This window comes from Pseudomonas sp. NFR16 (genome assembly GCF_900108875.1).
In the GTDB taxonomy this organism is placed as follows: Bacteria; Pseudomonadota; Gammaproteobacteria; order Pseudomonadales; family Pseudomonadaceae; genus Aquipseudomonas.
Genome location: NZ_FNYJ01000001.1, coordinates 912,755 through 1,028,097 on the forward strand (window position 1 = coordinate 912,755; position 115,343 = coordinate 1,028,097).

Annotated in this window: 98 protein-coding genes and 1 pseudogene (2 of these 99 running past the window's edge); 44 read left to right on the top strand and 55 right to left on the bottom strand. The window is 62.2% G+C overall.

From position 1 onward, the window contains the following. Nucleotides 1-854, top strand: partial view of a GTP 3',8-cyclase MoaA gene (moaA, locus tag BMZ10_RS04095; RefSeq protein ID WP_093458752.1) — the 3' portion only. Its footprint begins 145 nt before the window's first position; only the last 854 of its 999 coding nucleotides appear in the window; its start codon lies off the left edge, out of view; its stop codon occupies nt 852-854. Between the two features lie 61 nt (nt 855-915). On the opposite strand, the gene BMZ10_RS04100 is transcribed toward moaA, so the two are convergent. Beyond that, nucleotides 916-2,205: a nitrate- and nitrite sensing domain-containing protein gene (locus BMZ10_RS04100; protein WP_256214340.1), complete on the bottom strand. Its 1,290-nt coding sequence runs from the start codon at nt 2,203-2,205 to the stop codon at nt 916-918. Nucleotides 2,206-2,282: 77 nt separating this feature from the next. Further along, nucleotides 2,283-2,612 (bottom strand): thioredoxin family protein, encoded by a 330-nt coding sequence (locus tag BMZ10_RS04105; RefSeq protein WP_093458753.1) that lies wholly within the window; start codon nt 2,610-2,612, stop codon nt 2,283-2,285. Between the two features lie 257 nt (nt 2,613-2,869). Between BMZ10_RS04105 and BMZ10_RS04110 the strand changes: the two genes are divergently transcribed. From BMZ10_RS04110 to BMZ10_RS04125, 4 genes are all read left to right on the top strand, one after another. After that, nucleotides 2,870-3,409 carry a winged helix-turn-helix transcriptional regulator gene (locus BMZ10_RS04110; protein WP_093458754.1) on the top strand — a complete coding sequence of 180 codons (540 nt, stop codon included), beginning with the start codon at nt 2,870-2,872 and terminating at the stop codon, nt 3,407-3,409. A 6-nt stretch (nt 3,410-3,415) separates the two neighbouring features. Continuing rightward, nucleotides 3,416-4,567 carry an HlyD family secretion protein gene (locus BMZ10_RS04115; protein ID WP_093458755.1) on the top strand — a complete coding sequence of 384 codons (1,152 nt, stop codon included), beginning with the start codon at nt 3,416-3,418 and terminating at the stop codon, nt 4,565-4,567. Next, nucleotides 4,564-6,177, top strand: coding sequence for a DHA2 family efflux MFS transporter permease subunit (locus tag BMZ10_RS04120; RefSeq protein WP_093458756.1), 1,614 nt, complete (start codon nt 4,564-4,566; stop codon nt 6,175-6,177). Before BMZ10_RS04115 ends, BMZ10_RS04120 begins: the two co-directional genes overlap by 4 nt. A gap of 64 nt (nt 6,178-6,241) precedes the next feature. Further along, nucleotides 6,242-7,720, top strand: a complete 1,479-nt coding sequence (locus BMZ10_RS04125) for an efflux transporter outer membrane subunit (protein ID WP_093458757.1) — start codon at nt 6,242-6,244, stop codon at nt 7,718-7,720. Nucleotides 7,721-7,968: 248 nt separating this feature from the next. Here the strand turns inward: BMZ10_RS04125 and BMZ10_RS04130 are convergent, their stop codons facing one another. The 14 genes from BMZ10_RS04130 to phnC all read right to left on the bottom strand — a co-directional run bounded on the left by BMZ10_RS04130 (nt 7,969) and on the right by phnC (nt 19,746). Further along, nucleotides 7,969-8,790 (bottom strand): alpha/beta fold hydrolase, encoded by an 822-nt coding sequence (locus BMZ10_RS04130; RefSeq protein ID WP_093458758.1) that lies wholly within the window; start codon nt 8,788-8,790, stop codon nt 7,969-7,971. Between the two features lie 279 nt (nt 8,791-9,069). Further along, nucleotides 9,070-9,819, bottom strand: coding sequence for a phosphonate metabolism protein PhnP (gene phnP / locus BMZ10_RS04135; RefSeq protein WP_093458759.1), 750 nt, complete (start codon nt 9,817-9,819; stop codon nt 9,070-9,072). Continuing rightward, nucleotides 9,810-10,376: a phosphonate metabolism protein/1,5-bisphosphokinase (PRPP-forming) PhnN gene (gene phnN / locus BMZ10_RS04140; RefSeq protein WP_093458760.1), complete on the bottom strand. Its 567-nt coding sequence runs from the start codon at nt 10,374-10,376 to the stop codon at nt 9,810-9,812. The genes phnP and phnN overlap by 10 nt, the downstream gene beginning before the upstream one ends. Beyond that, nucleotides 10,376-11,557, bottom strand: coding sequence for an alpha-D-ribose 1-methylphosphonate 5-triphosphate diphosphatase (locus BMZ10_RS04145; protein ID WP_093458761.1), 1,182 nt, complete (start codon nt 11,555-11,557; stop codon nt 10,376-10,378). Before BMZ10_RS04145 ends, phnN begins: the two co-directional genes overlap by 1 nt. Beyond that, nucleotides 11,551-12,282, bottom strand: coding sequence for a phosphonate C-P lyase system protein PhnL (phnL, locus tag BMZ10_RS04150; RefSeq protein ID WP_093458762.1), 732 nt, complete (start codon nt 12,280-12,282; stop codon nt 11,551-11,553). The genes BMZ10_RS04145 and phnL overlap by 7 nt, the downstream gene beginning before the upstream one ends. Nucleotides 12,283-12,316: 34 nt before the next feature. Next, nucleotides 12,317-13,132, bottom strand: coding sequence for a phosphonate C-P lyase system protein PhnK (phnK, locus tag BMZ10_RS04155; protein WP_093458763.1), 816 nt, complete (start codon nt 13,130-13,132; stop codon nt 12,317-12,319). Then, nucleotides 13,129-14,016 (bottom strand): alpha-D-ribose 1-methylphosphonate 5-phosphate C-P-lyase PhnJ, encoded by an 888-nt coding sequence (locus BMZ10_RS04160; RefSeq protein ID WP_093458764.1) that lies wholly within the window; start codon nt 14,014-14,016, stop codon nt 13,129-13,131. Before BMZ10_RS04160 ends, phnK begins: the two co-directional genes overlap by 4 nt. After that, nucleotides 14,016-15,086: a carbon-phosphorus lyase complex subunit gene (locus BMZ10_RS04165; RefSeq protein ID WP_093458765.1), complete on the bottom strand. Its 1,071-nt coding sequence runs from the start codon at nt 15,084-15,086 to the stop codon at nt 14,016-14,018. The genes BMZ10_RS04160 and BMZ10_RS04165 overlap by 1 nt, the downstream gene beginning before the upstream one ends. Beyond that, the gene (gene phnH, locus BMZ10_RS04170; RefSeq protein WP_093458766.1) at nt 15,086-15,718 is read right to left on the bottom strand and encodes a phosphonate C-P lyase system protein PhnH; all 633 of its coding nucleotides are present in this window, start codon (nt 15,716-15,718) and stop codon (nt 15,086-15,088) included. The genes BMZ10_RS04165 and phnH overlap by 1 nt, the downstream gene beginning before the upstream one ends. Then, nucleotides 15,718-16,185 carry a phosphonate C-P lyase system protein PhnG gene (gene phnG, locus BMZ10_RS04175; protein WP_093458767.1) on the bottom strand — a complete coding sequence of 156 codons (468 nt, stop codon included), beginning with the start codon at nt 16,183-16,185 and terminating at the stop codon, nt 15,718-15,720. The genes phnH and phnG overlap by 1 nt, the downstream gene beginning before the upstream one ends. A 14-nt stretch (nt 16,186-16,199) precedes the next feature. Next, nucleotides 16,200-16,919, bottom strand: coding sequence for a phosphonate metabolism transcriptional regulator PhnF (gene phnF / locus BMZ10_RS04180; protein ID WP_093458768.1), 720 nt, complete (start codon nt 16,917-16,919; stop codon nt 16,200-16,202). Between the two features lie 39 nt (nt 16,920-16,958). Beyond that, nucleotides 16,959-17,750 carry a phosphonate ABC transporter, permease protein PhnE gene (phnE, locus tag BMZ10_RS04185; protein ID WP_093458769.1) on the bottom strand — a complete coding sequence of 264 codons (792 nt, stop codon included), beginning with the start codon at nt 17,748-17,750 and terminating at the stop codon, nt 16,959-16,961. A gap of 77 nt (nt 17,751-17,827) precedes the next feature. Further along, entirely contained in the window at nt 17,828-18,832 is a 1,005-nt protein-coding gene (phnD, locus tag BMZ10_RS04190) for a phosphonate ABC transporter substrate-binding protein (RefSeq protein WP_093458770.1), read from the bottom strand. Nucleotides 18,833-18,912: 80 nt separating this feature from the next. Further along, nucleotides 18,913-19,746 (bottom strand): phosphonate ABC transporter ATP-binding protein, encoded by an 834-nt coding sequence (gene phnC, locus BMZ10_RS04195; RefSeq protein WP_093458771.1) that lies wholly within the window; start codon nt 19,744-19,746, stop codon nt 18,913-18,915. Nucleotides 19,747-19,998: 252 nt separating this feature from the next. On the opposite strand from phnC, the gene BMZ10_RS04200 reads away from it, so the two are divergent. Continuing rightward, a complete protein-coding gene (locus tag BMZ10_RS04200) occupies nt 19,999-20,994 on the top strand; it encodes an alpha/beta hydrolase (protein WP_093458772.1) in 996 nt (331 codons plus the stop codon). Nucleotides 20,995-21,024: 30 nt separating this feature from the next. Here the strand turns inward: BMZ10_RS04200 and BMZ10_RS28165 are convergent, their stop codons facing one another. From BMZ10_RS28165 to BMZ10_RS04210, 3 genes and pseudogenes are all read right to left on the bottom strand, one after another. Beyond that, a complete protein-coding gene (locus BMZ10_RS28165; protein WP_371265942.1) occupies nt 21,025-21,789 on the bottom strand; it encodes a methyl-accepting chemotaxis protein in 765 nt (254 codons plus the stop codon). A gap of 93 nt (nt 21,790-21,882) precedes the next feature. Next, nucleotides 21,883-22,917: pseudogene (locus tag BMZ10_RS28170) on the bottom strand (cache domain-containing protein); the annotation flags it as partial. A 289-nt stretch (nt 22,918-23,206) separates the two neighbouring features. Continuing rightward, a complete protein-coding gene (locus BMZ10_RS04210; RefSeq protein ID WP_256214342.1) occupies nt 23,207-23,647 on the bottom strand; it encodes a VOC family protein in 441 nt (146 codons plus the stop codon). A 108-nt stretch (nt 23,648-23,755) separates the two neighbouring features. Here BMZ10_RS04210 and BMZ10_RS04215 point away from each other — a divergent pair, with 108 nt between their 5' ends. Then, nucleotides 23,756-24,634 carry a LysR family transcriptional regulator gene (locus tag BMZ10_RS04215; protein ID WP_093458774.1) on the top strand — a complete coding sequence of 293 codons (879 nt, stop codon included), beginning with the start codon at nt 23,756-23,758 and terminating at the stop codon, nt 24,632-24,634. A gap of 222 nt (nt 24,635-24,856) precedes the next feature. On the opposite strand, the gene BMZ10_RS04220 is transcribed toward BMZ10_RS04215, so the two are convergent. The 9 genes from BMZ10_RS04220 to mrdA form a co-directional block, all read right to left on the bottom strand. Next, complete coding sequence (locus tag BMZ10_RS04220) at nt 24,857-25,843, bottom strand: oligopeptide/dipeptide ABC transporter ATP-binding protein (protein WP_093458775.1); 987 nt, start codon at nt 25,841-25,843, stop codon at nt 24,857-24,859. Further along, nucleotides 25,840-26,880: an ABC transporter ATP-binding protein gene (locus tag BMZ10_RS04225; protein ID WP_371265920.1), complete on the bottom strand. Its 1,041-nt coding sequence runs from the start codon at nt 26,878-26,880 to the stop codon at nt 25,840-25,842. Before BMZ10_RS04225 ends, BMZ10_RS04220 begins: the two co-directional genes overlap by 4 nt. Beyond that, nucleotides 26,877-27,776 (bottom strand): D,D-dipeptide ABC transporter permease, encoded by a 900-nt coding sequence (ddpC, locus tag BMZ10_RS04230; protein ID WP_093458777.1) that lies wholly within the window; start codon nt 27,774-27,776, stop codon nt 26,877-26,879. Before ddpC ends, BMZ10_RS04225 begins: the two co-directional genes overlap by 4 nt. Nucleotide 27,777: 1 nt before the next feature. Beyond that, on the bottom strand, nt 27,778-28,794 hold the full coding sequence (locus BMZ10_RS04235; protein ID WP_093458778.1) for an ABC transporter permease: 1,017 nt from the start codon (nt 28,792-28,794) through the stop codon (nt 27,778-27,780). A 235-nt stretch (nt 28,795-29,029) separates the two neighbouring features. Next, nucleotides 29,030-30,586 (bottom strand): ABC transporter substrate-binding protein, encoded by a 1,557-nt coding sequence (locus BMZ10_RS04240; RefSeq protein WP_093458779.1) that lies wholly within the window; start codon nt 30,584-30,586, stop codon nt 29,030-29,032. Between the two features lie 198 nt (nt 30,587-30,784). Next, nucleotides 30,785-31,339, bottom strand: a complete 555-nt coding sequence (gene ddpX, locus BMZ10_RS04245) for a D-alanyl-D-alanine dipeptidase (RefSeq protein ID WP_093458780.1) — start codon at nt 31,337-31,339, stop codon at nt 30,785-30,787. Nucleotides 31,340-31,402: 63 nt separating this feature from the next. After that, the gene (locus BMZ10_RS04250; RefSeq protein WP_093458781.1) at nt 31,403-32,254 is read right to left on the bottom strand and encodes a MurR/RpiR family transcriptional regulator; all 852 of its coding nucleotides are present in this window, start codon (nt 32,252-32,254) and stop codon (nt 31,403-31,405) included. Between the two features lie 360 nt (nt 32,255-32,614). Beyond that, nucleotides 32,615-34,336: a ubiquinone-dependent pyruvate dehydrogenase gene (gene poxB / locus BMZ10_RS04255; RefSeq protein ID WP_093458782.1), complete on the bottom strand. Its 1,722-nt coding sequence runs from the start codon at nt 34,334-34,336 to the stop codon at nt 32,615-32,617. A gap of 163 nt (nt 34,337-34,499) precedes the next feature. Then, nucleotides 34,500-36,434, bottom strand: a complete 1,935-nt coding sequence (gene mrdA / locus BMZ10_RS04260; protein ID WP_093458783.1) for a penicillin-binding protein 2 — start codon at nt 36,432-36,434, stop codon at nt 34,500-34,502. A gap of 684 nt (nt 36,435-37,118) precedes the next feature. Between mrdA and BMZ10_RS04265 the strand changes: the two genes are divergently transcribed. The 5 genes from BMZ10_RS04265 (at nt 37,119) to BMZ10_RS04285 (ending at nt 42,994) form a co-directional block, all read left to right on the top strand. Beyond that, entirely contained in the window at nt 37,119-37,865 is a 747-nt protein-coding gene (locus tag BMZ10_RS04265) for a gluconate 2-dehydrogenase subunit 3 family protein (RefSeq protein ID WP_093458784.1), read from the top strand. A 6-nt stretch (nt 37,866-37,871) separates the two neighbouring features. Continuing rightward, nucleotides 37,872-39,635 carry a GMC family oxidoreductase gene (locus BMZ10_RS04270; RefSeq protein ID WP_093458785.1) on the top strand — a complete coding sequence of 588 codons (1,764 nt, stop codon included), beginning with the start codon at nt 37,872-37,874 and terminating at the stop codon, nt 39,633-39,635. Further along, complete coding sequence (locus BMZ10_RS04275) at nt 39,632-40,858, top strand: c-type cytochrome (RefSeq protein ID WP_093458786.1); 1,227 nt, start codon at nt 39,632-39,634, stop codon at nt 40,856-40,858. Before BMZ10_RS04270 ends, BMZ10_RS04275 begins: the two co-directional genes overlap by 4 nt. A gap of 268 nt (nt 40,859-41,126) precedes the next feature. Then, nucleotides 41,127-42,227 carry an SMP-30/gluconolactonase/LRE family protein gene (locus BMZ10_RS04280; protein ID WP_093458787.1) on the top strand — a complete coding sequence of 367 codons (1,101 nt, stop codon included), beginning with the start codon at nt 41,127-41,129 and terminating at the stop codon, nt 42,225-42,227. Nucleotides 42,228-42,385: 158 nt separating this feature from the next. Beyond that, on the top strand, nt 42,386-42,994 hold the full coding sequence (locus tag BMZ10_RS04285; protein ID WP_093458788.1) for an FMN-dependent NADH-azoreductase: 609 nt from the start codon (nt 42,386-42,388) through the stop codon (nt 42,992-42,994). Here the strand turns inward: BMZ10_RS04285 and BMZ10_RS04290 are convergent. Further along, nucleotides 42,989-43,411: a winged helix-turn-helix transcriptional regulator gene (locus BMZ10_RS04290; protein ID WP_093458789.1), complete on the bottom strand. Its 423-nt coding sequence runs from the start codon at nt 43,409-43,411 to the stop codon at nt 42,989-42,991. The genes BMZ10_RS04285 and BMZ10_RS04290 overlap by 6 nt on opposite strands. Before the next feature lie 87 nt (nt 43,412-43,498). On the opposite strand from BMZ10_RS04290, the gene BMZ10_RS04295 reads away from it, so the two are divergent. From BMZ10_RS04295 to BMZ10_RS04310, 4 genes are all read left to right on the top strand, one after another. Continuing rightward, nucleotides 43,499-44,356, top strand: a complete 858-nt coding sequence (locus BMZ10_RS04295) for an SDR family oxidoreductase (protein WP_093458790.1) — start codon at nt 43,499-43,501, stop codon at nt 44,354-44,356. A gap of 165 nt (nt 44,357-44,521) precedes the next feature. Next, the gene (locus BMZ10_RS04300) at nt 44,522-44,830 is read left to right on the top strand and encodes an RcnB family protein (RefSeq protein WP_093458791.1); all 309 of its coding nucleotides are present in this window, start codon (nt 44,522-44,524) and stop codon (nt 44,828-44,830) included. Between the two features lie 71 nt (nt 44,831-44,901). Then, nucleotides 44,902-45,222 (top strand): RcnB family protein, encoded by a 321-nt coding sequence (locus BMZ10_RS04305; RefSeq protein WP_093458792.1) that lies wholly within the window; start codon nt 44,902-44,904, stop codon nt 45,220-45,222. Nucleotides 45,223-45,407: 185 nt separating this feature from the next. Then, a complete protein-coding gene (locus tag BMZ10_RS04310) occupies nt 45,408-46,337 on the top strand; it encodes an AEC family transporter (RefSeq protein ID WP_093458793.1) in 930 nt (309 codons plus the stop codon). Nucleotides 46,338-46,373: 36 nt separating this feature from the next. Here BMZ10_RS04310 and BMZ10_RS04315 read toward each other — a convergent pair whose 3' ends face one another. Further along, the gene (locus tag BMZ10_RS04315) at nt 46,374-47,132 is read right to left on the bottom strand and encodes an SDR family NAD(P)-dependent oxidoreductase (protein ID WP_093458794.1); all 759 of its coding nucleotides are present in this window, start codon (nt 47,130-47,132) and stop codon (nt 46,374-46,376) included. A gap of 121 nt (nt 47,133-47,253) precedes the next feature. On the opposite strand from BMZ10_RS04315, the gene BMZ10_RS04320 reads away from it, so the two are divergent. Then, nucleotides 47,254-48,159 (top strand): LysR substrate-binding domain-containing protein, encoded by a 906-nt coding sequence (locus tag BMZ10_RS04320; protein WP_093458795.1) that lies wholly within the window; start codon nt 47,254-47,256, stop codon nt 48,157-48,159. Between the two features lie 37 nt (nt 48,160-48,196). Here BMZ10_RS04320 and BMZ10_RS04325 read toward each other — a convergent pair whose 3' ends face one another. Further along, nucleotides 48,197-49,441, bottom strand: coding sequence for a serine hydrolase domain-containing protein (locus tag BMZ10_RS04325; RefSeq protein ID WP_093458796.1), 1,245 nt, complete (start codon nt 49,439-49,441; stop codon nt 48,197-48,199). Nucleotides 49,442-49,637: 196 nt separating this feature from the next. Continuing rightward, nucleotides 49,638-50,657, bottom strand: coding sequence for a branched-chain amino acid aminotransferase (locus BMZ10_RS04330; protein ID WP_093458797.1), 1,020 nt, complete (start codon nt 50,655-50,657; stop codon nt 49,638-49,640). Between the two features lie 373 nt (nt 50,658-51,030). Between BMZ10_RS04330 and BMZ10_RS04335 the strand changes: the two genes are divergently transcribed. Together BMZ10_RS04335 and BMZ10_RS04340 are read left to right on the top strand one after the other, a co-directional pair. Then, a complete protein-coding gene (locus BMZ10_RS04335; protein WP_093458798.1) occupies nt 51,031-51,855 on the top strand; it encodes an HDOD domain-containing protein in 825 nt (274 codons plus the stop codon). 255 nt (nt 51,856-52,110) lie between these two features. Then, entirely contained in the window at nt 52,111-52,908 is a 798-nt protein-coding gene (locus tag BMZ10_RS04340) for an NAD-dependent protein deacetylase (protein WP_256214427.1), read from the top strand. A gap of 42 nt (nt 52,909-52,950) precedes the next feature. Here the strand turns inward: BMZ10_RS04340 and BMZ10_RS04345 are convergent, their stop codons facing one another. Next, nucleotides 52,951-54,060: a DUF2817 domain-containing protein gene (locus BMZ10_RS04345; RefSeq protein ID WP_093458800.1), complete on the bottom strand. Its 1,110-nt coding sequence runs from the start codon at nt 54,058-54,060 to the stop codon at nt 52,951-52,953. 1,225 nt (nt 54,061-55,285) lie between these two features. Between BMZ10_RS04345 and BMZ10_RS04350 the strand changes: the two genes are divergently transcribed. The 9 genes from BMZ10_RS04350 to BMZ10_RS04390 all read left to right on the top strand — a co-directional run bounded on the left by BMZ10_RS04350 (nt 55,286) and on the right by BMZ10_RS04390 (nt 67,254). Then, complete coding sequence (locus BMZ10_RS04350; RefSeq protein ID WP_093458801.1) at nt 55,286-56,125, top strand: energy transducer TonB; 840 nt, start codon at nt 55,286-55,288, stop codon at nt 56,123-56,125. A 50-nt stretch (nt 56,126-56,175) separates the two neighbouring features. Next, complete coding sequence (locus tag BMZ10_RS04355) at nt 56,176-56,883, top strand: MotA/TolQ/ExbB proton channel family protein (RefSeq protein WP_093458802.1); 708 nt, start codon at nt 56,176-56,178, stop codon at nt 56,881-56,883. Then, nucleotides 56,883-57,284, top strand: a complete 402-nt coding sequence (locus tag BMZ10_RS04360; protein ID WP_093458803.1) for an ExbD/TolR family protein — start codon at nt 56,883-56,885, stop codon at nt 57,282-57,284. The genes BMZ10_RS04355 and BMZ10_RS04360 overlap by 1 nt, the downstream gene beginning before the upstream one ends. Nucleotides 57,285-57,482: 198 nt before the next feature. Further along, nucleotides 57,483-60,218 carry a TonB-dependent receptor gene (locus BMZ10_RS04365; RefSeq protein WP_177182039.1) on the top strand — a complete coding sequence of 912 codons (2,736 nt, stop codon included), beginning with the start codon at nt 57,483-57,485 and terminating at the stop codon, nt 60,216-60,218. A gap of 152 nt (nt 60,219-60,370) precedes the next feature. Continuing rightward, nucleotides 60,371-62,299, top strand: a complete 1,929-nt coding sequence (locus BMZ10_RS04370) for an extracellular solute-binding protein (protein ID WP_093458804.1) — start codon at nt 60,371-60,373, stop codon at nt 62,297-62,299. Nucleotide 62,300: 1 nt separating this feature from the next. Next, nucleotides 62,301-63,371, top strand: coding sequence for a microcin C ABC transporter permease YejB (locus BMZ10_RS04375; RefSeq protein ID WP_093458805.1), 1,071 nt, complete (start codon nt 62,301-62,303; stop codon nt 63,369-63,371). Further along, nucleotides 63,371-64,393 carry an ABC transporter permease gene (locus BMZ10_RS04380; protein ID WP_093458806.1) on the top strand — a complete coding sequence of 341 codons (1,023 nt, stop codon included), beginning with the start codon at nt 63,371-63,373 and terminating at the stop codon, nt 64,391-64,393. The genes BMZ10_RS04375 and BMZ10_RS04380 overlap by 1 nt, the downstream gene beginning before the upstream one ends. A 21-nt stretch (nt 64,394-64,414) precedes the next feature. After that, nucleotides 64,415-66,001: an ABC transporter ATP-binding protein gene (locus tag BMZ10_RS04385; protein ID WP_093460000.1), complete on the top strand. Its 1,587-nt coding sequence runs from the start codon at nt 64,415-64,417 to the stop codon at nt 65,999-66,001. A gap of 194 nt (nt 66,002-66,195) precedes the next feature. Further along, the gene (locus tag BMZ10_RS04390) at nt 66,196-67,254 is read left to right on the top strand and encodes a permease (RefSeq protein WP_093458807.1); all 1,059 of its coding nucleotides are present in this window, start codon (nt 66,196-66,198) and stop codon (nt 67,252-67,254) included. A gap of 663 nt (nt 67,255-67,917) precedes the next feature. Here the strand turns inward: BMZ10_RS04390 and mnmH are convergent. The 7 genes from mnmH to BMZ10_RS04430 form a co-directional block, all read right to left on the bottom strand. Then, the gene (gene mnmH, locus BMZ10_RS04395; protein WP_093458808.1) at nt 67,918-69,018 is read right to left on the bottom strand and encodes a tRNA 2-selenouridine(34) synthase MnmH; all 1,101 of its coding nucleotides are present in this window, start codon (nt 69,016-69,018) and stop codon (nt 67,918-67,920) included. Then, complete coding sequence (gene selD / locus BMZ10_RS04400) at nt 69,018-70,052, bottom strand: selenide, water dikinase SelD (protein ID WP_093458809.1); 1,035 nt, start codon at nt 70,050-70,052, stop codon at nt 69,018-69,020. Before selD ends, mnmH begins: the two co-directional genes overlap by 1 nt. A 678-nt stretch (nt 70,053-70,730) precedes the next feature. After that, a complete protein-coding gene (locus BMZ10_RS04410) occupies nt 70,731-71,387 on the bottom strand; it encodes an ATPase (protein ID WP_093458811.1) in 657 nt (218 codons plus the stop codon). Nucleotides 71,388-71,498: 111 nt separating this feature from the next. After that, nucleotides 71,499-72,647 (bottom strand): MFS transporter, encoded by a 1,149-nt coding sequence (locus BMZ10_RS04415; protein WP_256214345.1) that lies wholly within the window; start codon nt 72,645-72,647, stop codon nt 71,499-71,501. 161 nt (nt 72,648-72,808) lie between these two features. Continuing rightward, nucleotides 72,809-74,878 (bottom strand): maltose alpha-D-glucosyltransferase, encoded by a 2,070-nt coding sequence (gene treS / locus BMZ10_RS04420; protein ID WP_093458813.1) that lies wholly within the window; start codon nt 74,876-74,878, stop codon nt 72,809-72,811. A 186-nt stretch (nt 74,879-75,064) separates the two neighbouring features. After that, the gene (locus BMZ10_RS04425; protein ID WP_093458814.1) at nt 75,065-75,712 is read right to left on the bottom strand and encodes a LysE family translocator; all 648 of its coding nucleotides are present in this window, start codon (nt 75,710-75,712) and stop codon (nt 75,065-75,067) included. A gap of 126 nt (nt 75,713-75,838) precedes the next feature. Further along, on the bottom strand, nt 75,839-76,279 hold the full coding sequence (locus BMZ10_RS04430) for a carboxymuconolactone decarboxylase family protein (RefSeq protein ID WP_093460003.1): 441 nt from the start codon (nt 76,277-76,279) through the stop codon (nt 75,839-75,841). Nucleotides 76,280-76,483: 204 nt separating this feature from the next. On the opposite strand from BMZ10_RS04430, the gene BMZ10_RS04435 reads away from it, so the two are divergent. Next, the gene (locus BMZ10_RS04435; RefSeq protein ID WP_093458815.1) at nt 76,484-77,965 is read left to right on the top strand and encodes a MocR-like pyridoxine biosynthesis transcription factor PdxR; all 1,482 of its coding nucleotides are present in this window, start codon (nt 76,484-76,486) and stop codon (nt 77,963-77,965) included. Here the strand turns inward: BMZ10_RS04435 and BMZ10_RS04440 are convergent. After that, nucleotides 77,949-78,377 (bottom strand): carboxymuconolactone decarboxylase family protein, encoded by a 429-nt coding sequence (locus BMZ10_RS04440; protein WP_093460006.1) that lies wholly within the window; start codon nt 78,375-78,377, stop codon nt 77,949-77,951. The two genes, BMZ10_RS04435 and BMZ10_RS04440, sit on opposite strands and share 17 nt — an antisense overlap. Nucleotides 78,378-78,567: 190 nt before the next feature. Here BMZ10_RS04440 and BMZ10_RS04445 point away from each other — a divergent pair, with 190 nt between their 5' ends. The 3 genes from BMZ10_RS04445 to BMZ10_RS04455 all read left to right on the top strand — a co-directional run bounded on the left by BMZ10_RS04445 (nt 78,568) and on the right by BMZ10_RS04455 (nt 82,029). After that, nucleotides 78,568-79,674, top strand: coding sequence for a Gfo/Idh/MocA family protein (locus BMZ10_RS04445; protein ID WP_093458816.1), 1,107 nt, complete (start codon nt 78,568-78,570; stop codon nt 79,672-79,674). A 271-nt stretch (nt 79,675-79,945) separates the two neighbouring features. Then, nucleotides 79,946-81,529: an aldehyde dehydrogenase (NADP(+)) gene (locus tag BMZ10_RS04450; protein WP_093458817.1), complete on the top strand. Its 1,584-nt coding sequence runs from the start codon at nt 79,946-79,948 to the stop codon at nt 81,527-81,529. Nucleotides 81,530-81,687: 158 nt separating this feature from the next. Continuing rightward, nucleotides 81,688-82,029, top strand: coding sequence for an FKBP-type peptidyl-prolyl cis-trans isomerase (locus BMZ10_RS04455; protein ID WP_093458818.1), 342 nt, complete (start codon nt 81,688-81,690; stop codon nt 82,027-82,029). Between the two features lie 1,158 nt (nt 82,030-83,187). On the opposite strand, the gene BMZ10_RS04460 is transcribed toward BMZ10_RS04455, so the two are convergent. After that, nucleotides 83,188-86,673, bottom strand: coding sequence for an indolepyruvate ferredoxin oxidoreductase family protein (locus BMZ10_RS04460; RefSeq protein WP_093458819.1), 3,486 nt, complete (start codon nt 86,671-86,673; stop codon nt 83,188-83,190). 210 nt (nt 86,674-86,883) lie between these two features. Here BMZ10_RS04460 and BMZ10_RS04465 point away from each other — a divergent pair, with 210 nt between their 5' ends. From BMZ10_RS04465 to BMZ10_RS04475, 3 genes are all read left to right on the top strand, one after another. Further along, nucleotides 86,884-87,351 (top strand): Lrp/AsnC family transcriptional regulator, encoded by a 468-nt coding sequence (locus BMZ10_RS04465; RefSeq protein WP_093458820.1) that lies wholly within the window; start codon nt 86,884-86,886, stop codon nt 87,349-87,351. Nucleotides 87,352-87,896: 545 nt separating this feature from the next. Continuing rightward, complete coding sequence (locus BMZ10_RS04470) at nt 87,897-88,448, top strand: DUF4880 domain-containing protein (RefSeq protein ID WP_093458821.1); 552 nt, start codon at nt 87,897-87,899, stop codon at nt 88,446-88,448. Between the two features lie 141 nt (nt 88,449-88,589). Next, complete coding sequence (locus BMZ10_RS04475) at nt 88,590-89,732, top strand: M14 family metallopeptidase (protein WP_093458822.1); 1,143 nt, start codon at nt 88,590-88,592, stop codon at nt 89,730-89,732. 105 nt (nt 89,733-89,837) lie between these two features. Here BMZ10_RS04475 and BMZ10_RS04480 read toward each other — a convergent pair whose 3' ends face one another. Next, nucleotides 89,838-90,383, bottom strand: a complete 546-nt coding sequence (locus BMZ10_RS04480; protein ID WP_093458823.1) for a cytochrome b — start codon at nt 90,381-90,383, stop codon at nt 89,838-89,840. Further along, nucleotides 90,380-91,465: a catalase family peroxidase gene (locus BMZ10_RS04485; protein ID WP_093458824.1), complete on the bottom strand. Its 1,086-nt coding sequence runs from the start codon at nt 91,463-91,465 to the stop codon at nt 90,380-90,382. Before BMZ10_RS04485 ends, BMZ10_RS04480 begins: the two co-directional genes overlap by 4 nt. Before the next feature lie 178 nt (nt 91,466-91,643). Here BMZ10_RS04485 and BMZ10_RS04490 point away from each other — a divergent pair, with 178 nt between their 5' ends. Both BMZ10_RS04490 and BMZ10_RS04495 read left to right on the top strand, forming a co-directional pair. Next, nucleotides 91,644-92,156, top strand: a complete 513-nt coding sequence (locus tag BMZ10_RS04490) for an RNA polymerase sigma factor (protein WP_093458825.1) — start codon at nt 91,644-91,646, stop codon at nt 92,154-92,156. Further along, nucleotides 92,153-92,911, top strand: a complete 759-nt coding sequence (locus BMZ10_RS04495) for an anti-sigma factor (protein ID WP_093458826.1) — start codon at nt 92,153-92,155, stop codon at nt 92,909-92,911. Before BMZ10_RS04490 ends, BMZ10_RS04495 begins: the two co-directional genes overlap by 4 nt. Nucleotides 92,912-92,996: 85 nt before the next feature. On the opposite strand, the gene BMZ10_RS04500 is transcribed toward BMZ10_RS04495, so the two are convergent. The 3 genes from BMZ10_RS04500 to BMZ10_RS04510 form a co-directional block, all read right to left on the bottom strand. Then, the gene (locus BMZ10_RS04500) at nt 92,997-94,589 is read right to left on the bottom strand and encodes a hypothetical protein (RefSeq protein WP_093458827.1); all 1,593 of its coding nucleotides are present in this window, start codon (nt 94,587-94,589) and stop codon (nt 92,997-92,999) included. Between the two features lie 464 nt (nt 94,590-95,053). Beyond that, complete coding sequence (locus tag BMZ10_RS04505) at nt 95,054-96,967, bottom strand: propionyl-CoA synthetase (protein ID WP_093458828.1); 1,914 nt, start codon at nt 96,965-96,967, stop codon at nt 95,054-95,056. A gap of 100 nt (nt 96,968-97,067) precedes the next feature. Continuing rightward, nucleotides 97,068-98,201: an MFS transporter gene (locus tag BMZ10_RS04510; protein ID WP_093460009.1), complete on the bottom strand. Its 1,134-nt coding sequence runs from the start codon at nt 98,199-98,201 to the stop codon at nt 97,068-97,070. A 178-nt stretch (nt 98,202-98,379) separates the two neighbouring features. Between BMZ10_RS04510 and BMZ10_RS04515 the strand changes: the two genes are divergently transcribed. Next, a complete protein-coding gene (locus BMZ10_RS04515; protein WP_093458829.1) occupies nt 98,380-98,928 on the top strand; it encodes a TetR/AcrR family transcriptional regulator in 549 nt (182 codons plus the stop codon). A gap of 90 nt (nt 98,929-99,018) precedes the next feature. Next, nucleotides 99,019-100,302 carry a leucine-rich repeat-containing protein kinase family protein gene (locus BMZ10_RS04520; RefSeq protein ID WP_093458830.1) on the top strand — a complete coding sequence of 428 codons (1,284 nt, stop codon included), beginning with the start codon at nt 99,019-99,021 and terminating at the stop codon, nt 100,300-100,302. Nucleotides 100,303-100,357: 55 nt separating this feature from the next. Here the strand turns inward: BMZ10_RS04520 and BMZ10_RS04525 are convergent, their stop codons facing one another. Next, a complete protein-coding gene (locus tag BMZ10_RS04525; protein ID WP_093458831.1) occupies nt 100,358-101,059 on the bottom strand; it encodes a YebC/PmpR family DNA-binding transcriptional regulator in 702 nt (233 codons plus the stop codon). 338 nt (nt 101,060-101,397) lie between these two features. Here BMZ10_RS04525 and BMZ10_RS04530 point away from each other — a divergent pair, with 338 nt between their 5' ends. After that, entirely contained in the window at nt 101,398-102,942 is a 1,545-nt protein-coding gene (locus tag BMZ10_RS04530) for a type VI secretion system Vgr family protein (RefSeq protein WP_093458832.1), read from the top strand. Between the two features lie 6 nt (nt 102,943-102,948). Here the strand turns inward: BMZ10_RS04530 and BMZ10_RS04535 are convergent, their stop codons facing one another. The 4 genes from BMZ10_RS04535 to BMZ10_RS04550 form a co-directional block, all read right to left on the bottom strand. Further along, nucleotides 102,949-103,722, bottom strand: coding sequence for an enoyl-CoA hydratase (locus BMZ10_RS04535; protein ID WP_093458833.1), 774 nt, complete (start codon nt 103,720-103,722; stop codon nt 102,949-102,951). Between the two features lie 90 nt (nt 103,723-103,812). Beyond that, nucleotides 103,813-105,000, bottom strand: a complete 1,188-nt coding sequence (locus tag BMZ10_RS04540) for an acetyl-CoA C-acyltransferase (protein ID WP_093460012.1) — start codon at nt 104,998-105,000, stop codon at nt 103,813-103,815. Between the two features lie 39 nt (nt 105,001-105,039). Further along, complete coding sequence (locus tag BMZ10_RS04545; RefSeq protein ID WP_093458834.1) at nt 105,040-105,807, bottom strand: 3-hydroxyacyl-CoA dehydrogenase; 768 nt, start codon at nt 105,805-105,807, stop codon at nt 105,040-105,042. A gap of 146 nt (nt 105,808-105,953) precedes the next feature. Then, nucleotides 105,954-107,348, bottom strand: a complete 1,395-nt coding sequence (locus BMZ10_RS04550; RefSeq protein WP_093458835.1) for an MFS transporter — start codon at nt 107,346-107,348, stop codon at nt 105,954-105,956. 228 nt (nt 107,349-107,576) lie between these two features. Here BMZ10_RS04550 and BMZ10_RS04555 point away from each other — a divergent pair, with 228 nt between their 5' ends. Further along, complete coding sequence (locus tag BMZ10_RS04555; protein WP_093458836.1) at nt 107,577-108,440, top strand: shikimate dehydrogenase; 864 nt, start codon at nt 107,577-107,579, stop codon at nt 108,438-108,440. 91 nt (nt 108,441-108,531) lie between these two features. Here BMZ10_RS04555 and BMZ10_RS04560 read toward each other — a convergent pair whose 3' ends face one another. Both BMZ10_RS04560 and quiC read right to left on the bottom strand, forming a co-directional pair. Next, nucleotides 108,532-109,203: a TetR/AcrR family transcriptional regulator gene (locus BMZ10_RS04560; protein WP_093458837.1), complete on the bottom strand. Its 672-nt coding sequence runs from the start codon at nt 109,201-109,203 to the stop codon at nt 108,532-108,534. 90 nt (nt 109,204-109,293) lie between these two features. Beyond that, the gene (gene quiC, locus BMZ10_RS04565) at nt 109,294-111,201 is read right to left on the bottom strand and encodes a 3-dehydroshikimate dehydratase QuiC (RefSeq protein WP_093458838.1); all 1,908 of its coding nucleotides are present in this window, start codon (nt 111,199-111,201) and stop codon (nt 109,294-109,296) included. Between the two features lie 310 nt (nt 111,202-111,511). Between quiC and BMZ10_RS04570 the strand changes: the two genes are divergently transcribed. Further along, a complete protein-coding gene (locus tag BMZ10_RS04570) occupies nt 111,512-112,861 on the top strand; it encodes an MFS transporter (protein ID WP_093460015.1) in 1,350 nt (449 codons plus the stop codon). Nucleotides 112,862-112,945: 84 nt separating this feature from the next. Here BMZ10_RS04570 and BMZ10_RS04575 read toward each other — a convergent pair whose 3' ends face one another. Beyond that, nucleotides 112,946-113,833 carry a DMT family transporter gene (locus BMZ10_RS04575; protein ID WP_093458839.1) on the bottom strand — a complete coding sequence of 296 codons (888 nt, stop codon included), beginning with the start codon at nt 113,831-113,833 and terminating at the stop codon, nt 112,946-112,948. A gap of 258 nt (nt 113,834-114,091) precedes the next feature. Between BMZ10_RS04575 and BMZ10_RS04580 the strand changes: the two genes are divergently transcribed. Continuing rightward, nucleotides 114,092-115,003, top strand: coding sequence for a LysR family transcriptional regulator (locus BMZ10_RS04580; protein WP_093458840.1), 912 nt, complete (start codon nt 114,092-114,094; stop codon nt 115,001-115,003). 82 nt (nt 115,004-115,085) lie between these two features. Then, nucleotides 115,086-115,343, top strand: the 5' portion of a protein-coding gene (locus tag BMZ10_RS04585) for a LysR family transcriptional regulator (protein ID WP_093458841.1). It continues 642 nt past the right edge of the window; only the first 258 of its 900 coding nucleotides appear in the window; its start codon is at nt 115,086-115,088; the stop codon falls past the right edge of the window.

Genomic DNA, 115,343 nt, shown 5'->3' on the forward strand with positions numbered 1-115,343 from the left:
AAGAGATCCATCAACTGGCCGAGCGTTTCGTCGCGCTGGGCACCCGTAAAATTCGCCTTACCGGTGGCGAGCCGCTGGTCCGCGCAGGCATCGTCGGCCTGTGCAAGAACATCGCCGCGCTGCCCGGCCTGCGCGAACTGTGCATGACCACCAACGGCTCGCAGCTGGACAAACTCGCCGTACCGCTTTTCGAAGCCGGCCTGACGCGCCTCAATATCAGCCTGGACAGCCTGGACCCTGCGCTGTTCAAGGAACTGACCCGCACCGGCGAGCTAAGTAAAGTGATTGCCGGTATCGACGCGGCCATCGCCGCGGGCTTCCAGCGCACGAAGCTCAATTGTGTGGTGATGCAAGGCCGCAACGATCACGAAATCAACGATCTGGTGGCGTTCGCCATTGATCGGGGCCTGGACATCACCTTCATCGAAGAGATGCCTCTGGGGGTGATCAGCGAACACAGCCGGGCCGAGTCCTTCTTTTCCAGCGAGCAGGTGCGCGAGCGCATCGCTGAACGCTACACGCTGATCCACTCCACCGAATCGACACAAGGCCCGTCGCGATACTGGCGCGTGGCCGAAGCGCCGGACATCCGCATCGGCTTCATCTCGCCCCACAGCCACAACTTCTGTGCCACGTGCAACCGAGTGCGGGTGACGGTCGAAGGCCGCTTGCTGTTGTGCCTGGGCAATGAACATTCGGCGGACCTCAAGGCCGTTCTTCGCGCCAACCCCGGCCAGCCGGAGAAGCTGGAAAAAGCGATCATCGACGCCATGCAGCTCAAGCCCTACCGCCACAACTTCGAGCTCAACGATGACGTGCAGGTCGTGCGCTTCATGAACATGACCGGCGGCTGACACGCATCACCCGTCCTTGCCCCAGTCGTGCCAGTGGTGGTGCGATGTACGGGGCAGCCGTTCAGTCCCGCCGGGACGTGCGCCTCGCTGGCATTTCCAGCAAGGCCCTGGCGACATCGACCATTCGCTGACCCCGCTCCATCGATGAGACGCGCAGCCGTTCGTAGGCGTCGTGTTCACTGAGCTGAAATTCGTCCATCAACAACCGCTTGGCCCGTTCAACCAGCTTGCGTTCATTTAACGCCTGGCGGGCCTCGTCGCGCTCGTCATTGGCGGTCAGCAGGCGCCGCGTCTGCGAATGCAGCATCTCCAGCACCGAACGCCCCAGGTGATGCCCCAGGCCATCGCGCGGCACCGTGCTCAGGTCCAGCGCCTGGACGTTGAACAGCAGCGCCTGATCCGCGCAGGCAGCACTCTCAAGGCTGACCAGCCGCTTGAGCAGCGTGCGATGGTTGTCCAGATCGGCGCGCGCCTGGCGGATGCTCGCCTGACAGGTGCTCGACAGCACCTGGGCCAGACGGGTTTCCACCTCTCGCATGGCATCGATGCGGGCGGTGGTCAGGTCGAACCACATCTGCGACAGCGTCGGATCGACCCGCTCGCTTTCGGACGTTTTCAGCGCCACGGTCCTGAGCCGCGTCACCTGCGCCGAGGTGTCGCTGGCCTGCAGGTTCAGCCACAGGCGCCGCGCTTCATCATCGGCAAACTCGGCGAACGTCTGAAAGCAGCGCTCCTGCCCCTGCACCAGATGTTCGATGCGCTGGCGCACCAGCGTGTCGAAAAAACCCGCCGCGAAGCCGTTCACCCCGATCGCGCGCTCCTGCCCCGCCAGCTCTTTGCCCTGCATGAAATTGAACAGCGCCACCAGCACGCGGGTGACGGGAGGATCGATCGCTGTGTCGGCCGCCTCGAACACCACTGCCAGCAACCCACCGATCAGGCGCGTCAGTGCCGCCGTGGCCTCAACCGGGGTCAGACGTTGATCGCGAATGCGTCGACGCAAGCCCGGCAGATCGTCGAGCGCGTGCATGACGAACGCCAGACGGTTGAACAGCCGCGCACGGTCCGAAGCGCTCGCCGACTCCAGGTCGATGCCGTCAAAACAGGCGACGACACGCTGCTCGACGGCGCTGGCCTGCGCGCTCAATGCATCAAGTCGGGGCAATTGACGGGTGTCCTTGCTGCCCAGATAGACATTCGAATACCCCCGCTCGCGCTGCAAGGCATGCACCCATTGGCTGATCAGCGTGACCAGCTCACAGGTCTGCGCCAGGCCCTCCAGGCCGGCCAACTCACTGCGCCGGGCGGCGAGCATGAAACGCAAAGCGGGCGGCATGTGGGTGTCGGTCATACGCGTCAATTCTCAGGCAGGATTCCCGCCAGTCATGCAAAAGCAGGGCCTTCGCAGGCCTTCCGCCTTCTCGTGCCTCAGCCTTGTTGCGTCAGGGCTTCAAAGGCTTCCTCGATGTCGCTGGCTCGTGTCGGCCGAACCAGCCGTGTGATCTCCTGGCCATCGCGCATGAACACCAGCGTTGGCCAGAGTTTGACGCGGAACGAGCGGCCGAGAGGGCGACCGCTGCCGTCTTCGATTTTCAGCCGGCGCACCTGCGGATAGTCCGCACTCACCTCACCAATCAGCGGTTGTGCGGCATTACAGTGCCCGCACCAGTTGGTGCCGAATTCAATAACGCTGGCGCCAGCCAGTGCATTCACGTCGGCGCGAGTGAGGGTTTCTGGAACGTAGGGCTGGCCGGACATTTCAACTCCCGATGAGGCGTGCGTCGCCTCGTGGCTGTTCAAGGATGGGCGTTTCGGGAATGCGTGCTGGGTGATCGCCTGGCGGCAAGTCTAACCACGCACGCGGTGATGAAACAAAGACCCGCCAGGGCAGCAGCGGTTTCCTCGACATCAAACCACCGATCACTTTCATTTAGAGAGTGACTTGCACAATGAAAGCCACATCGTTAGATTACACCCATCATTTAGAAGCCGTCACCGGTTTCGGAGGTCTGGTCATGAAGAAGAAAAGTTTCGCCGACATGCCCTGCCCGATCGCTCACAGCCTGGAACACGTGGGTGACTGGTGGAACATTCTGATCCTGCGTGACATGTCTTACGGCCTGAGCCGGTTCGATGAATTCCAGAAAAGTCTGGGCATCGCCAGCAATACCCTGACCCGTCGCCTCCAGGGGCTGATGGCGTCGGGGCTGGTCGAGCGCAGCGCCTACAGCGACAAACCGATCCGGTATGACTATCTGCTGACCGAACGTGGACGCGATTTTCGCCCTGTGGTCCTGACGCTCATGAAATGGGGCAGCCAGCATTTCTCGGCCAATGGCTCGAACATCGAGCTGATCGACGAAACCACCGGCGAGCCCGTCGATCTGGTGCTGGCCGACGCCAACACCGGCAAGCGCATCAGCATGCGCGATCACAGCCTGCGCTACAAAGGCGAAGACAGTATTTCCGCATGGCGCCTGGAGACAGGACGCGCCCGTCGCGATGCCTATCGCAAGCACCTTCCCCCTTCCCAACCTCTGCTGATCAACAGGTAATCCGCGATGAACAACCCCCAGACCGTCACCGAGCCCGCCGCCGCTGCTGCGCCGTCGAAACCCGCCCGGGGCAAACGCTTGATGCTGTTGCTGCTGGTGGCCGTCATTGTCGTCGCTGCCGTGATTTTCGGCTTGCACTGGTGGACATTCGGGCGTTTCCTCGAGTCGACCGACGATGCCTACGTCGGTGGCGATGTCACGGTGATCGGGCCCAAAGTCCCGGGCTACATCACCGCATTGAAGGTGGTGGACAACCAGTTCGTCCACGCCGGCGATCTGCTGGTGAAGATCGATGATCGCGATTACCTGGCCGCGCTGGCCAAGGCCGAAGGCGCGGTGGCTGCGCAGGAAGCGTTGCTCGCCAACCTGGACGCCACCGAGCAGTTGCAGCATGCAGTGGTAAGCCAGGCCAAAGCCGGCATCGACGCCGCGAACGCCGAAACGGTGCGCTCCCGCGATGACCAGAAGCGTTATGAGGTGCTGTCGGGGCGCTCGGCCGTGTCGATCGAAAGCTTCCAGCGTGCCGACGCCACCTATAAGACCGCCCAGGCCAACGGCGCCCGCGCGCAGGCTTCCCTGCTCGCCTCGCAACGCCAGCTCGACGTCATCGCCACGCAGAAACAACAAGCCCGCGCGGCCCTGGCCCAGGCTCGCGCCGAACGTGATCTGGCGCGTCTCAATGTGGCCTACACCGAGCTTCGCGCGCCGGTCGACGGCGTGATTGGCAATCGCCGGGCGCGCGTGGGCGCCTACGCGGGCGCCGGCTCACAGCTGCTGTCCGTGGTGCCCGCGACAGGGCTGTGGGTCGACGCCAACTTCAAGGAAGACCAACTGACGCACATGCAAGTCGGCCAGGCCGTCACCATCGAAGCCGACGTCTTGCCGGGCCAGGTTTTCCACGGTCACCTGAACAGTCTGGCGCCCGCAACCGGCTCGCAGTTCAGCGTCCTGCCGCCGGAAAACGCCACCGGCAACTTTACTAAGATCGTCCAGCGGGTGCCGGTGCGGGTGTACCTGGACGGCGACGACGGCAACCTCGGCAAATTGCGTCCGGGGCTTTCGGTGATCGCCCGTGTCGATACCAAGGCCGCGGCGCAAAGTGATGGCGCGCAAACCGGAAACGTCGCCAGCGCGGTCGACGGGAAACCCGCGCCATGAGTGCAACTCTCGCCACCCCCGCCGCTCCGACAGCGCGAAGCAACGGCCCGGTCGACGCGGCCTCGATGCCGACGATGGCGAAAGTCCTGGCGTTCGCGAGCATGTGTCTGGGCATGTTCATCGCCCTGCTGGACATCCAGATCGTGTCGGCCTCGCTGCGTGACATCGGTGGCGGCCTCTCAGCGGGCTCCGATGAAACGGCGTGGGTGCAGACCAGTTACCTGATCGCTGAAATCGTCGTGATCCCTCTTTCCGGCTGGCTTGCCCGGGTGTTTTCCACGCGTTGGTTGTTCTGCGCGTCCGCTGTGGGCTTCACCCTCGCCAGCCTGTTGTGCGGGCTGGCCTGGAACATCCAGAGCATGATTGCCTTCCGCGCGCTGCAGGGGTTTCTCGGGGGCTCGATGATCCCCATGGTGTTCACTTCGGCCTTCATGTTCTTCACCGGCAAACAGCGGGTGATCGCCGCCTCGACCATCGGCGCCATCGCTTCCCTGGCCCCCACGCTCGGGCCGGTGATCGGCGGCTGGATCACCGACGTGTCGTCGTGGCACTGGCTGTTCTACATCAATCTGGTGCCGGGTATCTTCGTGGCGGTCGCGGTGCCGATCCTGGTCAACATCGACTCGATGGACCTCAAGCTGCTGCGGGGCGCCGATTACATCAGCATGGTGTTTCTCGCGCTGTTCCTCGGTTGCCTGGAATACACCCTCGAAGAAGGGCCGCGCTGGAACTGGTTCAGCGACCAGACCATCCTCACCACGGCGTGGGTGTCCGGCGTCGCCGCACTGGCGTTCATCAGCCGCACCCTGCTGGTGAAGAACCCGGTGGTGGACCTGCGCGCCTTGAGCGACCGCAACTTTGCGCTGGGCTGTTTCTTCTCGTTCGTCACCGGGATCGGTCTGTTCGCGACGATTTATCTGACGCCACTGTTTCTCGGCCGGGTTCGCGGGTACAGCGCGCTGGAAATCGGTGAGGCGGTGTTTTCCACCGGCGTGTTTCAGCTTGCTGCCATTCCGGTGTACGGGTTTCTGGCCAACCGCGTCGATCTGCGCTGGATCATGATGTTCGGGCTGTCACTGTTCGCGTTGTCGATGTGGGACTTCTCGCCGATCACCCACGACTGGGGCGGCCATGAATTGTTGCTGCCGCAAGCCATTCGCGGCTTTGCCCAGCAGATGGCGGTGCCGCCAACGGTCACGCTGACCCTGGGCAGCCTGCACCCCTCACGCCTGAAGCAGGCCTCGGGGTTGTTCAATCTGATGCGCAACCTGGGCGGCGCCATCGGCATTGCGGCCTGCGCCACGATCCTCAACGACCGCACCAACCTGCACTTCACTCATCTGGCCGAGCACCTCAATACCCGCAATGAGGCGATGAACAACTGGTTGAGCACCGTCACCGGCAACTTCGCCAATCTGGGGCAGAACGCCGCTGATGCCAGCCAATCCGCGCTGCACCAGCTCTGGTTGCTGACGTACCGTGAAGCGCAGACGCAGACCTATTCGGACGCATTCCTGGCGATCATGGTCTGCTTCATCGTCGCGGTTGCCATGGTGCCGTTGATGCACAAGGTCGTGCCACCGAAAGCTCCGTCAGCCGACGCGCACTGACCGAAGAGACCGCCCTCACCATGACTACTCACTCACTTGCGCACTCTGTCTCGAGGACAGCCCCATGACCGCTCAGGCCTCTCGCTTCACCCGCAGTGGCGTCTTCGCCTTCGGCGCGCTGTTCACTGCCCTGGTCGGCTGCACAGTGGGCCCGGACTACCAGCGCCCGCCAGACACCCTGACCGCCACGTACCAGAATCAGTCACTGCTGCAGCAACGGGTTGGCGAGACGCCGGCCCCCGCACTGGACAGCTGGTGGACCGGGTTCAATGATCCCGAACTGAACCGGATCGTTCAGCGTGCGCTGGATCAGAACCTCGATCTGGCCGCCTCATTTGCGCGGGTTGAACAGGCGCGCGCGGTCGCGCGACAGGCCGGCGCCATACGCCTGCCCCAAGGCGCCCTGGATGCGCGGGTGGTGCGTCAGCGACAGTCCACCGAGAGCGCTCAAGGTGAGGTGGGCAGCGCATTTCCCGGTTACGAACGCAACCAGACGCTGGAAACCCTCGGCGTCGGCGCCAGCTGGGAAGCGGATCTGGCCGGCGGTCTGAAGCGTGATGAAGAGTCAGCGTTCGACGAGGCCCAGGCGGCCGAGGCCAGTCATGCAGGCGTGCGCATTTCGGTCGCCGCCGAAGCGGCGGACGCCTACTTCCGCATTCGAGGCGCTCAACAGCGCCTGGCGGTTGCACAGGATCAGATCAACACCCAGGACAACCTGCTGAACCTGATCAACGACCGCATGGGCAGCGGCCTTGCGACCCATCGCGAGCAAGCGCAGGCTCAGGCGCTGGTGTTACAGGCGCGCGCGACGCTCCCGCCCCTGCGCACCGAGCTCGCCACTCAGCTCAACCGGCTTGACGTCCTGATGGGCGCGCAGCCTGGCACCTGGTCACACACACTCAGCAACGGCGCCCGACCTTACAGCGTGCCGACCATCAGCGACAGCCAGGGACCGGCGGATCTGCTGCGGCGCAGGCCCGACGTGATCGCGGCCGAGCGCAGACTGGCGGCGTCGAACGCGCGCATCGGTGCGGCGATCTCCGAGTATTACCCGAAAGTCTCGTTGTCCGGCCTGCTGGGCTTCGACACGGCCCACAGCGGTGAATTGCTCACCTCCTCGGCCTTTCAGCCGCAGGCGATCCTCGGCCTGCACTGGCGCTTGTTCGACTTTGGCCGCGTCGATGCGCAAGTCGCGCAAGCCAAAGGCGCTAATGCTCAAGCCCTCGCCGAATACCGCCAGTCAATGCTCAAAGCCACCGAAGACGTGGAAAACGCCATCGTCACGCTGGTGGAGCTGGAACGCCAACAAGCCGAAGTGGATCAGGAAGTCGCCGCGCACCAGACCGCACGCGATGCCGCGCAGGACGCCTACACCGGTGGCGCGATCAGCCTGGTCGAAGTGCTGGATGAGGACCGCCAGTTGCTGACCTCTCGCGATCAACTGGCGCAATTACGCGCCAACGACGCGCGCGCGGCCGTGTCGACGTTCCGCGCGCTTGGCGGCGGTTGGCCGCAAGCGAAAAGGGACGTGACTAAACAATGAGTCGCGGAACGGACCGCGGTGGACAGCCACGACAGCGATGGCGGCAGAACCTGCGCCTTCGTGAGTAAGCTCACTCCCACAGAGGTCTCCGGTTATTCCAGAACGCTCGGGCCACACCCAACGCCCGCAGGAGCTCGCTTGCCCGCGAAGAGGCCTGCAGAGCTGCCGCAACGGTGACGGTAAACCTCAACACAGTCACTCCCGCAAGGCCCTCCCACGGCGCCTTCGCGGCAGTGATCGGTATCCGCTCAGCCCTTGATGAAGCCCAGCAGGATTTCGTTGATTTCTTCAGGCTGCACGTTGCACATGCCGTGGGAACCGCCTTTGACCACGTGGAGGGTCGAGTCCTTCACCAATTCGTGGCTCTTGTAGCCAGACGCAACGATCGGCACGATCTGGTCGTCGTCGCCGTGCAGAATCAGCGTGGGCACATCGATCTTTTTCAGGTCTTCGGTAAAGTCGGTTTCCGAGAATGCCTTGATGCAATCGAACTCGCCCTTGACGCTGCCCAGCATGCCGAGCGCCCAGAACGAGTCGATGGCGCCCTGAGAAACCTTGGCACCGTCGCGGTTGAAACCGAAGAACGGCACGGCCAGGTCTTTGAAAAACTGTGAGCGGTCGGCGGTGAAGCCTGCACGAATCCCGTCAAACACCTCCATGGGCAGGCCCTCAGGGTTGGCGGCGGTTTTCAGCATGATCGGCGGAACGGCGCCGATCAACACGGCCTTGGCCACACGCGAGGAACCGTGACGACCGATGTAACGGGCCACTTCGCCGCCACCGGTGGAGTGCCCGATCATGATCGCGTCTTTGAGGTCCAGCGCTTCGAACAACTGCGCCAGGTCATCGGCGTAGGTGTCCATGTCGTTGCCATCCCAGGTCTGGCCGGAGCGGCCGTGACCACGGCGGTCATGGGCAATGACGCGATAACCTTTCTGGCCAAGGAACAGCATCTGTGCATCCCATGCATCGCCGTCCAGCGGCCAGCCGTGGGAGAACACGATAGGCTGGCCAGTGCCCCAGTCCTTGTAGAAAAACTCGGTGCCGTCTTTCAGCGTCAGAATAGACATGAAGCGCAATCTCCGGGAAATATGCAGGGAACGTACAGCGTAGACCGGGATTGTGACGATGCATTGAAGAAATGTGCTTGTTTACAACCGATCCACAGCTTGCACTGGCCTCTTCCCGGCTGACGCCGGTCCTACAGACGCTGCAGGCCTTTCGTAGGACCGGCTTTAGCCGGGAAGGCGCGGATGTTGCGCCGGCAATCAACGGGGCGTTCAACACTTCCACCGGAAACATCCGCGTGAGCGCGGCCAAAATGCGCCGCCGACGTAATCGCGCCGCCGCTAGAGTTGCATCCCGTCCCGCCCGATGAGCACGTTGCCCGGCAGTGCCGCAGCATGCTCGATCAGCCAGGCATCCAGTGTATGGCCGATGTGGGTCAGCACGCCGCGCCTTGGCTGCAGGTTGTCGATGATCTGCAGAGCCAGCGTCAGATCGTTATGGTTACGGGGGGCTTGCGCCTGGGGCGGCATCGAGCAGTCGAGGATCAGCAGATCGAGCGACTGGCGCTGCAGAAACGCCGTCGTCTCCTCCGGCAAGCCGACAGTGTCGGTCAGGTAGGCGACACGACGCCCGCCGCCTTCAAGCAGGTAACCCAGCGTCGGCCTGGAATGCACCAGCGGCAACGCCGTCACTTGCAGCTCAGCGAATGCGCGGCTTTCGAACGGCATGAACGGCTGACTGAAATCCAGTATTCCCGGGTGTTTGTACAGGTCCGCCAGCCCTTCCGGATCCGCCGGACCATGCACCGGAATCACCAGCCCCTGCCCCCAGCGCAGGTGCAGCAGGCCCTGCGCATGGTCAGCGTGGTAATGGGTCTGGAAAATGCCGCTCAGTGTGCGCGGTGCGAAGCGTTCGGTCAGGTCCGTGAGGCCGCTGTCGATCAACCAGCGTTGCCCCTCCAACTCGATCAGCGCGCAACAGGGCCGTCGGCGCAACCGCGGGTCGGTATGGGCCGCCTCGCACGCCCGGCACTGGCAGCCGTAAACCGGCACTTGCCGCGCATCCCCTGTTCCCAGCAAGGTCAGGCGCATGCGTGCTCCCGGTCGATGCGCTGCAGCAACCGCGCGACGGTCTGTTCGAGCGCGCCGGAATTGTCCAGCAGCATCAATGAAGGATCGTGCTCGATCAGGTCATCGGCAAACTGCGCATTACGAGCCAGCCGCGCTTCGATCTCCTGCGGCGATTCACGGCCGCGTTCCAGCAAGCGATGACGCAGCACCACCTGATCGACGCTGAGCAAGACCACCAGCATGTCGGGATAACGCTCGCGGGCCTGGGCCAGATGCCCGCGCGAACCGTTGACGAGCACGTCATGCCCGTCGCTCAGCCATTCATCGATCTCTTTGCCGATGCCGTAATGCAGGCCGTTGGCAAACCAGCTCAGGGCGAATGCACCCTGAGCCTGCATGTCGCTGAATTGCTCGACGCTGACTGCCTGGGCGGCCTCGCCCCTGGCTTCCGCGGACCGGGTGATGACGCGGCGCACGATCCTGCAGCCGCGGGCGGCCATGGCTTCGCGCGCGGCATCGAGCAGGCTGTCCTTGCCCGAACCGGACGGTCCGATGAGATAGATCAACCTGCCTGCCATCAAAACACCCTCTTCGCTTGCCGCCAGACTTGCTGAATGACCGGTAACGTGCCCACTGCACGGGCGTGGATCAGGTCGCCGCGCAAGCCGCTGCGGATTTCACCCCGGTCATGCAGCCCCGCTGAACGCGCAGGCGCCAGGCTGACCGTGGTCACCGCACGCGCCAGACCGGCGCCTGACAGCGTGCCGGCGCCATCCTGCTGCGCCGCCTGTTCCAGCTGATCGCCCAGGGCGAACGCCGCCTGCAGCAGGCTGGCCGGATAGTAATCGCTGGACAGAATATCCAGTAGCCCTTCTTTAGCAAGGGTAGCCGCTGCGATGTTGCCCGAGTGAGAACCGCCACGAACGATGTTCGGCGCGCCCATCAGTACGCTCATCTCCAGTCGGCGGCAGGCTTGCGCCGCTTCCAGTGTCGTCGGGAATTCGGCGATGGTCATGCCGTAACCTGCGGACTCCTCGACGTGCTCCACCGTGGCATCATCATGGCTGGCGACCGACAGACCGCGGGCCAGGCAGATATCGACGATCGCCTTGCGGTAACGGTCGCTGTAAATCTTCGAGTTGGCGACCTGTTCGACGATGAACGCGTCCATCTGCTCGCTGCTCAGGTGATATTTGCCCATGTAGTACTCGCGGTACTTGGATTCAAGGGCAAACTGACGCTGACCCGGCGAGTGGTCCATGGTCGACACCAGTTGCACCAGCGGCTGTTCAACCAGATCGCGGAACACGCTGAGCGTGTCCGGGTGACAGACTTCGCAGCGCAGGTGCAGGCGGTGCTCGGCGCGGGTCATGTCAGCGGCGTTGGCGCTGGCGATTGCCTCGACCATCCCGGGCAATTGCTGCATGCGCTTGCCCTTGGGATTCACATCCCCGATCGACAGCGCGTCGAACACCGTCGTGATGCCCGCGGCGATGATCTGCGCATCGTGGCTCATGACCGCCGAGGCCGACGGCCAGTCCACGCCGGGACGCGGGCTCAAGTGTTTTTCCAGATTGTCGGTGTGCAGTTCCACCAGTCCCGGCAGCAGGTAGTCGCCGTCCAGGTTCTGCGCCTGTGGCAGGTGACTGACGCCACGGTCGACGTCGTCGATCAGGCCGTCGCGCAAGACCACGGTGCCCGTGAACACCTGATCGGCGGTGACGATGCGCGCATTGGTCAGAATCTGTTCGTTCAGCATTGCTGCAACTCCTTGGCCGTCAGGCTCTTGTCGGACAGTGCTTGCGGGGTCATGTCCAGATGGCGGTCCGATACCGCTTCGCGGGCCAGACGGTCGTGGAAGATGCCGATCACCGCAGTGCCGGCGCGCTTGGCCTCATTGATCAGTTCGAGCACCACCTGACGGTTGCCGTCATCCAGCGATGCGGTGGGTTCGTCCAGCAGCATCACCGGCCAGGGCACCATGAAGCCGCGCGCGATGTTGACGCGTTGCTGCTCGCCGCCGGAAAACGTACCCGGCGCCAGCTGCCACAAGCGCTGGGGAATGTTCAGGCGGCTCAACAGATGTTGGGCACGGGCCTGGGCATCCTCACCCCGCCAGCCTCGGGCAAGCGCCGGCTCCATCACCACGTCCAGCGTCGCCACCCGAGGAATCACCCGCAAAAACTGGCTGACATAGCCCAGTGTCTGCTGACGCACGGCCAGCACATCGCGCGGCACGGCGCCGACCAGCTCCAGCCACTGGCCCTGGTGTTGCACGCGAATGCTCCCGCCCGCTGGCAGATAGTTGCCGTAGAGCGTACGCAGCAGCGTGCTCTTGCCTGCCCCGGAATGCCCGTGCAACACCAGGCATTCACCGCCACGCACCGAGAAACTCAGGCCGCGCAGCACATTGAGCACCACCCCGTTCTGCTGATGCAGGGTGAAGGTCTTCGAGAGGTCACGGACCTCGATCAGCGTGTTCATCAAAGCCACTCCATAAGCCGGATCAGGGCGGTCATCAAGGTTGCAGCACCGAAGACACCAGCAACTGCGAATACGGGTGTTGCGGATCGTCGAGGATCTGATCGGTCAGCCCGGTTTCCACCACGCGCGAACGGCGCATGACCATCAGCCGGTCAGCCAGCAATCGCGCCACCGCCAGGTCGTGGGTGACGATCACCACCGCCAGATCCAGTTCGCGGACCAGCCCGCGCATCAGGTCAAGCAGGCGCGCCTGTACCGAGACATCCAGCCCGCCGGTCGGCTCATCCATGAACACCAGGCGCGGCCCGGAAACCAGGTTGCGGGCGATCTGCAGGCGCTGCTGCATGCCGCCGGAAAAGGTCCGTGGCAGGTCGTCTATACGCGCCGGATCGATTTCCACCTGATTGAGCCAGTCGAGCCCTGCGGCGCGCAGTTGCTGATAATTGCGGATGCCCTGAGCCATCAGCCGCTCGCCGATGTTGGCGCCGGCCGACACCGCCATGCGCAGGCCGTCACGGGGGTTCTGTTCGACGAACCCCCATTCGGTGCGCAGCAACGTCCTGCGCTCGGCTTCGCTGGCGCTGTAAAGGTCCAGCCACGTCCCCTGCGTCGTGCGGTAATCGATCACCCCGCTGTCCGGCGGACAACGCCCGCTGAGCAACGAAAGCAGTGTCGATTTGCCGGAGCCGGACTCGCCGACGATGCCCAGCACCTCGCCCGGGTAGAGCTCGAAACTCACGTCCTGACAGCCCTTATCCGGGCCATACAACTTGCTCAGGCCGTTGACCTTGAGCAGCGGCAGCGCCGGGTCGGCGGCCACGGCCTGATGAACCTTCTGAGCGGCATTCATTGCCCTGTCCTCCCTTCGTTGACGCGCTGGGCGCAGTAATCGGTGTCCGAGCAGACGAAGCTCTGAGTGCCCTGATCATCCAGAATCAGCTCATCGAGGAACGAGTCATGACTGCCGCAGATCGCGCAGTTGTGCGCCCATTTCTGCACCTCGAACGGGTGATCCTCGAAATCCAGGCTGGTGACGCGGGTGAAGGGCGGGACGGCGTACAGGCGTTTCTCGCGACCGGCGCCGAACAGCATCAGCGCCGGGCTCATGTCGAGTTTCGGGTTATCGAATTTGGGGATCGGCGACGGGTCCATCACGTAGCGCTCATCCACCGTCACCGGATAGGCGTAAGCCGTGGCGATGTGGCCGAAGGTGGCGATGTCTTCGTAGAGTTTCACGTGCATCACACCGTAGTCGTTCAGCGCGTGCATGGTGCGGGTCTCGGTTTCCGAGGGTTCGATGAACCTCAGCGGCTCGGGAATCGGCACCTGATACACCATGATCTGGTCGCTGTGCAGCGGCGTTTCCGGAATCCGGTGGCGGGTCTGGATGATCGTCGCTTCAGGCGTACGCTCGGTGGTCGCGACACCGGCGGTGCGCGCGAAGAAGCGGCGAATCGACACCGCGTTGGTGGTGTCGTCGGCGCCCTGGTCGATGACTTTGAGCACGTCTTCTGCGCCCAGAATGGCCGCGGTGAGTTGCATGCCACCGGTGCCCCAGCCGTACGGCAGCGGCATTTCACGGCCCCCAAATGGGACTTGATAGCCGGGAATCGCCACCGCCTTGAGCAGGCCGCGACGGATCATGCGTTTGGTCTGTTCATCCAGATAGGCGAAGTTGTAAGCCTCATCGCGAGATTCCCGGGGTGAGGGACGAGGTTGCGTAGCAGCGTTCATCAGGCTTGCTCCTTGGCAGGCGTGCGCAGTTTGCGGATCAGCTCCAGTTCGGCCTGAAAGTCGACGTAGTGCGGCAGCTTGAGGTGCGAGACGAAGCCGCTGGCTTCAACGTTGTCGCAGTGCGCCAGGACGAATTCCTCCTGTTGCGCCGGGGAGACGATTTCTTCGGCGTACTCGCTGGCACGCAGGGAGCGATCCACCAGCGCCATGCCCATGGCCTTGCGTTCGGCATGCCCGAAGGCCAGACCGTAGCCGCGGGTGAACTGCGGCAGTTCGCTGGCGGAGCCGACGAATTGGTTGACCATTTCGCATTCGGTGACTTCGATCGAGCCGATGGAGATCGCGAAACCCAACTCTTCCGGCTCGATCCAGACGTCCACTTCACCCACGCGGATTTCCCCCGCGAAGGGATGATTGCGGCCATAGCCGCGTTGCGTGGAATAACCCAGCGCCAACAGGAAGCCCTCGTCCCCGCGCGCCAGCGCCTGCAGACGCTCGGCGCGGCTGGCCGGGTATTCCAGCGGCTCGCGGGTGATGTCGGCGACCGGCGTGCCGGTATCGACCTCCTCCTTGATCAGCCCTTCCCTGGCCAGCAGCCCCAGTACCCGCGGGCACGCCTCGACGCGGGCATCGGCGCGGGTCTGCGGCCCTGCATAGTCGCCTTCGGCGAGCAGGCTGAAATCCAGCAGGCGGTGGGTGTAGTCGAAGGTCGGGCCGAGCAACTGGCCGCCGGGCACGTCCTTGAACGTGGCCGACAGACGACGATTGAGCAGCATGTTCGAGGTGTCGATCGGCACGCTCGCGCAAAAACGCGGCAAGGTGGTGCGATAGGCGCGCAGCAGGAAGATCGCTTCCACCAGATCGCCGGCTGCCTGCTTGATGGCCAGCGCGGCCAGTTCTTCGTCGTACAGCGAACCTTCGGTCATGACCCTGGCCACGGCCAGCGGCAGCTGTTGCTGGATCTGCGCGACGGCAAGCTCGGCGACCGACGTGTCACCCCGGCGTTTTTTGGCCAGCAGCTTGTGGGCGTTATCGATGGCCTGCTCGCCACCCTTGACGGCAACGTACATCAGGCACCTCCCTTGGCAATGGCGGGTTTGAAGGCGACCTGAGTGCTGCGTGGCAGGCCCATCAGCTCGCTGCCCGCGAGAAAAAACACATCGATGCCGCGGGGGAAGTCGTTACGTGAGTCACGCTCCTCCCAGAACGCCTCCTGCAGCGGCAGACTGACGTGGTTCTGGTGCTCGATACCCGGCCCGCGCAGCGTCACCTGACGGCCGCCCTGCAGGCTCGGCAGCTGAATCAGCAGCGTGCACGACTGGTCCGGGTAACGGTCGTTGCCCAGGTCGAACCCGCTGAGGTCGTGCAGCTGGCTGTCATCGAGCAGCGCGAAGCGTGCATTCTGTCGGTCGCTGACAATCGGGCAACCGCAATGAAATGTCAGGTTGGCGCGGATCGCCTGGGTGTCGAAGGCGGGCGCCAGCCACAGCGGCGTGTCGACATCCAGCAACGCCAGGCACAACGCGTGGCTTGCCGCTGCGAGACCCTCCAGGTGCGGCGGAGTCTGTGCGCTCGACAGGCTCTGGGCGATGCCGGGACCGGCCAGTGCCTTGAGCGCCGCGCGAAAACTGCGCTGCGAATCCAGCACCGGATCAGCGAAAGCAGGCTGTAACAACGACGCAGTAACGAGAGAGGTGCTCATCAGTTTTCTCCTCTGACCAGCGTGAAGAAGTCCACCTTGGTCGCGGCGGTTTCGGCTTGTTGTTGTGAACGGCGTTCGGCGTGGGCCAGCGCCAGCGGTTCGATCAGCTCACGCATCCAGTGAGCCTGTTGCGCGCCTTGCAGATGCGCGTCGGCCAGCGCCGCGAGTTCGGCCAGCGCCTTGTCGCGACCGGCCAGGTAGCTGTAACCGGTGCGCCCGTCGGCCAGCCGCACCACACAGCGGGTGACGCTCATTTCGCCGACATTGAACGGCGCGCCATTGCCGCCCATGCGCCCACGCACCAGGGCCATGCCAATTTCCGGCGCGCGGATCAGTTGATACTCGGCATCGCGCAGGGCCGCCTCGTGAGGCAGCAACTCGGCGCGGCGGCTGCGCGACAGCACGCCGATCCAGTGTTGACGGGCCGCATGTTCCGGCGCGGTGTCGAAAGCGGATGTTGCAGTCATCGAAGGCATCTCCATCAGGTGACGATCTGATACTGAAAGCGGTCGGAGCGGCTGGTGGAATGAGCGATCTCCACGGGCTGTCCGCTGGCATCGCGGGAAAGGGTGAGCACGGTCAGCGCGGGCAGATGGCGCGGCATCAACAGCACGCTGGCCTCTTCCCGGCTGGGCAGACGTGCCCCGATCAGGCTGAACGTGCGGGTCAGCGCAAGGTTGCGCGCGGCCAGAAACTCGCGCACCGAGCCACTCTGGTAGTCCGCCAGCAGGCCGGCGCGCGTGGCGCAATAACGGTGGCGAATCAAACTCACCGGCTGGCCGTCAAGGCGGCGCAGGGTCTGCAGTTCGATCAGCGGCGCGTGCTCTTCCAGGCCCAGATGCTCGGCTTCTTCACGCGTGGCCAGACACCGGCGGCGCTGCAACAGAACCGCTTCGACGCCATGGCCCAAGGCAGAAAGCGACTGGCTGTAGGCGCTCTGCGCCGCCACCGGATACACCAGCGGGCGACCCAGCACTTGCGTGCCTTTGCCCTGGCGACGCAGCAGGCAGCCCTCGCGCACCAGTTCATCGATGGCCCGGCGGATGGTGTGGCGATTGACCTCGAAGCGTGCCGCGAGCCGGGTTTCGGCCGGCAGGTATTCACCCGCGAGGTAGCTGCCGAGTTCGCTGCGCAGGGTTTCTGCCAGTTCGCGGTACATCGGTTCACGGCACTCGGGGTCAGCTTGTCTAGACAAATGCATGGCTAAAAAAAGGGTTCGCACCCTCTCCTGTCGTGATCGTTAAATGAATTGCTTGCGCAGGCGCTGGGAGAAGATGTCGATGACGCTGACCACCACGATGATCACCAGCAGCACCGCGCAGGTCTGGGTGAACTGGAACGCGCGGATGTTTTCCCAGAGGATCACGCCGATGCCGCCGGCGCCGACCATGCCCACCACCGTCGCCGAGCGCACGTTCGATTCGAAGCGGTAGAGCGCATAGGAAATCCACAGCGGCATGACCTGCGGAATGACACCGAAGATCACTTCCTGCAGCGCACTGGCGCCGGTCGCCCGCACCCCTTCGACGGGACCTGGGTCGATGGCCTCGACGGCTTCGGCGAACAGTTTGGCAAGCACGCCAGTGGTGCTGATCCACAGCGCCAGCACACCGGCGAACGGACCCAGCCCCACTGCGACGACGAAGAGCATCGCGAAGACCATTTCATTGATCGAACGGAAGGCGTCCATCACCCGGCGCAGCGGTTGGTGAATCCACCACGGCGTGATGTTGTCCGCGCACAGCACGCCCAGCGGCACCGAGCAGACGATCGCCAGCAGCGTGCCCCACAGCGCGATGTGCACGGTGACGATCATTTCCTTGAGGTAGGCGCGCCATTCGTGGAAATCAGGTGGAAAGAAATCCGCGGCGAAGGTCGCCATGTTGCCGGCGTCGCGATACAGCGCCAGCGGGTTCATTTCGGCGCCGTGCCAGGCCCAGCCCATCACGGCCAGAAACAGGCCCCAGCTCAGGTATTGCAGCCAGTTGCGCTTGCCCCCGGCGGTTTCAAGGTATGCAGCGTGAGTGGTCATAAACAGTCCCGTTGGCTAACACTCGAACAGCGATATCGGGCGCGGCGCCCACCTGCAGCGGCGCCGCGCCGGTCACGTCAGCCCGCCTTGGCGGTGCTCTGTTTTTCCAGTTCGGAAATGCGGTCCTGCAGCCTGGTCAGGCCGGCGTCGATCTCTTTCAGGCGCGCGGCTTTTTCATCGGCGCTCAAGCTGGTGCTGGCGGTGGTTTCGGTCTTCTGCTTGAACAGTTCAAGCTGGCGGATGGTCAGCAGCTGGTCATCCGAAGACTTGAGGAACTTGCCCATCTGCATGTTCTTCAACACGCTCTTTTCTTCGTCGGTGTCGCCGTAGTGCGCGAAGAAATCGCGGATCTTGTTCTTGGTCGCGTCGGACATGCCTTTGCGCCAGACCATCGGGTCGGCCGGGATGATCGGCGACTTCCAGATAACTTTGAGCAGGGCTGCCTTGTCCGGCTGAGTGACTTGCAGACGGTCCCAGCTTTCGGTGTTGAAGGTGGCGACATCCAGCTGACCCTTGGCCACGCTCAGGGCGTTGACTTCGTGGCTGGAATTGAGCGTGCGCTTGAAGGCGGTGGCGGCGTCGACGTTGTTCTTGGCGAACACGTAATAGCCAGGAACCAGATAGCCGGACGTGGAGTTTGGATCACCGTTGCCGAAGGTCAGCTCTTTGGCGTGCTTGAGCATGTCCTCGACCGAATTGATCGGGCTGTCCTTGCGCGCGATGATCACGCTCCAGTAGCCCGGCGCACCATTGGCGGCGGCAGTCTGGGCGAAGATTTCGCCGCCCGAGCGGTCGACCGCTTCCATCGCTGCCTTGTTGCCCAGCCAAGCCACGTCGACCTTGTTGAAACGCATGCCCTGGATCAGGCCCGCGTAGTCGGACGCGAAGGTGGCGTAGACTTTTAGCCCGGTCTTTTTCGACATGTCGTCGAGAAACGGCTGCCAGACGCTTTTCAGGTTTTGCGAAGACTCGGTGGACATGATGCCGAAGTTGATTGTGCTTTCGTCTGCGTGCGCGGCGCCTGTCAGGCAACCGGCAATAAGGGCGGCAGACGCGAGCACGCGACCGATACGGTTCAACATGGAGAGCTCCTGAAACGTGGGTTGAGGTGTTGCTGTTGTGGTCGTGCAGCGCTGACGGGCAACGCCATCCAGCGGCGCGCTCAGGCCTGTGCCAGCGTCAGTCGCGCGGGGCGCTCGGCGTGACGGGCCTGGTCGGCGAACATGAGGCTGGCGTCGGCGTCGGCGCCGTAAAGATCGTTGAGGAACTGGCCGCTCAGGTCAGCGCCATTGCCGTCGAAATGAATGCGGCCGTTTTTCAGCGCCACGGCCCGAGGGCAATAGCGCACGGCGTAATCGACCTGATGCAGAGTTACCACGACGGTCTTGCCGTCCTGGCGGTTGATGTCGGCGAGAATTTCCATGACCTTGCGCGCGGACTCGGGGTCCAGCGAGGCGATCGGCTCGTCGGCGAGAATGACCTCGGCCTGCTGGGTCAGCGCCCGGGCGATGGCGACCCGTTGCTGCTGGCCGCCCGACAACGTCGAGGCGCGCTGCTTAGCCAGATCCGCCAGGCCGACGCGGGCCAGATTGGCCATCGCACGGTCTTTCTCTTCGGCGTTGAACAGGCCCAGACTGCCACGCCAGCGCGGCATGCGGCCCAGACAGCCCAGCAGCACGTTGTCGAGCACACTCAGGCGATTGACCAGATTGAATTGCTGAAAAATGTAGCCGATGTCGGCCCGCAGACGGCGGACCTTGCTGTTGAGTCGTCCCGAAACCTGCACTTCACGCCCCAGCACCGTGACGGTGCCACCGTTGGCCCGGTCGCAGCAGGCAAGGCCTGCCAGGTGGCGCAACAGCGTGGACTTGCCAGAGCCGGACGCGCCGATCAGCGCTACCATTTCTCCGGGTTGTATAGACAATGCCAGGTCAACCAAAGCGGTCTTGTGAGCGAATGTCTTGTTCAAGCGGTCGACATGGATAGCTGCGTTCATGGGCTTCTCTTGTCTCATCTTGTCGTGTGGATCCGGCGTCCTGCCACAGGCGAAACGTGCGCCTGCCAGTCCATGGCTGCGTTCGGTGCGAGTGACATTAGGGGCAGCCTGTGGCAGTTCGATGAACCGAAGATGACCGCGGGATAACAGTTCGTTGACTATTTGGTGCGGGATGATTCGCGTATTTTGTCGACATGTTCGAGCAGAACAGCGGCCTTGGCAGGATGCGGGCTAGACAAGTCTTACGACTGGATGAGCGCGCTTGCCCACGATGGCAGCGTATCGATTGTTAAATTTACGACAGACAGCGTGTTCTCGCGGGCAAACACGCGCATGGAGTGTCCACCGCCACGTCCTTCGCACAGGCGCACCGGGATGAACTGCACACAAATTCTCACCGTCATACTGCTCGGCGCCCTGCCCCTGATAGCAGGCGCCGACAATCAGGAGAACCGCACCTTGGCTGCAACCGGCTCTGCCCATTACCGCTTCGAACGCCTGAACGTCGACTCCCCGGACGGTCAGCGCCATTACCGCCTCGACATCGGCATCCCGCGCAACGCGGCGCCAGCCGCTGGCTATCCGGTGATGTACCTGCTGGATGGCAACAATGCGCTGGCCGAATTGCAGGACAGCTGGTTAGGCGAACTGGATGCGGGCGCTGCGCCGCTGCTGGTGATGATCGGCTACGACATCGACGGCACCTACGACGGCGAACAACGCACCCGCGACTACACGGGCGACACGGCGTCGGCGTTCCTGACGACGATCGAAACCGGCATCAAGCCGAAGGTGCAGGCAAACTGGTCGGTGGACCGGAAACGGCAAACGCTGTGGGGGCATTCTTTCGGCGGGCTGTTCGTGCTCGATGCGCTGCTGGCAAGGCCCGACGCGTTCCAGACCTGGATCGCCGCCAGCGCCTCGCTGTGGTATCAGCCGACCACCTTCGATAAGGGCATGGCGCTGCGGGCGTTGGCGCCAGAAACAGCGAAACACGTGGTGATCGTCAAGGGCGAAAGAGAAGGCAAGCCGCCGATCGCGCAATTCGATGGCGGCTCGCCGCAGAGAAGGCAGCAGATGCAGGCCGTGCCCGCCGACGCCAATCGCCTGCTGGCAGAGCACCTTGCTACGCTGCGCGGCACCGAGGCCAGTTACCGGGCGTTCAACGGACGCAACCATGGCCAGATGTTCACCACGGCACTGCATCTGGGGTTGCGGATGGCGGCCGGATTGCCCGGCCAGCCGTGAGTCCCGCTCTTTAGGCTGCGTTGACGAAAGTCAGATCCGGAACGTGCCCACCAGATGCTGCAACCGCGCAGTCTGGTGTTCGAGGTGCCTGCAAGCGTCCAGCGTCGACTTCAGGTTATCCACGCCTTCCTGATTGAGGGTGTTGATTTCCGTGATGTCGACGTTGATCGACTCGACCACCGCGGTCTGTTCTTCGGTGGCGGTTGCAACCGACTGGTTCATGCCATCGATTTCGCCGATGCGGCGGGTGACGCTATTCAGGCGTTCGCCGGCCCGATTGGCGATGGTCACGCTGCTTTCGCTTTGACGCTGACTCTCGGTCATGTTCGCCACCGCGTCACGGGCGCCCACCTGCAGCTCCTCGATCATCCCCTGCACTTGTTGCGCGGAATCCTGGGTGCGATGCGCCAGGTTGCGCACTTCGTCGGCGACCACGGCAAAACCGCGCCCGGCTTCCCCGGCACGCGCCGCCTCGATGGCCGCGTTGAGGGCCAGCAAGTTGGTCTGCTGAGAGATGCCGGTGATCACTTCCAGAATCTGGCCGATGTTGGCGGTCTTGTTGTTCAGGGTCTCGATGTTCGCGCAGGACTCGCTGATCTTTTCCGACAACTGATTCATCGCCTTGATGGTCTGCGTGACCACGCCCTGGCCTTCGGTCGCCAGTTGCGTGGCTTCGCTGGAGTGCTGCGAGGCGAGCGCGGCGTTCTGCGCGATCTCCTGGGCCGCGGCGCCAAGCTGGTTGATCGCTGCAGCCACGCTGCTGGTGCGGCTGGACTGCTGATCGGAGTTGCCCATGGACGAGTTGGACGCACCCACGACCCGCGCAGCGACTTCACCCAATTGGCCTGCGGTAGAAGCGACCTCGCGGATCGAGCCGTGGATACGCTCGACGAAGCGGTTGAAGGACAATGCCAGCGCGCCGAACTCGTCCTGCGAGACGATCGACAGTCGCTTGGTCAGATCGCCTTCGCCATCGGCGATGTCCTGCATCGCCCGGCCCATCTGGTGCAGCGGCTGCATCAGAACGCGAATCAGCAGGCCCAGCAGCAACATGATGATCGCGACGGCAATCACCATCGCCAGGATCGCCGAAGAACGGAATTCGCTGAGCATCGAATAGGCGGCGTCGCGGTCCAGCACCAGCGCCACGTACCAGTTCGCCGAAGACAGGCCTTCGACCTTGGTGAAGGAAATGAACTGCGCCTTGCCGGCCGATTCGATTTCGTAGACGCCAGGCGCGATTTTCGGCGCGCCACTTGGATAGGCTTCACTGACGTTCTTCAGGACCAGCTTGCTGTCAGGGTGAATCAGAATCTTGCCGTCGGCGCTGACGATGTAGGCGTAACCATGGCCGCCGAAGTTCAGCGAGTTGATGGTCTTGCTGATGGCGTCCAGGGAGATGTCTGCCCCGGCAACGCCGATCATCTGGCCCTGCTGGCGGACCGGCGTCGCCAGGGTCACCACCAGTTTGCCGGAAGAGGCCGCAATGTACGGCTCGGTGACGATCGTGCCCTGCGCCGCATCGGCGGCCTTGTACCAGCCGCGGGCCCGTGGATCGTAGTCCGCCGCACGGTTACCCGCCGGCACGGAGAACATCACGCCGTCCTTGCCGCCGAAGTAGCTGAGCTGGAAGTTGTCCGGGTAAACCGGCAGCCCGACGATACGTGGCAGGCCGCTGACCGCAGGGCCATCAGCCGCAATCTGCTGGGCCATGGAATACAACAACTGCGTGCGGCTATCGAGCCAGGTTTGAATATTCTGAGTTGTCAGACTTCCTAACTGTTGCAGTTCGGTATCTACGTTGTTCTTCAATGTTTCGCGCTGGCGAAAGTCGTTCACCAGAATGAAGCACGAGAAAGCAACGACAACTATCAATGCAGCGGCCAGCAGGATCTTTCTGCTGAAACCCAGACGTTTGATCATACGATTGTGTCCATAACCAAGAATAACAGCGACGAGAATGCGTAGCCGATCGGGCGCGCGCTGCGCTTTGTACGGGGTTGTTCAAAGAAAGGGAAGACGCGGCCCGAAATATACTTCGGCTGACCGGCGACAGAGTTTAGTACCGATCGTCGTGGACACTCGAAGAACGATTTTTATAGGCGGGGGGAAATGACGTTATGTTTAAACATCCGGCGAAGCCTATTTAACGGGATCCAATTATGTGCAGCGCAATGATTAACCATCGCGCTGCGTAGTTGGCATAAAAACATTACTTGGCGAACAACTGCCCCATGTCTTTGAACGCTTTGAACTCCAGCGCGTTACCGCAGGGATCGAACAGGAACATCGTGGCCTGCTCGCCGACCTGGCCTTTGAATCGGACGTAGGGTTCGATGACGAACTTGACGCCCTGCCCCCTCAGCCGATCGGCCAGCGCCTCCCATTCCTCCCAGCCGAGTACGACTCCGAAATGCGGAACGGGCACATCATGACCATCCACCGCATTGGTCCCGGCATGGGCCTGGGAGTCGGTCTGAGGGTGTTCGTGGATGACCAGTTGATGGCCGAAGAAATCGAAATCCACCCAGTGATCGCTGGAGCGGCCTTCCGGCAGGTTGAACACGTTGGCGTAAAAGTGCCGGGCTGCCGCCAGGTCATGAACGGGGATGGCGAGGTGAAACGGAGATAGCTTCGGGCTGCTGGCGGTCACGGGTGATGCTCCTCTTAATGGGCTGCGGCCATCTTTACCCATTGAATCATTGATGGAAAGATCATAATTTTCGCGCCGAGCCACAATTATTTCGATCAGTGAGTTGCCATGATTCGCGAGCTTAAAACCTTCATTGCTGTCGAGCGCCTCGGCACGTTCGTCGCTGCCGGCAACCAGATCGGCCTGACCCAGTCTGCGGTCAGCGCGCAGATTCGCACGCTGGAGAAGTCGCTCGGCACCCCGTTGTTCGACCGCAGCGGCCGCAGCGCGACCTTGAACGCCGCGGGCTTGCGCGCGCTTCCTATGGCCCAGGAAATCGTCGCGCTGTACGAGCGCATGACTGCACCGTCCATCGACAGTGGTTATTTCGGGGAATTGCGCATCGGCGCCATCGCCACGGTGCAGACCGGACTGCTGCCTGCGGCCCTGGTGCAGTTCAACCGTCAGGCGCCGACGGTCGAGGCGAAGGTCATTCCGGGTGTCTCGCAAACTCTGCTCAACAGCGTCGACGCGGGCGAGATCGACCTGGCACTGCTGATCCGACCGCCCTTTGCGCTGCCCAAGGAACTGCATCTGGAGATCATCGAGCGCGAGCCCTTCGTGTTGATCGCCCCGGCCACCGCCGAGGGCGATGACCCGCTGCAACTGCTGCGCGATAATCGTTTCGTGCGCTACGACCGGCACTCGTTCGGCGGGCGGCAGGTCACGCGCTTTCTGCGTGCGCAGAAAATCGACACCCGTCCAGGTCTTGAGCTGGATGAGGTCGACGCCATCGTTCGCATGGTCGAAGCCGGCCTTGGCGTGTCGCTGGTACCCAGAGCCGGGCTGTGGCTGGAGCGCGCGGCACAGATCCGCATCATTGAACTCGGCGCCCTGACCTTCTACCGGGAACTGGCGATGGTCATGCGCCATGCCAACCGGCAGTTGCCGTTGCAGCGATTGTTCAGGGAGTGCCTGGCGACCTCCTGCACGCTACAGCCTTCGTGAGAACGTTCGGGTGATCAACGAATCAGTCGACACCGCATATCCCGGTGGGCGCTGCAAATGTTTGTAGGACCGGCTTTAGCCGGGAAGCGTCGGGCGTCATGCCGTTGATCGAGGCGCTGTTAAAGACAGTTGGCTCACTCCCACAGGTTTTGGACTCCCCTGACAGCGCCGCGAACCCTTGCAGGAGCGCGCTTGCTCGCATCCGCTTCTGTTCAGCTGCACTCATTGCGACTGCAAATGACACCGCACCCATTCCCCTGCCGCGGCGCCTTTGGCCGGCAGCAGGGTTTGCGGCCTGTCGCAGCCGGTGGTTGCCTTCGGGCAGCGGTCCCTGAAAAAACAGCCTGTTGGCAGATTGCGGTTGCCAGGAAGCTCCGTCGGCGCCGAGACCTGGGTCTCATCCACGGCAACGCCCAGCCGTGGCACAGCCTCCAGCAGCAGTTGCGTGTACGGATGGCGCGGGCGCTCGAGCACGTGGGCAGCGCTGCCCAACTCGACGATCTGCCCCAGGTACATCACCGCGACCCGGTCGGCCATGTGCCGCACCACAGAAACGTTGTGGGAAATGAGGATGTAGGTCAGGTCGCGGGTGCGCTGCAGTTCGGCCAGCAGGTTGAGGATCTGCGCCTGCACCGAGATGTCCAGCGCCGAGGTCGGCTCGTCGAGCACAATGATGTCCGGGTTCGACGAAAGCGCGCGGGCGATGGCGATGCGCTGGCGTTGCCCACCGGAAAACTGGTGTGGGAAACGGTCCATGTACTCCGTGCGAATGCCCACCTGTGACGCCACGTTGGCAGCGATCTCGCGCATGTCGCGGCGTGGCGCGGAACGCTGGACGAACAGCGGTTCGGTGATCACCTTCCACACGGGCAGGCGCGGGTCGAGCGAGGATTGCGGGTCCTGAAAGACGATCTGGACGTTGCTGCTGCGCTCTTTGGCATCGTTATAGATCCAGTCCAATCGCCCGGACGTCGGCTTGATCAGCCCCATCAGCAACTGCGCCAGCGTGCTCTTGCCGCAGCCGGACTCGCCGACCACGCCAAGGGTTTCACCGGCGCGGACCTGCAGGTCGATGCCGTTCAGGGCATGGGCCAGGGCCTTGGGTCGGCCGAGCCAGTCCTTGCCCATCGGATAGTGCACGCGCACGTCTTGCAGACCGAGGATGGCCGGACGCTCTGCGGGGGAGGATGCGGGGGCGGTGCCGGTCATGACAGCGACTCCTGTACAGACGGGTGGGACGGCGCACTGAGCCAGCACGCGCTCTTGCGGTCGGCTTCGGCGTCGAGGGTTTGCATCGGCGGGCGCTGCACGCATTGCGCCATGGCGAACGCGCATCGATCGCGAAACGTACAGCCTTCAGGCAACGCCGAGAGGTTTGGCACCTGACCCGGAATTGTCATCAGCGCCTGACCGGGCTCAACCTGTTCCGGCAGTCCGCTGAGCAGCCCCTGGGTGTAGGGATGCCGCGGATCAGCCATGACTTGCGCGGTGATGCCCTGCTCCACCACGGCGCCGGTGTACATGACGTAGACCCGATCGCAGAACTGCGAGACCAGCGCCATGTCGTGGGTGATCAGCAGGATCGCCGTGCCGCGTTCACGGGCCTTTTCCCGCAGCAGCAACAGCACCTGGCGCTGCACCGTCACGTCCAGCGCCGTGGTCGGTTCGTCCGCGATCAGCAACTGCGGATCGCAGGAAAACGCCAGTGCGATCATCACCCGCTGACGCATCCCGCCCGACAGCTCGAACGGGTAGCTGTTCATCACCTGCTCGGGGTCGGCGATGTGCATGTCGCGCAGCAGGGCAACCGCTTTGGCTCGCGCATCGGCCTTGCTCAACTGCTGATGATGAATGATCACATCGAGCATTTGCCGACCGATGCGCCGGGTTGGATTCAATGCGGTCATCGGCTCCTGAAAGATCATCGCCGCATCGCGGCCGCGCACGCTGAGCACGTCCTTTTCCCGGGCAGTGAGCATGTCGCGCCCAAGGATGTTGAGGCTGCCACTTTTGACCTGATAAGCGCGCTCGGGCAGCAGTCGCAGGCTGAGCATGGCAGTCACCGACTTGCCCGATCCGGACTCGCCGATCACACCGACGATTTCCCCCGGATTGACGTGCAGGGAGACGCCGTTGAGCGCCTTGACCGTACTTTTGTAGGCCGGGAACTCGATGCTCAGGTTATCGATGGCCAGCACCGGCGCGCCGCCACGCGGGTGAATTGGAGTGTGCGTCTGCATGGTCATTTCCCCTGCTGGCGTGGGTCGAGCAGGTCACGCACGCCGTCGCCCAAGAGATTGAAACCGGTGGCGGTGATCAGAATCGCCAGCCCCGGAAACGTCGAATACCACCATTGATCAAGGATGTAATTGCGCCCGGTCGCCACCATGGCGCCCCACTCCGCAGTGGGTTGCTGCGCGCCCAGGCCGATGAAACCCAGGGCCGAGGCCATGAGAATCGCGCTGCCGATGTCCAGGCTCAGTTGCACCAGCAACGGCGGCATGGCGTTGCGCGCCACGTGCCACAACACCATGTGCCAGCGTCCGGCGCCGAAGGTTTCGGCGGCCTTCACGTAGCCCATCTGACGGATGCTCAGCGCCTGGCCACGCGCCAGTCGTACGTAGAACGGAATGCGCACCAGCGTGATCGCCAGCATCGCGTTGAACAGACTCGGGCCCAATGCGGCGGCCAGGGCCATGATCAGCACCAGCGACGGCACCGACAGCATGATGTCCATCAAGCGCATGATCAGGCTGTCGAAACGCCCGCCAATGATGCCGGACATGCAACCCAGCAGACCGCCGGCCAGACACGAGGCAAACGCGACGAACAGCCCGACGCCCACTGACTGCCGGCTGCCGTACAGCACACGGCTGAACAGATCACGGCCCACTTCGTCGGTGCCGAACCAGTGCGCCGACGAAGGCGCCGCCAGTCGCTGAGTGAGGTTCAGGGCGTTGGGGTCGTGGGACGCCAGCCACGGCGCGAAGATCATGCACAGCAGCACCAGCAGCGTGATCACCAGCCCCGCCATGGTCAGCGGGCTGCGGCGGACCTGATGCGCCAGATAGGCCAGTTTGTCCTGCCAGCGCGAAGCTTTGGGCAGCGGCGCCACGACGGGCGCGGAAAGTGGAGCGGACATTTCAGTTGACCTCGCCGATGCGCGGGTCGATCAGGCGGTACAGCAGATCGATCGCCATGTTCAGCAGCACATAGATGAAAGAGACCAGAATCGCGAAGCCCATCACCGCCGGGAAATCCAGCGACTGGATCGACTTGACCACGTACGCCCCCATGCCGGGCCAGGCGAACACCGTCTCGGTGAGCACCGCGCCGTAGAGCAGATCGCCCAACGTCAGGCCCAGCACCGTCACCGACGGAATCAGCGCGTTGGGCAGCGCATGGCGCAGGATCACCGCCCATTTCGACAGGCCGTACGCCCGCGCGGTGCGGATATAGTCTTCGCCCAGCTGATCGAGCATCGCCGAGCGAATCTGCCGGGCCACGACGCCCAGGTTGACGAAACCGAGCGTGATCGCCGGCAAAATCAGATGCTGGACCGCGTTGAAAAACAGGCCCGTGTCGCCGGCCAGCAAGGTGTCGATCAGGTAGAACCCGGTGACCGTGGGCGGCGGGTCAAGCCCTTCATCGATCCGGCCACTCCCAGGCAGCCAGTTCAAGTGACCGTAAAACAGCACGATCAGCCCCAGTCCGAGCCAGAACGCGGGGGTGGAAATCCCGGTCACCGCCAGCGTGCGGGCAACCTGATCGATGAAGCGGTTGTGGTAAACCGCCGACAGCACGCCCAGCGGCACACCCACCAGAATCGACAACGTCAGCGCGGCCAGCGCCAGTTCGAGGGTGGCAGGAAAGAACGCCTGCAAATCTTCCAGCACGGGACGATGGGTGCGAATCGACGTGCCCAGATCGCCATGCAGCAGATCCAGCATGTAACGCCCGTATTGCTGATACAGCGGCAGGTCCAGCCCCAGCTGGTGACGAATGTTCTCGACAATGGCGTCGGTGGCACGGTCCCCGGCAATCAGGCGCGCAGGATCGCCCGGAATCAGGTGGGAAATCGAAAATGTAATCAGGGAAACGCCGAAGACCACCAGCAGCAGGCCGCCCAGGCGTTTACGCAAAAGAGTCAGGAAGGCCATCAGGCACCTCGGTCACGCATGAAAATCGACTACACGAAACAGTTCGCGGACACGGTCTTGCCAAGCGCCCCGGCCACTGTAGGAGCGAATGCATGGATGAGGCGATGAATCAGCAGGCACATCTTCAACGGATGTGCCGCCGCTCACTCACGCATTCACTTGCGCAGGGACTGGCGCTGTGGCAAGACGATCACTTCTGCCCGACGCCCCCTCGGGGATCGCGGGCGACAACGACTTACTTGGTGATCGTGCCGATGTTGAACACCTGCTCAAGCATCGGGTTGAACACGTAGCCCTTGACCTTTTCGCTCATCGGCAAGGTGTACGCCTTCTGGTACAGGTAGGCGTAGACGCTGTCATTGAGCACGATCTTCTGCGCCTGCTGATACAGCTCGGTGCGCCTGGCCATGTCGTTGGTGGTGGCCGACTCGCGGATCAGCTTGTCCACCGCCGGGTTGTCGTAGAACGAACGGTTACCCGCCAGCCCTTTCAGCTTCGAATCGAAGAAGAAGTTCATGAACATGTAGGGGTCGGCGAAGTCCGGGCTCCACGAGCCGATGGCAACGTCGAAGTCACCGGTGCCCAGGCGCTCGCGCATGCTGGCGTTGGCCAGCTTTTCCATCTTCAGGTTGACGCCCAGCGATTGCAGGCCGGCTTGCAGGGTCAGGCCGATCGGCTCCCAGTTCGGGTCCTTGTCCGAGTACATGAAGGTCAGGTTGCTGATCTTCGGCGAGACCTTGGCCAGATCGTCCTTGGCCTTGGCCAGTTCCTGCCTGAACGCCGGCTGCTTGTCGTCGTAGGCCCACATGCCCTGCGGGATAGGACCGTTCAGCGTCTTGGCCTTACCTTTGAGAATGCCGTTGATAATGCCGTCGTAATCGAGCGACTCGACAATGGCGCGTCGTGCATCGGGGTTATTCATCGGCGGCTTCTGGGTGTTCAGGTACAGCAAGGTGACGCGCAACGACGGGTAGTCGCCGACGACGATGCCGGACTTCTTGGCCAGCGCTTCGAGCTGGTCTTCGGGCATGTCCTCGATGATGTCCAGATCACCGTGTTCCAGCTGCAGGCGGCGCACGGAAGCCTCGCCGATGATCTTCACCACGACCTTTTTCAGGGTCGGCCGGGCCCCGGCGTAATAGCTGTTCTGCTCCATTGTCAGGGTCTGGCCTTTCTGCCAGTTCACCAGTTTGAATGCGCCGGAGCCTGCGGTGTGGGTCGACAGATACGCATCGGCGCCTTCGGTTTTCTTCGCGACGTCCGGGTTGATGATGGCCGCGCCGTTGTGCGCCAGGGTCGAGAGAAACGGCGCGTAAGGCGCCTTGAGGGTGAATTTCACGGTCAGCGGATCGACCACCGACACCGTCATGTCATCGGGGAATGCGCCGGACGGCCCCTGCTTGAGCTTCATCACCCGGTCGAACGAAAACTTCACGGCTTCGGCGTTGACCTCTGCGCCGTCATCGAACTTGTTGCCCGGCTTGAGCTTGAATTCCCAGGTCAGGTTGTCGGCCGAGGTCGTCCAGCCACTGGCGAGCTCGCCTTGTACCTCGGTGCTGCCCTTGCCGTCCTCGACCTTGTAGGTCACCAGCCGCTGATAGGCCGGGTAGGTCACGGTCCAGTCGTTGTTGTCGATGGTCACGGCCGGGTCCAGGGTTTGCGGATCGGACGGCTTGCCGATCATCAGCGTGTCCTGAGGCACAGCGGCACTGGCCGATTGCCAGGCACCAAGGCCCATGGCGGTACAGAGGATGGCCATCGCCAGCGAATGCGGAGTAACGATTGATTTCATGCCGGTTCCTTGATCGTTCGATGTGTGGAAGTTCGTCAGGTTTGTTATTGAAGCTATACCGGGCAGTCAAAGCTCAGATGCCTTGCGGCCTCCGAAATGGCGCGCCCTGCTCGTTCGAGTTCAGGTCGCTGCCAGATTCAGCCGGGATTCATGAACGTCCCGGTCAGGTGTCGCGTGTCGGTTCAGGTGCTGTGGCCGTCAGTTCGCGAGGCGGATCGAACCATCGTCGATCAGCGGATACTGGTCCGCACCCGGCAGCTCGTAGTGCCACCATTCACTGTCGATGTAGGTGAAGCCGGCAGCCAGCATGATGCCCAGCAGCAGCAAGCGATTGCGTTGCACGTCGGCGGGCAGATCAGCGAAAAACTGATGTGAGTGGGCGCGCATGTCGTCAAACCCCGTGCCCATGTCCAGCGCCTTGCCGTGCGCATCGATGAGGGTCAGGTCCACCGCCACGCCGCGGGTATGGTGCGAGCCCAAGCCCGGATCGCGCACGTATTCCGGGTTGGGCAGCGCCTCCCACAACAGCGCCTGGGCGTAGGGCGGTCGATAGGCATCGAAAATGCGCAGGCGCAGGCCTGCCTGCCGGGCCAGCACACTGGCCTGGCGCAGCCGTGCCTCGGCATCGCGGTGCAGCAGGCAGCGCGGGTCCTGATAAATCTGTTTGCCGGCCAGGTTGTCGACACCGGCATAGATCAGATCGACCTCGACCTGCAGCGCGCGGGCATCGACTTCGACGAGGGGGCTATTCACGTAAACACACTCCAGATCAGGTAGCACACGTTCAGATTTCTGGCCGGCCGGATGCGCGATGCATCACTCGAACTGGCCGAACAATTGTTGCAATTCACGGTTCTTCGCAAGCCGCTCATCGAGGCGATCGCCGTATTTTTCCGCCACGGCCGAGACCATCAGGTTGAACAGACAGGTCAGCGGTGCCAGCGAATCCCAGAACTGGCCGACATCGGCGTTCAGTTGCAAGAGGTCCATCGGATAGTCCCGCGCCCATGGACAGTGAAAATCAGTGATGAAAGCCAGGGCCAGGCCCTGTTGATGAGCGACTTCGCAGAACGTGCGGGTCACCGACGAGTAGGTGCGAAAGTCCGCAATCACCGCGTAGGGGTTGTCGAACTGCGAGTTCAGCGATTCGGCATAGGTGCCCGACAGTCCGTCGACGTAATAGACCTTGGGCCGAATGTATTCCAGGTGCGTGAAGAAGGCATTGAGGATGCCGCGCGTGGTCTGGATGCCGACGATGAACACCGCATCGGCGCTGAACAACTGCTCGACGATGCGCCCGAACGTCTCGCTGCGGGCCAGGGCGTACACCCGTTGAATGGCCTCGAGCTCGCGGTTCATCGAGCGCTCCAGTGCATCGTCGTGGGTGCTCTCTTCACGGAACGCGCCGAGCCGGTCAGTGATGACCCAGGGACTTGCGCTGTCGCCACGAAGACTCTGTTTGACGTCGTCGATGTTGCGGTAGCCCAGCGAGCGCAGGAAACGCCCTACCGAAATGCCGGTCGTGCCGGTCTGCTGAGCAATGCTGTCGGCCGTCTCGAAAGGCAGCTTTTGCGGGTTGGCCAACAGGTACCCGGCAATCCGCTTGCCCGTCGGCGTCAGGTCGCTGAACCGTTGCTCCAGGGTGTCGAGAAAGGGACTGCTGGCCATGAGAATTCCGCTGGAAACACACGCTGAAATCAATCGGGAAATGTTATTGAACAGTCATTTCTCGACAAGATGTTACCAACATAACATCGGTTTTCGAGGTGGCACAATGGTTTTCTTCAAGAGATTTCAACAGCGCAAATGTGTGTTTCAGGGTGGTGCGACAGGTGCGCGAGATGCGCTTTTCGGGGGCAAAAAATGCGCTGCCAGAGGCGTGTCGCAGGAGCATGGTCTGGCCAGTAGACGGCGAAACGGTGGTCGCGAATTCCAGACCGCCACCGCGTCCGGACGACGCGGTAACCGAATGCGGACCTGTTTCCGGTTGATAGCGGGGTAAGCCCCGCTACTGCATCCGAGCGGCAATCAACGTAAGTTGGTCTTCGCCAACTCAAGCACCTGATCGGCCTTGCCATTCATGACCGCTTTGAGCATGAACAGGCTGAAGCCCTTGGCCTGAGCCAGCTTGATTTTCGGCGGCAGTCCCAGTTCCTGCTTGGCGGTGACCACGTCCACCAGCACCGGCCCGGGATGCTCGAACGCTTTTTTAAGCGCGTTCGGCAGATCGGCGGAATCTTCCACCCGAATCCCCAGGATGCCCGCGCCGATGGCGATATTGGCGAAGCTGGTGCTGTGCAGATCGGTGTCATGGGGCACGTAGCCGCTGGCCTGCATCTCCATCGCGACAAAGCCCAGCGAGCTGTTGTTGAACACCACCATCTTGATCGGCAGGTTGAGCTGGCGAATGGTCAGCAAATCCCCCATCAGCATCGAAAGGCCCCCATCGCCGCACAACGCGACGACCTGTCGGTCGGGGAATGCCGCCTTGGCGCCCAGCGCCTGGGGCATGGCGTTGGCCATCGAGCCATGGTTGAACGAGCCCAGCAGCGAGCGCTGGCCGTTCATGGTCAGATAGCGAGCGGCCCACAAGGTCGGCGTGCCCACATCGACCGTGAAGATCGCGTCGGGATCAGCATAGGCATCGACCATGCGCGTCAGGTATTGCGGATGAATCGGCTCGCCATGGGGCGATGGGGTCGCCAGTTCGTCCAGTTCCTCACGCGCCGTGGCGTAATGCGCCAGCGCCTTGTCGAGGAATTTGCGATCGGTGTGAGCCTTGAGGCGCGGCAGCAAGGCGACGATGGTTTCGGCAATGCCGCCCTGAAGGCCCAGCGTCAGCGGCACTCGCCGCCCCAGCGCGGCAGGATCGATGTCGATCTGGATGATCTTGGCCTTGTCGGGGTAGAAGTTGCGGTAAGGAAAGCTGCTGCCGAGGATCACCAGCGTGTCGCATGACATCATCGCGTGGTACCCGGAGCTGAAACCGATCAGCCCGGTCATGCCGACGTCGAAGGGATTGGCGTATTCAATGTACTGCTTGCCGCGCAGGGCATGCACGACCGGCGCGCCCAGCTTCTCGGCCAGCGCCACGACCTGATCGTGCGCGTCGGCGCAACCGGCACCGCAGAGCAAGGTCACCGCCTTGGATTTATCGAGAATGTCCACCAGCCGCTGCAGGTCGGTCTCGGTGGGGATCACGCGCGCAGGCGCATGGTCGACCCACTCGGCCTTGGCGTCGGGCGCCGGGCTCAACGCGACATCGCCCGGAATGACGATCACCGCGACGCCGCGCTGACTGATTGCAGCGCGCATCGCGCGTTCAAGCACACGAGGGAATTGCTCGGCGCTGTGCACCGCTTCCACGAAATGACTGCATTCCTTGAAGAGATCGGTGGGATGGGTCTCCTGAAAGTAATTCAGGCCGATTTCCGAAGAAGGAATCTGCGCGGCGATCGCCAATACCGGCACGCGGCTGCGGTGGCAATCGTACAAGCCGTTGATCAGATGCAGGTTGCCCGGACCGCAACTGCCGGCACACACCGCCAGCTTGCCGGTGGACGCCGCCTCGGCAGCGGCTGCGAAAGCGGCCACCTCTTCATGGCGGGTGTGCATCCACTTGATCTTGCCCAGGCGCTCGAGGCTGTCGGTCAGACCGTTCAGGCTGTCGCCACTGACGCCCCAGATCTTCGAGACGCCTGCTGCGGCGAGGGTTTGGGCGAGGTAGTCGGCGGTGGTTCTGCTGGACATGGGGCAGGTTTCCTTGTCGAGTCGAATTGAGCGCGCGATGCCGTTGCCAGCGTCGCGCGTGCTTTCAAATCGACCGGCCCCGCCGTGCACAGTTCAGTGCGATCGGGTGTGCAGCCGTCGTAAAACCCGCCACTGCGTCATGCCTGTCACACAACCCCCGCCCTTACACTGGCGGTTGCACGACAGGTCTGCCGGGCGCCGCCACCTGCACTTTCGGGTTGACCGGCATAGCGGTCGGCGTCGCATATTGCTGTTTGAGGTGACCATCCTGATCGAGCAGCCAGGCGTCGAGGATCTGGCGCACCACCGGACCTGCCACGCGACCGCCCGCTTCGCCGTTTTCGATCATCACCGACACCACGATTTTCGGGTTGGCGGCGGGCGCAAAACCGACGAACAAAGCGTTGTCGCGGTGGCGTTCCAGGGTTTTATCGCGGTTATAGCGCTCGCCCTGCTTGATCGCCACCACTTGCGCCGTGCCGCTCTTGCCGGCAATGCGGTACTGCGCGCCTTGCGCCGCGGCCCGCGCGATACCACGCGGATCGTGCATCACGGACTGCATACCGTTGTTGACCTGATCCCATTCGCGCGAATCGCGCAGGACGATGTTGGGCATCGGATGCTCGTCGACCGGCGCCACGCCGCCGATTTCCCTGGCCAGGTGGGGCCGGTTCCACACGCCCTTGTTGGCGATCAGCGCCGTGGCCTGTGCCAACTGCAGCGGCGTCACTTGCATGTAGCCCTGACCGATGCCGAGAATCACCGTTTCGCCCGGGAACCAGGCTTGCCGACGGGTGATACGCTTCCATTCCTTGGACGGCATCAATCCGGCGGACTCTTCGAACATGTCCAGCGAGACTTTTTGACCAATGCCGAACATGGTCAGGTAATCGTGCAGCCGATCAATGCCCAGCTTGTGCGCCAGGTCGTAGAAATAGGTGTCGTTGGATCGCATGATCGCGGCGTTCAAGTCTACCCAGCCATCGCCGGAGTGGTTCCAGTTACGGTACTTGTGGTCAAAATCGGGCAACTGGAAATAACCGGGATCGAACACACGGGTCGAAGGCGTGATGATGCCGCTGTCGAGCCCGGCGATGGCCACTTCCGGCTTGATCGTGGAACCCGGCGCATACAGGCCGCGCAGCACGCGGTTGAACAACGGCCGGTCGACCGAATCGCGCAACGCCGAATACTCCTTGAAGCTGATGCCGGTGACGAACAGATTGGGGTCGAAACTCGGCTTGCTGACCATCGCCAGCACTTCGCCTGTGGCAGGGTCGAGCGCCACCACCGACCCGCGTCGATCACCCAGCGCCTCCTCGGCGGCTTCCTGCAGCTTGATGTCCAGGCTCAAGGTGATGCTTTTGCCCGCGACCGGATCATGGTGGTTGAGCACCCTCAGCACCCGCCCCTGCGCGTTGGTCTCGACCTCTTCGTAACCCACGTGGCCGTGCAGTTCGTTCTCGTAGAAGCGTTCGATGCCGGTCTTGCCGATGGACTGCGTGCCGCGATACTCGACCTGATCGAGTTGCGTGGCTTCCTTCTCGTTGATGCGCCCGACATAACCGATCGAGTGCGCAAAATGCGCGCCCAGCGGGTAATGGCGGACGAACTGCGCCTCGACGTCCAGCCCCGGCAGACGGAACTGGTTCACCGCCAGCAGCGCAATCTGCTCCTCGGTCAGCTCATAAAGCAGCGTCACCGGCACGAAGCGATGCGGTGAGTTCTTCATGGCTTTGTCGAAAATGATGCGGTCTTCGTCCGGGAGATTGAGGATGTGCATCAACTCCTCGATCACCGCATGCCAGTCGCCCGCGCGCTCGCGGGTCATGGTCAGGTTAAAGCTTGGACGGTTGTCGGCGAGGATCACCCCGTTGCGGTCGTAGATCAGCCCGCGCTCGGGGGGAATCGGCAATACATGCACACGGTTGTTTTCAGAGATGGTCGAGTGATAGGCGTACTGAGTGACCTGCAGGAAGTACATCCGGCAGACCAGCGCAATGCTGAGCACGGTCACGAACAAGGCACAGGCGATCAACCGCTTGTTGACCAGCCTGGTTTCCTTTTCGTGATCCTTGAGGGGTATCGGATCGGGCATTTCTACAGCTACTCGGTGAAGATGAAGACGACAGACACAGCGCCCGCGTGGGGATTATCAGGACGCAAATGGCGTGCACGATACCAAGAAGTGACCGGTTTCACGGCGCGATCTTCATGAAAATCCTGTCATGTTGAGCGAAGCTGGCAAGCGATATCTGCGTATCGACATTTCTGCGGCAGTGCTTCTGACGCGCTGTGCGAGCCTCTTTTTGTTGCGCAGAACAGCACAATCGACACGGCTGTTGCATGACAGATGACATCAGAAGAATCGGATCAGGTTACGCAGAAGCGAATCACTGCCCCCGCAGACCTGCCAGATGCTCTAAATCAAGGGTGTGGGCACGGGCGGATGGTCATCGAACGCCCACTCAATAATCCGGCAAACCCTGGACTGTTGCGAAATCGGTAACGGTTATTTACGAAATGAGGACAATGCAACGTCTGGTAACACATCTATGATTGCCACCAGCGTGGAAAAGATGACAGCGGGCAAGGCAATGCCCCCGCTCAGTGTGCGCCTCTCGCTCACCGGCAGACCAGAGACCCAGTGTCACACCCCCGCTCGAGCAAGACGCCGGGCACATCGTATGCCCGTCCAACCGTGAATAAAGAACGCTGAACGCCACTCCGACACGGACCATTCCTGCAATGGCCCGTGAAGTCGCGTTCGCAGGAGCCCTGAATGACAGAAAAATCCAAAGGCTTCACCCGCCGCCAGTTGCTCAAGACCTCCGCTGCCTCGCTTGCAGTCGGTGCCGCCGCAACGGCCAAGGCCGCCACCGTCGTCGGTGTTCCCCAGTGGGTGCCGTTCGATCACAACGGCCCGATGCACTACGACACCCCGGGCTGGCAGTTCTTCACTGACGCCGAAGCCGCCACAGTCGAGGCGATCGTCGCCCGGCTGATTCCCGCCGACGACCTGAGTGTCAGTGGCAAGGACGCAGGCTGCGCCGTGTTCATCGATCGCCAGCTGGCCGGCGAGTACGGCACCTTCAGCCGCCTGTACATGCAGGGCCCGTTCGAAAAAGGCACGCCCATGCAGGGCGACCAATCCGAACTGGTGCCGCGTCAGCGCTACCGGCTGGGCCTGGCCGGACTCGACGCTTACTGCCAGAAACAATTTCAGAAGGGCTTTACCGCCCTCGCCGCGCCCGATCAGGACAAGGTGCTGACCGGTTTGGAAAAAGGCGACATCGCGCTGGACGGCATCGACGCGAAACTGTTCTTTCAGCAAGTGCTCGGCAACACCATGGAAGGCTTCTTCGCCGACCCGGTCTATGGCGGCAACCGCGACATGGTGTCGTGGAAAATGATCGGCTTCCCCGGTGCCCGCTACGACTACCGCGAGTACATCGGTCTGCATAACCAGAAGCTGAATCTGGTGCCGCTCTCCATCATCGGCAGCTCCGCCTGGACCAAGAAGGGTTAATTCGACATGGCCAAAAAACTACCTTCCACGGATGTCGTGGTTGTCGGACTCGGCTGGGCCGGATCCATCATTGCCAACGAACTGGCGGACGAAAACCTCAAGATCATCGGTTTCGAGCGGGGCCCGTGGCGTGACACCGCAGCCGACTTCAACGTCGCCTCGGCGGCCGACGAACTGCGCTACAACCGCCGTCAGGACCTGATGCTGCGGACCCGACAAAACACCACAACGATTCGCAACAGTGTCAACGAAACCGCGCTGCCGATGCGTTCGTGGGGTTCGTTCCACCCTGGCAACGGCACAGGCGGCGCAGGCAACCACTGGGCGGGCATCACCTTCCGCTTTCAGCCCCATGAATTTCGCCTGGCCAGCCACCTCAAAGAGCGCTACGGCAAAGAGCTGTCCCCGGAACTGACCCTGCAGGACTGGGGCACCGACTGGGATGAGATGGAGCCGTTCTACACCAAATTCGACCGCCTGGCGGGCGTTTCGGGCAAGGCCGGCAACATCAAGGGCGTGATCCAGGAAGGCGGCAATACCTTCGAGGGCGCCCGTTCCGAGGAATACCCCAATCCGCCGACGCAGCAGACCTACGCACCGACGCTGTTTGCCGAAGCGGCCAAGAACCTGGGCTACAAGCCCTTCCCGGTGCCCTCGGCGCTGGTGTCGCAGCCGTATGTGAACTCGCTGGGCGTGGCGATGGGGCCGTGCACCTACTGCGGTTTCTGCACCAACTACGGTTGCGCGAACTACTCCAAGGCCAGCGCCATCACCACGGTGCTGCCGGTCCTGATCCGCAAGCCGAACTTCACGGCCATGACCCACTGCGAAGTCCTGCGCGTGACCATGGACAGCAGCGGCAAGCGCGCCACCGGTATCGTCTACATGGATGCCAACGGCGAAGAATGGGAACAGCCGGCCGAACTGGTCGTCATCAGTGCCTTCATCTTTGAAAACGTGCGCCTGATGCTGCTGTCCGGCATCGGCCAGCCCTATGACCCGGTCACCAACACCGGCACCACTGGCCGCAATTACGCCTACCAGACCGCCAACAGCGTGCGCATGTTCTTCGATGACAAGAACTTCAACCCCTTCATCGGCGGCGGCGCCATCGGCATGGGCATCGACGAGTTCAACAACGACAACTTCGACCACTCGGGGCTGGGCTTCGTCGGCGGCGGCAGCACGCGCGTCACGCCGATCGGTGCAGCGCCGATCGACTCTCGCCCGCTGCCGCCCGGCACCCCGGCGTGGGGTTCGGAATGGAAAAAGGCCACGGTCAAGAACTACGCCAGCACCATGTCCATCGGCTGCGAAGCGAGCAGTTACGCGACCCGCACCAATTACCTGTCGCTGGACCCGACCTACAAGGACCCGCTGGGACGCCCGTTGCTGCGGATCACCTTCGACTTCCCGGAGAACGACCGCAAGATGGCGGCCTACGTCACCGGCAAGGTCGGCGAGATCGCCAAGAGCATGAACCCGCGGCAGATGGTGTCCAACTCCCAGACCGGTCACTGGAACAGCTCGCCGTACCAGTCTTCGCACATCGTCGGCGGCTTCATAATGGGCGCCGACCCGAAGAACAGCTCGGTCAACAAATACCTGCAAGTGTGGGGCGTGCCCAATCTGTTCGTGGTCGGCTCCTCGGCGTTTCCGCAGAACCCCGGTTACAACCCGACCGGCACCGTGGCAGCACTGGCTTTCAAAGCGGCGGACGCCATTCGCAACCGCTACCTCAAGCGTCCAGGGGAGATGATCAGCGTATGAAGGCGCTTCTGACTGTATGTGCGGGCGTCATCGGACTGTCCGTTGGCCTGGTTCACGCCGCCACTGGCGCAGATTCCTACAACTTGGTGGAAAAAGGCCGCTACCTGACCACATTGGGCGACTGCACGGCGTGCCATACCTTGCCTGGCAAGCCGTTGTTTTCCGGTGGCGTCATCCTAGATACGCCCTTCGGCAAACTGGCGGGCGCCAACATCACACCGGACCCGGTCAACGGCATTGGCCGCTGGACCTTCGAAGACTTCCAGAACGCCATGTCCAAAGGGCACGGCCTGGACGGCAAGCGTCTGTACGGCGCCATGCCCTTCACGGCGTACACCAAAGTGCGCCGCGAAGACAACATGGCAATCTGGGCCTACCTGAGGACCGTCGACGCGTCGGACAACAAGGTGGAAACCAACCAGCTGCCCTTCCCCTTCAACGTGCGCACCAGCCTGATCGGCTGGAACCTGCTCAATTTCAAGGAAGGCGAATTCAAGGCCGACCTGCAGAAGTCCGAGCAGTGGAACCGCGGTGCTTATCTGGTTGAAGGGCTCGGGCACTGCGGCACCTGCCACACGCCCAAGAACCTGATCGGCGGCGACAAGAACGACCAGTTCCTGACCGGCGCCAACTTGCAGAACTGGGTGGCGCCGAACATCACCTCCACCGGCCACGACGGTCTGGGTGCGTGGAACGAAGCGGATATCGTCCAGTACCTGAAGACCGGCGCGAACCGCTTCGACATCGCCTCCGGCCCCATGGCCGAGGAAGTCGAGCACTCGTCGCAGCACTGGAACGATGAAGACCTGATGGCCGTCGCGGTCTACCTGAAGGACGGCGCCAGGCCGGTCGAGCCGGCGACAGCGGTTGCGGCCAGTGATGCGGCGATGGTTGCGGGCAAGGCGATCTACGCTGACCGCTGTTCGGCGTGCCACACGCCGACCGGTGAAGGCGCGGCCCACCTGTTCCCGAAACTGGCCAAGGCGCCGTTGATCAACAGCAACGATCCGTCGTCGCTGATTCGTGTGGTGCTGGCGGGCAGCCGTGCGGGCGCCACCGATGCAGCGCCGACCGCGCCAGCCATGCCGGCATTCGGCTGGAACCTGTCGGACGAAAACGTCGCTGATGTGCTGACCTACGTGCGCAACACCTGGGGCAACGCAGCGCCTGCGGTTTCCGCTGCTCAGGTGAAAGATGTGCGAGAGGCGTTGACGCCGAAGTAGCCGCTACCAATTCACCGTCACGAAGTCACCGCCGCAGCAGCGGTCCGCGCGCTGCTGGCGTATTGAAAATGCCCGGCCCCAGAGATGAGGTCGGGCTTTTTTTTGACTTGGCAAGCGATGCGAATCTCGCTCCTGCCTGCAGCGGCCGGCATTCGGCGGAATGCTGCGCTTGCAACCTGTATTCACTGACCGATTCACACTTGTACGATGTCTTATCACAATGTATTACTAGCGGCCCGTAAAAAAATAATTCAACGGAGACCGCTACATGGAATCGACCCATTCCGATGAGCCTCAAGGCAACAGTCGCAGAACCTTTCTGAAACATTCACTGGCCGTATCGGCCACGCTCGCCACCCTCGGCAGCGCCGCCCTTCCTCGTCTGGCCAGCGCCGCCGAGCCGCTCAGCCAACGCTATCCCGATCCGCTGATCCACATTCTCGACGACAGCTTCCTCGACCTGCGCATCTTCAACGCCAGCGTGGAAAAGCTCGCCACGGGCATGCGCTGGGCCGAAGGTCCGGTCTGGGTGGGCGACGGGCGCTATCTGCTGGTCAGCGATATTCCCAACAACCGGATCATGCGCTGGGACGAAATCACCGACACCTTCTCGGTCTACCGCCAGAACTCGAATTTCTCCAACGGCCTGTGTCGCGACCGCCAGGGTCGGCTCCTCGTCTGCGAAGGCTCGACCACCGGCACCGAAGGCCGCCGCATCACCCGCACCGAACACAATGGCAGCGTGACCGTGCTGGCGGACAGCTTCGAAGGCAAGCCTTTCAACTCGCCCAACGACATCGTCTGCAAGAGCGATGGCTCGATCTGGTTCAGCGACCCGCCTTTCCAGACCGGCAACAACTACGAAGGTCACAAGATCACGCCCGCGCAGCCGCATGCGGTTTACCGGATCGACGGCCAGAGCGCAAAGGTCACGCGAGTGATCGACGACCTCAACGGCCCTAACGGCCTGTGTTTCTCGCCGGACGAAAAAACCCTTTACGTGGTCGAAGGCAGGGCCAAGCCCAACCGGCTGATCTGGGCCATCGCGGTCAACGAGGATGGCAGCCTCGGCGCCCGGCGCAAACATGTCGAAGGTCTCGATTACGCCGCCATCGACGGCATGAAATGCGACGAGGCGGGCAACCTGTGGTGCGGCTGGGGTGGCAACGGCGATCCCAAGGCCGACCTGGAAAAACTCGACGGCGTGCGCGTCTTCAATCCGCAGGGCAAGGCTATCGGTCACATTTCGCTGCCCGAACGCTGCCCGAACCTGTGCTTCGGCGGCCGCGAGGGCAACCGTTTGTTCATGGCGAGCAGCCATTCCATCTATTCGCTTTTCGTGAACACACGCGGCGCCACGTTCGGCTGACGCGAGCATGATGCGTCGGGTCGGCCAGGATCGCAGCGGCCGGCCCGGCGCAGGGCCGTCAGGCAGGAGGTGGGCCAGCAACGCTGCAACTCTTGAACCGGCGGCGCAGTCTTCTGCTATCAATGAACCACCGCTTTCTTCCCGCAGAGGACACCGTCATGCCGCACCTGCTCTACATCGAAAGCTCACCCCGCAAGCAACGGTCCGCCTCGATCGAGGTGGCCAGGACGTTCATCGATGCCTGGCAGGCTCAGCACGCGATTGCCACGGTCGACACCCTGGACGTCTGGAACACGCCCCTGCCCGAGTTCGACGGCGCGGCGCTGGACGCCAAGTACGCCGGCATTCAGGGCATCGAGCGCACGCCCGAGCAAGCGCAGGCCTGGGCACAGATCACCGAACTGGCCCAGCGCTTCGTCAGCGCTGACATCATCCTGTTTGCCGTGCCCATGTGGAATTTCGGCATTCCCTACAAGCTCAAACACCTGATCGACGTTGTCAGTCAGAAAGACCTGCTGTTCAGCTTTGATGAGCGCGGCCTGAACGGCTTGCTCGACGGGCGCAAAGTGGTCGTCATCGCGGCTCGAGGCGCGCCTCTGGATCGCGCCGAGCATCAGATCGCCTACCTCACGACGTGGGCGGAAATGGTCGGCATCGACGAGCAATACAACATCGTCATCGAGAAAACCCTGCTGGGCCCGGAAGTTGACGCCGAATCGCGCAGCGCCGCCAGCAAGGCAGCCGTGGAACTCGCCGCGACCTTATGACCCGTCGCTCGCGCCTGCAGAGCGGGCCTGCCGCGCCTGCAGGATGCGCGGCAGATTGCGCTCGATCCACGTTGTCAGGCCATCCATCTGCAACGCGACCTCCTCGCCCAGCGGGGTCAGGCTGTATTCCACATGTGGCGGCACCACCGGCAGCGCCTTGCGATCAATAAAACCGTCCTGTTCGAGACTCTGCAGAGTCTGGGAAAGCATCTTCTCGCTGACACCGCCGATCTTGCGCCGCAGTTCACTGAACCGGTGCATGCCGTCCAGCAGCACCACCAAGACCAGCACACCCCAGCGACTGCACACATGGTTGAGGATTTCCCGCGACGGGCAGTCTCGCGCCAGCACCTCACCGGTACGGATACGCTCCAGCAGCGAGGCGCTTTCTGTCGACGGGCTTGAAATGTCATTCATTGCACTTACCTTTTTGTACGTACTTACTAAAGGTTAGCATGATGACTATGCTGAGCGCACATTCACTGCTGCTCAGGTACATCAATCATGATCGTCATCACCGGTGCTTCCGGCCAATTGGGTCGTCTGGTCATTGCTCAACTGCTGCAAACCGTGCCCGCCAGTCAGATCGTTGCGGCTGTGCGCAGCCCGGAAAAAGTCGCGGATCTGGCGGCCAAGGGCGTACAGGTTCGTCATGCCGACTATTCGCAGCCTGCCACGCTGGACAGCGCGTTTGCCGGCGCGGAAAAGATCCTGCTGATCTCGTCCAGCGAAGTCGGTCAGCGGGTGGCTCAACACCAGGCCGTGATCGACGCGGCCAGACGTGCCGCCGTCAAGCTGCTGGCGTATACCAGCGTTCTGCACGCGCCGACCTCGGCGCTCGGGCTGGCCGAAGAGCATCGCCAGACCGAAGCCGCGCTGGCACAGTCGGGGGTTCCGGCAGTGCTGCTACGCAACGGCTGGTATCACGAAAACTACACGGCGGGCATCGCGGGTGATCTGGCCCATGGCGCGCATTTCGGCAGCGCGGGCGAAGGCCGCATCAGTTCGGCAGCCCGCGCCGATTACGCAGCCGCAGCTGTTGCCGTGCTGACCGCGCAGGATGATCAGGCGGGCAGTGTCTACGAACTGGCAGGAGACAGCCCTTACACGCTGCGCGAGTTCGCCGACCAGGTGTCGCGCCAGGCCGGCAAGCCCGTGGTTTATACCGACCTGTCACAGGCCGACTACCGCGCTGCGCTGCTGCAGGCCGGACTGCCTGAGTTTGTCGCCGAGTTGCTGTCCGACTCCGATGCCGCGGCGGCCAAGGGCGCCCTGTTCGACGACGCCCGCCAATTGAGCCGTCTGATCGGTCGGCCGACAACGCCGCTGAGCGCAAGCATCGAACAGGCGCTGGCTGGCTGATCCGACGTCTGCCACGCCCGCTCGCCGTTTTCATGGCCTGCGGGCATGGCGCCGACGCGCTGACCGTAGCGCAGGTCCGCACATCCACCCTCTCCCACTGAATGATTTGCAGCCACCACGGTCGGAACTAGTGACAGCGCATTACGCACTGGAAAGGAGTTTCGAATGAACAGCAAATCGCTCATCGCCGGTTTGACGATTCTGGGATGTGTTTCTGTCGCCAGCTTCGCCGTGCAAGCCGAGGACGCACCAGCGCCGACCGTTCAGCCCTCCAAAGACAACATGCGGGATCTGGAAAAAGGTGATCGCGCGCCGGAAAAATTCCAGCGCCCGGGCGCTGCCATCAAAGACTGGAAACAGAAAGGCCTCAAGACTCCCGCCGAGCAGAGCCAATGGGTGCGCATCAATGACAAGTACGTGCAGGTGCAGACCACCAACGGTCAGATCACCGACATCGTGCCTGTCAAAAAATAACACGACGCTGAAAACCACAGCGCAGTGGCCCTGCTTTGGGCTGACCAGAGGAATAACAGAAGGAATTGCCCATGAACCTGAGAACCCTGACGGCCTGCGCGGCCATCGCGACCTGCTTGAGCGGCACCAGCCTCATGGCCCAGGCGCAGACAGCCTCGAATGCCAGCGTGCAGGCTGAACACACCAATCAGCGTTACAAAGTCGGCGACACCGCGCCGGATCTCTATAAAGAAGAACGCGTCGGCATCAAGGACTGGCAGGACAAACACCTCGCAGCGCCGGCCGAAGACAGCCAGTGGGTGATGATCAACGACAAATATGTGCTGGTAAACGTCAGCGACGGCAAAATTCTCGACATCGCACCGGTCAAGACCCAACCGCTGAAAAAATGAATGACCTCGCGGTGCCCGGATCCTCTCGGGCACCCGGCTTCCCTCTCGCGTCCGCTCTGCAGCGGGCATTCGGCCAGATGAAATCCCGGTATCAACGGCGAGAAAGGTTGGACGCTAACGATTTCCGACTTTAATCTTTGCCGTTTGTTTCGCTGAGTCTTTTCGAATAGCCAAGGCCGGGTCCGATGTCGTCCGTTTTGAATGTGCTGTTGCCGATCTTTGCCCTGATCCTGGTGGGTTACCTGTGCCGAAGGACCAACCGCTTAGGTCCCGGCGCTGCTTCTGAAATCAATCGCATGGTGGTCTGGTTGTGCCTGCCGGCGCTGCTGTTCACCGCTACCGCCAATGCCACCTGGGAGCAGATCTGGCATCCCGGTTTCGTGCTGGCATTCACCCTGTCGACGATGGCGATGTTTGTCCTCACCTTGTTGCTGCGGCGCAGAAAGGCCGGGCATTTTGCCGACGCCAGCATCGATGCGCTGAGTGCGTCCTACGCCAACACCGGGTACATCGGCATTCCGCTGTGCGTCATGGTGTTGGGCCAGAACGGTCTGGAACCTGCACTCATCGCGTCGCTGATCGTGGTCTGCGTGCTGTTTGGCATCGCTCTGGTGTGCATCGAAGTCGGCCTGCAAAGCGAAGCGAACGTCCACCGGATCGTGTTCAAGGTGCTGCTCGCGCTGGCAAAGAACCCACTGGTGGTGTCGCCGATTCTCGGTGGCTGCTGGGCCACTACGGGCGTACCGCTGCCGGGCGCGCTGGACAAATTCCTCAGCTTGCTGGGCGCAGCGACCACGCCCTGCGCGCTGATTTCCCTGGGACTGTTTCTCGCCCAGAAACAGCAAGGCCCGCGCCATGGCACGAGCCTTCTGGTGTTGATCAAGCTGATCGCTCACCCGCTGTTGACCTGGTTCCTGGCGTTCAAGGTGTTTCATCTGCCGCCGCTGTGGGCCAACTCCGCCCTGTTGCTCAGCGCGCTGCCCACCGGCACCGGGCCGTTCATGCTGGCCGAGTACTACAAGCGAGAGGCCTCAGTGGTTTCCAGCACCATCCTGATGTCGACGCTGGGGTCACTGCTGACCCTGTCGCTGTGCATCTATTACATCAACGGCTAGCGATCGATCCAGACCTTCGTCAACGCCTGACGTGGTTCAAATGAACATGCCGCCCGACACTTCGATGCGTTGAGCCGTAATCCAGCGCCCGCCGTCGCCCAGCAGCATCGCGATCGCAGCGCCGATGTCATCGGGCAGGCCGGCGCGTCCCATGGCAGTGTTCGCCGACACCCAGGCATTCACATCGGCGTTGTCACGCACCGAACCGCCACCGAAATCGGTCTCGATGGCGCCAGGTGCGAGGGCATTCACGGTAATGCCGCGCGGGCCGAGTTCTTTCGCCAGATAACGCGTCCACACTTCGATCGCGCCCTTCATCGATGCATACGCGGCATAGCCGACCGGCGAAAAACGCGCCAACCCCGACGACAGGTTGACGATACGCCCACCATCGGCGATCAGCGGCAGCAGCTTTTGGGTCAGGAAAAACGGCCCTTTGAAATGCACGTTCATCAACTGATCGAATTGCGCCTCGGTGGTTTCTGCGCAGGAGGCGTAAAGACCGATGCCCGCGTTGTTCACCAGAAAATCAACGCGCTCAGCATGGAAGTACGCCTTGAGCAGCGCCGAGATCTGCGTGACGAACGCGTCGAATTGTCCGCTGCTTCCAACATCCAGCCTGAGCATTTTCGCCTTGCCGCCCAAGGCTTCGATTTCGGCGACGACGCTTTGCGCTTCGTCTTCTCGGCTGTGGTAGGTGCCGATGATGTCGACGCCCTGCCGTGCCAGATGTAGCGCAGTGTTTTTGCCCAGGCCGCGGCTTGCGCCGGTGATGATCGCAATCTTCTTGCTCATGAAGGCTTCCTCGTTGGTGATGGTCAGTCGTTGAAGACAAGCGTATTGTTCGGCTGTGATTTGATAAACAGCCCGTATCCGACATGAATAGTCGACCAGGCCGAACAATAGGCAGAGATTCATGAACAAGCTGGAGCTGCTGAAAACCTTTATCAGGGTCGCCGAGATGTCGAGTTTCACGCAGGCCAGCGACGCCCTGAATCTGCCGCGCTCGACGGTTTCCGAGCACATCCGCGGGCTCGAGGATCTGCTCGACACCCGCTTGCTGCTGCGCACCACGCGCAAAGTGCAGACCACCCCGGACGGCCAGGTGTTGTACGAGCGCAGCAAAGACCTGCTGGCGCAGATGGACGAGCTGGAGAACCTGTTTCGCCAGGACAACGCGGTGCTCAGCGGGCGCTTGCGGGTCGACATGCCGACTGCCGTCGCACGCAGGCTGGTGATGCCCCGACTGGGTGAGTTCATTGCCCGACACCCCTTGATCGAGCTGGAAATCAGCAGCACCGACCGTCGCGTCGACCTGGTCCGCGAGGGGTTCGACTGCATCATGCGTGTCGGTGAACTGCCCGATACGTCACTGGTGGCGCGTTCGCTTGGTCACTTGCAGATGGTCAATTGCGTCAGCAGGAGTTACGCCGAACGCTTCGGCGTCCCCCGCACGCTGGAGGATCTGCAGCAGCATCGCCTGGTCAATTACGTGTCGTCATTCGGCGGCAGCGATTCGATGTTCGAGTACCACCGCGACGGCAAAGACTGTTACGTCGCGATGCCATGCAGTGTCACCGTCAACTACATCGAAGCCTACGAGGCGGCGTGCCTGGGTGGTCTGGGGATCGTGCAGATACCGCGCCTGGCGGAACGCTACCAGCTGGCGCGCGGCGACCTGGTCGAGATACTGCCCGATTACCTGCCCGCGCCGATGCCGGTGTCGCTGCTGTACGCCCATCGCCGTCACCTGCCACAACGCTGCCGGGTGTTCATGGACTGGATGGAACAGTTGCTGGGCGAGTACGGCGTACAGCGTTGACCTGACAGCTCGTGGCCGTCACGGCGCGGTCTAGCCGCTATTTCAGGGCGGCGACCACGGCGTCGAAGAAGGTCATGGGATCGACAGGTTCTTTGTCCACCGGCTTGGGCTGTGCGCCGAACGTGACGATGACCACGTTGTTGGCCGGATTGACGTAGATGTTCTGTCCCTGAATGCCGACGGCGGCGTAGGCGCCATCCTTGACCGAGGCTTCGGTCCAGGCGGTCCACCACATGTAGCCGTAGTCGAGCTTCTTGCCGCCCTTGAGGGTGGTCGGCAAGGTGGCTTCGCTGACCCAGCCGTTAGGCAGAATGGATTTGCCGTCGATCTTCCCGCCGTTCATGAAGAACAGCCCGAAGCGCCCGTAATCGCGCAAGGTAGCGCTGATGCCGCTGCCGCCGATTTCCACGCCGTCGGGCGAATCGAGCCACCATCGGGCATCGCTTTCCATACCGAACGGCTGCCAGATCTTCTTCGACAGGTAGTCGGCCAGTGGCATATTCACCGCGCCGCGCACGATTTCCCCCAGAATCTGGGTCTCGCCGGTGCTGTAATTATTCACCGTGCCCGGCTCGGCGGCGCGTGGCAGCCCGGCCATGAGTGTCACCGCTGAGCGCGGCTTCTGCGAGATCTGCGCCCTGAGCAAGGCCCGACGATCCGATGCAGGGTCAGTGTACGTTTCGTTCCACTTCACACCCGAGGACATCATCAGCACATCGCGCACCGTCACGCCGTCGTAGGCGCTGCCTTTGAGCTCAGGCACGTAATCGACGACCTGCGAATCGAGTCCTTTGATCAGCCCGTCCTTGATCGCGGCAGCGGCCAGCGTCGAGGTGATGGATTTGGCCATCGACATCGACATCCAGCGGGTTTTCTCGTTGTTGCCGCGCTGGTAGGTCTCGAAGACGATCTTGCCATCCTTGATCACCAGCATCGCCGTGACGCTGTCCAGTGCCACGTAGTCGTACAGGTCGTACTTTTTGCCCTCGTAGGTGAAGCGCACATTGGCCAGTTGCTTGTCTGACCTGGGCAACGCGTAAGGGTGGGCGCCGGCCTTGATCGTGTGGGTGGGAAACAGTCGGTCGATGTTGCGGTACGTGCTGACGGCAAGGTCCGGCAACATTGCGCCGTCGTAAATCTGTTCGACCGTGCCGATGGTCTCGTGGGCGTGAGGGTAATCCTCGGCCCCGGCGTTCAGTGTCAGCCCGAGGGCCAGCAGCCCCATGGAAAATGCCAGCGGCCGAGCGCGCTGAACGGAACGTGAAACAGCTCGTGGGTACATAACGCTTCCTTATTCTTTATCGCCGTTATCAGACGTCGGGACATGGCCCGCATGAACCATAGTTCAGCCGCGGACGCCGCACTGCGCATTCAGTCAAGGGATTGCCAAACCTGAGGTCGGAAATTTCGTACGTAAACGCCGGGCGAAAAAAAACACCGCCGTGAAGGCGGTGTTTTTTGTGGCGAAAGCGTCGGGATCAGACCTTGACGATCCAGCCGGCCGGGCCTTCGATCTCGCCGAACTGGATACCGGTCAGCTCTTTGTACAGACGCTGGGTCACCGGGCCGACTTCGGTTTCGCTGTGAAAGACGTGCAGCTTGTCTTTGTAGCTGATGCCGCCGATGGGCGTGATCACCGCAGCGGTACCGCAGGCACCGGCTTCCTTGAACTGATCGAGCTTGTCGATGAACACTTCACCTTCGGTGACCTTCAGACCCAGCCGGCTCGACGCTAGTTCGATCAGCGACAGACGGGTGATGCCCGGCAGCACTGACGGCGATTTCGGCGTGATGAACTGATCGTCGTGGGTGATACCGAAGAAGTTGGCCGAGCCTACTTCCTCGATCTTCGAATGGGTCAGCGGATCCAGGTAGATGGCGTCGGCGAAACCATGCTTCTTCGCTTCGCTGCCCGGCATCATGCTGGCCGCGTAGTTGCCACCGACCTTGGCGGCACCGGTGCCTTGTGGCGCGGCGCGGTCGTAGCTGGAGATCACGAAGTTATGCGGTTTCATGCCGCCTTTGAAGTAGGGACCGACCGGGATGCAGAACACCGAGAAAATGAACTCGGGTGCGGCGCGAACGCCGATGTTGTCGCCCACGCCGATCACGAACGGACGCAGGTACAGCGCACCGCCGGTGCCGTAGGGCGGGATGAAGCGCTCGTTGGCGCGAACCACTTCCTTGCACGCCTCGATGAACACATCGGTTGGCACATGGGGCATCAGCAGGCGGCTGCAACTGCGCTGCATGCGAGCGGCGTTCTGGTCCGGACGGAACAGGTTGATCGAGCCGTCTTTGGCGCGATAAGCCTTCAGGCCTTCAAAGCACTGCTGACCATAATGCAGCGCGGTGGAGCCTTCGCTGATATGCAGCACGTTGTCTTCGGTCAGGGTGCCCTTTTCCCACTCGCCGTTACGCCAGTGAGCCAGATAGCGCTTGTCGGTCTTGATGTAGTCGAAACCCAGCTTGTCCCAATTGATGCTTTCGTTACCCATGACACCCTCTATTTCCTGGCCAGCCCGGCCGGCATTCCCGGCGTCTGGCGTTTCTTCAATATGGTCGTGAAGGCCCGGTACAGGACACGGCCCGTTCCGATGTTGCGCCATATTACTGATTTTTTGCCCGACAAACCGCCTCCACTGCTCGGGAGCTTAAAAAGATCGTGCGAGGGCGTGCCGGACGGATAAAAAAAACGCTTACAACTGCCCGTTCTGGCAGCTCTGGGCTGACATCATTTTCTTCTTCATTTCAGTCAGAGCGCTTATCGCCTCTCAGACTGTGCCACCCGTAACAAAAGCTGAACACCAGGCGTGCAGAACCGTAAATGTTGCCTATCGTTGCTAATTCACATGAGACAGGAGCAGTGCCATGGGTATCGAGCAACTCTTCGCGGATCTGGGCAGTCTTCCGAGCATTCCCAAAGTGGCTCAAGACCTGATTCTGCAGTTCGACAATCCTTCATCGAACCTTGAAAGCATCGCCCGCAACATCCAGAAGGATCCGGTGATCTCCGCCAAGATCCTGCGCCTGGCGAACTCCGCCAGGTTCCGGGGCGCACGTGAATCGTCAAGCATCGAGGACGCGGCGATGCGGCTGGGCTTCAATACTTTGCGTACGCTGGTGCTGGCCTCGGCGGTCACCGGCGCGTTCAAGGCGGGACCAAGCTTCGACCTCAAAGGATTCTGGCTGAAGAGTTTTCAGGTGGCCGGGATCTGTCGATTGCTGGCCAAGCAGTCCGGTGCCGATGCGGAAATTGCCTTCACCTGCGGGGTGATGCACGACATCGGCGAATTGCTGATTCAGACCGGCGCGCCTCAGGTGGCGGAACGCATCAACAGTGTGACGAAAACCGGCACGACCGGTCGCGCAGCCATTGAAACGCTGCAACTGGGTTTCGGTTATCCGGAAGTCGGTGCGGAACTGGCACGTCGCTGGCAGTTGCCCACTGTCATTCAAGATGCCATTGCCTATCAGGCCAGGCCCATGCAGGCGCCGGGCGATGCGACCCAGCCGCGAATCGTCGCCCAGGCACTGACCATTTCCGACGCGCTGGACAACCATGGCGGCGCTACGCCAGAAGCACGACAAGCGGTCGACGGCCCGCTGTTCGAGGGGATCGATCTGGACGCGCTGTTCGCCGCACTGCCCGCCGTGCTGGAAGCAGACAAGGCGTTTGCAGAGCTGCTGAGCTAAGACCAGGTTTGCGTACAGAGCCTTCGGGCGTAAGCGTGCTGGCGATTGCAGTGCAGCCACTGAATCAGCGGCTGATCAACTGCAGACGCCGGCACGTTTTCTGCCTACAGAGCCCGACATCAACCGCCACACCGCTCAATCGGCCGAAGCATAAATCACCCGCCTCGTTTAGTATCGGCCCACCGCTGCGCTCTCGAGGAACTCTGCATGTTCGACACGTCTGCCGAATCCGGGACTGAAACGCTCCTGCACTGGATGGGCGAACGCTCGTTCGTCGTCCTGACCGGGGCCGGCATCAGCACCTCTTCCGGGATCCCCGACTACCGCGACAGCGACGGCGTGCGGCGGGGCCGGCAACCGATGATGTTTCAGGAGTTTCTCAACGCGCCCGAGGCCCGTCGGCGCTATTGGGCGCGCGCCATGCTTGGTTGGCCACGGGTGCGCGCCGCCAGTCCCAACGCAGCCCACTACGCCCTCGCAACCCTGCAGCAACATGACCTGATCAACGGCGTGATTACTCAGAACGTCGACACGCTGCACGATCAGGCCGGCAGCCAGGATGTTGTGGAACTGCATGGCAGCCTGCACTGGGTGCTGTGCCTGGATTGCCGGAAACGCACTGAGCGCGACGTGATTCAGCAGCGCCTGCTTGACCAGAATCCGTACCTGGCCGGGGTCGATGCGGTGCAGGCACCCGATGGTGACACGTTGCTCGATGAGGCGTTCGAGGCGCGTTTCCAGGTGCCGCATTGCACACACTGCGGCGGCGAGCGCATGAAGCCGGATGTGGTGTTTTTTGGCGAAAACGTTGCTGCGCCCACTGCAGCAAGGGCGATGGAAAAGGTTGAACAGGCGGATGGGTTACTGGTGGTGGGATCGTCATTGATGGCGTTCTCAGCGTTCCGGCTGTGCCGGGCGATGGCTGACCAGGGCAAGCCGCTGGTGGCGATCAATCTGGGCAAAACCCGCGCCGATGACCTGCTGGACCTCAAAATCGGCGCGTCCTGCGAAGTCTTGCTGCCTCAGTTGACGCAGCGACTGGTAACGCCCTGAGCGGATATCAGCCGCCGTGTCGATCCATCACGGACCGGCGTGTCAGGGCCTGATGCCCGGCAGCGCCGCCAACGCCTTCTCCCATATCTGTCGCGTTCGTACCCACACCACTTCCTGCCAGTCCGGGTCGGCCGGGTAGAACTGTTCCAGCAATCCTCGTTTGATCGCCCGTCCCGTTTCGTCCAGTGGATCGCCGTGCAGGTGCAGCCAGTGGTCGTCTCGCAGGTGCTGGTGCACCTCAGCGCCAGGGTACGTCCCGCATTCGATCACGAACGGCATCAAATGCACGCCGGGCAAGGCGTCGAGCAACATCTGCGAGGTGTATCCGGTGGAGGTCGCGGCGACCCCGGTTGCGCTGATCTGGTTGGCGCCGGTAATGAGCGTGAACAGCCATGGGCCGAACAATGCCTGGGCGTCTTCCAGCGCCGGATAACCTGACTCGACGATGCTCATCAGCATCGGATGGCCGTAATCTCCCGCGCCGGTGTGCAGGTCGAAGCACGCCGCCACCTCAACGCCGCTCAGGTGCCTGGCAACGATGCTGCGCAACGTTCGGTTCGACCAGCTCGGACCCTTGCCGCCATAGAACAGGCCATCGGCGAATTCATACTGCCCCGCTTCCACGACCGACATCAGGCCCGGCCAACCGCGTTCGGCGATGGCGGCGTTGAACAAGGCGTCGGCCCGATCGCGCAACGGCCCGCGCAGCTGTTCGCAAGCGTAGAGGGGATGCACTTCCCGGTAGGCACGGTTATCAGGCAACGGTCTGGCGAAGTTCAGGTAGTTGCGGTTCTGATCGAGGTTGTCCTCGTTGACCCGACGCATCCACGCGGTACCCCACGGATTGATCAAGTGAATCATCAACACCGCGACGCCTTCGTGCAGTGCGCGGCCCTTGAGGCTTTCAAGCCAACGACTCTGGCAATCAGAACCGTAATAACCCTCCACACCGTGGGTCCCGCTCAGTGCCACCAGCACCTTGCGGGCGTCGGGCGGGCCGATCCAGGCGACATCGGTGAACAGACGCTCACCAAAGGGGCCGGCAAGCGGATGCGGGTATTCGCTCAGGTCAGCACCGAGTTCGGTGGCGGCCTTCAGGAAACGTTCACGCAGCGCGCGGTAACCGGGCTGGGTGGGGAAAAACTGGCTCATCGAAACCCTCGAGAATAAGGACCGAATCAGGTTCGGCGCACGGACCGTTTTACCGCCCGAACCGAAGTGCTTCAAATTTGTTACAAAAAAAGCGCTTATTGGCACATTTTTTTCAGGGAATTTTCACAAGTGGGACGTCAGTACCACCCGCAGGCCCGCGAACTCAACAAAACCGCGAGTCTACGCTGCCCATCGGTGCGCAACACGCACCAAAGTGCAGGAAACGGACATCACCCTGTCCATAAACAGTGCAGGACGCCAACCACAAGTCTGACGTCCGTCGACAAGGAATTCGAAACGTGTACTTCATTGCCCGACCGTCATCGATAACCCCTCGCCTAGCCATAAGCCCCTCGCCTGCGCGCTCTGCGTCATCGTCAGTCAGCCTTGGCTTGATGCCCGGCGGTGCCTGTTCCAGCGCCTGACGGTTCACGCTCATTCGGTTTCACACCCAACGCAGATCCGCGCCGAACGCCTTTATTTTTTGCAGCACCCGCGACACCGACTTTTATTTGTTAATCACGGACGCATCCGATAAGCGCGGCATTTGCGTTTTTATAAAACAGGACTTCCTGGCAGAGAGTACTCGGCATCAGAAGTGCCACATATTAAATAGCCATCATCAAACAGATGGACGCTTGTGATCATCCTAAGGAAAGTCTCAAGCGACTTTATGTGACTGACCGGTCACTAACTAAGGGGACATGCACCATGCACAGCTAACTCATTACGCACCAATTCGAACCCTAGTTATCGGGTTTGGTGCACGCACTTCCGATTGATTAACGACGAGGCACTGCGAAACTTTCCCAGCGCACTCAACGGACCCGCTCGTCCCGATATTTAAATTGGTTCAATTGGTCCGAGTTTGTCCACGGCCGCTTTAAACAGGGATTCGATAAAAAATTACAAGAATGCGACATATCGGTCGCAACGCCTGAAAACATCGTTCTAGACGTACTGGCTGGCACAGCGGTTGCTATTACTGCCCTGTAGACCTCTCGACACACTGTCGTACTTCGACGTACACAAACAAGAAATCAGGGAACATCCATGTCGTCTCCATAGCCACTGCAACCTGACTCATTCCGATATAAGAGCCGACAATTTCATTGTCGCTCACGGGTGTTTTGCGCCTTATACACGTGCAAGCATCAGGCATTCGAACATTGATTAAATGTTTGAACGGAACCTTATTGCCCTTCAACTAAACGAGGGAGCTTTAATGAACGACGCGGTAAAGATGAACGCCTTGCCCGATCCGTCCCCGGATGAACTTTCCAGGGTCTGGCCGAGTATTCCATTCAAGGAAAACACCTCACGACCTGGCGGATTGAACAGGCCGCAAGTGTTGCTATTGATTGCCGCTTCGGTCCTTATTCACGGCGCCATCTGGTGGTACATGCACACTGCAAAAGCCGAACTTGCGGAAGTTGCGCCGCAGGTTCCTGAAATGACCGTGGAATTGACCAGCGCGACGCCGCCGACACCCGAGCCGCCACCGCCTGAGCCCCCACCCCCTCCGCCGCCACCCCCTCCGCCGCCGGAGCCGGAGCAGCCCGTGGAAGACCCGGATGCTGTCAAGCCGCCGCCTAAACCGGTGGAGAAGCCGAAGGTCGAGAAGCCCAAGCCCGTGAAAAAGCCGGAACCGGTGAAAAAGCCGACACCGCCCTCACCGCCGGTGCCAGCCGCGCCCAGTACACCTGCGGCGCCCGCACCGGCCGCGACTCCCGCTCCGGCAGCCCCTGCAGCGCCCGCGGCCCCAGCCGCGCCGGCCAAGGAAACGGCAGCCATTTCGGGGCTGGCAAGCCTGGGCAACCCGCCACCGGAATACCCCGGCGCGGCCCTGCGCAAAGGCATGGAAGGTCGCGTGATCCTGCGCATCAAGGTGCTGCCCAACGGCCGCGCTGGCAGCGTCGAGGTGACCAAGTCCAGCGGCAAACAGGTTCTCGACGATGCGGCCGTGGAGACGGTGCGCAACTGGAAGTTCATTCCGGCCAAGCGCGGCGACACGCCCATCGAAGGCTTTGCGACCCAGACCATCGATTTCAAGTTGCCGGAATGACCCGGCAGGCAAACCACTGACAACTCTTATTTAGCTGGTGAGGTGTAACCATGAACGAATCGCTCTCTTCCATGATTGTCCCTGGCGTGCTCTGGGCTCTGGTGCTGTTCTCGGTGCTGAGCTGGGGATTGCTGTTGATCAAATCCGCGCAGTACCTGAAACAGAAAACCCAGAACCGGCAGTTCACCAAGGCGTTCTGGACCGCGCCGGACTTGCTCACCGCCGCCGAACATGCCACGCAGTATCCGGGTTCGCTGGCGCGCATCGCCAACAGCGGCTTCGAAGCCATGGCCGTAGAAGACACTCCGCGCACCACACAGCAACTGGCGCACACCATCAACCGTTCGGATCGTCTGGAGCGCAACCTGCGGCAACAGATCCAGAAGGAACGCCGCTCGCTCGAGGCCGGGCAAGCGATTCTTGCCAGTATCGGCAGCACCGCGCCCTTCATCGGCCTGTTCGGCACGGTCTGGGGAATCATGGAAGCGCTGCAGAGTATCGGCGCCAGCGGCTCCGCCAGCCTGGAAACCGTCGCCGGCCCCATTGGTCATGCCTTGATCGCCACCGGGGTCGGCATCGCGGTCGCGGTCCCGGCCGTGCTGATTTACAACTTCTTCCTGCGCCGCCTGAAACTGGCCGTGGCCGACATGGATGACTTCGCCCATGACTTCGACGCCCTCGCCCAGCGCAGCGCCTTCGCCGTCAGCCGCCAACCCATCGCCCACAAACAGGGCCAATCGGTCAAGGAGGCGAGCTGATGTCGTTCTCTACTCAAGACAGCGATGAAGTGCTCAGCGAAATGAACGTCACACCGCTGGTGGATGTGATGCTCGTGCTGCTGGTGGTGTTCATCGTCACCGCGCCGCTGATGACCAACGCAATCAAGGTCAACCTGCCGAAAACCGACGCCGTCGCCCCCGCTGAAAAGAAAGACCCAGTGGTGGTCAGCGTCGATCAGGACGGCAAGTTCTACCTGGCCAAATCCGAGATTGCCCCGGAGTCCCTGGAGATCAGCCTCAAGGACGTCAAGGCCAAAGACCCCGAGGTGCGCGTGCAATTGCAGGCCGACACCAGCGTCAACTACGGCCAGGTGGCCAAGGCGATGGCGTCGATCGAGCGCTCGGGGATCACCAGGATTTCGGTGATGACCTCCAAATGATGCAGCGATAGAAACGCGGCTGCGGCGACCCGCAGCCCTGCACACCCTACTCCCGATGTAACGGCCGTCCATGGCTTGGACCATGGAGGGGAGCGGCTTGCCTGGAAAAAGTGGATTTCCCGACCGCCACAACCGCGTCGGAGCAACGAGGGCTCACAAGGCCATTTCAATAACATCTGGAATAAATCGGAAATTACCATGCTGATGAGTTTTCCTGGTTTTACCGTCAAGCCTCTTGTTTTCGCTGTACGACGGCACCCGCGCGCATGGATCTGCGCACTGGCCGTGGGCATGAGTTCGGCACAGGCCGCGGACAGCACCGATGCCGCTGCCGATGCCGCCCCGGCCAGCGAAGCCGCTGTTCCCGCTGCAGCCGCCGCCGTGCCGGCCACCACGCAATTGCAGCGGGTTGAAGTGACCGGTTCGGCCGTGCGCCGCGCCGATGCCGAAACTGCAGTGCCGGTAACGATCCTGCGTGCCGAAGAGCTGAGAAAACAGGGCGTGACCACCACCGAGCAAATGGTCCAGCGCATCACCGGCAGCCAGTCGATGTACAACAGTTCGGGCTCGGTCGGAGCCTCCACCGGCGGCGCGTCCTATGCGGACATGCGCGGAATCGGCGCGAACAAGACCCTGGTCCTGCTCAACGGCCGCCGTCTTGCCAACAACGCGTTGTCGGGCGTCGGTACTCCGAACGGCAGCGCCATCGACCTGAACATGATCCCGTTCGCGGCCATCGACCGCATCGAGGTGCTGCGCGACGGCGCGTCTGCGCTCTATGGCACCGATGCCATCGGCGGCGTGATCAACTTCATCACCAAGAAATCGCTGAACGAAGGCACCCTCAGCCTCGGCGGCGACACCCCGACCGCCAGCGGCGGCGGCGCCAGCAAAGACATGAGCGCCAGCTGGGGTTTCGGCGACCTGGAAGAAGACCGCTTCAACGTGATGGGCGTGTTCAACTACAACAAGCAACAGAACCTGGACGCCAACGACCGCTCCTTCGCCAAGGACTATGTGCCAGGACGCGGCCTCAACCAGACGTCCGGCACCGCCTATCCCGGCAACTACTACCAGGGCAACAACAGCGCCAACCCGCTCGGCCCGAACTGCTCCGGACCAAGCCTGGTGGGCGTCGACGGCGTGTGCCGGTTCAGCACCCGCGAGTACATCGACCTGTTGCCTGAGACCGAGAAGACCTCGTTCTTCGGCCGCGCCACTGGCAAGCTGGCCGAAGACCACAATGTCAGCCTCGAGTACTTCTGGGCGCGCAACAACAACGCCACCAACATCGGCCCTGCGCCGCTCACCGGCCTGAGCATCGACCCTTCCTCGCCTTACTACCCCGGCAACGGCATCACCCCTGCGCCGACCAACTTCCCCCTCGATCCCACCCAACCGGTGGACACCGCCTGGCGTGAGACCGCCGCCGGACCGCGAGGCGGCAAAGACCAGAACACCAGCCAGCGATTGCTGCTGACCTTCGACGGCACCGTCGGCGGCTGGGATTACAACGTCGGCGCGAACTACAACCAGAACAAGGTGCTTTCCTCCGTCACCTCCGGCTACGTCAGCGACGCCGCGATGCGCGCAGGTCTGGCCAGCGGCCTGCTCAACCCGTTCGGGCCGCAGTCGGCGGCGGGTCAGCAATACATCGAAAACGCCGCGTACCACGGCCAGTACTCCAGCGCCGTCGGCCGGGTGTATGGCTTCGACGGAAAAGTCAGCCGCGAGATCGGCGACTGGTTCGGGGCCGGCCAGGCAGGTCTCGCACTGGGCGGTGAATACCGCAAGGAAAAACTGCATCAGGATTACGAGGCGTTCGTCGACGACATCAGCAGCCTGGGCCTGGACTCGGCGGGCAGCGTGTCCGGGGACCGCAGCGTCAAAGCCGAGTACGCCGAATTGAACGTGCCGGTACTCGACAGCCTGGAACTGACCGCCGCCGTGCGTCACGACAAATACAGCGACTTCGGCAGCACCACCAACCCGAAATACTCGTTCCGCTTTCAGCCGTTCAAGGAGCTGGTGCTGCGCGGTGCCTACAGCGAAGGCTTCCGCGCCCCTTCGCTGTATGAGCTGTATGCCCCGCAAAGCCTGAGCTACACCCAGGGTTACTACAACGATCCAACCCTCTGCGCCGGCGGTGTCGTGCAACCTGGCGGTCAGGCTGGCCGAGACTGTAATCAGCAGTTCCTCAACCTGAGCGGCGGCAACGCCGACCTGGCGCCGGAGAAAGCCCGTAACGTCACTGTGGGCTTCGTTTATCAGCCGGTCAGCAACCTGTCCATGGGACTGGATTTCTGGTGGATTCACATTTCCAACCAGATTCAATCCTTCCCGGAATCCACCGTGTTCGACCAGGCCGATCTCTACGGCGATCGCATCATCCGCAACGCCGACGGCTCGATCGCCAACATCGTGACCGGCAACTCCAACCTGGGCATCGTCAAGACCAGCGGGGTCGACGTCACCCTGGATTACCGCTTCCCGAACACGCCTTACGGCCAGTTCGGCCTCGGTCTGACCGGCACCTACGTCAACCGCTACGACTTCCAGAACACCATCGACGGCCCGTACACCGACAAGGTCGGCGATTTCCAGGGCGACGGCGTGATCGCGCGCTGGAAACACGTTCTGATCGGCACCTGGAACCTGGGCGACAGCCGTGCATCGCTGACCAACCGGTTCACCAGCGGCTACAACGACTACGACCGCACCACCAACGGCACCGTACCCTCGTATTCGCTGTGGGACCTGTCGGTCGGACATACCTTCGACAAGGTGCTGGACATCGACGCCGGGGTGAAAAACCTGTTCGACCGCGATCCGCCGTTCACCAACCAGGCGTACAACTTCCAGTCCGGCTATGACCCCCGTTACGCCGACCCGCTGGGCCGCACGCTGTTCGCTCGCGCCACGTACCACTTTTAAGGTCTGAACCCGACGCGCTCATGCTCCGGCGCGTCGGGCGACTTCTGCGAAATCGCGCCCCCGGCTTGCAGGTCTCATCCACCTTCCCCGGCCGGGGGATTTTTTCTCAGCGCTTTGCGTGCGTCGATCTGTAAACCAAGGATTGCCCGAACATGAGTGCCTCCCCTCTGACGCTGCGACGGCTGCTGCCCGGCATCGCACTGCTTTACACCGTGGTGTTTTTCATTTCGCTGCTCTCCGGCGTGCCCATGGCCCTCGCGACCCCGGCCCACGCCTTGACTGTGTACGGCGAAGCGCCCAAGTACCCCGCCGGTTTCATGCACTTTGACTACGTCGATCCCTACGCTCCCAAAGGCGGATCGATGAGCCGCGCCGCCGAAGAAATCGGCCAGTACAACTACCTGACGCCTTATGTCGATCAAGGCATTTCGGTCAGTCAGATCGATACCTGGGTCTACTCGCCGCTGGCCTATCGTTCGCTGGACGAGCCTTACACCGTGTATGGGCTTGTCGCGCAGAAGCTGGAGCGCGACCCGGATAACCGCTGGGTGCGGTTCTATCTGAACCCCGACGCCGGTTTCGACGACGGCACGCCGATCACCGCGCAGGACGTGCGGTACACCTATCAGACCCTGATCACCCAGGGCAGCTTCAGCTACCGGCCGCTGTACGCCGACGTCAAGGACGTGGTGATCGAGGCGCCGGGGCAGATTCGTTTCGACTTCAAGGACAACCTCAACCGCACGCTGGCACTGGATCTGGCCAGCATGCGCATCCTGCCCGAACACTGGTGGAAGACCCGGGACTTCAGCAAAGGCGGCGGTTTCGAGCCGCCGTTGGGCAGCGGCCCCTATCGCGTCACAAGGGTCGATCCCGGACGCAGTGTCAGCTTTCAGCGGGTGAAGGACTGGTGGGCCAAAGACCTGCCGGTCAGTCGCGGCCTGTACAACTTCGACACCCTCACGGTGAATTTCTACGGCGACACCGACGTCGCACGGCAATTGGTGCAGGCCGGCAGTTTCGATTACAACCGTGAGTATTCCTCGGCCGGGTACGTGGTCGGCTATACCGCCCCGACGCTGCAGGCCGGCCGATTGCAAAAGACCATTCTGGCGAAGAAGCGTCCGGTGGCCGGCCAGGGTTTTGTCTTCAACCTCGACAAGCCGGTCTTTCAGGATCGCCGCGTTCGCGAAGCGCTGGCAATGCTCTGGGATTTCGAATGGGTGAACGGCCAGATCATGCGCAACTTCTATGTGCGCGAGCAGACCTACTTTCCCAAAAGCGAAATGGCCGCCACCGAGCTGCCAGATGCGCAGGAGCTGAAGATTCTCGAGCCGCTGCGCGGGCAGATCCGGGACGAAGTGTTCAATCAGGTCTGGCAGGCGCCGCGCACCGATGGCAGCGGCTATATCCGCGACAAGCAACTCAAGGCGCTGAAGCTACTCGCCGACGCAGGCTGGCATGCGCAGCACAATCGTCTGGTGAACGCCGCAGGTCAGCCGCTGGAATTCACCTTTCTCGATGGCCAGGGTGGTTTCGACCGGCTGGTCCTGCCGTACAAGCGCGTATTGGCGCAGATCGGCATCACCCTGAATTTTCGAAAGGTGGACTCGGCGCAATACATGAACCGGCTCAATGCCCGGGACTACGACATGATCGTCGTCACGCTGCCCAACAACGGCAACCCGATCCTGTCGCCCGGTCGCGAGCTGTACAACCTGTTCGGCTCGCAGAGCGCGCGGCAGGTCGGCAGTTCGAACGCCATGGTCTTGCGCAACCCGGCGGTGGACGCCCTGATCGACGGGCTGGTGGCCGCCAACACCCGCACCGACATGCTGCATTACGCCCGCGCCCTCGACCGGGTGCTGCTGTGGGGTTTCTACATGATTCCGAATTACTACTCTCAGGGCACGCCCGCGGTGTTCGCCAACCGCTTCGGCAGACCGAACGTCGAGCCCGTGTATGACGTCGGCCTGGACACCTGGTGGCAGGTCAGCACCACGCCGCTGACCAACCAGCAGATGGCCGAACGCCTCGCACCGCAGGCCAGTGCCCAGTCCGCAAAACTGGAGCGTCGTTGACATGCTGACGTATGCAATGCGGCGTCTGCTGCTGATCATTCCCACCCTGCTGTGCATACTGGTGGTCAACTTCCTCATCGTGCAGGCCGCACCCGGCGGCCCGGTGGAACAGGCGATCGCCCGGGTTCAAGGTCTGAGCCCGGCGGCCGGCGTCGGTGGCGGCGGCGCAGAAGTCGCGGCCACCGGCAGCATCAGCCGCAGTTCACAGGGACTGGACCCCGAACTGATCGAGGCCATCCGGCATCAGTACGGGTTCGATAAACCGATGCACGAACGGCTGTGGCTGATGCTCACCCACTACGCCCGACTTGATTTCGGCAGCAGTTTCTTTCGCGGTGCGACGGTCACCGGTCTGATCGCCCAGAAGCTGCCGGTCACGCTGTCGCTGGGCCTCTGGGCCACGCTGATCACCTACCTGATCTCGATTCCGCTGGGCATCCGCAAGGCCGTGCATCACGGCAGCCGGTTCGACGTCTGGAGCAGCACATTGATCATCGTCGGCTATGCGATTCCGGCTTTCCTGTTCGCCATCCTGCTCATCGTCGTGTTCGCCGGCGGCAGCTACCTGAGCTGGTTCCCGGCGCAAGGGCTGGTGTCGGACGACTTCGACAGCCTCTCCACCTTCGGCAAGCTGCGCGACTATCTCTGGCATCTGGTGCTGCCCGTCAGTGCACTGGTCATAGGGGGTTTCGCGACCTTGACCCTCCTGACCAAAAACAGCTTTCTCAACGAAATCAGCCGCCAGTATGTGGTCACGGCCCGCGCCAAGGGCCTGAGCGAACAACGCATGCTGTACAGCCACGTGTTCCGCAACGCGATGTTGCTGGTCGTGGCCGGCGTGCCTCAGGCGCTGATCGAGGTGTTTTTCGCCGGGTCGCTGCTGATCGAAACCATTTTCGGCCTCAATGGCATCGGCCGCATGAGTTACGAAGCGGCCGTCTCCCGTGATTACCCGGTGGTATTCGGCACGCTGTTTCTGTTCACCCTGTTCGGCCTGCTGATCAAGCTGGTGGGCGACCTGTGCTACACACTGGTCGACCCGCGCATCGACTTTTCCGCGAGGAGCGCGTGATGTTCGAGTTCTCACCGCAAAGCAAGCGACGGATGGCCCTGTTCAAGGCCAATCGCCGGGGCTGGTGGTCATTGTGGATATTCGTCGGGCTGCTGGTGGTCTGCCTCCTCGGCGAATTGATCGCCAACGACCGGCCGCTGCTCGTCAGCTATCAGGGCCATCTGTACTACCCCGCCCTGCATCAGTATGAGGAAACTCGATTCGGCGGCGAGCTGCCCTTCGAGCCGGATTACGCCAGCGACTACGTGCGCAAGCTGATCGAGTCCGCAGGGGGCTGGATGCTCTGGGCACCGATCCCGTTCAGCTACGACACCATCAACTACGACCTCAAGGCGCCCTCGCCCAGCCCACCCAGCGCGCGGAACTGGCTGGGCACCGACGATCAGGCGCGGGACGTGATGGCGCGGGTGCTGTTCGGTACGCGGGTATCGATTCTGTTCGCCTTGCTGCTGACGGCCATCAGCACCGTCATCGGTGTCTTCGCCGGGGCGATTCAGGGTTATTACGGCGGCCTGGCCGACCTGATCGGTCAACGTTTGCAGGAAATCTGGTCGGGCCTTCCGGTGCTGTACCTGCTGATCATCCTCTCCGGATTCGTCGAGCCGGGATTCTGGTGGTTGCTGGGCATCATGGCGTTGTTTTCCTGGCTGGCACTGGTGGATGTGGTGCGTGCCGAGTTTCTGCGCGGGCGCAACCTGGAATATGTGAAAGCCGCCCGGGCGCTGGGCCTGACCGACAGCGCGCTGATGCTGCGGCATATCCTGCCCAACGCCATGACCAGCACCCTCACCTACCTGCCGTTCATTGTCACCGGCGCCATCGCGACCTTGACCGCGCTGGATTTCCTCGGCTTCGGCATGCCGGCGGGCAGTGCATCGCTGGGTGAGCTGATCGGTCAGGCCAAGCGCAATCTGCAGGCGCCCTGGCTGGGCCTGACCGCGTTTTGCGCGCTGGCGCTGATCCTTTCCCTGTTGGTGTTCATCGGCGAAGCCTGCCGTGATGCCTTCGACCCCAGAACCTGAGAGCGCTCCATGAAAGAAGCCATGCACGAGAACCTGATCGAGATTCGTCAGTTGCGCGTCGCCTTCAAGGGCGTCGAGGTGGTCCGCGGCATTGATCTGACCCTGCGGCGGGGAGAATGCCTGGCGCTGGTGGGTGAGTCCGGGTCCGGCAAGTCGGTGACCGCTCACTCGATCCTGCGCCTGCTGCCCGCGCAGAGCGTCAGCACGCAAGGCAGCATTCGCTACAACGGCCTGGACCTGCTGCGCGCCAGCGACCGCCAGTTGCGTTCACTGCGCGGCAATCGCATCGCGATGATCTTTCAGGAGCCAATGACCTCGCTCAACCCACTGCACACGGTGGAGAAGCAGATCGGTGAAATCCTGGCAATGCACAAAGGGCTCAAGGGCAAGGCCGCCCGTGACCGCACCCTCGAGCTCCTGGAACTGGTCGGCATCCACAATCCGCTGCACCGGCTCAAGGCTTACCCTCATCAACTGTCCGGAGGGCAGCGACAACGGGTGATGATTGCCATGGCGCTGGCGAACGATCCCGACCTGCTGATCGCCGACGAGCCCACCACCGCGCTGGACGTGACGGTGCAGCTGAAGATTCTGGAATTGCTCAAGTCATTGCAGGCGCGCCTGGGCATGTCGCTGCTGTTGATCAGCCACGACCTCAATCTGGTGAAACGCATTGCGCAACGGGTCTGCGTGATGCGCGCCGGTGAAATCGTCGAGCAGGCCGACTGCCAGATGCTGTTTGCCAATCCGCAGCATGAATACAGCCGATTGCTGATCAATGCCGAACCCGACGGCGAGCCGGTGCCGACCGTGCACCCGCAGACCCTGTTGTCCGTGGACGACCTGAAGATCTGGTTCCCGCTACCCAAACCGCTGTTCCGGCGCGAGCGGCAGTACATCAAAGCGGTGGATGGGGTCAGCTTCGAACTGCTCAAGGGCAAGACGCTGGGGATCGTCGGCGAATCCGGATCGGGCAAGTCGACGCTGGGTCAGGCGATCCTGCGGCTGATCGACTCTGAAGGCAGCATCCGCTTTGCCAACAAGGAGCTGAGCCTGCACAGCCAGCACCTCATGCGCCCGCTGCGCAAGCGCATGCAGGTGGTGTTTCAGGACCCGTTCGGCAGCCTCAGCCCCAGGATGACCGTGCAGCAGATCATTGCCGAAGGCTTGCTGACCCACGGCATCGGCACGCCACAGGAGCGCGAACAGACCGTCATCCGGGTGTTGCAGGAAGTGGGGCTCGACCCGCAGATGCGGCATCGTTATCCCCACGAGTTTTCCGGCGGGCAGCGCCAGCGGATCTCCATCGCTCGAGCGCTGGTCCTGGAGCCGGACCTGATCCTGCTGGACGAGCCAACCTCGGCGCTGGATCGCACGGTGCAGAAGCAGGTGGTGGCGTTGCTGCGCGACCTGCAGATCCGCCACGGCCTGACCTATCTGTTCATCAGCCATGACCTGGCCGTGGTGCATGCGCTGGCCCATGATCTGATCGTGATCAAGGACGGCAAAGTGATCGAACAAGGCGCGTCCCGGGACATCTTCGCCCATCCGCAGCAACCTTATACGCGGGAGCTGTTGAACGCATCGGGTCTGGCGTTTGCGCGGTAGCGCGGTGATGGGTCGGTACTTGAGGATTCGAACCGACAGGGCTGTGGGCGTGCGCTCGCTCTCGCAGGGCTTTGCGCAGGGGCTGGCGCAGGTCTGGCGCAGGGCCGGGGTTCCCGATACACCTTGCAACACCTACTACACTGACGGGCGAAAGCGTATCATCGCGCCCCAGTTTTCTTGCCTCGGTGCCTCTCATGTCCACACTACCGCTCACCTCCGCCGAACGTCGTGGCTGGTCATTCTGGTGGAAACCCCTGGTGTTTCTGCTGGTGGCCGCCATTGGCCTGTACTACGTCAAGTGGTCGCCGTATTACCTGAAGTCCTTCGTGGCCGCCGACACCCACAACATTGGCGGCTCAATCATCAACGACAACCCGGCCAGCCCTTGGGCTGCGGCACTGGCCTACGCTCAGGTGTACTTTCTGGCGATCTGGAAAGCCGCTGTACTGGCCGTGATCCTGGGTTCTTTGTTGCAAGTGCTGATCCCCCGTGACTGGCTGCTGAAGATGTTCGGCCGCGCAGGCCTCGGCTCCACCGTACGCGGCGGCCTGTTCGCCCTGCCCGGCATGATGTGCAGCTGCTGTGCGGCACCGGTGGCTGCCGGCCTGCGCAAGCAACGGGTCTCGGTGGGAGCGGCGCTGGCGTTCTGGATCGCCAACCCGGTGCTCAACCCGGCCACGCTGGTGTTCATGGGTTTCGTGCTGGGCTGGGGCTTCACGGCGCTGAGACTGGTGGCGGGGATCGTGCTGGTGATCGGGGTTTCACTGGTGGCGCAGCGCATCTCGCGCCCGGACGTCTTGCCCGAGCCCGCCGTGGAAGCGGTGACTGAAGCCGAGACGCCGGCGCAAGGCAGCCTGCTGAGCCGTTGGGGCAAGTCGATCTGGCAGCTGTTCTGGACCACCATCCCGATCTACGTCGTGGCGGTGCTGGTGCTGGGCGCCGCACGGGTCTGGCTGTTCCCTCACGTCGACGGCGCGATGGGCAATGGTTTGCTGTGGCTGGTCCCGCTGGCGATCGTCGGCACGCTGTTCGTGATTCCAACCGCGGCGGAAATCCCGATTGTGCAGACCCTCATGACCCTGGGCCTGAGCACCGCCCCGGCCGTGGCCCTCCTGATGACCCTGCCGAGCGTGAGCCTGCCGTCCCTGCTGATGCTGCGCAAATCGTTCGACGCCCGGGTGCTGGTGACCGTGGGTGTACTGACGATGGTGATCGGCGTAATCAGCGGCCTGATCGGCGCCGCGGTGTTATAGACCGCTGCCTTCGCCTTCCCGGCTAAAGCCGGTCCTACGACAAACTTGCAGCGTCCGTAGGACCGGCTTCAGCCGGGAACAGGCCGGTACATCCGCAGAAGATGCAGCGACTGGAGTTCAGTCTTCGCGAGCAAGCTCACTCCTACAGGGTTTGTGTCCAGCCGCGGACCCGTCGCCCCCGCTTAACCTGTGGGAGTGAGCCAACTGTCGTTAACGCCCCTTCGATCAAAGGCGTAATGCCCAACGCCTTCCCGGCTAAAGCCAGTCCTACTACAAACTTGCAGCGTCCGTAGGACCGGCTTCAGCCGGGAAGAGGCCAGTGCATGCCGTGGAGATGTAACGTCTGGCAACCAGCCTTCGCGGGCAAGCGCGCTCCTACAGGATTGTGTCTGGCCGCGGACCCGTCGCCCCCGCTTAACCTGTGGGAGTGAGCCAACTGTCTTTAACGCCGCCTTCGATCAACGCGTAACACCCGACGCCTTCCCGGCTAAAGCCGGTCCTCCGAAAACTTGCAGCGTCCGTAGGACCGGCTTCAGCCGGGAAGAGGCCGGTACATCCGCAGAAGATGCAGCGGTTGGAATTCAGTCTTCGCGAGCAAGCTCACTCCTACAGGTCTCATGCTCGGTTCGTGACCGATAACGCTGAATCCCGCGGGGCGCTCGTCTACTTCGCGCTTCGGTGTTTCAGGTATTCGACGACGGCCTGCTGATCCCCGGCAAATTCGATCCGGGCATTTTTGCTGTCACGCTGGTAGGCATACATCGGGTCGTAGTATTCGCTGAGCATGGCGCTGATCCAGCCACGGTGCTGATCCACTGCCCCGCTGCGCGCCTGCTCTTCCAGCGCGCTGTCCATGATCGCTGCCAGGCGCTGATACCGCTCACCGCCCAACCGCCGCACGATGCTGGACAAGCTCTGCTTCAGACGCTCGGCGTAGGCGCCGAATCCGCTTTCGATGCCTTGCACGTCAATGAATTCGGCGCACAGATCAATCACGTAATCCTTGAGAATCCGCTCCACGCGCCCGTCGAAACTGTCCTCCAGCCACACAAGAGGCGCGGCCTGCATCGTGCGGTACAACTCCAGCGGCACGGCGCGGCTGCCGACGATTCGCCCTTCATCCTCGATGACGAACTGATGCAGATGCCGGGCGCGCTTCTTCAGAATGTCGATCGACAGCCTGTTCTCGAAATCGATCTGGCCCGGCTGCGGGGTGGCGTGCTTGCCGAAGCTCGAGCCGCGATGATTGGCATGGCCTTCCAGATCCAGCGCGTTATCCAGCTGCTGCAAGACTTCGGTTTTACCGGTGCCGGTCAGACCGCCGATCAGCACGAAATCGCATTCGGCGACGGCCTGCTCGGTGATCCCGATCAGGAAATTGCGCATCGCCTTGTAGCCACCGATCACCCGCGGGTACTGGATGCCTGCCTCGCCCTTGAGCCATTGCTGAGTGATCTGCGAACGCAGGCCGCCGCGAAAGCAATAGAGAAAACCGTGCGGATTGTTGCGCGCGAACGAAGACCAGGCTTCGATCCTGGCCTCCTTGAGCGCGCCGCTCACCAGCTTATGGCCCAGTTCGATCGCCGCTTGCTGGCCTTCTTGCTTGTAACTGGTACCGACTTTCTGCCGTTCGACGTCGTTCATCAGCGGCAGGTTGATCACCCCGGGAAACGCGCCCTTGCTGAATTCCACCGGCGCGCGCACGTCCATCAGCGGTACGTCGTGCAGAAAAATGTCGTGAAAATGGGCGCTGTTATCGCGCATCAGACCACCTCGACAGCGAGTCGCTGTCGCTCCACCAGTTCACCGATCGGCGCAAGACTCAAACCCAGCTCGCCCGCCAGTGCAAGAAACGCCTGTTCTTCGGCAGGTTCCACCGCAATCAGCAGGCCACCGCTGGTCTGCGGATCGCACAGCAGCAATTTCTGCGCCTCGCTCAGCGCGCCGATGCGCTCGCCGTAGCTGTCGTAATTGCGATGGGTGCCGCCGGGGATGCAGTTCTGCTCGATGTAGAAATCGACGCTGCCCAGACGCGGCACTGCCGCCGCGTCCAGTCGCGCGGTGACCTGACTGCCATCGGCCATTTCCACCAGATGCCCGAGCAGCCCGAATCCGGTCACGTCGGTCATTGCCGTCACGCCCGAAAGTTTCGAAAAGCGGCTGCCAGGCTTGTTCAGTGTGCACATGACATCGCGCGCCAGGCCCACGTCTTCGTCGCGCAGCAGGCCTTTCTTCTCGGCCGTGGTGAGGATGCCGATGCCCAGCGGCTTGGTGAGGAACAACTTGCTCCCGACCGTCGCGGTGTCATTGCGCTTCATGAAGCGTTTTTCCACCAGACCGGTGACGGCCAGCCCGAAAATCGGCTCCGGCGCGTCGATCGAATGGCCACCGGCCAGGGGGATACCGGCGGCGTCACACACGGCGCGACCACCCCGAATCACTTCGCGGGCGATTTCCGGGGCAAGCACGTTGACCGGCCAGCCGAGAATGGCGATGGCCATCAGCGGATCGCCACCCATCGCGTAAATGTCGCTGATCGCGTTAGTGGCGGCGATCCGGCCGAAATCAAAGGGATCGTCGACGATCGGCATGAAAAAGTCGGTGGTCGACACCACGCCTTTCTCATCATCGATGGCGTACACCGCAGCGTCGTCGCGCGACGCATTACCGACCCACAGCCGCGGATCGAGGTTCTGCGCGCCACTGCCGGCGAGAATGGTTTCCAGGACTTTGGGAGAAATCTTGCAGCCGCAACCGGCGCCGTGGCTGTACTGGGTAAGGCGAACTGTGTCGTTCATGAGAGACCCCTGAGTTTCAAGGCGCTGAAGTCTACCAGAGCCGGGCCATGCCGGTGGTATGGGAGGATGGTCGGAACTGCATCGCCCCGGCTGCGGGCAACGTCTGAATCGCCGGAGAACAGCTGCTCGCGGGGGCTGATTTCCAATCGCTGTAGCTTCAGCGGCTGTACCGGCCGTTTCGTGAGCAAGCTCACTCCCACAAAGATCTCCGGACATCCCCGGGCTCTCTGACCAGACACAAATCCCGTGGGAGCGAGCTTGCTCGCGAGGCTGATTTCCAGCCGCTGCATATCCACAGCATGCACCGGCCTCTTCCCGGCTGAAGCCGGTCCTACAGACGCCGCAAGCTTCGTAGGACCGGCTTCAGCTCGGAAGGCGTCAGCTCACTCCCACAAAGATATCCGGACATCCCCGGCTCTCTGACCAGACACAAATCCTGTGGGAGCGAGCTTGCTCGCGAGGCTGATTTCCAGCCGCTGCATATCCACAGCATGCACCGGCGTTTTCCCGGCTGAAGCCGGTCCCTTAGACGCCGCAAGCTTCGTAGGACCGGCTTCAGCCGGGAAGGCGTCGGGTGTTACGCCGTTGATCGAAAGAGCTTTAATGACATCGGCTCACTTCCACCATGGTGGGCTGTGGACAGTCCTCAAACCCGCGCACAGTCCTGTAACGCCTGTATCACGACGCTGCTTTGATCAACGACTCCAGCGATGCATCGAATTTCTGCAAGGCGTTGATCTGCACTTCTCGCTGCTGGTTGATCTGTTCGGCGATTTCCGGAGCGCGTTTGGTGTGTGCCCAGATCGGCGACATGGAGCGCGCGTCGCTGCCCTCGGCTTTGCCGATGAATTTGAAATCGCCGTCGAAGAATTCCGCGGTAATGCTGGCCTGGACATCGGCGCTGCGTTCGGTGATCAGTTTGCTGCGGGTGTCCAGCAGGACGATGACGTCCGGACGGGCAGCGAGGACGTCGTCCAGGTTTTCGTAGAACTCCACTGTCGCGAACTGCTTCTCCAGCGATTCAGCGAACCAGTTGATCGCAAGCTCCGGATCGGAGCTGTTGACATAGGCCTCGCTGATACGGCTATCGGTCAGCTTCGCCGCGATGCCCGTCTGGGCGGCTGCGTTGTAGCGTTCCATATAGGCCAGGTTGGCGACGGTGTTCTCCGTGAAGATCACGCCGACGGTCTGGGTGTGCTTGAGGGTCACCGCAGAGGTGGCTTTGGCAGTCCGGAACTGGCCGTCCTGCACGTCGGAATAGCGCGGAGCGCCAGGAACGGCGCAACCGGCCAGGGCGGCGACCAGTGCAAACAGGGCGGCAATTCGAACAGTCATGGGTTTTCTCCGCACCGCGGCTCAGTGGATGTGGTGCAATCCTGAGCCTTGCGCGAGAAATTCAAAACTTGAGTCGATCAATGATCAACATCGATCAAAGCAATAATGCCGTCAGACTTTCGCCAGGCGTCGCGCGGTCAGCACTTGCGCGAGCATCAGCGTTCCCACGCACAGCAATGCCACGCGCAGCCCCGTCGCGTGCGCGGCGAACCCTATCAACGCCGGCCCCAGCAAAATGCCCGAGTAACCGATGGCGGTGATGGTGGCAATCGCCAGCCCCGGCGGCATGGCGGTTTGCGCGCCCACTACCGAGCAGTACACCGGAAAGGTGTTGGACAAACCGATGCCGATCAGCGCGAAGCCCAGCAGAAACAAGGGCGGCGATTCGAGCAGGATCGCCATGGCGAATCCGACCATCACCAACACGCCGCCGATTACCAGCACCCGCACCGCGCCGAAGCGACGCCGCAGGGTGTCGCCACAGAAACGCCCGGCGGCCATGGTCAGTGAAAACACCGCGAACGCGCCTCCTGCGATGCGCGGGTCGACCTGATGCGCGGTCCTCAGAAACAGCGCGCTCCAGTCCAGCATGGCGCCTTCGACCAACAGCGCGACGAAGCACAGCAGCCCCACCACCAGCACTTTTCCGGTCGGACGCGCCACCGGCGCTGCGGGATCATCAGCGCCATAGGGCAACAGGTGCCGGGCGTGCCAGAGGAGCAATCCGGCCACAATCGCCACCACCACGCAGACCGACAACAGCGGCGTCGCCCCGGCCCACAGCAACAGGCTCATCAGTAACGCACTGGTGATGCCGCCCAGACTGAACAGCCCATGGAATCCCGACATCAGCGGTCGTCCATGGTCCTGTTCGACCATCAGGCCCTGCACGTTCATGGCCACATCGATGCTGCCAAGGCCGGCACCGAACACAGCCAGGGCCAGGGCGAGGCCTGCGAAGGACGACAGACTCGCCAGCAACGGCAGCATGCAGCAAATGAGCGTGCCACCGACCAAGGCGACAAACCGGCAACCCTTGCGCGTGGTCATCATGCCGGCCAGTGGCATGGCCAGCAGCGAACCCAGCCCGAAGCACAACAACAGCAGCCCCAGTTCGGCCTCGCCGACGCCGGCCCGGTCGCGGGCGTAAGGCACCAACGGCGCCCACGCGCCCAGCGCCATGCCGGATAACAGAAACGTCAGGCGGTAGCTCCAGAGGTGAATCAACGTGGGGGTTTTGACGGACTGAGCGATAGACAAAGGGCAGTGTTCCAACAGAGGTCAGGAAAGTGTGGGTTGCAGTGTTCAGTGAGTGAAGCTCGGAGCGTGAAGCGTGGTGATCCAGAGTCGTAACCGAATGCCGCCTGAGCCTTGTGGGCACCGTTGGCCGACCCCCACAAGGCAAAGCACAGCGCGCCGTTTTACATCATCGGCGCCACCATGCTGACGACCCGCAGCGCCAGGCCTTCGTAGGCGTCTAGGGTGATGGTGAATTCGCCTTCTTCGGTCAGATCGCCTTCGACGCGCTCGTTGATGATGTCGACCACCGGGCCCGGTGCGATCCCCGGCAGATGCAGGGTTTCGACGATAGGTTCGGCGCTGAAGTTGAGCGCCGTGATCTGCGTACCCTTCCCTGCAGGCAGTTCGTGAACCATGATCAACAGGCCTGGATGTTCGACGTCCGGGATCATGATCTGGCGACTGGCCGCGATGTCGTAGGCGCGACGCACGGCGAGGATTTTCTTCAGCTGCGACGCGAAGGAATCCGGGCGCTGTAATTGCTCGATCAGGCTGCCGTACAAGGTTTTAGCGCGCGGCATGCCGCCAGCCGACACCTCGTTATCAGGGTCCAGGTCCACCAGATCGTAGGCTCCCCGATGAATCCAGCGCGTGTCGCCGTCGCCCATCAGATGGGCCACCTGTTCGGCGGGCAGCGGCAATGCGCCTACCAGGTCCCAACCCGACAGCGCGAACACGCCTGGCTGCATGGCATTGAACATCACCAGCAGCAGATGGATGTGGCGAATGGTGTCGACGTCGGCATCAGTAATGGCGTCCAGGTCACGAATGCCCAGCGCGGCGGTGATGATGCTGGCAGTAGTGCACGACACGCCGTTGGTGACGAACTTGAGGTTGTACGGCGCGTGCTCGCCAGCCAGGCGCTCGTACATTTCTTCGCGGATGTGCTCACGCAGAATGTTGCCGGGAAACGTCTGCCCCATGTACAGGTACTGATCGTGGGCGTGCAGCGTCCAGAAATGCACCAGTTCCAGGGTTAGTTCATCGTGGTTCTGCAAGGCGTGAATGAGCGACGCCGGGTCGATGCCGAAGTCATGCACCTGGCGCAGCATCAGCCGCAGAAATTCGGTCCGGCCGGTGAGCAACGCATGCTGGTAGGCCGGGCGCGTGATGAAGTCATACGACAGATCGGCGCCGCCATGGGACATCGCAGCAATATCGTCGATGGTCAGGTTGAGTTCCTGAAAACTGAACCCGCCCGCCTTGCGAATCGCGCCGGCCAGCAATTGGTTGCCGGTAATCGACAGCGGATGACTTTCCGACCACGCCGTGCCGTCCGCCTTGCGCTCCACGCCGAGGAAGCCGTTGGCATCGAGGCGCAGCACCCGCGCGCCCATCACATCGATCGCATGCAGCGCATCGCCGATGATCATCTGTTGCGCGGCAAAGCTGGGGTCCAGCCAGTTGAGCGAAGGCTGACCTTCCTTGAAATAATGCAGGTACACCCAGCGCCGGTCCTTACCGTCAACGCCGGTAATCACCGGCGTGGCGCTCCAGTCGGTTTCCTTGACACCGGGCTCGAAGAAAATCACCCGCTGCAACTGACCGACGATGTAATGCTTGTCCCGCAGCGCATCCACCGTCGCCGGCGGCAGGTTGATCGCGTCGCGCCCTGGCGGCACGTCAGGCAGCAGCGCCCAGTCTTCCTCTTTGATTTCGACCATGTGGTACAGGCCGGGGTATTGCTCGTAAGCGAGCTCGGCCAGACGAAAATCCGCGCCCTTGCCGGTGTGCGACGGGATCACGTCGTCGACGATTACGGCGTTATGCGCGGCGGCGATACGGCTGAGGTTGAGAAACTGCGCATCGGTGCCCAGATCGGCATCCACTTCGAAACTGATGCGGTCGAAATTTCCGTCGATGCTCGGCGTGCGCTGACGCCCCTTGAGGCCGCCGGACGCCTTCAACGGCCCGTTATGAATGCCCTGAATGCCGATCTCCGAGAGCGCGTGCCAGAGTTTTTCATCGCCCAGGGCCTCAAGCACCGAGCCGTCTTCGCGGGTGATGATCGAGGCGGGATACGCGGTGAACCAGACCGAAGCGATCGCCGAAGCGTCCCGTGGTCGGGCCTGAGCGTAAGGCCGTTGCCAGAGCCGGCCCTGGCCACCATAAAGTTTTGCGCGTTGCTGGGCGGCATGGAGCATCGATTGCTCCACCAGCCATTCCACATACTGCTTGTCCGGGGTGGTCATAGGATCCAGGGTTCCGTCTTCAAGAGGATTGGAGAGGTCGCCCGGGCGGCGGCTTCGCGGGCCGGGACGATCCTGTCTACGCCGTTGCTTAAGTCTATGAGCGTGCACAGGCCCAAACGTTCGTTGCATGAAGAACGGTGATCGCAGATTTCGTGACAACCCACAGGCGTGGCTGCTCCAGGGGCATCAACCGCGTGCGGCGTTGACGATGAATTCCTGATAACCGGAGAGGATCACGTAGATCGCGAAGTAGCAGAAGATCGCCGCCGAGACCCAGTAGGAATAGCGCAGCAGCTTGTCGCCCAGCAGGCGACCGCCGTGACTGGCGGCAAAACAGATGAACACGCACCAGGCCACGCCCGCGAAGAAAAAGCCGAGCAGGAACAGCGTCGTGCTCAGGGTGCCATGCCCGCCCGCGCGGGAGATCAGCGTGCCGCCCACGGCCGCGAACCAGAGAATCGCGGTGGGTGAAGACACGGCCAGGAACACCCCGCGGGAAAACTCCCGCAGACCCGAGCGGGCATTTTCTTCGCCCGCCATGGCGAGGCTGGCGTGACTGCTCAGCGCCGCAACGACCATTTTCACGGCAAAGCCGACGAGGATCGCCGAGCCGCCCAGCCACAATCCCCAACGTACCCATTCGTATTGCAGCAGAACGGTCATCCCGGCCATGGCCAGCACGGCATAAAACAGGTCACCGAAGCACGACCCCAATCCCAGCCAGAAGCCTTGCAAATAGCCGCGCTGCATCGCCAGCGTGATCATCGCGATATTCGCCACGCCGATGTCCAGGCACAAGGAAAGGCTCAGTAAAAAGCCGCTGGTGAACTCCATGTCTGTCGGTCCTTCAATCCGGTTAACGATGCGTTACAAAAAACAGCGCGCAGGATAACGGGATCGCAGGGTTTTGCCGATGGCCGAGAGGCAAACATGTCGAAAGGGTCAGTTTTTTGCCCGCCGTCACGGCGACGGCTGTTTGCGAAACGCAATTGCCATGCGGTTCCAGCAATTGACGGTGGCGATGCCCACCGTCAGGTCCACGACTTCGCGGGGCGAGAAATGCGCGCGAAGCTGCGCGTACACAGCATCGGATGGCTCAGGACGTTCGAGCAGCGTCACCGATTCACACCACGCCAGCGCCATGCGCTCGCGCTCACTGAACAATGTCGATGTGCGCCAGACCATCAGACCATGAAGGCGCCGGTCGCTTTCGCCCTGTCGGCGCGCTTCGGTCGCGTGCAGGTCGGCGCAGAACGCGCAGTCGTTGAGCTGGGAGACGCGCAGTTTGATCAGCTCCATGAGGGGCTTGTCGATACACAAGTCGAAGTTCGCCGCTTCGAGCAGCATGAGCGCCTTGAGGGCATCGGGGGATGCGGTGTAATAGTCGAGCCGTGGCTGCACTGAAAATTCCTCAACGACGCACATGCACGCTTGCATGCTGGGCCCAATGCCGCTTTCAGGCGATAGCCAATACGGCGTAATAGCGCCGGACCAATTGGCAGACCAATTCGCGGTTTTTTCCGCACGCAGCTGTACCGCCGCCTGGGCCGCTGGCTAGAATTTGTGATCGTGCATCGTCGCCGGTCATGGCGCTCAGGGGTTTACGTGGAACTTCATATCGTCATCCAGGGCCGCAAGGATCTGGCGAATCAAGTATATGAACAGCTGCGCGACAGCATCGAATCCGGCCGCCTGGCCGCGGGTGTGCAGCTGCCACCCAGCCGTTTGCTGGCCGCCCAGCTGGGCCTGTCGCGCAAGACCATTTCCGACACTTACAGCCGGCTCACGTACGAGAATTATCTGGTGGGCAAGGTCGGCAGCGGCACGTTCGTCAACACCCTCACCACGCCCCGCCCGCGCCCGCAGCAGGTGTCGGATCTGGCCAGTATCGAGGTGGTGAACAAATGGCAGAACATCGTCCTGCCACTGCGCCACCCGACGCTGGAAGGCACGCTGCGCTGCGACTTCATCGGCGGCGCGACGGCCAAGACGCAATTCCCCCATGACGAGTGGCGCCGCTGCACCCACTACGCGCTGCGCCAGATGACAGGCGCTCGCGGGTTCTACAGCCTGCCCGAGGGACTGGCCGCCCTGCGCAGCGCCATCGCCGGCCACATCGCGTTCGCTCGCGGGGTCAAATGCGTGGCCGACGATCTGGTGGTGTGCAACGGCGCGCAGCAGGCGCTGGACCTCATCGCCCGGGTTTTGATCGCGCCCGGCTGCACCGTTGCCGTGGAAGACCCCGGTTACACCCCGGCCCGCCTGCTGTTTGCCGCGCAAGGCGCTGACGTTGCCAGTGTGCCGGTCGACAGCGAAGGCATTATCGTCGACGAAATCCCCGACAACGCTCACGCCATCTACGTCACGCCGTCCCATCAGATGCCGCTGGGCATGCCAATGAGCGTGGCCCGTCGACAGGCGTTGCTGGACAAGGCGCGGCGGATCGGCGCGATCATCATCGAGGATGATTACGACAGCGAATTCCGCTATGAAGGCCGGCCCACCGACTCCTTGCAAAGCATGGACGAGCACGGCGTGGTGGCGTATGTCGGCACGTTTTCCAAAACGCTTTTGCCGGAGCTGCGCCTGGGTTACGCGGTGCTTCCCCAGGCGATCCGCGAGGCGGTGATCAAGGCCAAGCAACTGACCGACTGGCACACCAGCACGCTGCCACAATGGGCGCTGACCAAATTCATCAGCGAAGGCTTGCTGAACAAGCACATTCGCCGCAGCCACAGCATTTACGCCGGCCGCCGCGAGCGGATCCTGGCGCGGCTGGCCGGCGACCTGTCGCCCTGGATGGAGGCGATTCCAAGCACGGCAGGTTTCCACATGGCGGTGATGTTCAAGGTGCCGATCAATCTGGCCTTGCTGGTCGAGCTGGCGCGCAAGGTCGAGGTGGGTCTGTACCCTCTGCGGGGCTTTTACTGCGACGTCGCGCCACGGGACGGGCTGATCGTCGGCTTCGGCGCCATCGAGACGCTGGACATCGATCCGGCGCTGGACCGGGTACGCGATCTGCTGCTCCAGCTCGACGGCCAGGACCGGGCGCTGCCGCCACGCGGCGGGCTCAACGACGCAGGCTGACGCTCAGCCGGTTCACGCTGTTGATCGTGGCGATCAGCAGGGTCAGGTCGACGCGCTCGCTCTCACTGAAGTACTCGCAGAGCCAGGCATAGTCCGCGTCAGGCGCATGGGTGGAAGTGATCCGCGTGACACTTTCACTCCAATTCAACGCAGCCCGTTCGCGCGCGTCGAACAACGGCGAGTCTCGCCAGACCGGCACGGCGTACAGCCTGCGCTCGGACTCTCCCTGCAGACAGGCATCCTGACTGTAGCGCTCGACCGAGCCGGCGCAGCCATTGAGCTGCGACACCCGCAGTTTGACCAGCAGCATCAGCGAGGGCGCCAGAGGCAAGCGATTGACCGCCTGTTCCAGCGCCTGCATCGCTTTGATAGCACCCGGTGACGCCTGATGAACATCCAGTGAAGACCTCATGGCCAGATTCGCATCCGAAAACAGGCGCTCAAAGTAGGCCTGCGACCAAGGTGCTCCCAATAGCCAATCTGCCGGAAGATCGTCAGGCCATTGCACGCCGCCAGTGCATGGGATGGAACTTCTGTCGCCCTCACCTGCCGACTACACAGGCGCCGGACAAACCGTCCGCAACAAAATGGAGGGCCATTCAATGCCAGATTCAAACGGCAAAATCCGCTACGCAGTCGTCGCCGGGGGCTGGATTTCCCAAGGCGCGTTCATGCCGGGGCTGGAGCAAACCGACAACTCGGTAATGACCGCGCTGGTGACCGGCGACCCCGTGAAGGCCGACGAGCTTGCCGCACTGTATGACCTCAAGAGTTATCACTACGACGAATTCGACACGCTGCTGCGCTCTGGTGAGATCGACGCGATCTACCTCGCCACGCCCAACTTCCGTCATCGCGAATTCGCCGTCCCTGCGCTTGAAGCCGGCATTCATGTGCTGTTGGAGAAGCCCATGGCGGCCAACGAGGAAGACTGCCTGGCCATCGCCGAAGCGGCGAAACGCTCCGGCGCGAAACTGATGGTCGCCTACCGCCTGCATTTCGAGCCGGGCACTGTGGAGATGGTCCATCGTGTACGCGCTGGCGAGATTGGCGAGCCTCGGTTGTTCACCGCAACGTTCGCGCAGACCACCGATCCGGCCAACCACCGGATGCAGAGCGGCTTCGACGCAGGCCCGGTGGCAGACATGGGGCCTTATCCGATCAACGCGGTTCGTAACCTGTTCGCCGCCGAGCCGCTGGAAGTGCACGCGGTCGGCATCAAGACGCCGGGACGTGAAATCAACACGTACGACACCGTCAACGTGACGTTGCGTTTCGCGCAGGAACGTCTGGCCACCTTCACCGTCAGCTACAGCTTGCCGGCCACCGAACGCTTCCAGTTGATCGGCACAGGCGGCGAGTTCGAAGCCTCACCTTGCTTCGGCTTCGGCGAAGGTGTGGCAATCAGTTATCGCGCGATCATCGACGGCAAGACCACCGAGCACAGCCATCCGGTTGTGGATCAGTTCGGTGGCGAAACCCAGTACTTCTCCGACTGCATCCTTCAGGACCGTGAACCCGAGCCGGACGGCGACGAAGGTTGGCGGGACGTGCGAGTGGTGGAAGCGGTCGAGCGGGCGCTGAAAACTGGCCAGCCGCAAAAGCTTGAGCCCCTGCCGGATCGGCCAGGCATCAGCATTGAGCAGGCGCGCCGACTGCCGCTGGCGAAGGTGCCGCCTTACATCAATACCGACGAGCCCAACGCCTGAGACGGCGGTTGTCTGTCTGGTTGGGCTGCTGCTGGCAAGCGCGGGTCGTGCTTGCCAGCAATCTTTGCCTGCGCCATCGCTTAGCGATCAGTACCTGGCGATTTGACTCGCTGCGCCCTCGCGCCTTGCGGGTAAAAAAATGCAGTTGTATGATGACTGTCAACTTTTGATAAGCCTTCGGCGTTATCGTCGCGATGCTTCATGCAATCCCGAATTCCTCGTCAGGCGTCAACGCCTGATCGATTCGTCCCAAAAATAACAGGAGAAGCAGATGCCTAACGTTCTCGGCCAGAACTTCATCGGCGGCGCCCGCAGCGGCCTCGGCGAAGCACGCCACAAAAGCCTCGATGCCACGACTGGCGAAGCCCTGCCCTATGCATTCCACCAGGCCACTGACGCGGAAATCGACGCTGCCGCGCTGGCCGCTAAAGAAGCCTTCCTTGAATACCGTCAACTGAGCCCGGCACGCCGCGCTGAATTCCTCGACGCCATCGCCGATGAACTCGACGCGCTGGGCGATGATTTCGTTGCGCTGGTGTGCCAGGAGACTGCGCTGCCGGCCGGTCGTATCCAGGGTGAGCGCGGTCGTACCAGCGGCCAGATGCGACTGTTCGCCAAAGTCCTGCGCCGCGGCGACTTCCTTGGTGCACGTATCGACCAGGCGCTGCCTGAGCGTAAACCGCTGCCACGCGTGGATCTGCGTCAGTACCGCATCGGCGTCGGCCCAATCGCGGTGTTCGGTGCGAGCAACTTCCCGCTGGCCTTCTCCACCGCAGGCGGCGACACCGCGTCGGCACTCGCCGCTGGCTGCCCGGTCGTGGTCAAGGCTCACAGCGGCCATATGGCCACCGCTGACCTGGTCGGCCAGGCCATCGTCCGTGCCGCCGAAAAAACCGGCATGCCAAAAGGCGTGTTCAACATGATCTTCGGCAGCGGCGTGGGTGAAGGTCTGGTCAAGCATCCAGCCATTCAAGGCGTCGGCTTCACCGGTTCGCTGCACGGCGGTAACGCCCTGTGCAAACTGGCCGCCGAGCGTCCACAGCCGATTCCGGTGTTCGCTGAAATGTCCAGCATCAACCCGGTCGTGCTGCTGCCGGGCGCGCTGACGGCTCGCGGCGCTGCGATCGCTGGCGAACTGGCGGCTTCGGTGGTGATGGGTGCGGGTCAGTTCTGCACCAACCCGGGCGTCGTGATCGGCATCCGTTCCCCTGCCCTGACCGCGTTCACCGAACAGCTGAAAGAGCACATGGGTGGCCAGGCGCCGCAGACCATGCTTAACGAAGGCGGCCTGCGCAGCTACAGCAAAGGCGTGCAGAAACTGTTGGCACACCCGAGCGTGACGCACCTGGCGGGCAAACCGCAGGAAGGCAAACAGGCTCAGGCCCAGCTGTTCAAGGCTGATGTCAGCATGCTGCTCAACGGCGATGAGCTGTTGCAGGAAGAAGTGTTCGGTCCGACCACGCTGTTGATCGAAGTCGCGGACGATGCCGAGCTGAAAGCCGCACTGCAGGCCCTGCGCGGCCAGTTGACCGCGACCCTGATAGGCGAAACCGCTGACCTGCAGAAATATCAGTGGCTGGTGCCGGTGCTGGAAGAAAAAGTTGGCCGCATCCTGGTCAACGGCTACCCGACCGGCGTGGAAGTGTCCGACGCGATGGTGCACGGTGGTCCATACCCGGCAACCTCCGATGCTCGCGGCACCTCCGTCGGCACCCTGGCAATCGACCGCTTCCTGCGTCCGGTCTGCTACCAGAACTATCCGGACAGCCTGCTGCCGGCCGCGCTGCAAAACGCCAACCCACTGGGCCTCAAGCGCCTGGTCAACGGCGAGTGGAGCAGCGACGTCATCGCCTGATGACGCCCTGAACCGCTGCAACTAAAAACGGCGCGCCCTTCCACGGGCGCGCCTTTTTTTTGGCCTGGATCTGCGTCTCGGCGTGATGCGCATTGCCAGCGACCCTGTCGCCCACTAGCATCGCCGCCTGACAATCGACGCGGCAATGGACACCGGACATGAACGACGAACTTCACATCATTGACCTGCAGGAAGGCACCGGCAAAGCGGCGGTCAAGGGCGCGCTGATCACCACCCAGTACACCGGAACGCTGGAAGACGGCACGGTGTTCGATTCCTCGTGGGAGCGCGGCAAGCCGTTTCAATGCGTGATCGGCACTGGCCGGGTGATCAAAGGGTGGGATCAAGGATTGATGGGGATGAAGGTCGGCGGCACGCGCAAGCTCCTCGTCCCGGCCCACCTGGCCTACGGCGAACGCTCGATGGGCGCCCACATCAAACCCAACTCGAATCTGATCTTCGAAATTGAACTGCTGGAAGTGCTGACCCGGGACGATTGAACAGTAAACCCGGTGTAAGCGGTGTGTCAGGCACACCGCGATGGTTGGTTTTACGACTGCTGCGCAGTCGATCGTCCGAGTGCGGCCCAGAGCAAGCGCGCGCCGACAAGGTGATGCGGCGCCGACTGGTAACGGGCTGGGCGATAAAACCTGTGGGAGTGAGCTTGCTCGCGAAGACTGATTCCCAGACGTTGCATCTCTACAGCCTGCACCAGCCTCTTCCCGGCTAAAGCCGGTCCTACAGACGCTGCAAGTTTTTCGTAGGACCGGCTTTAGCCGGGAAGGCGCCGGGGATTACGCGTTGATCGAATCCGGCGTGGAAGAAAGTTGGTTCACTCCCACTCCGATCTCCAGGCATTACCCAATTCTCCGGCCAGACTCAAAACCTGTGGAAGTGAACTTGCTCGCGAAGACTGATTTCCAGACGCTGCAGCTCTACAGCCTGCACCAGCCTCTTCCCGGCTAAAGCCGGTCCTACAGACGTTGCAAGTTTTTCGTAGAACCGGCTTTAGCCGGGAAGGCGTCGGGGATTACGCGTTGATCGAATCCGGCGCGAAAGACAGTTGGTTTACTCCCACTCGGACCTCCAGGCATTACCCAATTCTCCGGCCAGACTCAAAACCTGTGGGAGTGAGCTTGCTCGCGAAGGCTGATTCCCAGACGCTGCATCTCTACAGCCTGCACCAGCCTCTTCCCGGCTAAAGCCGGTCCTACAGACGCTGCAAGTTTTTCGTAGAACCGGCTTTAGCCGGGAAGGCGCCGGGGATTACGCGCTGATCGAATGCGGCACGAAAGACAGTTGGTTCACTTCCACTCGGATCTCCAGGTATTGCCAAACTCTCCGGCCAGACTCAAAACCTGTGGGAGTGAGCTTGCTCGCGAAGACTGATTCCCAGACGCTGCATCTCTACAGCCTGCACGAGCCTCTTCCCGGCTGAAGCCGGTCCTACAGACGCTGCAAGTTTTTCGTAGGACCGGCTTTAGCCGGGAAGGCGCCGGGGATTACGCGTTGATCGAATCCGGCGCCAAAGACAGTTGGTTTACTCCCACTCGGATCTCCAGGCATTGCCAAGTTCCTCGGCCAGACTCAAAACCTGTGGGATTGAGCCAACTGTCTTTACCCCCCCTCGATCAACGTCCCTCACCTCCTTCGCCTGTTCAAGCCGCCACTTCATACAGCTTCGGCAGCTCAATCTCGCCGCTTATCAGGCTCTGACGCATACGCGCCGCCTGCAGCGCGGCGGCCTGCATCGCGCTTTCCTTCACGTGTCCGTAACCGCGGATGCGCTCGGGCAGACGCGCCAGACTCAACGCAGTGTGACGATTGCCAGCGTTCAGGTGACTCAGGATCAGCTCGACGTCCGCGACATAGCGGTCGATCAACTCACGCTCCTGACGGCGCTCAAGACTGCAGCCAAACGGATCGAAGGCCGTGCCGCGCAGGAATCTGAACCTGGCCAGTACGTCGAACGCTTTCAGCATCCAGGGCCCGAAGCTGCGCTTGCGCGGCACGCCGGTGCGCGGGTCACGCGCGGCCAGCCAGGAAGGCGCCAGATGGAATTCCAGCCGGTAGTCGCCTTCGAACTGTGCCTGTAGCTGTCGGGTGAAGTCGCCGTTGCTGTACAGCCGCGCCACCTCGTATTCGTCCTTGTAGGCCAGCAGTTTGAAGTAATTGAACGCCACCGCTTCGGTCAACGCCGGTTGATCGTCGGGGAACAGCCGCGCCTCGGCCTCCCGCACCTTGGACACCAGCGCCAGGTACCGTTCGGCGTACGCCAGGTTCTGATATTCAGTGAGCGCTTGACTGTTTTTCTCCAGGCGCTCCTGCAAGGTCAGCGTCGCAGGTGGCTCGGCAGGCGCTGCCTGCGGATAGGCCGCCGCCTGAACCGCGGGCAGATCGAACGCGGCGCGACGCCCCCACAGGAACGCTTGCTGGTTGAGGCTGACGGCGACACCGTTGAGCTCGATGGCTTTCTCGATGGCTGCGCTGGTCAACGGAATCAAGCCGAGCTGGAACGCGTAACCGAGCATGAACAGGTTGCTGGCAATGCTGTCGCCCATCAATCGAGTGGCCAGATCAGTCGCCTGGATGAAGTGGGTTTTCTGCTCGCCAACAGCTTCGCGGATCGTCTGCATCATGGCTTCTGCCGGGAATTCGGCGTCGGGGTTGCGAGTGAACTCCGCAGTCGGGGTCTGCTGGCTATTCACGACGGCGTAGGATTTTTCGCTGCTGAGCTTGGCAATGGCATCCGGCCCCGAGGCCACCAGCAGATCACACCCCAGCAGCAAGTGCGCTTCACCCGCCGCGATGCGCACCGCAAACAGGTCTTCCTGACGCGCGGCGATACGAATATGGCTGACCACTGGCCCGAACTTCTGCGCCAGTCCGGCCTGGTCCAGAACGCTGCAGCCCTTGCCTTCCAGGTTCGCGGCATAACCTAGCATCGCACCGACGGTGGTCACGCCCGTGCCGCCTACGCCTGGCAGCAGAATATTGAACGGACGATCAAGGCTTGGCAGGGATGGCTCGGGCAACTGTGCGAACGCCTGCTCGCGGTCAGGCAGCGCAGGCTTGCGCAGCGTGCCGCCGTGAACAGTCACGAAACTGGGACAGAATCCCTCGACGCAGCTGAAATCCTTATTGCAGGCACTCTGGTCGATCTCGCGCTTGCGCCCCTCAGCGGTCTCCTTGGGCAGGATCGACAGGCAACCGGACTTCGTCCCACAGTCGCCGCAGCCTTCGCACACCGCCGGGTTGATGACAGCGCGCTTGTCCAGATCGGGCATCGTGCCGCGCTTGCGCCGACGGCGCTTCTCGGTGGCGCACGTCTGATCGTAGATGATCACCGACACGCCTTCGAACTCGCGCAACTCGCGCTGCACGCTGTCCAGATCACGTCGATAGTGAAAGGTGGTGATCGGCGCGAACTGATCCCGGCTCGGGTATTTGTCCGGATCATCCGACACCAGCGCAATGCGCTGCACGCCTTCGTTGAAGACCTGGCGACTGAGCTGGTCGACCCGCAGCACGCCGTCGATCGGCTGGCCGCCGGTCATCGCGACGGCATCGTTGTAGAGAATCTTGTAAGTGATGTTGACGCCGGACGCCACGGCCGCACGCAGCGCCAGATGACCGGAGTGGAAGTACGTGCCGTCGCCCAGGTTCTGAAACACGTGAGGCGTATGGGTAAACGGCGCCTGCCCGATCCAGGTCACGCCCTCGCCGCCCATCTGGGTGAAGGTGTCAGTTTCCCGGTCCATCCAGATGGTCATGTAATGGCAGCCGATTCCGGCAAGCGCGCGACTGCCCTCCGGGACTTTGGTCGAACTGTTGTGCGGGCAGCCGGAACAGAAATGCGGCGTACGCTGGGTCTTGAACAGTGGCGCGGCCAGCGCCTTTTCCTTGTCCTGGAGAAATTGCAGGCGCGCCTCGATTTTCGGGCTGCTGTAAATGGGCGCCAGCCGCTTGGCGATGACGCGGGCAATCATGGCCGGGGTCAGCTCTGCCAGGTTGGGCAGCAACGAGCGTCCGTCCTCATCGAACTCACCCACCACCCGCGGACGCTGCTCGACGGGCCAGTTGTAGAGCTGGCCGGTCAGTTGATCTTCAATGACGCTGCGCTTTTCCTCGACCACCAGAATCTCGTCCAGTCCCTCGGCGAAGTCGTGCACGGAAACGGGTTCCAGCGGCCAGCTCATGCCGACCTTCAACACCCGGATGCCCACCGACGCGCACAGCTGCTCGTCGATGCCCAACTCTTCCAGCGCTTGTCGCACGTCCAGATAGGACTTGCCGGTGGTGATGATCCCCAGCCTTGGCTGCGGGGAATCAATGACCACCTTGTTCAGCTGATTGGCGCGCGCAAATGCGCGGGCGGCATAGATCTTGTAGGTATTGAGCCGGGCTTCCTGCGCCAGCGGCGGATCGGGCCAGCGGATGTGCAGGCCCCCTTTGGGTAACTGAAAGTCTTCGGGGATGCGCGTCTGGATGCGCAATGGGTCGACTTCGACGACGGCTGAAGAATCGACGTTCTCGGCAATGGTTTTCATCGCCACCCAGCAACCGCTGTAGCGCGACAACTCCCAGCCGATGATGCCGTAATCGAGGATTTCCTGAACGTTACTCGGGTTGAGCACCGGGATCATCGAGGCAATGAATGCGTGTTCGCTCTGGTGAGCGATGGTCGACGATTTGCAGCCATGGTCGTCACCTGCAAGGATCAACACGCCGCCGTTTTCGGCGACGCCTGCCGAGTTGCCGTGCTTGAACACGTCGCCGCATCGATCGACGCCCGGGCCCTTGCCGTACCACAAGGCGAACACGCCATCGTACTTGCCATGCGGGAACAGATTGACCTGCTGGCTGCCCCACACCGCCGTCGCTGCCAACTCTTCGTTGACGCCGGGCTGGAAATGGATGGCGTTTTGCTTGAGGTAATCCTTCGCATCCCAGAGGCTTTTGTCGAGATTGCCCAAAGGCGAACCCCGATAGCCGGAAATGAAGCCGGCTGTGTTGAGACCCCGGGCTTCGTCGCGTTGTTTCTGCAGCATGGGCAGGCGGGTCAGCGCCTGGGTTCCGGTCAGGTAGAGATGGCCGGTGGCGAGTCGATACTTATCATCCAGACGAATATCAGCCAAAGACATTCAGGCACTCCTTTGTTTTTATTAGTGCAATTTGAATGCAGCAGAGAGCGGCCTCGTGAGCCTGGCTCCCTTTTGCCGTCGAGACGGTTCAGCCCGACGGCGACATGCCAATACTGCCTGTGGCGCGCAGGCTTTTTCTTTCTAAATCCGCCGAAATCTGCTCATATCCTGCATGCCTGTTTCGTTTGAATAATAAAAAAGGGTCAATTCATGCAGGTCAAACTCAGCCCCATCGATCGCAAAATCCTCCGCCTGTTGCAGCATGACGCCGACCTCTCCGCTGCCGAGATCGCCGAGCGGGTGGAACTGTCGCAGTCACCCTGCTGGCGTCGAATCAATCGTCTGGAAGAAGAAGGCGTGATCGAGCGCAAGGTCGCGCTGCTCAATCCGGCCAAACTGGGCCTGACCATGACGGTCTTCGTCGACGTCAAGCTGTCGGGCCATGGCCGGCGTTATCTGACCGAATTCGAGGAGGCGATCATCGGCTTCCCCGAGGTGCTGGAGTGCTACACCATGGCTGGAGACATGGACTTCATGCTCAAAGTCGTGGTGCAGGACATCGCCAGTTACGAGCGTTTTCTGCGCGATCAACTGCTGCAAAGCCCGCACGTGCAGGAAGCGCATTCGAATATCGCGATGAGCACAGTGAAGAGAACGACGGAGCTGCCCATCGAGTAGCTGTCCAGGCCGCCGAACGCCGGCGCGGGCCATGTGCGCAGGTGCAGCGAGGGCGCGATTTGAGATTTCCAAGGGGGGCGGACGAATTATTTCACAGGAATGCGAAAAAACATTTGACGTGCAAATGATAATGATTATTATTGAGCGCAACCGGTCGCGAGACTGGTCGGTAACCCAGAAGCCTTAGGTCGGCTTCCGGATTATCTCCTCATCAGGCTAATCACGGTTTTTGACCCGGCTTTTTGCCGGGTCTTTTTTTTCGTGCCCTTATAAGGGTCTGGGTTCGGTCGGGTGTTGCGTCTTCAGGCTAATGAAGAGGGTGCGAGGGACTTCAGCCGTCGCGATGGCGCGCATAATAGCAAAAGTATATTGAGCACTGAATCGCTGAACCGGTCTAAAACGACACATTCGGTAAAAATTTCCAGAAAAAACCACGCACCACTTGAGAATGAATCTCATGAACACTAAGATCGGCCCTGCGTCACGGATGATGCCCCCACTCCTTTCCAGCGAATGACCCACGGATGACCTGCGAGTGACACGCCATGACTAATCAGCTCACGACCCTGTTTCCGCTGCCTGCCCGGCAACCCGGAATGCCCGTCAGCCAGGAGACCGATACCTGCCGCCGACGCATTCAGAAGCTGCCTCGCCGAACTCAGCAAGTCTTTCTGCTGAGCCGACTCGACAACCTTTCCTACACCGCCATCGCCCAACTGCTCGAGACCGACGTCGAAGCCGTCGAGCGCTGCATGACGCGCACGCTTGAGCAGTGCGCCGGTCAATCCGGCGACAGTCCCGCTGATGACGTGATCACCACGCAAGCCCTGCGCTGGTATGTGCACCTGCAAAGTCCACTGGCCACCGCCAGTCAGCGCATCGAGTTCCGCCACTGGCTCGACGCCGACACTCGCCACCTGAGTGCGTTTCAGGCCAGCGAGCGACTGTGGTGCAGACTGATCGCGCCCGCGGCCATCCTCGGCGCCAGCGGCTGGCATCGACGCAAACGCAAGCCCTACATCGGCTGGCTGTTGCTGACTGCGTTTCTGTGCAGCCTGCTAGTGACGGCCGAGGCCTTCAGCACGCTGCTGACGTGACCCAAAGACAACACATTCTGTCGCAGTTTGCCCGTCCGATCCGTGTAAAGTAATCGTCATAACAGCCCAGCGACGTTGTCCTGCCGTGCAGCGGCGGCGTCCAGATGGCGTGAGTGGCATCAACGTACTCAGGATCCTTCCGTGACTCAGACTCCCCTTTCGATCTCCGCAGATTTCGACAGCGGCAACATCGTGGTGCTCGACGCCAGTGACGCGAAGCGCGTTCAACTGGCCATCCGCCCGGACAGCAAAAGTGCCCACTTTCAGTGGTTCCACTTCAAGGTCGAGGGCATGCAGGTTGGCCAGCCTCATGGGTTCAGCCTGACCAACGCCAGCCAGTCGAGCTACAACCGCGCATGGACCGGGTACAACGCCGTCGCTTCGTACGATCAGAAGACCTGGTTTCGCGTGCCCAGCCACTTCGACGGTGAAGCCCTCAACTTTGACCTGACACCCACTGAGCCTCAGGTGTGGTTCGCCTACTTCGAGCCCTACAGCCGCGAACGTCATGACTGGCTGATCGATCAGGCGCTGAACAAGGCCGGGACCGAGCTGCTGGCCACTGGCAAGAGCGTCGAAGGCCGGGATATCCCGCTGCTGCGCAAAGGGGACGGCGCCGAGGGCAAACGCAAGATCTGGATCATCGCCCAGCAGCACCCGGGCGAACACATGGCCGAGTGGTTCATGGAAGGCGTGATCGAGCGCCTGCAGGAAAACGACGCAGCGTTGCAGACCCTTCTCGCTTCAGCGGACCTGTACCTGGTGCCCCACATGAACCCGGACGGCTCTTTCCACGGTCACCTGCGCACCAATGCGAAGGGCAAGGACCTGAACCGCGCGTGGCAGGACTCGACACCCGAGCTGAGCCCGGAAGTGTTCTTCGTCAAAGAGCAGATGGAAAAGTATGGCGTCGACATGTTCCTCGACGTACACGGCGACGAGGAAATTCCCTACGTATTCACCGCGGCCTGCGAAGGTAATCCGGGCTACACCGAACAGCAGAAGGCGCTGGAAGCGGATTTCCGCGCGCGCCTGAGTGGACTGACCAGGGACTTCCAGACGCGTTATGGCTATCCAAAGGCCACGCCGGGCAACGCCAACATGAACCTGGCGTGCAACAGTGTCGGCGAACGCTATAAATGCCTGGCACTGACCCTGGAAATGCCCTTCAAGGACAACGACGATGCGCCAGACGCGCTCACCGGCTGGTCGGGCAAACGCTCGAAACAGCTCGCCAGAGACGTGCTGACCACCCTGGGCCAGATGGTCTCGGTACTGCGCTGAACGCAGTCCATTGGCCTTCATGCCGCTCGTGGCCAGCGGCATGAAGGCAACGCGGCAGATCAGCTCACGTGCGTGACTGAGCGGCCGCGTTGACCGGCGATGCACTCAGCCGCGGGATTTTCCTCGCAACATGCTGTCCAGCACCTCATCTCTTCTGACCCAGCCATGAAACAGCGCCGCCGCAAGGTGGGCCAGGATGGTCAGGAAAAACAGATACGCCAGATACTGATGTGCCTTGCGCAGCAGCGCGAAGGTTTCGGCGTTCGCCGCAAGGATCGACGGCAGCCTGATCGACTCACTCAGCATCACCGGATCGCCTGCAGCGCTGATCATTGCCCAGCCGATCAGCGGCATGGCAAACATCAGCGCATACAACAGATAGTGGGAAAGCTTCGCGGCCAGGGCCTGCACCGCCGGCAGATCCGCGGGCAACGGCGGTGTCCGGGTAGTGAGGCGCACGATCAGGCGCACGATGACCAGCAACAGAATGGCGATGCCCAAGGGTTTGTGCAGGTTCAGCAGCCATTCATGGCGCTGCGAAACCGAAGCGACCATCCCTGCACCGATGAACAGCATGGCAATGATCATCAGTGCCATCAGCCAGTGCAGCGCGCGGGCCAGCGGGGCGAAATGGGTGGTGGGCGTATTCATGGCTGTTTCTCCTGCGCAGGCTCGGCCTTCAACTGATCGACTTCTTGGGTGCGGCGCATGTACGACGCCGCGTAGGCTGCTGAGCGCGCAGCAAGCAACGGATCGTCCGAGCCTTCGATGCCATTGGGCAGGATCAGCGGGTCGTAATTGATGTCACGGCAGGCGCCGTCCAGTTGCGCGCTGTCAGCCTCCACCACCAGGGTTCCGGCAGTGACGGTCTTGTGCTCGCCGGCCCAGGCCTTGGACGCATCGTTGGTCGGGTCCTGCGGGTTGGCCAAGGTCAGCACCAGATTCCAGCGTTGCGGACCGCTGGCCAGCTTGTCGCTCAGGTCCTTCTGCAGGTAGTCCTTGGCGTCAGGTGCCGGCGCGTCACCTTTCGCGTCAGGCACCAGGCTCCAGCGCACGGCTTGACGTTTGCCGCTGGCATCTACCAGCACGAATGCATTGACGCTGTTATAGGTCTCGGTGACGAAGCTCGCTGAAGGCTTGGCGGTCTTGACCCACGCCAGGAACGGCTGCGCTTCGGGGTGAGCGGCGAAGAAGGCGGGCGGCTTGGCGGGATCAGGCTTGCCGGTCTTGGGGTCTGGTGCGGTGGCCTTCTGCAGGTCGATGAAGGCCTCAGGCGTGCCGACCGGGAAGACCGGCATGCTGTTCATGCCGGTTCGCCACTGCTGCCCGTTGGGCTGGGTGAATTGCACCGCGAAGCTGCGCAGCGGTGCGGCGCTGTCCGGCGAATACGGATTGCCGGTCGGCAGCGCGAGGCGGCCGATCACCGGGGTACGACCGCTGGCGAACACTTCGGCGCGGGAAAGGCTGGCGGCTGCGCCGTTGCTCTCGAAGTAGCCGGCCACGCAGATGCCTTTCGGATGATTGCGCCGATAACCGGGATGCACGCCATTGTTGTGTTCGAAGACATCGACAACGCGCGCGGGCGTCAGCCGCTGTGGGTCCAGAGTGCCGTTGACGTAGGCAAATGCGCCGGCAACGACCAGAACGATCGCGCCGATGCCGGCCATGCGCAATAACAGTGAAGACGTACTGAGCGGGGGTTTGTGGGGATGCGGCGGTTCACGGTCACTCATCAATGATTCTCCGGGCCTGAGGCCTCTGTGCAAGTAGCAGGTGAAGTGGGACGCGGCTCGAGGAGGGTTATTCCACTCCTCGATATTTATTTTTCGGTTGATGGAATAACTTGCACGGGCGTGCGTCTTTCTGGTCACACGATTTGAAACGATCCCGCTGATCGACCTGGAAGCCCCCATGAATGAAGTCGACGATCAATTGAGAGAGTTGCTGCCGCGGATGCGTCGCTTCGCGGTCTCCCTGACCCGCGATCACAGCAGCGCCGATGATCTGGTGCAGTCGAGCCTGGAAAAAGCCCTCTCTGCGTGGAACAGCAAAAGGCCCGAAGGCGACCTGCGTGCCTGGCTGTTCTCCATTCTTTATAGGCAATTTCTCGACGCCCATCGACGTTCACGTCGTTACAATCGCATGCTCGAGCTGTTCACGGGCGGCAAGGAGGATCATTTCGAGCCTTCGGTCGAACGAACGATTGTCGCGCAGACGACGTTACAGGCCTTCGATCGCCTCAACACCGAACAGCGCGCCCTGCTGCTGTGGGTCTCGGTCGAAGGCTTGAGTTATAACGAAGTGGCGGCCATTCTCGACGTCCCGGTCGGCACCGTCATGTCCCGCTTGTCTCGTGCGCGCCAGGCCTTGCGCCAGCTCAGCGAAGGCGAAATCACCACCCCTGCCCTGCGGATACTGAAATGATCACTCTGCCCCCCAGCGAACGCGATTTGAACGCCTACGTCGATGGTCAGCTCAACGACGCTGATCGGTCGACGCTGGAAACCTACCTTGCGGCGCACCCCGAACTGTCCCGGCAGGTACAAGCCTGGCAGCGGGACGCCCAGAGCCTGCGGGCTGCGTTGAGCGGTGAACTGCATCGGGCGCCGAATCCGGAGCTGGACCCCGCTTTCATTCGCCAGCGCATGCGCCGCAATCGCACCCGACACTTCGCGACCGCAGCCGTATTGCTGATCGCCGTCAGTGTCGGCGGCCTGAGCGGCTGGCACGCCCGGGAAATCACCTTTGCCAGCGCCAATCCGCCGATGGCCGACGCGGTGCAGGCGTATCGCATGTTTGCGGTGAACGCCAACATGGCCAGCGACTGGAGCAGCGACAAGGCGAACAACGTGCAGGTCTGGCTGGACAAGAATTTCGCTCAGGCCAATCGCTTGCCCGATCTTGAGTCGGCGGGTTTCAAACCCGTCAGCGGACGCCTGACGACGACCGAACAGGGCGCCGCGGCCATGGTGGTGTACAAGGACAGCGAGGGCCGGACATTGAGTTTCTTCATCCGCCCGCCAGGAGAAGCCAATCATCTGCTGCCGCGCGGCTCGCGTCGCGATGGCGAATTGCAGGCCGATTACTGGTCAGGCGCAGGTTACAACTACGCCGTGGTGGGTCCGGCGGACGACCCTGCCGCGCAGGCTGCGCGACTGGCGTTGAAGCAACCGATCTGATCGCAAAGCCGGCCCCTCGTGCGGTCGACAACGCCGCCGTCGACCGCAGGAAGGCTGCCGAACGAACGGCAGCCGGCGGCCACGATCAACCGCGCAGCTGTCCCGGCTCGCTCTGCAGCATGGCTTTTTCCTGAACCCCTTCAAGCGTGTACTTCAACAACGAGGTGCCACGCCCCTGTTTCGCCTCATTATCCTGCTGCAGCGCCTGTTGCAGCACGCTGAGGAAATTCCGGGTCTTGCTTTCCGTGACCGGGGTAAGCTTCTCGGACTGCAGAACACCCATCACGTAAGTGGACACGCGCGTGGACTGGCTGGCGGACTGCGTCACCGACGCGTTGACCAGCGCGCCCTTGTCGTAACCGATGCTGGCTTTGCTGCTGGACTGATCGTTGATCTGGTAATACAGATAGTTCTGCGTCTTCGGATCGCGTTGCAGGTCGAGCTTCTGCCCGGCATACAGCGCCTTGTGATAACTGGCGCTCAAGTGCGCCTGTTGGTCCTGCACTAGGGTGCGATTGAGCGGGTCGCGGCCTTTGGACTGCGTGGTCTGCGACAGGGTGTAGGCAAAGGTGTCCAGCTCTCCTGGCCGCGCGGGGTTGCCTTCCTGACTTTTCTCGCTTACCGAGGCGCTGAAATCGCCCAGACCGCTGAGCATCGCGTGGTCGGTGTCCGTCAGCTCAATGGAGTTGACGGTCTGCGGCGCGGACGACGCGCGAGTGCCGGGATAATGACTGTGCAGCGTGGTGAAGGCGTCCTCGAACATCGACAACAACTGCTGATCGCCATCGCCGCGTTTGCGCGCAGCCTCGATCTGACCGATGTAGCCCTTGAGCGCTTTGGCCTGCTGATCGCTGTCGCCAATCACCGCCGCATTTTTCAGGTCCACCGACATCTGCAGCTCCCCCGCCGCGCCGCTCATGCGCACCGATCGCTGATCGGCGTCGGCGTGCAGTTCGAGGGTCTGGGTGTTGTTGCTGTCGAGCTTGACGCGGGTTTTCAAATCGATCGACGAGAACACGCTCGCGTCGAATTGCGTGAGTGCGTCGAGCTTCAACTGCGGCGGCCGCGCGGTCACGCCGTCGATCGCCGACTGGAACCCATCGGCCATTCTGCCCAACGCATTGAGTTCATCGTCGCTCAGGTCGCCTCCGCTGACCTGCGCCTGCACGGCCAGGCCGTCGTCCTGACTGGAGAGCGTCAGTTCGATGGTCTTGCCGCTCGCAGTGCGGATGCTCAGGCTGATGCTGTTGTCGGCATTGCTGTGTAAGCGGGTCTGCGCCGCTGTCAGCTCGGCGGGCTCCAGTGCGTGGCCCGAAGACGACCGGATGACCGACTGCGAGATGCCTTTGCCCGATTCAGCCAACTGACCGAGCAAGGCCGCGCCCAGGCCCTGGAACCGACCGGCGGTGGCGGACGTATTGAAGTTGCCCATCATTGACAACGAGACTTTGTCCTGACGGGTGTACTCCCAGGCAGGCGCTACCTCCGCGCCTGACAGCACACCACGCGCGCTGTAGGTCTGGGCGTCGAGTGCCGATGTTCCCTGCCCCAGTGAGACCACCGTTGAAGGCGAAGCCGTGGTGCTCACCGACGCTGCGCCAGCCAGTGGCTCATTGGCCACAGGCCGCGTGACGATCGAGAGCTGCACAACCGAAACAACCGATGAAATCGCAGTCATGACGCGTCCATGTTCAATTGAAGGGATGATTTCCTGCTCGGTTTGTCGGCTGCGCTCTTTGTATCTTGAGCGATACATTGCCAAACCTGTCGGTGCGTGCTTGCCCCACAGGTTTTGCAGCCTGGCTCGATACCAGTCAGCTCCGCATTAACCTTGTAGGAGTGAGCTTGCCCGCGAAGGCTGAATTCCAACCGCCGCATGCCCGCCGAATGCACCGGCCTCTTCCCGGCTGAAGCCGGTCCTACAGACGCTGCGGGTTTTTCGTAGGACCGGCTTTAGCCGGGAAAGCGTCGGGCGTCACGCATTTGATCGAGGGGTCTTAAAGACAATTGGCTCACTCCCACCGGGGATTGCAGCGCAGCGAAGTCTTCGGGCCAACCCCAATCCTGTAGGAGCGCGCTTGCCCGGAAGACTGCGTTCCGACCGCCACACGCCAGACGGATGTGCCGCAAAACACGCGATGTTCACGCTGGACATGTCGCCAACGCCTGCGCCACTTCCGCGAGAATCGCCGGATCGTCGATCGTCGCCGGGATTGTGTAAGCCTCTCCATCGGCGATCTTGCGCAATACGGCGCGCAGCGTCTTGCCGGAACGGGTCTTGGGCAAGCGCTTGACGACAATCACCCGGTTGAAACAGGCCAGCGCGCCGATCCGTTCGCGGACCCAGGCCACCAGTTCCTGCTGCACCTGGGCCGGGCTCTGGTCGACGCCGTCCTTGAGCACCACCAGCGCCAGCGGCACCTGCCCCTTGATCTCGTCGTGCACCCCGATGACCGCACTCTCCGCGACCGCCGGATGCTGGCCAGCCAGATCCTCCATCTCGCCGGTCGATAGCCGATGCCCCGACACGTTGATCACATCATCGGTGCGCCCCATGATGTAAACGAACCCCTGCTCGTCGACATACCCACCGTCACCGCTGTTGTAGTAGCCGGGGAACGCCTGCAAGTAAGCGCTCAAGTAGCGCGGATGGTCGTTCCACAACGTCTGGCTGCAGCCCGGCGGCAGCGGCAACGCGATGACGATCGAGCCCTGCTCGCCCGGCCCGAGCAGCTTGCCGCCCTCGTCCATGACCCGGACCGCATAGCCTGGGACCGGGCGATTGCTGGAGCCCGGCGCAGGCCGATGCCCTTGCAGACCCAGGCACGGCGCGGTCACCGGCCAGCCGGTTTCGGTCTGCCACCAATGGTCGAGCACCGGCTTGCCGCTCAGGCCTTCGAGCCATTCATGGGTGCTGGAGTCAAGCTTCTCGCCGGCCAGAAACAACTGCCTGATGCTGCCGAGATCGCGAGACGTGAGATGATGGCCTTGGGGATCCTCCTTGCGAATGGCGCGCATCGCCGTCGGCGCACAGAACAGCGCGTTGACCCGGTACTGCTCGATGATGCGCCAGTACGCGCCGGCGTCCGGCGTCCGAATCGGCTTGCCTTCATAGAACACCGTGGTGCAGCCCGACATCAGCGGCGCGTAGACAATCAGCGTATGGCCCACCACCCAGCCGACATCGGAAATCCCCCACCAGACGTCCCCCGCGCTCATGCCGTACACCACACCCATGGTGTAGAGCATCGCCACCGCATGCCCGCCGTTCTCCCGCACAATGCCTTTGGGTTTGCCAGTAGTGCCTGAGGTGTAAAGGATGTACAGCGGATCGAGACTGTTGACCGCCACCGGGTCCACCGGCGCAATGCCTTCCAGCGCCTGACGCCAGTCCAGATCGCGGCCCGGCAGCAGATCACCAGGCGCTTGCGGGCGCTGCCAGAGCAGCACGTGCTCCGGGCTAAACGCGGCCAGCGTGAGCGCTTTGTCCACCAAGGGTTTGTAAGGAATGACCCGATCAAACTCCAGCCCGCACGAGGCCGTCAGCAGCAGCCGGGGCTTGAGGTCGTCGATCCGCAGCGCCAGTTCGTGGGGCGCGAAACCGCCGAATACCACCGAATGAACCGCACCGATTCGCGCACAGGCCAGCATGGCCATGGCCGCCTGAGGAATCATCGGCATGTAGATAATGACGCCGTCGCCCTTTTCCACGCCAAGCGTGCGTAACAGGCCGGCCAGCCGCGCCACTTCATCGCGCAGCTCACTGAAGGTGTAAGTCGCCTGTTGACCGGTCACCGGCGAATCGTAGATCAACGCCCGTTGCTCGCCCCGGCCCAGCTCAATCTGCCGGTCCAGCGCCAGGTAGCAGGTGTTCAGCTCACCGTCGGCGAACCAGCGATGGGTACCGTCCGGCAGCGCTTCGAGCGTTTGCTGCGGTGCCCGGTACCATGCCACCTGACGCGCCTGTTCTCCCCAGTAGGCCTGCGGATTGGCGATGGATTGGAGGTGATGATGGGTGTACGCGGCGCCCGAAGGCTCGGCATTGCGGTCATTCATCCGTGGATCCCTGTGATTGTTTTTATGAGGGCTGACAACACAGGATTGAAACTAGCAGAACCTGCGGCGCCTGCCATGGCGCCGGCTTCACGTCAGACCGTCACACCGCCCGGGCGCCTTCCCGGCGTTGCAACAGCAGGCCGCCCAGCGCCAGCAGTGCCAGCACCACCACGACCGTGCCGTAGACATTGGTGGTGCTGACCAGACCCAGGTGCTTGATCGACATGCCGGCGACCAGCGCCGGCACGCAGAAGGCCAGGTAGCTCAGGGCAAGGAACGCCGACATCAACCCGGCGCGCTGATGCGCATGAGCCAAGGGCAGCAGCAGACGCAACGCGCCCAGAAAACTCGCTCCGAAGCCGATCCCGGCGACCACGGCGCCCGCGAAGAACAGCCACAGCCAGCCCAGATTGACCGCCGTCAGAATCACCGAAACGCCCGCGGCGAGAAAACTGCACCCCACCAGCAGCGCCCGGCGCGGGGCGCGCAGCCTCAGGTTCATGATCGAAATGGCCCCACTGATGGTCAGCGCCGCGACCGCCAGTCCGCCATTGAGCACCGACGTGGCGCCCGTGGCGGCAGTCAGTAACGACGGCGCCAGGGACAGGAAGAAACCGCCCAGCGCCCATGCCGCGATGTCGGCAGGCAGCACCAGTAACAACGTGCCGCGAGCCTGCGGCGGGACGTACAGCGTCGGCCTCAGGGTTTTCAGCACACCGGGCTGCGGCGTGACCGTTTCGCCCACGCGCAGCAGGTACAGCGCCTGCAAGACGAACGCCGCCAGCAACAGCAGATACGCCAGTGTCAGCGGCATGGGTGCATATTCCACCAGGGCACTGGTGCCCAGCGCGCCCAGGGCCATGCCGAACATCGGCGCAATGCTGTTGATCAACGGGCCCTGGTTCTGATCGGTGTCGAGCATCGCCGCGCCCAACGCGCTGGTAGCGATCGCCGTGGCAATGCCCTGCAGCATGCGCGCGGCGACCAGCCAGGTCACATCACTGGCGCCGATGAATATCAGCATTGACAGGATCTCCAGCAGCAACGACACGAAGATGACCGGACGCCGTCCCAGAAAATCCGACAATGACCCGAAGATCAGTAGCGTCGCCAGCAGGCTCAGGGCGTAGACAGCAAAGATGACCGTCAGTTGGACCGGGGAGAAGCCCCACGTCTGCTGGTACAGGTGATAGAGCGGCGTCGGTGCGCTGGACGCGGCAAAAAAGCACAGCATCACCAGCGCGAAGTACCCCAGGTGACTCGACTTCCGACCATCGACTTGCGGGTTCTGCAAAGAATCAGACACGAGTACACTCTCCCGAAAAAGCACGCCACAAAAGCAAAGATTTAGCTTTACGGAGTGTGCGAGCAGAATCCGCTTAAAGCAAATACTTTGTGTTAAGGTCCGCTCCATGGCTATCAAAGAAGGCATTCGTACTGGCGGGCGCAGCGCGCGGGTACAGAAATCAATCTATTCGGCAGTGCGCGAGCTGCTCGATGAACAGGAGCGCTCGGCCCTGAGCGTGCCCATGATCGCGGCCCGCGCCGGCGTGACGCCGTCGACCATCTACCGTCGCTGGGGCGATCTGACCGCCCTGCTCGCCGACGCCGCCGTCGAACGCCTGCGCCCGGACGAGCCGGTGGACTGTGGCAACCTGCGTGACGACCTGCGCACCTGGGTCGAGGTATACCTGGAAGAAACCAATTCCGCCCCCGGACGCGAGATGATGCGTGACGTCGTCGCCAGCAGCGCCACGCTGTGCTCGGGCAAGTGCCTGAACATCGTCCGCGACCAGTTGCAGATCATCATCGATCGGGCCCGCGAGCGTGGCGAACGCAGCCCGTCGGCCGACGAGCTGGTGGACGCGGTCGTGGCGCCGATGGTCTACCGTATTCTCTACGCCGAGTCAGCGCCCAGCCTTGAGCGAATGCACCAGTTGCTGGATCGCTGCCTGGGCTGAGCCGGCCCTGATGCCCCGATCGACCGATCGCCCATGAGCCGGCCAAGTGGTTATCATGGCGACTCATCGATCACAGGTACTTCGCGTCCCATGCACACTCTTGCAGACCTGCGCGCTGGCGCGCTGAAAGGCGTGACCCGGCTGGACCTCAGCTGCGAACTCAGCGAGTTTCCCGACGAGATCTTCGGCCTTGCCGACACGCTTGAGGTGCTGAACCTGTCCGGCAATCGCCTGAGTGCGTTGCCAGCCGATCTGCACCGGCTCAAGCACCTGAAAATCCTGTTCTGCTCCGACAACCCGTTCACCGAATTGCCGCCATCGCTGGGGCAATGCCAGCAGCTGTTTTTCGTCGGCTTCAAGGCCTGTCAGATTACCCACGTTTCACCCGACGCACTGCCGCCCCGCCTGCGCTCGCTGGTCCTGACAGGAAATCTGATCGAGTCGTTGCCGGAAGAATTGGGTCAGTGCCAGCACCTGCAGAAGCTCATGGTTGCCGGTAACCGCCTGCGTTCCCTGCCGGAATCCCTTGCAGCGTGTCACCGCCTGGAACTGCTGCGCATCGCGTCCAACCAGCTCCGTCGACTGCCTGACTGGCTGGCGACATTGCCGGCGCTGTCGTGGCTGGCGTTCTCCGGCAACCCGCTGAACGACGTGCACACCGAAGCGCCTATCCGACAGATCGCCTGGCAGCATCTGACGCTGGGGCAAGTGCTGGGAGAAGGCGCGTCGGGGATCATTCATCAGGCGCAATGGTTTGAAGACGAGCTGACCGTGGACGTGGCGGTCAAGCTGTATAAAGGCGAACTTACCAGCGACGGCTCACCGCTGAACGAAATGGCGGCCTGCATCGCTGCAGGTCAGCACGCGGGCCTGATACCTGTGCTGGGTCAGCTCTATGCGCATCCGCAAAACGCCCGCGGGCTGGTGATGGCGCTGATCTCTCCGCGCTTCGTCACCCTTGCCCGGCCACCCAGCCTGGAATCCTGCACGCGGGATGTTTACAACGGCACGCGTCTGTCCTTGAACACCTTGCTGCGCATGGCCCGCGACATCGCGTCAGCCTGCCGCCATCTGCATGCCCATGGCATCAATCATGGCGATCTGTACGCACACAACATTCTCTGGGACGAAAGCGGCAACAGCCTGCTCGGCGACTTTGGCGCGGCCGCGTTCTATCCGGACGAAGAAACCGGCCAGTGGCTGGAGCGAATCGAGGTTCGGGCGTTCGGGATTCTGCTGGGCGAATTGCTGGCGATCTGCAACGCGACTGAGGGTGAAACGTCGTCACTGCGCGCACTGTACTCGCGCTGTGTGCAAGCCAGTCTGAAGGATCGGCCGACCTTCGCGGCCATTGACGACGCCTTGCGTCAGTGACTGTGATGTGCTCAGGAGCGCCAACGGACGCCTCCTGTGCACGATTGAGGCAGCCTCAGCCCGCCAGACCGACGTAAACGTTCTGCACGTCGTCGTGGCTGTCGATGGCTTCAAGGAAGGCTTCGACTTCTGCCATCTGCTCGTCGTTCAGGCCTTCGACCGGGTTCTTCGGACGATAACCGATCTTCGCCGACTCAACGGTAAAGCCGAACTCAGGCAGGGCCTTGCAGACGGCGTCCAGGTCAGTGGGCTCGGTGTAGAACAGGGTCACGCCCTCATCACCGGCCTCGACATCCTGGGCGCCGGCCTCGATGGCGGCCTCTTCCGGATCAGTCTTGCCATCGCCTGCGGCTTCAATCATGCCCAGGTGATCGAAATCCCACGTGATGGAGCCGGCAGCACCCATCTGGCCCTTGCGGAACAGCACACGAATCTCGGCAACGGTGCGGTTCACGTTGTCGGTCAGGCACTCGACGATCAATGGGACCTTGTGCGGTGCGAAGCCTTCGTAGGTGACTTTCTCGAAGTGCACGTGCTCGCCCAGCAGGCCCGCGCCTTTCTTGATGGCGCGTTCCAGGGTTTCACGCGGCATGGAGGCTTTCTTCGCCTGCTCGACCACCAGACGCAGGCGGGCGTTCATGTCGGGATCAGCGCCGGAACGCGCGGCAATCATGATTTCCTTGGACAGCTTGCCGAAAATACGCCCTTTGGCGTTGGCTGCCGCTTCTTTGTGTTTGACCTTCCACTGTGCGCCCATGATTGCTCTCTGTTCCGATGGCGGTAGACCGACAATGCCCGCCCGGCGTGGGGCGCCGGGGCGGATGACGATAAACGCTGAAAAATGGTGACCGATGATGACACGCCGAGGCAGAACCGTGGCGCCCGGCGCATTTTATACGCGATAGCGCCAGATGAAACCCCTGTCACGCTGCCGCCGATCAAACCAGGGTCGATAAGTTTCGAGGAAAATGCCGATGCACTGCCGCGGATAATCAAGCGCAAGCTGTAGTCCGCTTCTGAAAATTCGGAAGTCGCGCTTTTCCTGGGCCGCTTTCCGTACCCTCAGCGCCTTCGTTTTTCAAGGTGGACACGCAGATGGGCGACGCCCTGCACGTGACAATGACGCTGACGGTCAGCGATAGCGCCGATGCCTGGCAGGTCATCGGCATCAATGGCCGGGACCGACTCAACGGCCTGTTTCGCTTCGACATCGACCTGCTCAGCGCTGATCCCGAACTCGACTGTCATGCCCTGCTGCAGCGCCACGCCTGCCTGACTTTCGGCCCTGACGCCGGGCAGCAGCAGCGCGTTCATGGCCTGATCTCAAGCGCCCACCGACTGCACCGCGGCGCCAACCTCAGCCTGTATCGCCTGCGCCTGATGCCCGCGCTACTGCGCCTGGGCACGCAACGCCTGCCTTGCACGTTCAACGGCATGAGCGTGCCGCAGATCATCGCGCGGCTGTTGAGCGGGCATGCGCTACTGGATATGACCGTCGGCCTGAACGACCTGACCGGCGTCTATCCGGCGCGTGAACATTGTATTCAGTACGGTGAAACCGACCTGCATCTGCTGCAGCGTCTGTGCGAGGAAGAAGGCATCGGCTTCTGTGTTGAGCATCGTGCGGATGGCCATGTGCTGAGGTTTGCCGATGATCCGACGGGGTTTGCCGAATGGCCAATGGCAATCGATGTGTCGCACATAGCTGAACAGTTCTCGCTGCAGCGCTGCATCAGTGACCATGCCAGTGAGCCGCAAGGCTCATTCGGCCCTGAATTACCGGCAGGCCGCGCGGCAAACCCGTCGCTTTCTACCTATCGCGGGCTGGACGATGCAGCGCGACATCAATGCCAGCGCGCTGGGCGGGATCTGGAGCGGCTGCGCTGCGAACGGCGTCGGGTGACCGGTCGCAGCGCGTCGCCCTGCCTGCTCAGTGGCCGGGTCGTACGCATCGAGGGTCAGCTCGAATCGCAATTCAACGATCAATGGCTGATCACTTCAGTACATCATGTGGGCAAGCAGCTCACGCCGCTGGTGGGTTGCCCTGCCGAAGACGTCATCGAGATCCTGAAATTGACCGGTACCCGACCGCCCGCCGGCGTCTGCGCGCCTGCCAGTCAACGTGCGTGGTACGCCAACGCGTTTGACGCTATCCCTTGGGCGATGCCCTTTCGTCCGGCACGCCGACACTTCAAACCCTGCCTCGACGGCCACCTGTGGGCAACCCAGACCCGCGACGCGCCCGACCGGTACGGCCGGGTTTGCATTCGCTACGACTGGCAAACCTGTGAAAATGGCGAGAGCCTGGCGCGCCTGCGCCAGAGCGTGCCGCTTTCTCAGTGCGGCACGCGCCTGCGCATCACCTTCTTCGGCGGCGATATCGACCAACCGCTGGTCAGCGGCGTGGCAATGACGACATCACCGGACGGTCCCGCGGATCTGCAACTGCGTCTCGACGGTGCGGTCATCCTTCAACCCCCGCGCGTCGTCAAGCTGCACGCCCATCAGCGCCTGCTTATCGACGGTCAGACAGCACTGTCAATCAAAGGCAATCACGGCTTGATTCGCCTCGACCACACCGCTATTCATTACTCGCAGGCCGCTGATGAAGCATCTGGCAAGACCGGGGAATTGCCCTAGGAAAAGTCAGCGGTGCTTGAAGTCCGGTTCGCGCTTTTCAATGAACGCAGCCATGCCTTCTTTCTGATCTTCAGTGGCGAAAGCCGCGTGGAACACCCGCCGTTCGAAGCGAATCCCCTCCGCCAGGCTGACCTCGAAGGCGCGGTTCACGCTTTCCTTGACCATCATGGCAACTGGCATCGACTTGGCCGCGATGCCGGCGGCGACCTTCAATGCCTCCTCCAGCAGTTGTTCCTGCGGAATTACCCGCGCCACCAGCCCGGAGCGTTCGGCTTCCGTCGCGTCGATCATGCGACCGGTCAGGCACATTTCCATCGCCTTGGCCTTGCCCACGGCACGGGTCAGGCGCTGAGTGCCGCCCATTCCCGGCAAAACGCCGAGCTTGATTTCCGGCTGACCGAAGCGCGCGTTGTCCGCGGCCAAAATGAAATCGCACATCAGCGCCAGCTCACAGCCACCTCCCAAGGCAAAACCGGAGACCGCCGCAATGATCGGCTTGCGCCGGCTGGCGACCCGATCGCTGTCGCTGAACAGGTCATCCAGGTAGATCTGCGGGTATTTCAGTTCTGCCATCTCTTTGATGTCAGCCCCGGCGGCGAACGCTTTGGCAGATCCGGTGAGGACGATGCAGCCGATGTCCCGGTTGCTTTCCAGCTCATCCAACGCATGGTTGAGCTCGCTGATCAGCTGCGCATTCAACGCATTCAGCGCCTGTGGACGGTTCAATGTCAGCAACGCGACCCGACCTTTTACTTCTTTTAGAATTGTCTCGTAAGCCATTGTTTTATAACCCGTTAAACTAATAGTGACGTTATCTAGAAACGACGTCATCTGACATTAAGAATCCTATGCAAGCTATTGAATTTCATATCAATTAAGCTCAATAGCCATGGCCGTCGCCTCACCGCCGCCAATGCAGATTGCCGCAACCCCACGTTGCAGACCGCGTTGCCTGAGCGCCGAGAGAAGCGTCACGATGATTCTCGCGCCGGACGCGCCGATGGGATGGCCCAGCGCACAGGCCCCGCCGTGCACGTTGACCTTTTCATGGGACAGTCCGAGCTTGCTCATGGTGACCAGTGCGACCACCGCGAAGGCCTCGTTGATTTCGAACAGATCGACCTCATCCAGCGACCAGCCTGTCTTGCTCATCAGCGCTTCGATTGCGCCGACGGGCGCCGTGGGAAACAGCCCCGGCTGATTGGCGTAGGCGGCATGGCCGCGAATGGTTGCCAGCGGCGTCAGTCCCCGGCGTTTCGCTTCGGACTGCAGCATCAGGGTCAGCGCCGCCGCGCCATCGGAGATCGAGCTGGAATTGGCCGCCGTGACCGTGCCGCCTTCGCGAAACGCAGGCTTGAGCCCGGCGATCTTGTCCAGCCGTGCTTTGGGCGGCTGTTCGTCGTGGCGCACGACTTTCTGCTCTTTGCCGACCGTCACGTGCAGCGCGACGATCTCGGCGTCGAAGTGGCCGCGTTTGATGGCCTCCTGAGCACGGGTCAGCGACGCGAGGGCGAAGGCGTCCTGCGCCTCCCGGCTGAAGCCCTCGAACGCCGCGCACTCCTCAGCAAAGGTGCCCATCAGGCGGCCGCGCTCGTAGGCATCTTCCAGGCCGTCGAGAAACATGTGGTCTATGACCTGAGCGTGGCCCATGCGATAACCGTTGCGCGCCTTGTCCAGCAGATACGGCGCATTGGACATGCTTTCCATGCCACCGGCGACAATGATGTCAGCGCTGCCGGCAAGCAGCATGTCATGGGCCATGATCGCCGCCTGCATGCCGGAGCCGCACATCTTGTTGAGCGTCGTGCAGCGCGTGCCGTTGCTCAGACCGGCGCCCAGCGCCGCCTGGCGTGCGGGGGCCTGCCCCAGCCCCGCTGGCAGCACGCAACCGAACAGCACTTCGTCGATATCAGTCTGCGCAAGCCCGGCGCGTTCGACCGCGGCGCCGATGGCCGCCGAGCCCAGTTGCGGCGCCGTCAGGCTTTTCAGGTCGCCCTGAAAGCCGCCCATGGGCGTGCGCGCGGCGCTGACGATGACAACCGGGTCGTCGTGGTGCATCTGGCGTTTGTTCAATGACATGATCGGTGCCTCCTCGATTTAGCGAGCAGCCATGCGCAAGGCGCCATCCAGACGGATGACTTCGCCGTTGAGCATGCTGTTTTCGATGATGTGCCGCGCCAGTGCCGCGTATTCCTCCGGCTTGCCCAGCCGAGGCGGGAATGGGACGCCGGCGCTGAGACTCTCGCGTACTTGCGGCGTCATGCCCGCCATCATGGGCGTCTCGAAGATGCCCGGCGCGATGGTCATGACGCGAATGCCGAAACGCGCCAGCTCCCGTGCGGCGGGCAGTGTGAGACTGACAATGGCGCCCTTGGACGCCGCATAGGCCGCCTGACCGATCTGGCCGTCATAGGCGGCGATCGACGCAGTATTGATGATCACCCCGCGTTCGCCGCCTTGGTCCGGCTTGCCTTCGGCCATCACCGCAGCGGCAAGGCGCATCAGATTGAAACTGCCGACGAGGTTGACGTTGATGACCTGACTGAAGCTCGACAACCCGTGAGGGCCTTCTTTGCCGAGGATTTTTTGCGCACCGACGATGCCCGCACAATTGATGACGCCCTGCACGCGACCGAACTCGGCCAACGTTTGATCGAGCGCGGCCTTTACGGCCTCCTCCCGGGTGATGTCGGTGACGCATGCACGCGCATCAGCACCCAGTGCGTGCAGCTGCGTCTGAAGGGCCTCGGCGTTGACGTCCAGCAACATGACCTTCGCGCCCGCGTCGATCAGCATCCGCGCAGTCGCAGCGCCCAGCCCGGAGGCACCGCCACTGACCAGAAATACCTTGCCTTGGATCTGCATGATGGTGTCGTCCTTACACTTTTATTGTTCGAGTGACGGAATACTCTGCCCTGGCGACCGGATGAGCAATAGTCAAAGCGCGCATCGACAGTGGCGCTTTTAGCCAGTGAGCGCGCCCCTCGCCCAGCGCCGCTGCGAACAATGTGTCAGGTCTTGCGTTGCAGCACGGCCTCTCCGGCTTGCGGGGACAGTCGCAGGTTGTCCAGCAACGCCAGTGCCGCAATGAGCGCCACCCAGATGAAGGTCAGCTGAAAATCCGCCGTCACGGCCTGCCCTTCGTTGCCGTGCAGGTACATCGAGCCGCGCAACAACAGGGCGGCGATGGCCACGCCCAGGCCCATGCTGAGCTGGAAAAACATGCTGAACAGGGTCGACGCGTGACTCATCTGCGCCTTGGGGACATCCGCGAAACCCAGCGTGTTGAAGGCAGTGAACTGCATCGAGCGGGACAGCCCGCCGATGAACAGGATCAACAGAATGAGTGGCCCGCTCATGGCCTCATCGAGCAAGGCGCAGGCGGCAATGGCGCCGATGCCGATCAGGCCGTTTACCATCAGCACCTGGCGGAAACCCCAGCGCTGCATGATGGCGCTGGTGAACGGTTTCATCGCCAGGTTGCCGGCAAACACGCCCAGCACCAGCAGCCCTGCATCGAAGGCTGACAGCCCGAACCCCACCTGAAACATCAGCGGCAGCAGAAACGGCAGCGTGCTGATGGCGATCCGGAAAGCCGAGCCACCCAGCAAACTGACGCTGAAGGTGCGAATCGTAATCCCACCGACGTTCAACAACGGTTGCGCATGCCTGCGCATGTGCAGCCACGCCACCACGCCGCACAACAGGCCGACGCCGGTCACCAGCAGTCCCGACCATTGGCTGGCGCGCCCCTGGCCGAGCATTTCCATGCCATACAGGATCGCTGTGCAGGCAACGCCGACGAGCACAAAGCCCGGCAAATCGAAGGGCCGCGAGCTGACTTCGTTGCGGCGCGGAATGAGGATCAGCGCGGCAATCAGGGCCAGCACACCGAGCGGCAAGTTGAGGTAGAAAATCCACGGCCATGACGCGTGGGTCACGATGAACCCGCCTAACGGAGGCCCGACCACCGGCGCCACCAGACCCGGCCAGGTAATCAGCGAAATCGCCCGCACCAGGTCCTTTTTCTCGGTCGCGCGCATCACAGCCAGGCGCCCCACCGGGACCATCATCGCGCCACTGATGCCTTGCAGGACACGAGCGGCGACGAACGACTCCAGACTGCCACTGATGCCACACAGCAGCGACGACACCGTGAACAGCACGATCGCGCTGCCGAAGACCAGCCGCGAACCCAGCCGGTCCGCCATCCAGCCGCTGATGGGGATGAACGCAGCAATGGCCAGCATGTAGGCGCTCATGCCGATGTTGAGGTCGACCGCCGCGACGTTGAATGTTTTCGCCATGTCCGGCAATGCCGTGGCGATGACCGTCGCGTCGAGGTTTTCCATGAAAAACGTGACCGCGACCAGCAAGGCGATCAGCGTCGATTGACGTTGCGACATCCGCGTTCCCTTCAATGAGCCTGGCAGGCAGCGCGCTAGGATATCGCTTTCGCCTGGCGGGCAGCAGCGCGAATCCGCCCTTTTCTCCTCCATGTGGTTGTGGGCGATCAGCGAACGCTTTGCCACGGAACTGTCCCTGCGCCTCTGTTACGGAATTAACTGTCTGGTACATTTTAAGTACAACGGTCGCCCAATGGTGTGGGCACCTCAGAACAAGAGCCTGTCGCGATGACTTTGAACTCAACACAACTTTCCATTCTGGCTGGCCTCATCGGGGCCGGCATTCAGGCATCCCTTACACCATCACTGCACGAGCACGAAGGTGACGCCCAAGGGATGCGCTATCTGTATCGCCTCATCGACATCGATGCGCAGAACCTGGACGCCACCGCCCTGCCCGGGCTGATCGATGGTGCCCAGCGCAGCGGCTTCACCGGTCTGAATATCACCTACCCATGCAAGCAGGCGGTCATCCCGCTGCTCGATGAATTGTCGCCGGAAGCGCGCGCCATCGGCGCGGTCAACACGGTGGTGTTCAGAAACGGGCGGCGCATCGGCCACAACACCGATTGCCTGGGCTTTGCCGAAGGCTTTCGCCGCGGGCTGGGCGACGTCGCCAAACGCCGCGTGGTGCAAATGGGCGCTGGCGGCGCAGGTGCCGCAGTGGCCCATGCGCTGCTGGGCGAAGGCGTTGGTGAGCTGGTGATTTTCGACGTCGACGCCGGCCGCGCCCAAAGCCTGGTGGACAACCTGAACGCCCACATAGGCGAGGGCCGCGCGCGGGTCGGCCATGACCTGCCGGCCGCCATGGCCAACGCCGATGGACTGGTGAACACCACGCCAGTGGGCATGAGCAAGCTGCCCGGCACGCCGCTGCCGGTCGAATTGCTGCGCGCGGATCTGTGGGTGGCGGAGATCATTTATTTCCCGCTGCAGACCGCATTGCTTGCCCACGCCAGGGAACTGGGTTGCCGCACGCTGGACGGCGGCACGATGGCGGTCTTTCAAGCGGTCAAGGCATTCGAACTGTTCACCGGCGTCCCGGCGAACGCCGAGCGGATGCAGGCTTTCTTCAGCGCACTGGCGCACTGAGTCCGTCAGCTTCGACACCGCTCGCGACGCCGGTGTCGAACGTCAGTCCACACCGGGCCAGGCCTTAACGGACGGCCCGCCGAGACCCAGCTCAAGGCATCAGGTAGCGGGCGACCGAATCGCTGATCATCGCTTTCTGTCGCGACTTCACGTCCCGGTCCTCGAGGTCGATCTGGAAGATCTCCGAAAATGTGTGACGGTTCGACACGCGATAAAAGCAGAACGAGCTGATCAGCATGTGCAGGTCCACCGCCTGCACGCCCGGGCGGAATGTGCCGTCCTTTTCGCCACGGCGCAGGGTCTGATCCAGCGCCTGCAAGACATGTTGGCTCAGGTCGCGAATGGTCGGTGACTGCTTGACGTTTTCACCGTTGTGGATGTTTTCGATGCACACGATGCGCACGAAATCGACGTTGCGGTCATGGTGATCGAAGGTGAACTCGACCAGACGCTTGATCGCCTGAGCAGGCGGCAGAACGTCCAGATTCAGGCTGCTTTCGGTGTGGCGGATGTCCCCGTACAGCTTCTCCAGCACTTCGCTGTACAGCTGTTCCTTGCTGTTGAAGTAGTAATAGATCATCCGCTTGGAGGTTTGCGTCCGTTCGGCGATGGCATCGACCCGGGCGCCCGACAGTCCTTGGGCTACAAACTCGGCGACGGCCGCCTGCAGGATGCCGTCTCGGGTTTTTTCCGGATTGTTCTTGCGGCTTTTGCGTGGCGCCTCTGCGGGCACTTCGGCAAAGGTCTCGTCGACAGTTTTCATGCTTGGCTCACGACCACGGTGGAATCGCGCGATTATGAGCCGCGCTGCCGCGTTACGGAAGCGGCATATGCCAGCATGTTGCGCATCCGCTCACAGCCGCTTCTGCCGCGCCCCTCCGCTTCGCGATTTGGCCATGGCGGCCAGACGCACGGCCACGTTGGCGGCGCCATAACCGGCGTAGCCATTCTTGCGCTGCAGGATTTCGAAGAAAAACCGGTCGTCGAACGCTTCGGTGTAGACGTGAAACAGCTCGCCGCCGTTGGCATCGCGGTCATAGAGCACGTTGTAATACGCCAGCTCGCTGAGGAATTCGTCGTCGAAATCGAAACGGGCTGCCAGGTCGTCGTAGTAGTTCAGCGGAATGTCCAGCAGTTGCACGCCCGCTTCTTTGGCTCGGGCAACCTGGGCAAAGATGTCATCACACGAGAACGCAATGTGGTGCACGCCCGAGCCGCGATAGCTGGACAGCGCATGAGAAATCGCCGTGTTGCGGTTCTCGGAAATGTTCAGCGGCAGGCGCACGGTGCTGCAGCGACTGCGCAATGCACGGCTTTTTACCAGACCGTAGGGGTCGGGCAGCACAACTTCGTCGTCCGCCTCGAAATCCAGCAGGCCTTTGTAGAAAAGCACCCAGCTGTCGAGACTTTCGGCCGGCAACGCCATGGCCATGTGATCAATCCGCTGCAAGCCGCCGCGAGGGGCTGGTGTGCTGCCGATTGTGAAGTCGCTGTCGTAGATCGACTGCCCGGGCGCTGCCGGTTCGACCAGATAGATCAGACTGCCGTCTGGCGCGCGGACCGCCGGAATCTCCCGTTCATTGGGCCCCACCAGCCCGCGATAAGGCTGGCCCTTGTACTGTCGGGCACGTTCCAGCGCGGTGCTTGCGTCCCGCACGCGCAGTGCAGTGGCGCACAGCGACGGGCCGTGGGATTCGAAAAAACTGTGGGCAAACGAATAAGGCTCGGCGTTGAGCACGATCTTGATGTCGCCCTGCCCCAGCAGGCTCACGGCCTTGGAGCGATGCTGGCCGAGTTTGGCGAAACCCAGGTCCTCCAGCCAGTGGCTCAGTCGGGCGCCCTGCGCATCGTCGACGGCAAATTCGAGAAACTCGACGCCGTCGTAAGCACTCGCCGCCGGCGGACTGAATAGCAGTTCCGGCGCGACGGGCTGCGCTTCCTGCTGAAGTCGCTCGCGGGTTTTCTCTTCCAGATAAAGCAACGAACGCAATCCATCCGCAGCATTGGCCCGCGTGGGCGCTGCACGAAAACCGTCGTTGAAGATTTCCAGCGACAGCGGCCCGGTGTAGCCGCTCTTGAGAATCGGCGCGAGAAAGCCCGGCAGGTCGAACTCACCCTGGCCGGGGAAGCAGCGGAAATGCCGACTCCACTCCAGCACGTCCATGGCGAGCAACGGCGCGTCTGCCATTTGCACGAAGAAGATCTTGTCGCCGGGGATGTCGGCGATGGCGCGAGGATCGCCCTTGAGCGACAGCGTGTGGAAGCTGTCGAGCAGCACGCCCAGCGCAGGATGATCGATCTGGCGCACCAGGTTCCACACCTGCTGCCAGGTGTTCACATGCCGCCCCCAGGCCAGGGCCTCGTAACCGATCCGGAGCTGGCGCGCCCCGGCCCGCTCGGCCAGCAGCGACAAGTCGTCCAGCAGGACACGTTCATCGCCGAGCGAATCGTTGGCGGTATTGCTGCAGACCAGCACCAGATCGGTGCCCAGTTCCTGCATCAGGTCGAACTTGCGCTCGGCACGGTCGACATTGCGTTGCAAGCGGTCCCGGCGGCAGCCTTCGAAGTCACGAAACGGCTGGAACAGCGTAATGGCGATACCCAGGTCGGCGCACATCTGGCGCACGTTGCGGGGGCTGCCATCGTAGTAGAGAAGGTCGTTTTCGAAGATCTCAACGCCGTCAAACCCGGCGGCGGCAATGGCTTCAAGTTTTTCCGGCAGTGTTCCGCTCAAAGAAACGGTGGCGATCGAGCGCTGCATTAGGTGACTCCTGAGTGATCTCATGGCCGCACCCGGACAAGCCGATCGTTGTCGGCTGCAGCCTGGGTGTCAAAGCGATTATTCTCCCGGTATCCTTTTACAGCAATTTAAATGTACGGACCGGTTAGTTTTGTGTTCGATAATCGCCCAGAAGAGCCCTGAGTCAATTGACGCTCTCGCCGTCGGTGTCCACCATCGTTTGCACATTGTCGGACAAGGTGAACAACACAGCTCCAGCCCGCTGCCGCCTTGCATCCGGGTACGCGTCACCAGACAGAACCATAACAATTCCAAGACAGGTTAAATGCTCATGCGCTCATACCCTGCTACGCCTGCGCCTGCCGCAGCGACCCCCGTGCATCCACATGCCGGGATCGGCGAGAAAATCCGCGGCGCCTTCGCCATCGGCAAGACACGCTGGGGCATGCTCGCCCTGGTGTTCTTCGCTACCACGCTGAACTACATCGACCGCGCCGCGCTGGGCGTCATGCAGCCGATCCTGGCCGAGAAGATGAGCTGGACGGCGATGGACTACGCCAATATCAATTTCTGGTTCCAGGTCGGCTACGCCGGCGGCTTTCTGTTGCAGGGCCGGTTCATCGACAAGGTTGGCGTCAAACGGGCGTTCTTCCTCGCCGTTCTGCTCTGGAGCTTCGCCACCGGCGCCCACGGACTGGCGACCTCCGCGGCCGGCTTCATGGTCTGTCGCTTCATTCTTGGCCTGACCGAAGCGGCCAATTACCCGGCCTGCGTCAAGACCACGCGTTTGTGGTTTCCGGCAGGCGAGCGCGCCGTCGCGACCGGGATCTTCAACGCCGGGACCAACGTCGGCGCCATGGTCACTCCCGCCTTGTTGCCGCTGATCCTCACCGTGTGGGGCTGGCAGGCCGCTTTTCTTTGCATGAGCGCGCTGGGCCTGACCTGGGTGGTGATCTGGCGCTTGAAGTATTTCAACCCCGAAGATCACCCGACGGTGCGCCAGAGCGAGCTGGAATACATTCATCAGGGCAACGAGCCTGATTCCGCTCCGGCAAAGGTGCCCTTTTCGCAGATTCTGAAAATGCGCGGCACCTGGGCCTTCGCCCTGGCCTACGCCCTGACGGCGCCGGTGTTCTGGTTTTACCTGTACTGGCTGCCGCCGTTTCTCAATCAGCAATACAACCTGGGCATCAGCGTCACGCAAATGGGCATTCCGCTGATGCTGATCTGGCTGACCGCCGACTTCGGCAGCATCGGTGGCGGCATTCTGTCTTCCTGGCTGATCGGTCGCGGAATGCGCGCGACGACGGCGCGGCTGGTGTCGATGCTGGTTTTCGCCCTGACGATCATCTGTGTGGTCTTCGCCGCCAACGCCAGCGGGCTGTGGATGGCGGTGCTGGCGATTGCCCTGGCGGTCGGCGCGCATCAGGCGTGGACGGCGAATATCTGGAGTCTGGTGATGGACTACACGCCCAAGCACATGATGAGCACGGTATTCGGCTTCGGCGGCATGTGCGCCTCCATCGGCGGGATGTTCATGACCCAGATCGTCGGCGCCGTGCTCACCGCGACTCATAACAACTACAGCGTGCTGTTCATGCTCATCCCGGCGATGTACTTCATCGCGCTGGTGTGGATGTACCTGATGGCGCCACGGGATGTCGACCCGACCGGCGAATGAGCCGGACAGGCCCGTTACCTCGGGCCACCGCACCGCTTGCCGACGTCGGGCCAGGTACTAACCGCAGGCCCGAGTCGGCGCCCCTCAACCACCCTTCTTGCGTTGTTGCCAGGCGGCCGCCAGACCGCTGAGGCAGATGATGGCGATGCCCGCCTGGGCAGTCAGCGATGGTGCATGGTTGAACACGATGAAACCCCAGAGCCCGGCAAAGACGATCTGGCAATACCCGAACGGCGCCAGCAGCGCGGGCGCGGCAAAGCGGAACGCCTGAGTGAGCATCAAATGCGCGACCATTCCGCAGGTGCCCAGTGCCAGCATGAAGGGGATGTGTCGCCACTCCGGTGACTGCCAGAAGAACGGCACGATGGCGCTCATCAGCAGGCTGTTGAACAGCCCGGCGAAGAAGTTGCTGGTGGTCGGGCTGTCATGCGCCGCGACCAGTCGCGTCAGCAACTGATAACAGGCAAAGCACAATGCTGATCCCAGCGGCAGCAGGATCGCCGGGGTGAACAATTCGCCGCCCGGGTGCACGATCACCATCACGCCGCCGAACCCCACCAGCACCGCGATCCACTGTCCGCGGCTGACCGTTTCCTTGAGCAATGGCACCGACAATGCCGTCACCAGCAACGGGGCGAGGAAGTTGACCGCGGTCGCCTCCGCGATCGGGATGAACATCAGGCCGCTGGTGAACAGCAGACTAGTGCCAAGCAGACACACTGCGCGCAACGCCTGCAGGCCGGGCTTTTTGGTGCGCAGCACACGCAGCCCGGACGACGGCATGAAGATGCACGCCATCAGCGCGGTGTGCACGACATACCGAATCCACACGACCATCATGATCGGGTAGATGCCGGAGAGGTATTTGGAGAGCGTGTCGTGACTGGAAAACAGAAAGGTCGCCAGGACGATCAGTGCGATCCCCTTGAGCGGCTGGTTGACGCCGGAGAGCGGCGTGCTGGTGTTACTCATCAGCTTTCCTTTGGCCTTGCGTGAATGCGTGGTCAGTCCGTTGCCTCTGCGAGCATCTGGCCAGACGTTAGAAGAATATAGAAGGAGTCGTCAGATAACCAAACAAACCTGAAACATCGAGTCGTTTTTCTGACCGCTCGGTGACGCTTTCATCCACCTTTTCAACCCGCCTGGCGCCACGCGCAGGCCGGTGTCTCTTTTCCGCGGCCCTGATTTCACGCAGACTGCCGCTCTGGACAGCTCGGGATCGGGGACAACGTGGATCGTATTCAGGAAATGAGCATTTTCGTGGCCGTTGCCGAAGGTCCCAGTTTCGCCTCGGTTTCACGTCGTCTGGATCTGTCCACGGCCACCGTGACCCGTGCCGTCGCGCAGCTGGAAAGCCGGCTGGGGACCTTGCTGGTGGTCCGCACGACACGCCAGCTGCGTCTGACCGAATCCGGTCTGCGCTTCGCCGAAGACTGTCGGCGCCTGTTGTCGGACCTGCACGAGGCGGAAAGCTCCGCTGCCGGCATCCACGCCACGCCTCACGGGCAACTGACGATCACCGCGCCCCAGGTTTTCGGCGACCTGCACGTTACGCCGATCATGACCGAGTACCTGACCTCGCACCCGCAGGTGCAGATCCGCGCGCTATTGATGGACCGCGTCGCCGCGCAGTTGGAAGAAGGCATCGACGTGTCGGTGCGCATCGGTCAATTGCCCGACTCATCGCTGACCGCGATCCGCGTCGGTCAGGTGCGGCGCATGGTCTGCGCCTCCCCCGCCTATCTCGCCGCCCACGGCACACCCATGCACCCCCATGAACTCGTCCAGCGCGAAACCGTTTCCGTGGTGATCACCGGACGCAGTGTCGACTGGGGTTTCAAGATCGACGGCCGCGTGCAGGATGTGAAGGTGCAGTCCAGACTGGCCATGACCTCGTTCACCGCCTCCATACACGCTGCCGTCGATGGCTGGGGGCTGACTCAGGTGCCGTCTTACCAGATCCGCAGCCGACTGCAATCCGGCGCGCTGTGCGCGGTGCTCGAGTCCTTCGAGGTTCCGCCGATGCCGGTCTACGTGGTGTACGCAGAAGGACGTCGCGGCTCCTCGAAAGTCCGCTCCTTCGTTGACTTGTGTGTCACGCGTCTGCGCGCGGATCTGGACTACGCCGTGACCGACCAGTGAACGGCGCTGTTGGGCGCAGCCGCTGACGGCTGAGTGGATACCCCCGCGGCAAAGGTTTGTGAGGAATGAAAAAGGTTGATCGATGGATAAGTTGCTGGCACTGAAAATGTTCGTGGAAACCGTCGACGCCAAGGGCTTTTCGGCAGCCGCACGGCAACTGGGGGTGGCGACCTCCAGTGTGACCCGGATGATCGACTCGCTCGAGTCGGAGCTGGGCACCGTGTTGTTCAATCGCTCGACCCGTCAGGTCACGGTGTCCGACGCGGGCGCGGCGTACTACCAGCGGGCGCGCAAGATTCTCGAGGACGTGGCCGACGCCGACGCGACCGTCACGGACACC

Excerpts from the sequence above, each read along its gene's own strand:
- BMZ10_RS04120 (WP_093458756.1), top strand. The coding sequence starts at position 4,564 with ATGAGTGCAACTCTCGCCACCCCCGCCGCTCCGACAGCGCGAAGCAAC.
- BMZ10_RS04200 (WP_093458772.1), top strand. The coding sequence starts at position 19,999 with ATGAGCGCGCTTGCCCACGATGGCAGCGTATCGATTGTTAAATTTACG.
- BMZ10_RS04525 (WP_093458831.1), bottom strand. The coding sequence starts at position 101,059 with ATGGGCGCACAGTGGAAGGTCAAACACAAAGAAGCGGCAGCCAACGCC.
- phnN (WP_093458760.1), bottom strand. The coding sequence starts at position 10,376 with ATGGCAGGCAGGTTGATCTATCTCATCGGACCGTCCGGTTCGGGCAAG.
- BMZ10_RS04220 (WP_093458775.1), bottom strand. The coding sequence starts at position 25,843 with ATGACCGGCACCGCCCCCGCATCCTCCCCCGCAGAGCGTCCGGCCATC.
- BMZ10_RS04550 (WP_093458835.1), bottom strand. The coding sequence starts at position 107,348 with ATGTCGCAACGTCAATCGACGCTGATCGCCTTGCTGGTCGCGGTCACG.
- BMZ10_RS04350 (WP_093458801.1), top strand. The coding sequence starts at position 55,286 with ATGAACGACGCGGTAAAGATGAACGCCTTGCCCGATCCGTCCCCGGAT.
- mrdA (WP_093458783.1), bottom strand. The coding sequence starts at position 36,434 with ATGCCCGATCCGATACCCCTCAAGGATCACGAAAAGGAAACCAGGCTG.
- BMZ10_RS04110 (WP_093458754.1), top strand. The coding sequence starts at position 2,870 with ATGAAGAAGAAAAGTTTCGCCGACATGCCCTGCCCGATCGCTCACAGC.
- BMZ10_RS04485 (WP_093458824.1), bottom strand. The coding sequence starts at position 91,465 with ATGAGTGACCGTGAACCGCCGCATCCCCACAAACCCCCGCTCAGTACG.
- BMZ10_RS04555 (WP_093458836.1), top strand. The coding sequence starts at position 107,577 with ATGACTTTGAACTCAACACAACTTTCCATTCTGGCTGGCCTCATCGGG.
- BMZ10_RS04315 (WP_093458794.1), bottom strand. The coding sequence starts at position 47,132 with ATGAGCAAGAAGATTGCGATCATCACCGGCGCAAGCCGCGGCCTGGGC.
- BMZ10_RS04345 (WP_093458800.1), bottom strand. The coding sequence starts at position 54,060 with ATGAGCCAGTTTTTCCCCACCCAGCCCGGTTACCGCGCGCTGCGTGAA.
- BMZ10_RS04380 (WP_093458806.1), top strand. The coding sequence starts at position 63,371 with ATGTTCGAGTTCTCACCGCAAAGCAAGCGACGGATGGCCCTGTTCAAG.
- BMZ10_RS04290 (WP_093458789.1), bottom strand. The coding sequence starts at position 43,411 with ATGAATGACATTTCAAGCCCGTCGACAGAAAGCGCCTCGCTGCTGGAG.
- BMZ10_RS04160 (WP_093458764.1), bottom strand. The coding sequence starts at position 14,016 with ATGAACGCTGCTACGCAACCTCGTCCCTCACCCCGGGAATCTCGCGAT.
- BMZ10_RS04385 (WP_093460000.1), top strand. The coding sequence starts at position 64,415 with ATGCACGAGAACCTGATCGAGATTCGTCAGTTGCGCGTCGCCTTCAAG.
- BMZ10_RS04105 (WP_093458753.1), bottom strand. The coding sequence starts at position 2,612 with ATGTCCGGCCAGCCCTACGTTCCAGAAACCCTCACTCGCGCCGACGTG.
- BMZ10_RS04130 (WP_093458758.1), bottom strand. The coding sequence starts at position 8,790 with ATGTCTATTCTGACGCTGAAAGACGGCACCGAGTTTTTCTACAAGGAC.
- quiC (WP_093458838.1), bottom strand. The coding sequence starts at position 111,201 with ATGCAGCGCTCGATCGCCACCGTTTCTTTGAGCGGAACACTGCCGGAA.
- BMZ10_RS04340 (WP_256214427.1), top strand. The coding sequence starts at position 52,111 with ATGGGCGAACGCTCGTTCGTCGTCCTGACCGGGGCCGGCATCAGCACC.
- BMZ10_RS04235 (WP_093458778.1), bottom strand. The coding sequence starts at position 28,794 with ATGGCCTTCCTGACTCTTTTGCGTAAACGCCTGGGCGGCCTGCTGCTG.
- BMZ10_RS04515 (WP_093458829.1), top strand. The coding sequence starts at position 98,380 with ATGGCTATCAAAGAAGGCATTCGTACTGGCGGGCGCAGCGCGCGGGTA.
- ddpC (WP_093458777.1), bottom strand. The coding sequence starts at position 27,776 with ATGTCCGCTCCACTTTCCGCGCCCGTCGTGGCGCCGCTGCCCAAAGCT.
- selD (WP_093458809.1), bottom strand. The coding sequence starts at position 70,052 with ATGAACGACACAGTTCGCCTTACCCAGTACAGCCACGGCGCCGGTTGC.
- BMZ10_RS04275 (WP_093458786.1), top strand. The coding sequence starts at position 39,632 with ATGAAGGCGCTTCTGACTGTATGTGCGGGCGTCATCGGACTGTCCGTT.
- mnmH (WP_093458808.1), bottom strand. The coding sequence starts at position 69,018 with ATGCGCGATAACAGCGCCCATTTTCACGACATTTTTCTGCACGACGTA.
- BMZ10_RS04360 (WP_093458803.1), top strand. The coding sequence starts at position 56,883 with ATGTCGTTCTCTACTCAAGACAGCGATGAAGTGCTCAGCGAAATGAAC.
- BMZ10_RS04250 (WP_093458781.1), bottom strand. The coding sequence starts at position 32,254 with ATGGCCAGCAGTCCCTTTCTCGACACCCTGGAGCAACGGTTCAGCGAC.
- BMZ10_RS04270 (WP_093458785.1), top strand. The coding sequence starts at position 37,872 with ATGGCCAAAAAACTACCTTCCACGGATGTCGTGGTTGTCGGACTCGGC.
- BMZ10_RS04375 (WP_093458805.1), top strand. The coding sequence starts at position 62,301 with ATGCTGACGTATGCAATGCGGCGTCTGCTGCTGATCATTCCCACCCTG.
- BMZ10_RS04575 (WP_093458839.1), bottom strand. The coding sequence starts at position 113,833 with ATGAGTAACACCAGCACGCCGCTCTCCGGCGTCAACCAGCCGCTCAAG.
- BMZ10_RS04460 (WP_093458819.1), bottom strand. The coding sequence starts at position 86,673 with ATGTCTTTGGCTGATATTCGTCTGGATGATAAGTATCGACTCGCCACC.
- BMZ10_RS04545 (WP_093458834.1), bottom strand. The coding sequence starts at position 105,807 with ATGCAGATCCAAGGCAAGGTATTTCTGGTCAGTGGCGGTGCCTCCGGG.
- BMZ10_RS04165 (WP_093458765.1), bottom strand. The coding sequence starts at position 15,086 with ATGTACGTTGCCGTCAAGGGTGGCGAGCAGGCCATCGATAACGCCCAC.
- BMZ10_RS04495 (WP_093458826.1), top strand. The coding sequence starts at position 92,153 with ATGATCACTCTGCCCCCCAGCGAACGCGATTTGAACGCCTACGTCGAT.
- BMZ10_RS04570 (WP_093460015.1), top strand. The coding sequence starts at position 111,512 with ATGCGCTCATACCCTGCTACGCCTGCGCCTGCCGCAGCGACCCCCGTG.
- BMZ10_RS04440 (WP_093460006.1), bottom strand. The coding sequence starts at position 78,377 with ATGAGGTCTTCACTGGATGTTCATCAGGCGTCACCGGGTGCTATCAAA.
- phnP (WP_093458759.1), bottom strand. The coding sequence starts at position 9,819 with ATGCGCCTGACCTTGCTGGGAACAGGGGATGCGCGGCAAGTGCCGGTT.
- BMZ10_RS04325 (WP_093458796.1), bottom strand. The coding sequence starts at position 49,441 with ATGTACCCACGAGCTGTTTCACGTTCCGTTCAGCGCGCTCGGCCGCTG.
- phnD (WP_093458770.1), bottom strand. The coding sequence starts at position 18,832 with ATGTTGAACCGTATCGGTCGCGTGCTCGCGTCTGCCGCCCTTATTGCC.
- BMZ10_RS04410 (WP_093458811.1), bottom strand. The coding sequence starts at position 71,387 with ATGACTGTTCGAATTGCCGCCCTGTTTGCACTGGTCGCCGCCCTGGCC.
- BMZ10_RS04310 (WP_093458793.1), top strand. The coding sequence starts at position 45,408 with ATGTCGTCCGTTTTGAATGTGCTGTTGCCGATCTTTGCCCTGATCCTG.
- BMZ10_RS04295 (WP_093458790.1), top strand. The coding sequence starts at position 43,499 with ATGATCGTCATCACCGGTGCTTCCGGCCAATTGGGTCGTCTGGTCATT.
- BMZ10_RS04445 (WP_093458816.1), top strand. The coding sequence starts at position 78,568 with ATGCCAGATTCAAACGGCAAAATCCGCTACGCAGTCGTCGCCGGGGGC.
- BMZ10_RS04280 (WP_093458787.1), top strand. The coding sequence starts at position 41,127 with ATGGAATCGACCCATTCCGATGAGCCTCAAGGCAACAGTCGCAGAACC.
- BMZ10_RS04465 (WP_093458820.1), top strand. The coding sequence starts at position 86,884 with ATGCAGGTCAAACTCAGCCCCATCGATCGCAAAATCCTCCGCCTGTTG.
- BMZ10_RS04145 (WP_093458761.1), bottom strand. The coding sequence starts at position 11,557 with ATGCTGAACGAACAGATTCTGACCAATGCGCGCATCGTCACCGCCGAT.
- BMZ10_RS04470 (WP_093458821.1), top strand. The coding sequence starts at position 87,897 with ATGACTAATCAGCTCACGACCCTGTTTCCGCTGCCTGCCCGGCAACCC.
- BMZ10_RS04365 (WP_177182039.1), top strand. The coding sequence starts at position 57,483 with ATGCTGATGAGTTTTCCTGGTTTTACCGTCAAGCCTCTTGTTTTCGCT.
- BMZ10_RS04240 (WP_093458779.1), bottom strand. The coding sequence starts at position 30,586 with ATGAAATCAATCGTTACTCCGCATTCGCTGGCGATGGCCATCCTCTGT.
- BMZ10_RS04370 (WP_093458804.1), top strand. The coding sequence starts at position 60,371 with ATGAGTGCCTCCCCTCTGACGCTGCGACGGCTGCTGCCCGGCATCGCA.
- BMZ10_RS04530 (WP_093458832.1), top strand. The coding sequence starts at position 101,398 with ATGGGCGACGCCCTGCACGTGACAATGACGCTGACGGTCAGCGATAGC.
- BMZ10_RS04520 (WP_093458830.1), top strand. The coding sequence starts at position 99,019 with ATGCACACTCTTGCAGACCTGCGCGCTGGCGCGCTGAAAGGCGTGACC.
- BMZ10_RS04285 (WP_093458788.1), top strand. The coding sequence starts at position 42,386 with ATGCCGCACCTGCTCTACATCGAAAGCTCACCCCGCAAGCAACGGTCC.
- BMZ10_RS04305 (WP_093458792.1), top strand. The coding sequence starts at position 44,902 with ATGAACCTGAGAACCCTGACGGCCTGCGCGGCCATCGCGACCTGCTTG.
- BMZ10_RS04300 (WP_093458791.1), top strand. The coding sequence starts at position 44,522 with ATGAACAGCAAATCGCTCATCGCCGGTTTGACGATTCTGGGATGTGTT.
- BMZ10_RS04125 (WP_093458757.1), top strand. The coding sequence starts at position 6,242 with ATGACCGCTCAGGCCTCTCGCTTCACCCGCAGTGGCGTCTTCGCCTTC.
- BMZ10_RS04535 (WP_093458833.1), bottom strand. The coding sequence starts at position 103,722 with ATGGCTTACGAGACAATTCTAAAAGAAGTAAAAGGTCGGGTCGCGTTG.
- BMZ10_RS04425 (WP_093458814.1), bottom strand. The coding sequence starts at position 75,712 with ATGGAGTTCACCAGCGGCTTTTTACTGAGCCTTTCCTTGTGCCTGGAC.
- BMZ10_RS04390 (WP_093458807.1), top strand. The coding sequence starts at position 66,196 with ATGTCCACACTACCGCTCACCTCCGCCGAACGTCGTGGCTGGTCATTC.
- BMZ10_RS04215 (WP_093458774.1), top strand. The coding sequence starts at position 23,756 with ATGATTCGCGAGCTTAAAACCTTCATTGCTGTCGAGCGCCTCGGCACG.
- BMZ10_RS04100 (WP_256214340.1), bottom strand. The coding sequence starts at position 2,205 with ATGACCGACACCCACATGCCGCCCGCTTTGCGTTTCATGCTCGCCGCC.
- BMZ10_RS04505 (WP_093458828.1), bottom strand. The coding sequence starts at position 96,967 with ATGAATGACCGCAATGCCGAGCCTTCGGGCGCCGCGTACACCCATCAT.
- BMZ10_RS04490 (WP_093458825.1), top strand. The coding sequence starts at position 91,644 with ATGAATGAAGTCGACGATCAATTGAGAGAGTTGCTGCCGCGGATGCGT.
- BMZ10_RS04335 (WP_093458798.1), top strand. The coding sequence starts at position 51,031 with ATGGGTATCGAGCAACTCTTCGCGGATCTGGGCAGTCTTCCGAGCATT.
- phnC (WP_093458771.1), bottom strand. The coding sequence starts at position 19,746 with ATGAACGCAGCTATCCATGTCGACCGCTTGAACAAGACATTCGCTCAC.
- phnG (WP_093458767.1), bottom strand. The coding sequence starts at position 16,185 with ATGACTGCAACATCCGCTTTCGACACCGCGCCGGAACATGCGGCCCGT.
- BMZ10_RS04225 (WP_371265920.1), bottom strand. The coding sequence starts at position 26,880 with ATGACCATGCAGACGCACACTCCAATTCACCCGCGTGGCGGCGCGCCG.
- BMZ10_RS04455 (WP_093458818.1), top strand. The coding sequence starts at position 81,688 with ATGAACGACGAACTTCACATCATTGACCTGCAGGAAGGCACCGGCAAA.
- BMZ10_RS04330 (WP_093458797.1), bottom strand. The coding sequence starts at position 50,657 with ATGGGTAACGAAAGCATCAATTGGGACAAGCTGGGTTTCGACTACATC.
- BMZ10_RS04510 (WP_093460009.1), bottom strand. The coding sequence starts at position 98,201 with ATGCTGTGCTTTTTTGCCGCGTCCAGCGCACCGACGCCGCTCTATCAC.
- phnE (WP_093458769.1), bottom strand. The coding sequence starts at position 17,750 with ATGACCACTCACGCTGCATACCTTGAAACCGCCGGGGGCAAGCGCAAC.
- BMZ10_RS04265 (WP_093458784.1), top strand. The coding sequence starts at position 37,119 with ATGACAGAAAAATCCAAAGGCTTCACCCGCCGCCAGTTGCTCAAGACC.
- phnH (WP_093458766.1), bottom strand. The coding sequence starts at position 15,718 with ATGAGCACCTCTCTCGTTACTGCGTCGTTGTTACAGCCTGCTTTCGCT.
- BMZ10_RS28165 (WP_371265942.1), bottom strand. The coding sequence starts at position 21,789 with ATGGGCAACTCCGATCAGCAGTCCAGCCGCACCAGCAGCGTGGCTGCA.
- BMZ10_RS04540 (WP_093460012.1), bottom strand. The coding sequence starts at position 105,000 with ATGCACCACGACGACCCGGTTGTCATCGTCAGCGCCGCGCGCACGCCC.
- BMZ10_RS04480 (WP_093458823.1), bottom strand. The coding sequence starts at position 90,383 with ATGAATACGCCCACCACCCATTTCGCCCCGCTGGCCCGCGCGCTGCAC.
- BMZ10_RS04355 (WP_093458802.1), top strand. The coding sequence starts at position 56,176 with ATGAACGAATCGCTCTCTTCCATGATTGTCCCTGGCGTGCTCTGGGCT.
- BMZ10_RS04500 (WP_093458827.1), bottom strand. The coding sequence starts at position 94,589 with ATGACTGCGATTTCATCGGTTGTTTCGGTTGTGCAGCTCTCGATCGTC.
- BMZ10_RS04450 (WP_093458817.1), top strand. The coding sequence starts at position 79,946 with ATGCCTAACGTTCTCGGCCAGAACTTCATCGGCGGCGCCCGCAGCGGC.
- phnL (WP_093458762.1), bottom strand. The coding sequence starts at position 12,282 with ATGAACACGCTGATCGAGGTCCGTGACCTCTCGAAGACCTTCACCCTG.
- phnF (WP_093458768.1), bottom strand. The coding sequence starts at position 16,919 with ATGCATTTGTCTAGACAAGCTGACCCCGAGTGCCGTGAACCGATGTAC.
- BMZ10_RS04320 (WP_093458795.1), top strand. The coding sequence starts at position 47,254 with ATGAACAAGCTGGAGCTGCTGAAAACCTTTATCAGGGTCGCCGAGATG.
- phnK (WP_093458763.1), bottom strand. The coding sequence starts at position 13,132 with ATGAATGCCGCTCAGAAGGTTCATCAGGCCGTGGCCGCCGACCCGGCG.
- BMZ10_RS04115 (WP_093458755.1), top strand. The coding sequence starts at position 3,416 with ATGAACAACCCCCAGACCGTCACCGAGCCCGCCGCCGCTGCTGCGCCG.
- BMZ10_RS04560 (WP_093458837.1), bottom strand. The coding sequence starts at position 109,203 with ATGAAAACTGTCGACGAGACCTTTGCCGAAGTGCCCGCAGAGGCGCCA.
- treS (WP_093458813.1), bottom strand. The coding sequence starts at position 74,878 with ATGACCACCCCGGACAAGCAGTATGTGGAATGGCTGGTGGAGCAATCG.
- poxB (WP_093458782.1), bottom strand. The coding sequence starts at position 34,336 with ATGTCCAGCAGAACCACCGCCGACTACCTCGCCCAAACCCTCGCCGCA.